The sequence below is a fragment of the Embleya scabrispora DSM 41855 genome (genome assembly GCF_000372745.1).
Taxonomy (GTDB): domain Bacteria; phylum Actinomycetota; class Actinomycetes; order Streptomycetales; family Streptomycetaceae; genus Embleya; species Embleya scabrispora.
In genome coordinates this window covers 1-110,600 of the sequence record NZ_KB889679.1, presented here as the reverse complement: position 1 = coordinate 110,600, position 110,600 = coordinate 1, and the positions used below count along the sequence as shown (strand labels likewise).

The following is a 110,600-nucleotide window of genomic DNA, read 5'->3' as shown; positions in this document are numbered from 1 at the left end:
CCCCAGCCCCCGATCAACTCATCCCTTCTCACAAACAAAAATCGCCGTCCCCGGCAACAACCGCCCCCGCAGCGGGCTCCAGCCGCCCCAGACCGAGTCCAGGTCGTCCGGCCACTCCGGTTCCACGAGGTCGGTGAGGCGGAATCCGGCGCCGACCACCTCGCGTACCCGGTCCCCGAGCGTGCGGTGCTGCTCGACGTAGGTCGCCCGCCCGGTGTGGTCCTGCTCCACGTACGGCGTCGTGTCGAAGTACGAGGTCACCGCGGTCAGCCCCTCGGGCCCCGGCTCGTCGGGGAAGGCCCAGCGCACCGGGTGGGTGATCGAGAAGACCCAGCGCCCGCCCGGCCGAAGCACCCGGAACACCTCGCGCATGATGCCCGCGCCGTCCGGGCTGAACGGCAGCGCGCCGTACGCGGAGAACGCGAGGTCGAAACTCGCGTCGGCGAACGGCAGCCGCGCCGCGTCGGCCTGCACCACCGGCACCCGGGTGCCGTGCTCGTCGTCCAGTCGGCGCGAGTGCTGGAGCTGACGCAGCGACAGGTCCAGCGCGATCGGAAACGCACCGCGCGCGAGCAACCGGCGCGAACACTGCGCCGCGCCCGCGCCGACCTCCAGGACGGTGCGCCCCTCGACCGGGCCCAGCAGCCCGACGCGGTCCTCGTCCAGCCCCTCGGGGCACCAGGTGAAGCGCGCGTCGCCGAGGAAGTCGCCGTGCTCGACCTGATACTCGTCGGCGTTGGCGTCCCACCACTGCCGGCCGGCCCGCACGCTCTCCATCAGGCCCACCTTGCGCCGCACCGGGTCGTCGCCGTCGTCGAGCTCGTCCGGATCGACGTACTGCGCCGCGAGGGACGCGTGCGGGTCGTGGGAAATGGGGCGGTTCACAGGGCTCCAGACGCTGCGGGCGGGCACGGACGCGCGTAGGGTACTCCCTTCGGGACGTCCCGGTTGACCCCATGCATCCCGTGCGCGTTGACCGCACCCGGTCGGCCCCGTATGCTGCAAGTTGCGCCGCGGGCCTGCGTGAACTCAGACGGAGCAGGTCGCGCTCACCTTTGTCGATCCCACGCCATCCTCTTGCATGGACGCGGGCGTCGGGGGCGAAACCGGGTCCACAAGCGTGTTTGAAAACGACTTCTGTCCGTACCCGGAGCCCTTACCCACATGACGAGCAGCACCGAGGCCACGCCCAGCACCACCCCGCAGGTGGCGGTCAACGACATCGGCTCCGAGGAAGACTTCCTCGCAGCGATCGATGAGACGATCAAGTACTTCAACGACGGCGACATCGTGGATGGCGTGATCGTCAAGGTCGACCGGGACGAGGTCCTGCTCGACATCGGTTACAAGACCGAAGGCGTCATCCCGTCCCGCGAGCTTTCCATCAAGCACGACGTGGACCCCCACGAGGTCGTCACTGTCGGTGACCACATCGAGGCCCTGGTTCTCCAGAAGGAGGACAAGGAAGGCCGCCTGATCCTCTCGAAGAAGCGGGCTCAGTACGAGCGCGCTTGGGGCACCATCGAGAAGATCAAGGAAGAAGACGGCATCGTCACCGGTACCGTCATCGAGGTCGTCAAGGGTGGTCTCATCCTGGACATCGGCCTCCGCGGCTTCCTCCCGGCCTCGCTGGTCGAGATGCGTCGTGTGCGTGACCTCCAGCCGTACGTGGGCAAGGAGCTCGAAGCCAAGATCATCGAGCTGGACAAGAACCGCAACAACGTGGTCCTGTCCCGCCGTGCCTGGCTCGAGCAGACCCAGTCCGAGGTGCGTCAGACCTTCCTCACGACCCTGCAGAAGGGTCAGGTCCGCACGGGCGTCGTGTCCTCGATCGTCAACTTCGGCGCGTTCGTGGACCTCGGCGGCGTCGACGGTCTCGTGCACGTCTCCGAGCTGTCCTGGAAGCACATCGACCACCCGTCCGAGGTTGTCGAGGTCGGCCAGGAAGTCACCGTCGAGGTCCTCGACGTGGACATGGACCGCGAGCGCGTCTCCCTGTCGCTGAAGGCGACCCAGGAAGACCCGTGGCAGCAGTTCGCCCGGACGCACCAGATCGGTCAGGTCGTTCCCGGCAAGGTCACCAAGCTCGTTCCGTTCGGTGCGTTCGTTCGCGTGGACGAGGGCATCGAGGGTCTGGTGCACATCTCCGAGCTGGCCGAGCGCCACGTGGAGATCCCGGAGCAGGTCGTCCAGGTCGGCGACGAGATCTTCGTCAAGGTCATCGACATCGACCTCGAGCGTCGCCGCATCAGCCTCTCGCTGAAGCAGGCCAACGAGGCGTTCGGCGCGGACCCGGCCACGGCCGAGTTCGACCCGACCCTGTACGGCATGGCCGCGACCTACGACGACGCGGGCAACTACATCTACCCGGACGGCTTCGACCCGGAGACCAACGACTGGCTCGAGGGCTTCGACAAGCAGCGCGAGGAGTGGGAGAAGCAGTACGCCGAAGCCCAGGCGCGCTTCGAGTCGCACCAGCAGCAGGTCGTCAAGGCTCGCGAGGCCGAGGCGGAGGCCGTGGCCGGCGAAGCCGCGGGCGCGTACTCCTCGGGCGGTGACGACGAGGTCGAGGCCGACACCACCGGTGGCGCCCTGGCCTCCGACGAGGCGCTCGCCGCGCTTCGCGAGAAGCTGGCCGGCGGCCAGAGCTGACCTCGGTCGGCCCTGCCGGAGCAGTGCTCGATGTGATCCGCCGGTAGCGATACCGGCGGATGGAAAGGCCCCACTTCCCTTCGGGGAGGTGGGGCCTTTCGGCTTTTCCGGTGCCGGCGCGCGAACGCGGCTAGGGTCGGGAACGGTCACACGGCAGCCGGGGGAGGGTGCGGGGTGTACGTCTCGTCCGGACGTCCGGAATCGGCGACCGAGGCGGCGGTCGAGCGGCCCGCGTCGGGGGTCGGCGCGGTGGTCACCGGCAACGTGATCGCGCTCGGCATGGTCAGCCTGGTCACCGACGTCTCCTCCGAGATGGTCACCGCGGTGATGCCGCTCTACCTGGTCACCGGGCTGGGCCTGACCATGCTCCAATTCGGCTTCCTGGACGGCCTGTACTCCGGCGTCACGGTCTTCCTGCGGCTGGTCGGCGGGCACCTCGCCGACCGGTTCGCCGCGCGCAAGCAGGTCGCCGTGGCCGGCTACGGGATATCGGCGGTGGCCAAGCTCGGACTGCCGCTGGTCGGTGCCTCGGTGCCGGGCATCGGCGCCGTGCTGGCGGCGGATCGGGCGGGCAAGGGGCTGCGCACCGCGCCCCGGGACGCGCTCATCTCGCTGTCCAGCAGCCCGCAGGCGCAGGGGCGCGCGTTCGGTGTGCATCGTGCGCTGGACACCGTCGGGGCGTTCACCGGGCCGCTCGTGGCGTTCGCCATCCTGGCCGCGGTGGGCACCGCCTACGACGCGGTGTTCGTGGTGAGCTTCTGTGTCGGCCTGGTCGGTGTCGCGATGCTGGTGTTGTTCGTGCGCGACCACCGCGACCCGATCGAGCACAGGCCCGGATGGCGGGACGGGCTACGGCTGTTGCGGGATCGGCCCTACCGCCGGCTGTGTGCGGCCTCGGCCGTGCTCGGCCTGGTCACGGTCAGCGACGCCTTCGTCTACCTGCTGCTCCAGCACCGGCTGGAGATTCGGCCGCACTGGTTTCCGCTGCTCCCGCTGGGCACCGCCGGGGTCTACCTGGTGCTCGCGCTGCCGCTGGGCCGGCTCGCCGACCGGGTGGGGCGGCGGCGGGTGTTCCTGGCCGGGCACGGGGTGCTGCTCGCCGCGTACCTGCTGCTCGGCGGTCCGCTCGGCGGGGTCGGGTTGTTGATCTCGGTGCTCGCGCTGCACGGGGTGTTCTACGCGGCGACCGACGGCGTGCTCTCGGCGGCGGTGGGTGCGCGGTTGCCCGCGTCGGGTCGGGCGGGCGGGCTCGCGGTGGTGCAGACCGGGCAGGCCGCGGGTCGGTTCGCGTCCTCGATGATCTTCGGCGCGCTGTGGACGGCCTGGGGACCGGCCGGCGCGATCCGGGTCCTGGCCGGCGCGCTCACGGTGGCCCTGCTCGGCTCGGCGCTCGCCCTCGCGGGCGGCGGGCGCGGGCGGCACGACGGAGAACAGGTGCGAGATGTCCGTTGACGCACCGGTGAAACCGACCCTGACCAAAGGGCGGATTCTGCTCTTCGCGCTGATCCTGGTCCTGCTCGCGGGGGTCGGCATCGGATACACGGTGTACGCGGTCGACCGCGAGGACCAGCGGTTGCACGGCGGTTCCGGCACCGCGCCGGGCGGGCCGCCGCTGACTCTGACCGGGACGCCACGACTGCTGTTCCGCAGCACCGAGTCGGGCCCGGGATACGGCCGGCTGGCCACCGTCGCGGCCGGCGATCCGAGTGGGCCGCGCACGGTGGGCGAGCGCTCGTGCGATCGGGTCTACGCGGCGGGCGGCACCGCGGTGTGCCTGGCCACCGAGGGCGGGATCACCAGGACCAATGTGGCGCTGGTCCTGGACGCGAATCTGCGCCAGGTGCGCCGGGTCGAACTGGCGGGCACACCCAACCGGGCGCGGGTGTCGGCGTCGGGTCGGATGGCCTCGTGGACGGTGTTCGTCTACGGCGACTCGTACGCGTCGATGACGTTCTCCACCCGGACCTCGATCCTGGACACGCACACGGGTGCCATGGCGGCGAACCTGGAGGACTTCACCACCACCCGGGACGGCAAGGAACTCAAGTCGCCCGACCGCAACTTCTGGGGCGTCACGTTCACCGCCGACGACAACACGTTCTACGCCACGCTGTCCACCAACGGCTCCGGCCGCACGTATCTGGTCCGCGGCGATCTACGGGCCCGCACCATGACGGTGTTGCGCGAGAACGTCGAGTGTCCGTCGTTGTCCCCGGACGGCACCCGCCTGGTGTTCAAGAAGAAGGTCTCGCAGAGCACCCGCAACCCCTGGCGCCTGCATGTGCTCGACCTGGCGACGATGCGCGAGACACCGCTCGCGGAGACCCGCAGCGTGGACGACCAGGCGATCTGGCTGGACGAGCGCACGGTCGGCTACGGACTGCCGACCGGGGCGGGCGCGGCCACCGACGTGTGGTCGGTGCCGGCCGACGGGAGCGGTGCGCCGGTGCGCATCGTGGCGGGCGGATTCTCCCCGGCGCCGCTGCGCTGACCGATCGGTTGGCCGCGCTTGTGCGTCGGACCGGCATCGCGCAGGCTGCGGGTCTGCCACAGTTCCGTCACGAAAGATCGCCTCGCGCACGGGCGTGGCCGCCCGTTTGACAGCGTCTGACCTGGAACGAAGAGGTATCGCACCCGCGCGATCACCTCGCGCCCCACCCGGTGGTCGCCGGGCCGGCTCGGCGAAGGGCCCATGCTCGGTTCGCGTACCCTGACTCATTGGTGCCATGCGCCGGGCTCGTATGGAAGTGGCCCGTGTGGCGGTCGGGACGACCGCCGGAGCACGCAGGCCCCCGGACTTCGGGGCAGGGCGCCCATTCGACGTGCAGCAGGAATGAGGATATCGATGGCCTTTGGTGGGACGTTCGCCACCGGGCAGGTAGTCAAGACGGTCGGCGCGTCCGACGTCGCCCTGTACCGCGGCGTGCGCGGACGCACCGGGCATCCGGTCGTCCAGCGCACGAGCAAGGCGCTGTCGTTCGCCGGCGAGCACGCGGGTGTCTGGCTCGCGGCCGGCCTGGTCGGCGCGGCCGTGGACCGCGACCGTCGGCCCGAGTGGCTGCGCGCCACCGCCACGGTCGCCGGCGCACACGTGGCCAGCATGGTGGTCAAGCGCGTCGTGCGCCGCCCGCGGCCGGCCATACCGGGCCTGGAGCCGACGGTTCGCACCGCGGGCCGGCACAGCTTTCCGTCCTCGCACTCGGTGTCCTCCGCTGCCGCCGCCGTGGCGTTCCACGGCCTGCTGCCCACCGCGGTCACGGGTACGGCCGCCGCTGCGACGTGTTTCTCGCGGCTCGTCGTGGGCGTCCACTATCCGTCCGACGTGGCCGCCGGCGCGACCATGGGTCTCGCCGCCGGCGGCTTGGGTCGAGCCTGGGCCCGTCGCGCACAGCGTCCGAAAGGGTTCTGAGTCTTGAGTACATCCGAAATCGAATCGCCGCTCGACGCGCGGGAGGCCGTGGTCACCACCACGACCTCGACCGTGATCGAGACGCCGACGCGGCCTCCGCGCGGTGGACTCGCGGGTGGCCTGTTGAAGCTGGCCCGGCCCAAGCAGTGGGTCAAGAACGTGCTCGTGTTCGCCGCGCCGCTCGCGGCCGGACGGCTGGACGAGGGTTACGTCCTCGGCCACACCGCGATCATGTTCGTGCTGTTCTGCCTGGCGGCTTCGGCGATCTACTACGTCAACGACGCGTTCGACGTGGAGGCCGACCGCGAGCATCCGACCAAGCGCAACCGCCCGATCGCCTCCGGCGTGGTGCCGGTCAAGCTGGCGTGGGTGCTGGGGCCGATTCTCGGGGTCGCCGCAGTCGTACTCGGTGTGTTGCTCTGCAACCCGGGGACGGCGCTCGTGCTGGGCCTGTACGTGGCGCTCAACGTCGCGTACTGCTTCTCCTTCAAGCACGTGGTGGTGCTCGACCTGGCCATGGTCGCCTCCGGCTTCCTGTTCCGGGCGATGGCCGGCGGTACCGCCTCCGAACTGCCGCTGTCGCGCTGGTTCCTGCTGACGGCAGGGTTCGGGTCGTTGTTCATGGTGGCGGGCAAGCGCTACTCGGAGATGGTCCTGATGGGCGAGGAGGCGGCCAAGACGCGCGCCTCGCTGGCCAATTACTCGATCACCTACCTGCGCTTCGTGTGGCAGATGGCGGTCTCCGTGACGCTGCTCACCTACTCGCTGTGGGCATTCCAGATTCCCGAGGGCGATTCCACGCTGGCCTGGCACCAGTTGTCGCTGGTGCCGTTCGGATTCGCGTTCCTGCGCTACGCCGTCTACGTCGATGCCGGAACCGCGGGCTCCCCCGAGGACGTTCTTCTCAGGGACAAGGTCCTCGTCGGCCTTGGCTTCGCCTGGCTTCTCACCTTTGTTCTGGGAGTTTTCCATGTCTGACGGCCCGTCGGCCGACGCCCGCCCAACCGCTCGGCGGGTAAGCCTGAACGGTTGGGGACGCACCGCCCCCTCCTTCGCCGACGTCGTGCGCCCCACGAACCGCGACCAGGTCGCGAGTGCCCTGGGGCAGCGCACCTCGCGCGGCGTGATCGCCCGCGGCCTGGGCCGCTCGTACGGCGACCCCGCGCAGAACGCCGGCGGCACGGTCCTGGACATGACCGGCCTCGACCGGATCCTCGCGGTGGACCTGGAGCGCGGCCTGGTCACCTGCGAGGCCGGGGTGAGCCTGGACCGGCTGATCGAACTGTTCGTCCCGCTCGGCTTCTTCGTGCCGGTCACCCCGGGGACCCGGCAGGTCACCGTGGGCGGCGCGATCGGCGCCGACGTGCACGGGAAGAACCACCACGCGGACGGCAGCTTCTGCAACCACGTGTTGTCCATCGACATGCTGATGGCCGACGGCACCGAGCGCACGATCACCCCCGATGGCGACCCGGAGCTGTTCTGGGCCACCGCCGGCGGCATGGGCCTGACCGGCCTGATCCTGTCCGCGACCATCCGGATGACGCCCATCGAGACCTCGCTCGCGTCGGTGGACACCGACCGGACGAAGAACCTCGACGAGGCCATGGCGTTGATGGCCGAGACGGACGAGAAGTACACCTACACCGTCGCGTGGCTGGACTGCCTGGCCAAGGGCGCCAACCTGGGCCGATGCGTGCTCACCTGCGGTGAGTTCGCCGCGCTCGACGACCTGCCCGCGAAGAAGCGTCGGGACCCGCTGCGGTTTCGCACCGGTTCGCTGCTGACCGTCCCGGACCTGGTGCCGGGTCGGCTGCCGAACAAGCTCACCATGGGCCTGTTCAACGAGCTGTGGTACCGCAAGGCGCCCAAGCACAAGGTCGGCCAACTGCAGTCGATCACCGGGTTCTTCCACCCGCTGGACCTGGTTCAGGAATGGAACCGGGTCTACGGGCGGACCGGCTTCCTCCAGTACCAGTTCGTGGTGCCATTCGGGCGCGAGGACGGGCTGGTCAAGGCGGTCGAGACGATCAGCGCGCACGGCGCGCCCTCCTCGCTCACGGTGCTCAAGCGGTTCGGTCCCGGCAACGCGGGCTTCCTGTCCTTCCCCAAGCCGGGGTGGACGCTGACCCTCGACTTCCCGACCAACACGCCCGGGCTGGCGCGGCTGCTCAAGCAGCTCGACGAGATCGTGCTGACCAACGAGGGCCGGTTCTACCTCGCCAAGGACTCGCGGATGGACCCGGCCGACCTGGCCCGGATGTACCCGCGCCTGGAGCGGTTCCGCGAGGTGCGGGCCAAGGTCGACCCGGACGGGATCTTCGTCTCCGATCAGGCCCGCCGACTCGGGCTCTGATCCACCCCTCTTCCGTCTTCTCGTGAACCACTTGTGAAGGACACACCGTGAAAGACGCCCTGGGCGCCCCGCAGTCCCTGCTCGTTCTCGGCGGCACCTCCGAGATCGCGCTGACCACGGCTCGCGCGATGGTCGCCGAGCGGGTTCGGCGGGTCGTGCTCGCCGGCCGCCCCTCCGCCGCGCTGGACGCGGCCGCCGAGCAGCTGCGCGGCCTCGGCGCCACGGTCGAGGTGGTCGGCTTCGACGCGGCCGAGACCGACGACCACGAGAAGACCATCGACGAGGTCTTCGCCGCCGGCGACATCGACGTCGTGCTGCTCGCCTTCGGCGTCCTGGGCGACCAGGACGCGGACGAGAAGTCCCCGGCCGCCGCCGCGCGCGTCGCGCAGGTCAACTACGTGGGCGGCGTCTCGGCCGGGCTGGCGGCGGCCAACGCGCTGTCCCGGCAGGGCCACGGCGCGCTCGCGGTGATCTCGTCGGTGGCCGGCGAGCGGGCCCGCAAGTCGAACTTCATCTACGGTTCGACCAAGGCCGGCCTGGACGCGTTCGCCCAGGGCCTGGGCGACAAGCTGCACGGCACCGGCGTGCACGTGATGGTGGTGCGGCCGGGCTTCGTGAGGACCAAGATGACCGAGGGCCTGCCGGACGTGCCGCTGGCCACCACGCCGGAGGTGGTCGCCGAGGCGATCGTCAAGGGCCTGCGTCGCAAGTCGTCCGTGGTCTGGGTGCCGGGCCAGTTCCGCTTCGTGATGTCCGCGCTGCGGCACGTCCCGCGGCCGATCTTTCGCAAGCTGAACATCTGACCCGCGGTCCGTCGTCGCGACCGAGCCCGTCCCGGTGTGCCCGGGGCGGGCTCGCGTGTGTCCGGGGGCGGCGCCCTTCTACCCTGAGGGCGCCTGGCCTACCGTGGCCCGGTTCTGGTCCACCCGAAGACGTACGAGGGGCGCGGCATGGGCAGCAGGGGCAACGTCGGGCTCACCGGCGGCATCGGCGCGGGCAAGAGCGAGGTGGCGCGGCGGCTCGCCGAGCTGGGCGCGGTGGTGATCGACTCGGACCGGATCGCCCGCGAGGTGGTGGCGCCGGGCACGCCGGGGCTGGCGGCGGTGGTGGCGGAGTTCGGCGAAGGGGTGCTGCTGCCGGACGGCTCGCTCGACCGTCCGGGCCTGGGCCGGATCGTCTTCGGGTCGCCGGAGCGGTTGGCCGCGCTCAACGCGATCGTGCACCCGCTCGTCGGCGACCGCGCGGCGGAGTTGACGGCCGCTGCCGGGGAGGACGCGGTGCTGGTCAACGATGTGCCACTGTTGGCGGAGAACGACCTGGCGAAGCTGTACGACCTGGTCGTGGTGGTGGACGCCGCGGAGGCGACGCAGCTGGATCGGCTGGTCCGACTGCGGGGGATGGCCGAGGCGGACGCTCGGGCCCGCATGGCCGCGCAGGCGTCTCGGGAGCAGCGGTTGGCCGTCGCGGATGTGGTGATCGACAACGATGGGCCGCTCTCGGCGTTGGAGCCGCAGATTCTGGCGTTGTGGGAGCGATTGACGGGCGACTGAGGCCCCGCGGCCTCGCGACGTCGCTGCGCTCGTCCGGCTGCCGGTCGCCCGCAGGCGCCCGACCGGCGGGCCGTTGCGACTGCGGCGGCCAGGCGCGTCCGCGCCCACGACTTGATCGCGGAGGCGGCTCCGCCGCCGCCGGCCACGCTCCACCGACAAGCGGCGTCCACGCCGCTTGTCGGTCCGGACCCGTAACGTGTATTCCGTGCGACCCATTACCGATCTCGAACGCAAAGTGGCGCCCTTCGAGGTCGTCAGTCCCTATCGGCCGTCCGGTGACCAGCCGCAGGCGATCGATCTTCTCGAACAGCGGGTCAACGCGGGCGACAAGAATGTGGTGTTGCTCGGTGCGACCGGCACCGGGAAATCGGCGACGACCGCGTGGATGATCGAGCGGCTCCAGCGGCCGACCCTTGTCATGGCGCCCAACAAGACCCTCGCGGCACAGCTCGCCAACGAGTTTCGTGAGCTGCTGCCCAACAACGCCGTCGAGTACTTCGTCTCGTACTACGACTACTACCAGCCCGAGGCGTACGTCCCGACCACGGACACCTACATCGAGAAGGACTCCTCGATCAACGAGGAGGTCGAGCGGCTGCGGCACTCGACCACCAACTCGCTGCTGACCCGGCGCGACGTGATCGTGGTGGCGTCCGTGTCCTGCATCTACGGCCTCGGCACCCCGCAGGAGTACGTCGACCGGATGGTGCGGCTGCGGGTCGGCGAGGAGATCGAGCGGGACGCGCTGCTGCGCCGCTTCGTCGGCAACCAGTACACCCGCAACGACGTCGCGTTCACCCGCGGCACCTTCCGGGTGCGCGGCGACACGATCGAGATCTTCCCGGTGTATGAAGAGCTGGCCGTGCGGATCGAGATGTTCGGCGACGAGATCGAGTCGCTGATGACGCTGCACCCGCTCACCGGCGAGGTGGTCAGCGAGGACGAGGAGCTCTACGTCTTCCCCGCCACCCACTACGTGGCCGGCCCCGAGCGCATGGAGCGCGCGGTCGCCGGGATCGAGCGCGAGCTCGAGGAGACGCTCGCCCGGATGGACAAGCAGGGCAAGGTGCTGGAGGCCCAGCGGCTGCGGATGCGGACCACGTACGACATCGAGATGCTCCGCCAGATCGGCACCTGCTCCGGCATCGAGAACTACTCGCGGCACATGGACGGCCGCGAAGCCGGCACCGCGCCGAACACACTCCTCGACTACTTCCCCGAGGATTTCGTGCTGGTGCTGGACGAGTCGCACGTGACCGTGCCGCAGATCGGCGCGATGTACGAGGGCGACGCGTCGCGCAAGCGCACCCTGGTCGAGCACGGCTTCCGGCTGCCGTCCGCGATGGACAATCGCCCGCTGAAGTGGGAGGAGTTCCTGGAGCGGGTCGGGCAGACGGTGTACCTGTCCGCGACCCCCGGCAAGTACGAGCTGGCCAAGGCGGACGCGGTGGTCGAGCAGATCATCCGCCCGACCGGCCTGGTCGACCCCGAGGTCGTGGTCAAGCCGACCGAGGGCCAGATCGACGACCTGCTGCACGAGATCCGCACCCGGGCCGAGAAGGACGAGCGGGTCCTGGTCACCACGCTCACCAAGAAGATGTCCGAGGACCTCACGGACTACTTCCTGGAGCAGGGTGTGCGGGTGCGCTACCTGCACAGCGACATCGACACGCTGCGCCGGGTCGAGCTGCTGCGCGAGCTGCGACTGGGCGAGTACGACGTGCTGGTGGGCATCAACCTGCTGCGCGAGGGCCTGGACCTGCCCGAGGTCTCGCTCGTGTCCATCCTGGACGCGGACAAGGAGGGCTTCCTGCGCTCGGGCACCTCGCTGATCCAGACCATCGGTCGCGCGGCGCGCAACGTGTCCGGCCAGGTGCACATGTACGCGGACAAGATCACCCCGTCGATGGCCAAGGCGATCGACGAGACCAACCGTCGACGGGCCAAGCAGATCGCGTACAACACCGAACGCGGCATCGACCCGCAACCGCTGCGCAAGAAGATCGTGGACATTCTCGACTCGATCTCGCGCGAGGACGCGGACACCGCCGATCTGCTGTCCGGCAACAAGGGTCGGCAGAAGGCGCCGGTGCCCTCGCTGGGCAAGAAGGCGGCGGCGGACAATCTGCCCGCGGCCGATCTCGCGGACATGATCCGGGTGATGACCGAGCAGATGCACGCCGCAGCCTCGGAACTGCAATTCGAACTGGCCGCGCGGTTGCGCGACGAGGTCGGGGAGCTGAAGAAGGAGCTTCGCGGGATGAAGGCGGCGGGCATCGCGTAGCACGATGTCCGGGACGGATCGCGGGGATGAGGGAACGGCCCGTGAAGTCCGTACGTCTTGACCGGTAGGTTCGTGATCCTGAATGTCACCGAGGGGGCTCGCCGGGACACCGGCGGCTCCCGAGGACTACTCTGCGGCCAGTGTGGGCCCGCCCCGACCACGGGACGGCGTTCGCGCGCCGCGTGACCAAATCTGTGAGGGGAGACGTCGCCAGTGGCCGTCAACATGTCCAAGGGCCAGAGGATTTCACTCGACAAGCCGGGTGGTGGCGAGCTGACCATGGTCCGGATGGGCCTGGGATGGGACGCCATCAAGCGCCGCGGCCTGTTCGGCAGCCGGGAGAAGGAGGTCGACCTCGATGCCTCGTGCGTGCTCTTCGCCGAGAACCAGCCGGTCGACGTCTGCTACTTCGGCCAGCTCACCAGCAAGGACGGGTCCGTTCGCCACACCGGCGACAACCTGACCGGGCACGGTGACGGCGACGACGAGTCGATCCTCGTGGACCTGTCCCGCGTGCCGGTGCACGTGGACCAGATCATCTTCACGGTCAGCTCGTTCCAGGGGCAGACCTTCCAGGAGATCGAGAACGCGTTCTGCCGGATCGTGGACGAGACCACGAACACCGAGCTGGCGCGCTACACGCTCTCCGGCGGTGGCAACTACACGGGCCAGATCATGGCCAAGCTCTACCGGCACGGCACCGGCTGGAAGATGGCCGCGATCGGCGAGCCCGCGCACGGTCAGACCCTGCGCGACCTGCTTCCGGCTCTGATGGCGCACCTGTAGGACGCACAACCAAACATGGTGAGCGGGCCGGGACGGGCGGATCACGCCTCCCGGCCCGCTCGCGCGGGGTCCGTCCCGGCGGGGCGGGGAGGGGACGAACGCACGTGAGCACCGAACTGGTACGGGGTCAGAACCTGGCACTGCCCGACACGCGGGTGGAGGTCGAGATCGCGGCGCAATGCCCGGTCGAGCTGGTGGCGACCCTGGTGGGCGCCGACGATCGGGTCCGCGGCGACGACGATGTGATCCAGCGCGGTGGTGTCGACACCGTCGGGGTGGCCATCCGTCAGGCCGGTGCGACCTTCGAGCTGGACAAGCTGCCCGCCGAGATCGAGCGGGTGCTGGTGGGCGCCTCGCTGGAGGGCGGCGGCGTGGACCGGTTCGGCGTGGTCGCGGCGCCGGTGGTCACCGTGCGGGCGGCCGGCGAGGACCTGGCCACGTTCCGGATCACCGATCTGGGCAGCGAGCGCGCGCTGCATACGGTCGAGCTGTATCGACGCCAGGGCGCCTGGAAGGTGCGCGCCGTCGGGCAGGGCTACGAGGCCGGCCTGGAGGCGCTGCTCAGGGACGTCGGCGTGCAGAACCGGGCGCGGGTGGTGGACCGGGCGCGCACCGCGCTCGGCGGACCCGCCGCCGCGCCGTTCAGCGCCGCGAACGCGCCCACCGAGCCGCGCGAGCCGGGCACCGTGCCGCGAGTGGACCCGAACGGCGGCATGGCGTGGGCCGCGGCCCCGCCGGACGTCGAGCGCGAGGCCGCGCAGCGGGCCGCGCGGCGCGAGGTGGAGAAGCTGTACGAGCAGGTCTGGGGCGTGTTCGAGGACGCGGCGCGATCGGCCGCCGCCTACCGATCGGCGATCGAGTACGCCGACGGTCGGTTGGACAAGGAGCTGGAAGGCGTCCTGAACGACCCGGCCGCGCGCTTCTCGCCGGCGGGGCTGGCCGCGCAGGACACCGCGCGTGATCGGCACCGGGCGCTGGCCGAGCAGGCCAAGGCCGTGCTCGACCGGGACACCGCGCAGCTGGTCGGCGAGGTCGAGCAGCTGGAGCCGAACCTGCCGCCGGTGATGGCGCGTTGGGACAGCACCTCGTGGGCCGGGTGGCAGGCGCCCGAGGACGGGGCGCCGGCGATTCGGCTCGGCGACCTGCACCTGCCGGAACGGCCGGAGCTGCGAGTGCCGATGGTGTTGCGGTTGCCGATGGATCGCGGGTTGTGGATCGACACCGGCGCGACCGGCCTGGAGGGCGAGCGGGGCAACGGCGCGGAGCGGGCCGACGAGCTCGCGGTGTCGCTGACCGCGCGGATGTTCGCGGCGTTCCCGGTGGGCGAGTTCAAGGTGCACGTGATCGACCCGGCGGGCAAGGGTACGGCTGCCGCGCCGTTGCAGCCGCTTGCGTCGTCCGGGCTGTTGGTGGGACCGGTGGCCACCGACGCGGCCGACGTGTCCGCGCTGCTCGGGCGGATCCTGGACCGGATCGAACTGGTGCGGATGGCGGTGGCCAACGACGCGGTGGACTCACTGCCGAGCGATCTGGACCTGGCCCGGCAGTTGGTCCTGGTGCACGACTTCCCGTTCGGCTTCGACGATCGCAGTGCGGCCCAGTTGCGGCACATCGTCGAGGAGGGGCCCAGGGTCGGGGTGCATGTGATCGTGGTGGGTTCGCGCGGGGACGCCGAGTCGTTCGGGCCGCTGCTGGATCCGTTGTGGCGCTCGCTGTTGCGGCTCACCGCGATCCCGGAGGACCACATCATGGACCCGTGGATCGGGCTGCCCTGGGTGTACACGGCGGACCTGCCCTCCGGCGGCGCGGACGCCACGCGGCAACTGTTGTCGTGGGTCGCCGGCACGAACGGGCGCTGAGCGCGCGGGATTCGGCCTTCGGCAGGGGGCGGCCTCGAACGCCCGCCGGGCTGAAGGGGGTCGCTCGAAGCGGGCAGTTCGTGGCAATGCGGCGAAAGTGGCGGGGCGGGGGTCATAGACTCTCGCCCCGTCGGTCGTGACCGAGGCGGCCGGGGGAGAGGGATGTCGCCTTGTTCGCCTATGCCGATCCCGGGCGCATGCTCGGGGTGCCCGCCGAGGTCGCTCGGACCGAATTCGCGGTCGTCGACCTGGAGACCACGGGGTTCTCGCCGGCCCGCGGGGATCGGATCGTGGAGATCGGCGTGGTGCGGATGCGCGGCACCGGTGAAGTGCTGCGCGAATGGACCACGCTGCTGGATCCGGGGCGCTCGGTGGGCGCGAGCCACGTGCATCGGATCACCGCCGCCGACGTGGTGGGCGCGCCCCGGTTCGCGCAGATCGCCGGCGAGTTGGCCGGCCTGCTCGCGAACGCCGTGGTGGTCGCCCACAACGCGTCCTTCGAACAGCGTTTCCTGGAGGCCGAGTTCGTCGCGGCCGGCCTGGCCCCGCCGACGTTGCCCGCGCTGTGCACGATGAGGCTGGCGAAGGCGTCCGGGCTGCCACTGGCCGACCACAAGCTCGGGACATGTTGTGCGTACTTCGGCCTGACCTTCCCCGACGCGCACGCGGCCCTGGCCGATGCCCGGGTGACCGCGCGCCTGCTGCCGCTGCTGCTGGCCGGCCTGGGCACCCGCAGTCTGGGTCTGCCGGTGCCGCCCGCCCGGGCCCCGGAGCGGTTGCCCGCGCCCGTGCTCAAGCCGCGCCGGGGGTTCGCGCCGGTGCTCTGACGGGTGTCCGGGCGCTCCCGGCGGGCCGCCGCAGGCCGGTCTCCGACAACCTGTCACCAGGATTTGGCAAAGGATCGCTTGGTGTTTCCTTTACCTTCTGGCATCCTGGAGGCAATCGGAGGGGTACATCCCCCCTCCGGCGATGACGCGACCCCCCACGTCTGCCGGAGGCGCAGTGGACGTTTCACCCGTTGCCTGGATCCTGACCATCGTCGTGCTGTTGGCACTGGTGGCAGTCGATCTGTTCCTCAATCGCAAACCGCACGAGGTCACCCTCAAGGAGGCGTCCCTCTGGGGCATCTTCTGGGTCGGTCTCGCCGTCGTGTTCGGAATCGGCCTGTGGGTCTTCTCCGGATCGGCACCCGCCGGCGAGTTCTTCGCCGGCTTCATCACCGAGAAGTCGCTGAGCGTCGACAACCTGTTCGTGTTCGTGCTGATCATGGGCAAGTTCGCGGTGCCGCCGCAGTATCAGCAGCGGGTGCTGCTGGTCGGCGTGCTGCTCGCGCTGGTGCTGCGCGGCATCTTCATCGCCGCGGGCGCCGCGGTCGTCGCCGCGTTCTCGTGGGTCTTCTTCATCTTCGGCGCGTTCCTGCTCTGGACCGCGTGGAAGCTGATCAAGGAGGCCCAGTCGGACGAGGAGGAGGAGTTCGAGGAGAACGCCCTCCTGCGCAAGGTCGAGAAGGTGTTGCCGACCACCGACGGCTACCGCGACATGAAGCTCGTGGTGAAGGAGAACGGCAAGCGCTTCGTCACCCCGATGCTGATCGTGATGATCGCCGTCGGCACCACCGACGTGCTGTTCGCCCTGGACTCGATCCCGGCGATCTTCGGCCTCACCAAGGAGCCGTACATCGTCTTCACCGCGAACGCGTTCGCGCTGATGGGGCTGCGCCAGCTGTACTTCCTGATCGGCGGGCTGCTCAAGAAGCTCGTCTACCTGTCGTACGGCCTGTCGGTGATCCTCGGCTTCATCGGCGTCAAGCTGATCTTCGAGGCGCTGCACGGGCAGGGTGTGCACGTGCCGGAGATCGGCATCCCGCTCTCGCTCGGCGTGATCGGGGTGACCCTGGCGGTGACCACGGTGCTGAGCCTGCGCAAGACGAAGAAGGACGAGCGCGCGGCGGCCGAGGAGGCCGCGAAGGCGGGCCGGGACGCGAGCGTCTAACCCGGAAGCGGTACGGCCGGCGGCCCCTGGGCGAGGAGCACCTCGTGCGGGGGCCGCTTTGTCGTGGACGGCCGCAGTCGCACGCCCACGCTGCCGCACAGGCAGCGGGTGTAGACGACTTCGCCCTGTGATGTGGGGTGTCGGGACAGTACGGTCATGCGCGGATCCTCGATCCGCCCACAGGCGTCGCACCGGGAAGACATCGCGTTGCCCCCATGTTGGCTAGGGTGATCGATAGGGGTAATGAGTGTGTCGGTGTAGCTCCTTACATGTCTCGCAGCCTAGGTAAGGGTTCAATGGAAGTCAACGGTTACCGCAGTGACGGCGTCGGCGCTGCCGTCGCGATGGTCAACGCGTGGACGGGCAGCGACGGCTCGCCACCGGACACCGAGTCCGCGCGAGATGTGCTGAGACCGTTCTCGTTCCTGGTCGACGACCTGGGCGAGGAGGCGCTCGAACCTCTCCTGGAGTGGACGGGCGAGCTGCGCGCGTTCTTCGCGATCACCGACCTGGAGGCGGCCGTCGAGCATGTCAACGGCCTGCTCGCGCGGGTCGAGGTCCGGCCGCGGCTGGTGGATCACGGCTATGGACTGCACCTGCACCACGCGCCGTCGGGGGTGCCGTTCGTGCAGCGCATCCGGATCAACACCGCGATGGGGCTGGCCAACCTGGTGGCCGACTACGGCCTGGGCCGGTCCGGTGTGTGTGCGGCGGCCGGCTGTGAGCGGGCGTTCGCCGACACCTCCCGCAACGGCCGCAAGCGCTACTGCTCGGACGTGTGCGCCAACCGCGCGAACGTGGCCGCGCACCGGGCGCGCCGCAGGGCGGCCGCGCCGGCCGGGGGCTGACTCGACCCGGTGGCCGGGCGGGCCGCTGCGCACCGCGAGAGCCCTGGGCCCCGCCGGACGGGTCGAGTCGCACGCGGGCGCGGGCCGTGCCGACGCGCGGCCCGCGCCGGGTTGCCGACCGCCGGCCCGCCGACTACCAGCGGCGTTCGCGCCACTCGGTCAGGGCGGGGCGCTCGGCGCCCAGGGTCGTGTCGTTGCCGTGGCCCGGGTAGACCCAGGTCTCGTCCGGGAGCGGGTCGAACAGCTTGTGTTCGACGTCGTCGATCAGCCGATCGAAGGCGGCCGGGTCGCCGAAGGTGTTGCCCACCCCGCCGGGGAACAGGCAGTCGCCGGTGAACAGGTGCGGGTGACCCTTGGGGTCGTCGTACAGCAGCGCGATGCTGCCCTCGGTGTGGCCGACCAGGTGGATGGCCCGCAGTTCGATCGCGCCGAAGGCGATCGTGTCGCCGTCGTCCACGAGTACGTCGGTGGCCACCGGGATGGCCTCGGCGTCGGCGCGTCCGGCCACGGTGGTCGCGCCGGTGTGCGCGACCACCTCGGCGAGCGCCTGCCAGTGGTCCTGGTGTCGATGGGTGGTGACCACCTTCGCGAGGCCGCCGCCGCCCACCAGGGTGATCAGCGTGCCCGCGTCGTTGGCCGCGTCGATCAGCAACTGTTGATCGGTGGCGCGGCAGCGGAGCAGGTAGGCGTCGTTGTCGTAGGGCCCGACGGCCACCTTGGTGATCATCAGATTGGCCAGCTCGCGCACGGCCGGGGCGCCGCCGACCTTCACGGATCCGTGATACGTCATGCGAGCCATCCTCCCCGTCCGCGCCCCCTCTCGGCTACCGGCCGGCGCCGGCGTCGGCCACATCCACCCGTTACATCCAGGCGGGCAGCGGTGGCAGCCGGCCGAACGGCTCGACGATCAGGCCGTCGCCGTCGGTGCGGCCGATCAGCCACGCGAGCAGCGACTGACGGCGACCGGAGACGACCGCGGCGGGGGCCACGCCCTCCGGGCCGATCAGCAGCTCGCGGTGGGTGATGTCGTCGCGCAGCAGCAGCGGCGGGCAGTCCGGCCGACCCCGGAAGGAGGCCGCGACCTCGTTCAGCTCGCGCTCGGTGTACTCGGTCGGCCAGTGTGCCGGCGTCCAGCCCGCGTCCAGGTCGACATGGTGGATGTACAGCTCGCGCAGTCGTTTGGCGGGCAGCGTGGTGGCGGCGATCTCGCCCGCGTTGCGCGCGGTGACCTTGGCGCCCCACGCGGTCGGCGTCATCGCGGTGAACGCCTGGGCGAACCGGCCGGACGCGTCGTACAGGTCGGTGAGCTGCTCCGGCAGCGGCCGACCCGCACCCTCCTCGATGGCCCGGTCGCGGGCGTCCCCCGGCGGGTACATCGGCGTCGGGATCCCGGTGCGGGCCCAGTCCAGCAGGTTGGTCAGGGCGTCCGCGTTGCGTGCGAGGTGGGTCAGCACATGGCCCCTGCTCCACCCGGGCAGCAACGACGGACCGGCCAGGTGCTCGGGCGTCAGCCGTTCCGCGGTCGCCAATACCTGCGTGGTCGCGTCGTTGATCTCCGCGAGCAGTGCGGCGGGGTCGAACCCGTCCGTGGTCACGCGCATACCTCCCCCGGATCGCCCCCGCCGCCGTGTTGCGGGACGAGACGGGTCCCGGTGCGGCGAGGTCTTGGGGTTTCACCTTAGTGGCGTGGGCCGGCCCGAGTGTTCGGGCCGAAGCTTCACACGAAGGAGTGAAGAGTGACCGCAGGAAGTTTTGTTCGAATGAATGTGCGATAGCCTGGCGGCTCAAAGGGAACAAAAACCTGCCCTGGGCTGCTTACGATGGCGCGAGGCACGGCTTCGACCGGCATCGTCCCGGTCAGCACTGCCTTGATCCGCACTGTCGACGCGTAGCGATCAGCTCGACACCATTCAGCCGCAGCGGCATGTCGTCGAAGGGTTTCGATTCTCAAGTGGCCGACCGTCTCATCGTCCGTGGCGCGCGCGAGCACAACCTCAAGGACGTCTCCCTCGACCTGCCGCGCGACGCGCTCATCGTCTTCACCGGGTTGTCCGGCTCCGGCAAGTCCTCGCTCGCGTTCGACACCATCTTCGCGGAGGGACAGCGCCGCTACGTCGAGTCGCTGTCCTCCTACGCGCGCCAGTTCCTCGGGCAGATGGACAAGCCCGACGTCGACTTCATCGAGGGCCTGTCGCCCGCGGTCTCGATCGACCAGAAGTCGACGAACCGCAACCCGCGCTCCACGGTCGGCACGATCACCGAGGTCTACGACTACCTGCGCCTGCTCTACGCCCGGATCGGCCATCCGCACTGTCCGCAGTGCGCCCGCCCGATCGCCCGGCAGAGCCCGCAGCAGGTGGTCGACCGGGTGCTGGAGCTGGAGGAGGGCACCCGCTTCCAGGTGCTCTCGCCGATCGTGCGCGAGCGCAAGGGCGAGTTCGTCGACCTGTTCGCCGAACTCCAGTCCAAGGGCTACAGCCGGGCCCGGGTGGACGGCGCGGTGATCCAACTGACCGACCCGCCCAAGCTCAAGAAGCAGGAGAAGCACACCATCGAGGTGGTCATCGACCGCCTGACCGTCAAGTCCTCGGCCAAGCGCCGGCTGACCGACTCGGTGGAGACCGCGCTCTCGCTCGGCTCCGGGATGGTCATCCTGGACTTCGTCGACCTGCCCGAGGACGACGCCAACCGCGAGCGGATGTTCTCCGAGCACCTCTACTGCCCGTACGACGACCTGTCGTTCGAGGAGCTGGAACCGCGCTCGTTCTCCTTCAACTCGCCGTTCGGCGCGTGCCCCGACTGCACCGGCATCGGCACCCGGATGGAGGTCGACCCGGAGCTGGTGGTGCCCGACGGGCAGAAGTCGCTGGACGAGGGCGCGCTCGCGCCGTGGTCGAGCGGACACGCCTCGGAATACTTCGGCCGGCTGGTCTCCGCCCTCGCGGACGAGATGGGCTTTCGTACCGACATCGCCTGGGACGGGCTGCCGCAGCGGGCCAGGAAGGCGCTGCTGAACGGCCACAAGACGCAGATCCACGTCAAGTACAAGAACCGCTACGGGCGCGAGCGCTCCTACTACACGTCGTTCGAGGGCGCGCTGCCCTACATCGTGCGCCGGCACTCCGAGGCGGAGACCGACACCAGTCGCGAGCGCTTCGAGGGCTACATGCGCGAGGTGCCGTGTCCCACGTGTCGCGGCGCCCGGCTCAAGCCGATCGTGCTCGCGGTGACCATCGCGGACAAGTCGATCGCCGACGTCGCGTCGATGTCGATCAGCGACTGCGCCGAGTTCCTCGGCCGGATCAAGCTGGTGGCGCGGGAGAAGAAGATCGCCGAGCGGGTGCTCAAGGAGGTCAACGAGCGGCTGAAGTTCCTGGTCGACGTGGGCCTGGACTACCTCTCGCTGAGTCGGGCCGCGGGCACCCTGTCCGGCGGCGAGGCGCAGCGCATCCGGCTCGCCACCCAGATCGGCTCCGGTCTGGTCGGCGTGCTGTACGTGCTCGACGAGCCGTCCATCGGCCTGCACCAGCGGGACAACCACCGGCTCATCGAGACCCTGGTCCGACTGCGCGACATGGGCAACACGCTGATCGTGGTCGAGCACGACGAGGACACCATCCGGATCGCCGACTGGGTCGTGGACATCGGTCCCGGCGCGGGCGAGCACGGCGGTGAGGTGGTGCACTCGGGCAGCTACAAGGAGCTGCTCAAGAACAAGCGCTCGGCGACCGGCGACTACCTCTCCGGCCGCAAGTCGATCGCCACGCCGACCGAGCGCCGGGTGCCGGACAAGAAGCGGCGCCTGGTCGTGCACGGCGCCCGGGAGAACAACCTGCAGGACGTCGGCGTGGCCTTCCCGCTCGGCGTGTTCACCGCGGTCACCGGCGTGTCCGGCTCGGGTAAATCGACCCTGGTCAACGACATCCTGTACACCCACCTGGCCCGCGAGCTCAACGGCGCGCGCCTGGTGCCGGGCCGGCACACCCGGATCACCGGGACCGAGCTGGTGGACAAGGTCGTGCACGTGGACCAGGGCCCGATCGGGCGCACCCCGCGCTCGAACCCGGCCACCTACACCGGCGTGTTCGACCACGTGCGCAAGCTGTTCGCGGAGACCACCGAGGCCAAGGTGCGCGGCTACCTGCCGGGCCGGTTCTCGTTCAACGTCAAGGGCGGCCGCTGCGAGAACTGCTCGGGTGACGGCACCATCAAGATCGAGATGAACTTCCTGCCGGACGTCTACGTGCCGTGCGAGGTCTGCCACGGCGCGCGGTACAACCGGGAGACGCTCGAGGTGCACTTCAAGGGCAAGAACATCTCCGAGGTGCTCGACATGCCGATCGAGGAGGGCCTGGCCTTCTTCGAGGCGGTCCCCGCGATCGCCCGGCACCTGCGCACGCTCAACGACGTCGGCCTGGGCTACGTGCGGCTCGGCCAGCCCGCGACCACGCTGTCCGGCGGCGAGGCGCAGCGGGTCAAGCTCGCCTCCGAGTTGCAGCGCCGCTCCACCGGCAAGACGGTCTACGTGCTCGACGAGCCGACCACGGGTCTGCACTTCGAGGACATCCGTCGGCTGCTCGGCGTGCTGACCAGCCTGGTCGACAAGGGCAACACGGTGATCGTGATCGAGCACAACCTCGACGTGATCAAGACCGCCGACTGGGTGGTCGACCTGGGCCCCGAGGGCGGCAGCGGCGGCGGTCTGGTCGTCGCGGAGGGCACTCCCGAGGAGGTCGCCGAGGTGGCCGGCAGCCACACCGGCAAGTTCCTCCAGAACGTGCTGTACGACCGACGGTGACGTGAGCGGCACCTGGGCCGGGTGCGAGGATTGACCGGCCTCACGGTGGCGTGGCCCCTCCGGGCCACGCCACCGGCGTCACCGTTCACAAGGAGAACCCGGATGACCCCGCAGCAGCAGCCCAGGCCCGAGACCGCGAGCGAGTGTGCGGCCGACCACGGGCCGGACCGGCGCACCCTGCTGCGAGGCGCCGCGGTGGTCGGCGCGGTCGGCGCCGCCGGACTCGGTCTGACCGCGTGTACCGCGGAGAACCAGCCCGCGTCGCCGCACGAGAAGAAGCTGCTCGACGGGCCGGTGACGGTGGGTCGCTCCGAGGACGTGACGGTCGGCAAGGGCAAGGTCTACACCGACACCTCGATCGTGGTGACCCAGCCCGCCAAGGACGATTACAAGGCGTTCGACGCCCGTTGTCCGCACCAGGGGTGTCTGGTCACCAAGGTCGACCAGGGTGTCATCCAGTGCCAGTGCCACGGCAGCCAGTTCTCGATGAACGACGGTTCCGTCGTCCGCCGACCCGCCAAGCGCGGTCTGACACCGCTGCCGGTCACGGTCGCGAACGGCGAGATCGTGGTGGGTTGACCGCGAAAATCTGTTGGAGCCAGCACATAGGGTGGAGAAATGGACCCGTCGTCGTACCGGCCCGCGCCCGGCCAGATCCCGACGTCGCCCGGTGTGTACCGGTTCAGCGACGAGCACGGGCGCGTCGTCTACGTCGGCAAGGCGAAGAACCTGCGCGCCCGGCTCTCGTCCTACTTCCAGGACCTGGCCAACCTGCACCCGCGCACCCAGAGCATGGTCACCACCGCCTCGGCGGTGGACTGGACCGTGGTCGGTACCGAGGTCGAGGCGCTCCAACTGGAGTACTCCTGGATCAAGGAGTTCGACCCGCGCTTCAACGTCAAATACCGCGACGACAAGAGCTACCCCTCGCTCGCGGTGACCCTCGATGAGGAGTTCCCGCGCGCGCAGGTGATGCGCGGCCCGCACCGCAAGGGTGTGCGCTACTTCGGGCCCTACGGGCACGCGTGGGCCATCCGCGAGACGCTCGACCTGCTGCTGCGGGTGTTCCCGGTGCGCACGTGTTCGGCCGGCGTGTTCAAGAACGCCCGCCAGGTCGGCCGCCCGTGCCTGCTCGGCTACATCGGCAAGTGCGCGGCGCCGTGCACCGGCAAGATCTCCGCCGAGGACCACCGCGCGCTCGCCGAGGACTTCTGCGAGTTCATGGCCGGCCGCACCGGCCCCTACATCAAGCGCGTCGAGCGCGAGATGAAGCAGGCCGCGCAGGCGATGGAGTACGAGAAGGCGGCCCGGCTGCGGGACGACATCACGGCGCTCACCCGGGCCCTGGAGAAGAACGCGATCGTCTTCGGCGACGGCACCGACGCGGATGTGATCGCGCTGGCCGAGGACGAACTCGAGGTCGCCGTCCAGATCTTCCACGTCCGCGGCGGCCGGGTGCGCGGTCAGCGCGGCTGGGTCACCGAGCGGGTCGAGGACGTGGACACCGCCGACCTGGTCGAACACTTCCTCCAGCAGCTTTACGGCGAGCAGCGCGGCGAGGCAGTGCCGCGCGAGGTGCTGGTGCCCGCGCTGCCCGCGGACACCGCGGCGCTGACCCAGTGGTTGTGCGAGCTGCGCGGCGCCAAGGTGGAACTGCGGGTGCCGCAGCGCGGCGACAAGAAGTCGCTCCAGGAGACCGTGCGGCGCAACGCCGCGCAGGCGCTGAACCTGCACAAGCTGCGCCGGGCCGGCGACCTGACCGCCCGCTCGCTCGCGCTCCAGCAATTGGCCGAGGCACTGGAGATGGACACCGCGCCGCTGCGCATCGAGTGCTTCGACATCTCGCATCTGCAGGGCACCGAGGTGGTCGCCTCGATGGTGGTCTTCGAGGACGGCCTGCCGCGCAAGAGCGAGTACCGACGGTTCGCGATCAAGACCTTCGAGGGCCAGGACGACCCGAGGGCGATGCACGAGGTGCTCACCCGCCGGTTCCGGCGCTACAAGTCCGACCTCGCCCGCGACGCGGCCGCCGAAGCGGTCGCGGCCGACGCCGACGACGCGGCCGGCGCGGAGAACAGCGGCCCGATCGACCCGGAGACCGGGCGGCCCAAGCGCTTCGCCTACCCGCCGCAGCTGATCGTGGTCGACGGCGGGCAACCCCAGGTCGCCGCCGCCGTGCGGGCCCTGGAGGAGGCCGGCGTGGTCGACGTGACCGTGTGCGGGCTGGCCAAGCGGCTCGAAGAGGTGTGGGTGCCGGGCGAGGACGACCCGGTCGTGCTCCCGCGCAGCAGCGGCGAGGCGCTGCTGATGCTCCAGCGGATCCGGGACGAGGCGCACCGCTTCGCGATCACCTACCACCGGTCCAAGCGGTCCAAGGCGATGACGGCCAGTGCGCTCGACGGGGTTCCCGGGCTGGGCGCCACCCGCCGCAAGGCGGTACTCGCCCACTTCGGCTCGCTCAAGCGGCTGCGCGCTGCCACCATCGAGCAGATCACCGAGGTGCCCGGCATCGGCCGGGCCACCGCGGTGGCGATCGTGTCGGCGCTCGCCACGCGGGCGCCCTCGGCACCGGCGGTGAACACCGCGACGGGCGAGATCATTGAAGACGACGCCGTCGTTGTGGTCGACGAGGCCGTCGACGCCGACGAGGCGGTCCCGGTTGTACCCCCGAGGCAGGAATCAGCAGGAGGAAGCGTTGAACTCGCCCAGCCGTAGGTGCGGCACGCACCGGGGGGACGCATGAGTACCGAGACGGGCACAGCGGTCGAGGGCACTCCGGAGTTGGTGATCATCTCCGGCATGTCCGGCGCCGGTCGCAGCACCGCCGCCAAGGGCATGGAGGATCTGGGCTGGTTCGTGGTGGACAACCTGCCGCCGTCGCTGATCCCCGCGATGGTCGACCTCGGCGCCCGGACCCAGGGGGCGGTCGCACGGATAGCGGTCGTCGTCGACGTGCGCGGCCGGACCTTCTTCGACGACCTGCGCTCGGCGCTGAGCGAGTTGGACGCGGCCGGCGTGGTGCGTCGGATCGTCTTCCTGGAGGCATCCGACGATGTCCTGGTGCGACGCTTCGAGGGCGTGCGCCGGCCGCACCCGCTCCAGGGCGACGGGCGCATCCCGGACGGCATCGCCCGCGAGCGCGAACTGCTGCGCGAGTTGCGCGGCGAGGCCGACCTGGTGATCGACACCTCCGACATCAACGTGCACCAGCTGCGCGCGAAGATGGACGACCGGTTCGCCGGGTCCGGCGAGCCGCAGCTGCGCGCGACGGTGATGTCCTTCGGCTTCAAGTACGGCCTGCCGGTGGACGCCGACCTGGTCGTCGACTGCCGCTTCCTGCCCAACCCGCACTGGATCCCGGAGCTGCGCCCGCACACCGGCATGGACGAGGCGGTCAGCCGGTACGTGTTCGACCAGCCCGGCGCCAAGGAGTTCCTGGACCGGTACGCCGAGCTGCTGCACATCGTCACCGAGGGCTACCGCCGCGAGGGCAAGCGCTATGTGACGCTCGCGGTGGGCTGCACCGGCGGCAAGCACCGCAGCGTGGCGATGGCCGAACGCCTGGCCCGCCGGCTCACCGAGGACGGCCTGGACACCGTGCTCGTGCACCGCGACATGGGCAGGGAATGAGCGGCCCCAAGGTGGTCGCCCTGGGCGGCGGACACGGGCTCTCGGCCTCGCTGGCGGCGCTGCGTCGGCTCACCGACGACCTGACGGCGATCGTCACGGTCGCCGACGACGGCGGCTCCAGTGGGCGCTTGCGCAAGGACCTGGGTGTGTTGCCGCCCGGCGACCTGCGGATGGCGCTGGCCGCGCTGTGCGGCGACGACGAGTGGGGGGTGACCTGGAGTCGGGTCATCCAGCACCGGTTCCGCCGCGAGGGCGAGCTGAACGGGCACGCGGTCGGCAATCTGCTCCTGGTCGGCCTGTGGGAACTGATGGACGATCCGATCGCGGCCCTGGACTGGATGGGTCGGCTGCTCGGCGCGCACGGGCGGGTGTTGCCGATGTCGGCGGTCCCGCTGGACATCGAGGCGGACGTGGCCGGGCACGACCCGGCCCGGCCGGACGAGATGTCCGTCGTGCGCGGGCAGGCGCAGGTCGCGGTGACCCCGGGCGACGTGCGCGGGATCCGGCTGCTGCCGAGTGATCCGCCCGCCGTGCCGGAGGCGGTCGCGGCCGTTCGTGACGCCGATTGGGTGGTTGTCGGACCCGGGTCGTGGTTCACCTCGGTACTGCCCCACCTGCTCGTTCCCGAGTTGGCGGCGGCCCTGGTGGAGACCAAGGCCAAGCGGCTGCTCGCGCTGAATCTGGCTCCGCAGCCGGGCGAGACGGCGGGTTTCTCGCCGCAGCAGCACCTGGAGGTGCTGGCCGCCCACGCTCCCGGACTGACCTTTGACATCGTCCTCGGCGACCGCGACCGTGTGGAGGACGTACCGGGCCTGGAACAGGCCACGGCGGCGCTCGGTGGACACGTGCACCTGGCCCCCGTTTCGGCGGTCGACGGCACCGCGCGACACGACCCCGAACGGTTGGCCGCAGCCTACGGCCGGATCTTCGTCGATCGTGAAAGGATCGCTCCATGGCGATGACGGCAGCAGTGAAGGACGAGCTCAGCCGCCTCCCGGTCACCCGGTCGTGCTGTCGCAAGGCGGAGGTCTCCGCGCTCTTGCGCTTCGCGGGCGGACTGCACATCGTGGGCGGGCGAATCGTCATCGAGGCGGAGTTGGATACGGCGATGGCCGCGCGCCGCCTGCGCAAGGACATCCTGGAGGTCTACGGGCACAGCTCGGACCTGGTGGTGGTGGCCCCCGGCGGACTGCGGCGCGGCAGCCGCTACGTGGTGCGGGTCGCCGTGGGCGGGGACCAGTTGGCCAGGCAGACCGGGTTGCTGGACGCCCGCGGCCGGCCGGTGCGGGGCCTGCCGCCGCAGGTCGTCTCCGGGGCGACGTGTGACGCGGAGGCCGCCTGGCGCGGCGCGTTCCTGGCGCACGGCTCGCTCACCGAGCCCGGTCGCTCCTCGGCCCTGGAGGTGACCTGCCCCGGTTCGGAGGCGGCTCTCGCGCTGGTCGGCGCGGCCCGTCGGCTCGGCCTGGCGGCCAAGTCGCGCGAGGTGCGCGGCGTGGACCGGGTCGTGGTCCGCGACGGCGACGCGATCGGCGCGCTGCTCACCCGGCTCGGCGCGCACGAGAGCGTGCTGGCCTGGGAGGAGCGGCGGATGCGCCGCGAGGTGCGGGCCACCGCGAACCGGCTGGCCAACTTCGACGACGCGAACCTGCGCCGCTCGGCCCGCGCGGCCGTGGCCGCGGGCGCGCGCGTGCAGCGAGCCCTGGAGATCCTCGGCGAGGAGGTCCCGGAGCACCTGGCCGCGGCCGGCAAGCTGCGGCTGGACCACAAGCAGGCGTCCCTGGAGGAGTTGGGCGGGCTGGCCGAGCCGCCGCTGACCAAGGACGCGGTCGCGGGTCGGATCCGCCGGTTGCTCGCGATGGCCGACAAGCGTGCCGGCGAGCTGGGCATGCCCGGCACGGACGCCGGCCTGTCGGTGGACATACTCGTGTCCTGACCGGCCCCTGGGCCGGTGTGCGCGACCCGAAAACCATTCGAAGGCGTCGAACCGCGAGACATAGGGTCTCCGGGTCGGCGCCTTCGTCCGTTGTCGGAGGAAGGCCGCGCACGCGAGGAAGGAACCACCGCAGTGGACATCCGCACGATCGGCGAGGACGACATCATCCCGTGGACCGACGCCGTCGGCATCGGATTTCTCCGGGTCCCGGACGATGCCAAGGAGACCCGGGAGAAGCGGATCGAGCACTGGCGTGAACGGGCCGACTTCGCCCGCACGCGCGGCGCCTTCGACGGCGGTCGCTGTGTCGGCACCTTCCGCAGCTTCGCCACCGGCCTGACCGTGCCCGGCGGGGCGATGGTGCCGGTGTCGGCGATCACCAACGTCACCGTCTCGCCGACCCACCGCCGGCAGGGCCTGCTCACCGAGCTGATGGGCCTGGACCTGGCGGACGCCGCCGCACGCGGTGAGTCGCTGGCCATCCTGATCGCCGCCGAGTACCGGATCTACGGCCGGTTCGGCTTCGGCGTGGCCACCGAGTACCAGAAGTTCACCCTGGACACGCTGCGCACCGACTTCGTGCCGGACGCGCCGGTCGAGCCCGGTGCCCGGATCGCGCTGGCCACCCCCGAGGAGGTGGTCGAGCTGGGTCCGCCGCTGCACGAGGAGTTCCGTCGACTGCGGGCCGGGGCGATCGCGCGCACCGCGCTGTGGTGGAAGATGTACACCGGCCTGGTCCAGCCGCCGATGGGCGGCCCGACCCCACCGCGCTTCCACGCGGTGTATCGCGATCCGTCGGGCAAGGTCGCCGGGCTGGTGAGCTATCGCACCGACGACCACTGGGACGAGTTCGTGCCCAAGGTCACGCTGACCGTGGACTCGCTGCTCGCGCTCACCCCGGCGGCCGAGATCGCGCTGTGGCGGTTCTGCGCGAACGTCGACTACGTCAATCGGGTCGAGGGCCCCGACCGCAGTCCCGACGAGTTGTTGCCGCTGCTCGTGCAGGATCCGCGGGCGATCACCACGCAGTCGCGCCGCGACTTCGTGTGGGCGCGGATCCTGGACGCGCCCGCCGCGTTCTCCGCGCGCACCTACGGTGCGCGCGATCGGCTCGTGGTCGAGGTGCACGACGACTTGGGCTATGCGGCGGGACGGTTCGCCATCGACGGCGCGGCCGAGCAGGCGCGGTGCGTGCCGACCGGAGACCCCGCGGATCTGGCGTTGGACGTGTCCACGCTGGGTGCGCTCTACCTGGGCGCGGGCTCGCCGGTGCGGCTCGCGGTGGCCGGGCGGATATCCGAGCGCACGCCCGGTGCCGCGGAGCGGGCCGAGGCGCTGCTGCGCACTGCGCGGGAACCGTGGTGCCCCGACTGGTTCTGATCACTATGTGGAATCTCTGCGCGTAGCACTGACCGAATATGACCGTGCGTCAGGTCTCGTGTACCACGCGGTGGTTGCCGTAGCATGCGCAACACCCGGGCGCAGGGATCACGTTCCGTACCTTGAGGTCGTGGTTTCGCGCCGTCCCTATGCACGCCGAACCCACGACTGGGGGGTCGATGAGGCGTCATCGTTCCAGGGGCACCACCACACGAGTCCGTATCGGCACCACGGGAGTCGCGGCGCTCTCACTGGCACTCGGTCTGTTGACCGCAGCGCCGGTGAGCACCGCGGCCCCCGCCGAGAATCCGGTCTCCTATCCCGAGGTGACCAGCGCGCCGCCGGAAGCGAAACTGCCTCCGGCGGGCGACGCAGGTCCGCAGTCATACACGATCACGGCCGACGCGGCACAGGTGAAGCAGATCTTCGACCTGGGCGTGGACCGACACGAGACACAGACCACCAGGGCTGCCGACGGCAAGGCCAAGCTGGAGGTGATCCTGAGCGATGCCCAGGCCGCCAAGCTGCGTGCCGCCGGCATCTCCGTGGAGGCCAAGTCCCAGGCGCAGAACCGAACGGCCGCGCCCGCAGCGGGTGTTTTCCGCAAGTACAGCGGCCCGAACGGCCTCGGCGCCGAGCTGGTCCAGCTCGCCAAGGACCACCCCGACATCGCCAAGACGGTCAGCATCGGCAAGACCGTGCTCGGGCAGGACATCCTCGCGGTCAAGGTGACCAAGAACGTCCGCACCAGCGCCGACGGGTCCAAGCCGGGCGTGTTGTACATGTCCAACCAGCACGCCCGCGAGTGGATCACGCCGGAGATGACCCGCCGGCTCGTGCACCACTACGTGGAGGGCTACGGCAAGGACGACGAGGCCACCAAGCTGGTCTCGGACAACGAGCTGTGGTTCGTGATCTCGGCCAACCCCGACGGCTACGACTGGACCTTCCAGACCGGCCAGCGGCTGTGGCGCAAGAACCTGCGCGACAACAACGGCGACGGCGTGATCACCGCCGGGGACGGCGTCGACCTCAACCGCAACTTCGACTACAAGTGGGGTTACGACAACGAGGGTTCCTCGCCCGACCCGCTGAACGAGACCTACCGGGGCACCGGGCCCTCCTCCGAACCGGAGACCCGGGCGATCGAGGGCTTCGCCAAGCACATCAAGGCGGAGTTCGTGGTCAACTACCACTCCGCCGCGCAGTTGATCCTGTACGGCGTCGGGTCGCAGGTGGCCACGCCCAGCCCCGACGACCAGATCATGATCGCGCTCGCGGGCGACGACGCGCACCCGGCGGTCGCGGACTACGACCCGGACCTGTCCGCCGAGCTGTACGTGACCAACGGCGACACCGACGGGCAGATGAACGAGGCGTACAAGACGCTGTCGTTCACTCCGGAGATGTCCACGTGTGCCACGGCCGCCGGTTACCTGCCGGACGACCCGTACACGGTGGAGAACTGCGGCAGCATCTTCAGCTTCCCGAACGACGAGACGCTGGTTCGAATGGAGTACGCCAAGAACCAGGCGTTCGCGCTCTCGGTCGCCAAGTCGGCCAAGGACCCGGACGACCCGGTCTCCTCGGTCGGGCGCAAGGCCCCCGACCTGGTGGCCGACCGGTTCGAGCACTCCTATGCCGAGGACCACGACGACCAGACCGTCGCGGTGATCGCCAAGCGCTCGCTGACCAACCGCAAGGTCGACTACCGCGTCAACGGCGGCCCGACCAAGACCGCGGGCGTCAAGGAGTGGAAGGGCGGCAAGCGGTACGGCGAGCAGGGCTCGGACTACTACGCCGAATACCGGGGCGACATCAAGAACGTGCGCACCGGTGACCGGATCGAGGTCTGGTTCACCGGCGACAAGGCCGGCACCGGCAAGGTGGAGAGCGATCGCTTCACCTTCACGGTGGAGAGCGGCATCGCCGAGAAGACCGAGACGCTGGTCCTGGCCGACGAGGACTACAAGGGCGTCAACCCGACCTACCCGCCGAACACGGTCGGCCCCAAGTACGCCCAGCAGTACGTGGACGCGCTGGCGGCCAACGGTGTCAAGGCGGCCGTGTACGACGTGGACAAGCTCGGCGCACCGCACCACCTCGGCGTGCTCTCGCACTTCAAGGGCGTGTTCTGGTATCTCGGCGACAACCGACTGACCCAGGACGCGGCCCGGGAGAACACCGACTTCTTCGGTGAGCCGGTCCAGGACGCCCAGGTCACGCCCGTGGTCCAGGACGTGACCACCAACGTGCGCGACTTCCTCAACGAGGGCGGCAAGCTGGCCTACCTCGGCGAGACCGCGAGCTACTACGGTCCCCTGCGCAGCGCGGCGGGCGGCGGCATCTACTACGGCCTGAACGGGCACCCGGACCAGCCCTGCAAGGTCACCGCCGACGCGGCCGGCGACTGCCTGATCGTCTCGGACGACTTCAGCCAGTACTGGCTGGGCGCGTACGACCGGTCGGCGACCAACGGTGCCACCGGCGTGGTCGGTTCGGCCGCGCCGTTGCAGGGCATCGACAAGGCTCTGCCGGGCACGGCCTCCAACCCGCTGAACGAGGCGGGCGGGTTCCTGCCCACCAGCGCGATCCTGACGCCGGACAGGTTCCCGATGTTCGACAGCCGTTCGGTGGCGACCTACTCGGGCAACACGTCCGGGCCGTACTCGCCGGCCGAGGGCTCGTGGTACATCAACGGCCTGCACTCGGACAACGCGTACAAGCGACTGACCCGCACGATCGACCTCACCGGGGTGACGGCGGCGGACGCGGCGAAGCTCACCGCGCAGTTCTCGTTCGACACCGAGCGCGAGTGGGACCACGCGATCGTGGAGGCCCACACGGTCGGTGCCGACGACTGGACGACGCTGCCCGACCTCAACGGCGGGAGCAGCACCAAGCCGCCCACGTCCTGTGAGGGCGGCGACTTCGTCCGGACCCACACGCAGTTGCGGCACTACCTGACGGTGACCACCCCCAAGTGCCTGAGCACCGGCACCACCGGCGCGTGGAACTCCTTCACCGGCAACTCGGGTGGTTGGAAGCCGGTCGCGTTCGACCTGTCCGCGTACGCGGGCAAGAAGATCGAGGTCTCGTTCTCGTACGTGAGCGACTCGAACACCGGTGGCACCGGCCTGTTCGTGGACGACACCAAGGTCACCACCAACGCGGGCGTCGTGGACGCCGAGGGCTTCGAGACCGGTCTGGGCCCGTGGGTCCTGGCCGGCCCGCCGCCCGGTGACCTCGCGCTCGTCGGCTTCACCCGCAGCCAGGCCGCGTTCGGTTCGTCGGTGATCGCCACCGACGACACCATGCTCTTCGGCTTCGGCCTGGAGCAGTTGGCCACCGCGGACGACCGCAAGGTGGTCGTGGACCGGATCCTGCGGGAGCTGTACAAGTAGGTACACCCGATCGTGATGCGCTGATCGGGTAAAACCGATGGTCAAATGACGGCCCCCGGCGGAGACTCCTCCGTCGGGGGCCGTCAACGTCTCCGCGCACACGCGAGTTCCCGCGTGTGCGAGTTTTTTATTCGGGGGGAATCACCTTGAGCAACAACGCGCCCGGCCCCTGGGGGCCGCCGCCCGGCCAACCCGGCCCGGGCCAGTGGGGGCAACAACAGCCGGGTCCGCCCGGGCCGTTCGGGTCGGGGCCGTACGGCGGCCCGCCGCCGCAGCCGCCGCGGCAACAGGGGAATCCGGGCCTGGGGATCCTCCTCGGCGTGGTTGCGATGGTGGTCGCCGCCGTCGTCTACGCCTACATCCTGAAAGAGTCCGAGCACCAGATCGGCTACATGGCGATCGCCGTCGGGGCGCTGATCGCGGTCGCGCTCGGCAAGGTCGGCGGACGAAATCCGGTACTTCCGGTGATCGGTGTCGTGCTGAGCGTGCTCGGCGTCTTCATCGGACAGTACCTCGGTGTGGCCATGTGGGTGCAGGACGCGAACGACATGTCGCTGTCCGAAGTGCTCACCGACTCGCGGATGTTCGACTCCTGGAAGGAATTCCTGGAGCCGATGGACGCGCTGTTCTATCTGCTCGCCGGCTTCGAGGGTTTCGTGATCACCAAGCGAGTCGCCGGATAGTGCCGATCGGTACGTGTATCCGATGATCCGTCCCGCCCTGGGCGCCTTGTGCAGCAAGCCTGCGTGAAGGTGCCCGGGGCGTCACGGTAGGGTCGGACATGGCCGGGGATATCGCAGATTCCACTGACCATCTCCTCGGCCATTCACCATCAGGGCATTCGGCGTTCGACAGAGGAGATCGGTTCGTGACGATCCGGGTAGGCATCAACGGATTCGGCCGTATCGGCCGCAACTTCTTCCGCGCGGCGCTGGCCTCGGGCGCGGACTTCGAGATCGTCGGGGTCAACGACCTCACGAACATCGCGACCCTGGCCCACCTGCTGAAGTACGACAGCATCCTCGGCCGCATCGGCCAGGAGGTCACCTACACCGACGACGCGATCACCGTCGGCGACAAGACCTTCAAGGTCATCGCCGAGCGTGACCCGGCCGCGCTGCCCTGGGGCGAGCTGGGCGCGGACATCGTGATCGAGTCCACCGGCATCTTCACGGACGCCGAGAAGGCCAAGAAGCACATCGAGGCCGGCGCGAAGAAGGTCATCATCTCGGCTCCGGCCAAGAATGAGGACGTCACGATCGTGATGGGCGTCAACCACGAGAAGTACGACGCCGCCGCGCACACGATCATCTCGAACGCCTCCTGCACGACCAACTGCGTCGCGCCGATGGCCAAGGTTCTCCTGGAGAACTTCGGCCTGGTCAAGGGCATGATGACCACGGTCCACGCGTACACGAACGACCAGGTCATCCTGGACTTCCCGCACTCGGACCTGCGCCGCGCGCGGGCCGCCGCGACCAACATCATCCCGACCTCGACGGGTGCCGCCAAGGCCACCGCCCTGGTCATCCCCGAGCTCAAGGGCAAGCTGGACGGCATCGCCATGCGCGTCCCGGTCCCCACCGGCTCGGTCACCGACCTGGTCGTCGAGCTGGAGCGCGAGGTGACCCGCGACGAGGTCAACGCCGCCTTCCAGAAGGCCGCCGAGGGCTCGCTCAAGGGCTACCTGACCTACACCGAGGACCCGATCGTCTCCTCGGACATCGTCACCGACCCGTCCTCGTGCACCTTCGACTCGGGCCTGACCATGGCCCAGGGCAAGCAGGTCAAGGTCGTCGGCTGGTACGACAACGAGTGGGGCTACAGCAACCGTCTGGTCGACCTGGTCGGCTACATCGGTGGTCAGCTCTGACGGTGCGGCACACGCACCGATGACGCTTGACGATGCGGGCCCGGGTGACACGTCGTCACCCGGGCCCGTTTCTGCAACCCCCACCCCGTTTCCTCCAGCCAAGGACGAATCGAACTTGAAGACCATCGACGACATCGACGTATCCGGTAAGCGCGTCCTGGTGCGCGCCGACCTCAACGTCCCGCTCGACGGCGGACGCATCACCGACGACGGCCGGATCCGGGCGAGCGTGCCGACGATTTCGGCCCTGGTCGCCCGCGGCGCCAAGGTGATCGTGTGCTCGCACCTGGGCCGGCCCAAGGGCGCCCCCGAGCCGCAGTTCTCGCTCGCGCCGGTGGCCGCGCGACTGGGCGAACTGCTGGGCGCCGACGTGGCGTTCGCGACCGACACGGTCGGCGAGAGCGCGCGGGCCACGGTCGGCGAGCTCGCCGACGGCCGGGTCGCGCTGCTGGAGAACCTGCGCTTCAACCCGGGCGAGACGGCCAAGGACGACGCCGAGCGCGGCGCGTTCGCGGATCGCCTCGCCGAGCTCGCCGAGGTGTACGTGGGCGACGGCTTCGGTGCGGTGCACCGCAAGCACGCCTCGGTGTTCGACGTGCCGGCCCGGCTGCCGCACGCCGTCGGCGGTCTGATCGCCACCGAGCTGGACGTGCTCAAGCGGCTCACCGAGGACGTGCAGCGCCCGTACGCGGTGATCCTGGGCGGGTCGAAGGTGTCCGACAAGCTCGGTGTCATCGACAGCCTGCTGGACAAGGCGGACCGGATCCTGGTCGGCGGCGGCATGGTGTTCACCTTCCTGGCCGCGCAGGGCCACGAGGTGGGCAAGTCGCTGTTGGAGAAGGACCAGCTCGACCGGGTCCGCGAGTACCTGGCCCGCGCCGAGGCGCGCGGCGTGGAGTTCGTGCTGCCCGTCGACGTGATCGCGGCCACCGCGTTCGCCGCCGACGCGGACCACGCGGTGGTCTCCATCGACGCGATCCCGGCCGACCGGCTCGGTCTGGACATCGGCCCGGCGTCGGGCGAACTGTTCGCGGACAAGCTCGCCGACGCGCAGACGGTCTTCTGGAACGGCCCGATGGGCGTGTTCGAGATGGAGCCGTACAGCCACGGCACCCGCGCGGTGGCGCAGGGTCTGATCGACTCCGACGCGTTCACCGTGGTCGGCGGCGGCGACTCGGCCGCGGCGGTGCGCACCCTCGGCTTCGACGAGAACGCCTTCGGTCACATCTCGACCGGCGGCGGCGCGAGCCTGGAGTACCTCGAAGGCAAGTCCCTGCCCGGTCTCGAAGCCCTGGAGGGCTGATCCCGATGTCTGCGCTCAACAAAAGCACCGGTCGCATCCCGCTGATGGCGGGCAACTGGAAGATGAACCTCAACCACCTCGAGGCCATCTCCCTGGTGCAAAAGCTCGCGTTCACCCTGAACGACAAGGACTTCGACCGGGTCGAGGTCGCGGTGTTGCCGCCGTTCACCGACCTGCGCTCGGTGCAGACCATGGTCGACGCGGACAAGCTCCGGTTCAGCTACGGCGCGCAGGACATCTCGCAGCACGCGAGCGGCGCCTACACCGGTGAGATCTCCGGGTCCATGCTCGCCAAGCTGAACTGCACCTACGCGCTGGTCGGCCACTCCGAGCGGCGGCAGTACCACGCCGAGGACGACACCGTGGTGAACGCGAAGGCGCACGCCGCCTACCGCAGCGGCCTGGTGCCGATCGTGTGCGTCGGCGAGGGACTGGACGTGCGCAAGGCGGGCGGGCACGTGGCCCACACGCTCACGCAGGTCGAGGGTGCGCTCAAGGGCATCACGACCGAGCAGGCCGAGTCCGTGGTGATCGCGTACGAGCCGGTCTGGGCGATCGGCACCGGCGAGGTGGCCACGCCGGAGAACGCACAGGAGGTGTGCTCGGCGATCCGGGCCAAGCTCGCCGAGCTGTACTCGCCGGAACTGGCGGACCGGGTGCGGGTGTTGTACGGCGGTTCGATGAAGGCCGGCAACGCGGCCGGGCTGATGGCGCAGCCGGACGTGGACGGCGGCCTGGTCGGCGGCGCCTGCCTGGTCGCCGAGGAGTTCGCGCAGATCGTCCGCTACCACGAGAAGAAGGCCGGCTGACGGTCGCGGCCGATTGGTCGAGACATCGCGAAGGGCCCGGAGCGGGATGCCGCTCCGGGCCCTTCGCGTGTCCGGGCCGGGCCGGGGATGGGCGCTGCCGGCCGGAATCGTTCGTTCCTCATAAACCCGTCGCAACTATTTCCATTCCGCTTGCCGCTCCCGTAACGGATGACTGACCATAAGTCATCGCCAAGTGGCCGGTAGTCACCCCTTCCGGGTGGTTCGGCCGGCCGACCCCAGGGGGGCCGGGTGTCATTTTCAGACATGTCCACAACCGCGGATACCGGAGCCACCCGGTATCTGTGCACGGGTGCGGAAATCGACGAGCGGTTCGCCGCCCGGGTGATCGAGGAACTGTGGGAGAACGCGCACCGCGATCGGGCGCCCTCCTACGGGTACAACGAACAGGCGGTCCTGGAGCACGCGTTGGCCGCACGGCGGCGGCGCATCCTGCGCGATGTGATCGCCTTCCTGGTGCCGGCGGTGATGTTCTTGATCGGTTTCGGCTTCGCGGCCGGGTTGTTCTGGCTCGCGATCGTGGTGTTCGTCGGGCTGTTCACGGTGCGTGCCGGGGTCGCCGGCGGAGGCGGTGTGCGCGACTTCCGGACCCGGGCGGCGGCACAGGTGTCCTGGGTGGCGGCGCTGCTGTTCGGGCTGATGTTGTACGTGGCGGGCGGGGGGAGCGGCTTCCCGGCGACCGACACCCTGGCGGTGACCGTACTGCCGACCTACGCGGTCGTGGTGTTCGTGGTGTGGATCGAACGTATGCAGCAGCGGGCCACCGTGGTCTCGGATCTGGGTCCGGGACGGACCTGGACGCCGACCCGGCCGCCGGCCGACGGGACGGGGGACGCCGGACCCGGGGGATTGCAGGGCGCGTTGGCGGAGGTGCTGCCGCCGCGGCCGACGCATGCGCCGGTGGTGGCCAAGGCGCCGTTCGAGCCCGCCGCGCCGCCGATTCCGTCCACGGTGCGCTACAGCGGCTACCTGCCGTTCGTCGGCGCCGGCGAACTGGTGGAGAGCTGGACCTTCCCGGTCGAGCTGCGCGGGGCCGAGCCGTCCGTGCTGGACGCACCGCGCGACGGCAAGTGGCCGAAGAAGGGGTTCACCCCGTTCACGGTCGACGAACTCACCAGCGCGATCTGCGCGTCGTTCGAGGAACTGGCCGGGTCCGAGGAGGGCAGGCATCGGCTGTCCGGGTTGAGCGTGCAGATGCACGAGTTCAGCAGCGGGGTGACCGGTGGCCCGGTGCCGCCGCCTGCCGAGGCCACCCGGCGCTACCTGTGCGTGCGGGTCGGCACGTGGTCGCAGGAGGTGGTCGTGTCGGTGCTGATCCGCTTCACGATGGACGGCCGACTGCTGTACACCGAATTGCACGAACTGGTGCTGCCGCCGATCCGACCCGACTTCCACGTGGCCGACGAGTGGCTGCACACCGCGGACACGGCGACGCTGTGGGCCGCGCTGGGCCGCTCGCTGATGGAGGCCCCGGCCCTGATGATCTCCTCGGCCGGTCGGCTGATGCGGGTGTGGGCCTCGTGGTGGCGCCGGGCGGGCAATCTGCGCGCGGCGCAGGAGCGCACCGGGCGCAATCTGCCGGTGGACCGCGGAGCCCGGGCCTCGGTACGCGAACTCGGCGCGTCGGCGAACTACGCCACGTTCTTCCAGAACTCGGACGCGGAGAAGTACCTCAAGCTGATCGAGCGCAAGTTCACCGCCTTCGTGCTGGACTTCCTCCAGCGCCGGAACGTGGACGTGACCGAGTATCGCCAACGCAACGAGCTGGTCCTGAACAACGGGATCATCCAGCACGTCTCCGGTGACCTGAACAACAGCGGCGCGATCGTCGCCGGCCGGGGCATCCAGGCGTCCGTACGAGGTTCCGGTGGAGCCGGATCGGGCGCACGATCGACAGCGGGAGGTACCCCATGAACACCGCCGCATCCGATGCCGACGAACCGGACGAGGGCGAGCCGCGCGGGAACGACGGGATCAGCCTGTCCGGCGGCCCGGTGACCAACACCGGCGCGATCGTCGCCGGTGGTGACAACCGGGTCACCGTGCGCCGTACGGGAGCGGCTCGGGCCGCCCGCGGCGCCGCCCCCGGGCATCCGCTGACCAGCACGGGTGCGCTGGTCGGGGGCAGCGGCCACGAGGTGGACGTCGAGGACACCGGAGATATCGAACCGGCCGACGCGCAGCCGCTCGGCGAACCGGGCGAGGGCTCTCGCGGTCAGGCCCCGGAGGGGGAGCGGCCCGAGCCGGGTGGGCCTTAATAGTATGATCCGCCGGATTAGCCGAAGGGCTGTACGGCTCCCACATGCGGGGCGCGGCAGCGTACTCTGTCCGATGGCCGGGAATCCCCGGCCCCCGCGTTCCGCCAGAAGGAGTTGGGCCCGGCCGTGGTCACCGGTTTCTCGATCGCCCTGATCGTCTTCAGCCTGCTCATGGTGCTGTTGGTGCTGCTGCACAAGGGCAAGGGCGGCGGCCTGTCCGACCTGTTCGGCGGCGGCATGTCCTCCTCGCTCGGCGGTTCGTCCGTCGTCGAGAAGAACCTCGACCGCATGACCATCATCGTCGGCGTGTGCTGGTTCGTGACGATCGTCGTACTCGGTCTGCTGCTCAAGAACACGTACTGACAGCGCCGGTTCGGCCGATGTTTCCACCCGCGCGGTGGCCTTTCTGACGGACTGTCGGAAAAGGCCCACCGCTCGGTTCAACCTTGCGCGAGGCGCACGTACACTGGACGCCAAGCCGCGCAACGGGGGCGCGACCTCAAGGACCAAGGGGAGTTTTTACCGTGGCAAGTGGCAACGCCATCCGTGGGAGTCGGGTCGGCGCCGGCCCGATGGGGGAGGCAGAGCGCGGCGAAGCAGCCCCACGTCTCCGTATTTCTTTCTGGTGCGCGAACAAGCACGAGACGCAGCCGAGCTTCGCGACCGACGCTCAGGTCCCCGAGACGTGGGACTGCCCCCGTTGCGGCCTGCCCGCCGGGCAGGACCAGCACAACCCGCCGGACGCCCCGCGTACCGAGCCCTACAAGACGCACCTCGCCTATGTGCGCGAGCGGCGCAGCGATGCCGACGGCGAGGCGATCCTCGCCGAGGCACTGGCGAAGCTGCGCGGCGAGCTCTGAGTTCGTGAGTTTCGACCCACACGTCCGGCCGTAGGCCGCGGTGGGGAGAGCCGTCGGGAATCACGTCACGCCCTCGGGCGTGTCGTGGCTTCCGGCGGCTCTTTCGTCATGTGTCGGTGCGGGCCGGTGTGCGTTGCCGCGGGCCCACCGCGCGTCGTCACTCGCGGGCCCGCAGCGCCTCCTGCGGTTCGGCACGGTGCACCTGCCGACGGTTGGCCTGCTGTGGGAGCGGGCGTTGGCCGCGTTCGATCCAGGCGGGCAGTTCCTCGCCGGTGGCCGCGATCCAGCGGCTGCGGACCGCGTCCGGGTCGGCGCGATGTGCCCGGACCAGGGTGTCCCCGGCCAGGTCGGAGACCCGGTCCAGGTTGAGCGCGGTGCCCACGCCCAGCGCCGCGGCGAGCGGCGGGACCGCGTCGGCGGGTCGGCCCGCGGCGACCAGGACGATGCCGTACAGCGCGTACGTGACCGGGACTTCGGGGCGGCGGGCCAGCACGGGGTCGGCCCGCACCCGTCTCGCCCGCAGCCGGACCGCCTCCTCCAGCGCGTCCACCGCCTCGTCGTGCGCGCCGCCGGCGCTGTGCAGCAGGCCCAGGCTCTGTAGCGACGCGGCGAGTTCGTCCTCGCGGCGGCCGGCGGGCGCGTGGTCCGCGCTCGCGTAGCCGCGGCGGACCTCGACCGCTTCGCCGGCCAGCGCGATCGCCTCGGGCCCTCGGCCGAGTCGGGCGAGCAGGGTCGCGTGCCGCAGCAGCACGGCGGCCTGGCGGGCCTGCGGCGGGCCGATCCCGAGCAGGCGTTCGGCCTCGGTGAATGCGGCGAGGGCGGCGTCGGTGGCCCCGGTGGCGGCCAGCCGGCCGGCGAGTTCGTCCAGGGACAGGGCGAGTTCGGCGCGATGTCGCTCGGGCGTCTGGGCGGCGAGGGTACGAAACAGCTGTACCGACTCGCGCAGGGCGCCCAGCGCGGCCGATTCGTCGCCGTGGTCGCCGAGCCGGGCACCGAGTTCGCGCAGCGCCACCGCGAGCAGCGGGCGGTGCGCACGATGGTCGAGCGCGGCGAGCCTGCGGGCGTGTTCGCCGGCGCTCGCGGCCACCTTGACCGCGTCCTCGGTCCGGCCGTCGGCCGCCAGCACGGCCGCGAACGCGCGCAGCCCGCCGACCAGTGCCGGCCCGTGTCGGTGATGGTCCTTGCCGGCCAGTACACCCAGCATCCGGACCGCGGCGCGGGCGGGCGCCGCCGCGTCCGCGTGCCGGCCGGCCCGGGTCAGTTGTTGGGCCTTCTCGGTGAGCATCCGCGCCCGGGTGGCCTCGGCGTCGTCGGACTCGGCCGGGGCGCCGGCGCTTCCCGGCGGATCCGATTCCGGTTCGGCCGGATTGTGTCCGTCCCGGCGGGCGAATTCGGCGAAGGACGGCGCGGCGGGCGGCGGTTCGGGCGTGGCTCGGCCCGGACACGGCGACTCCTGCTCGCGCCGGTGCCGGTATTCCTCCAGGTGACGCTCATGGCGCCGCAGCCATCCGAACCGCACGGGTCCCACCTCGCCTCTGGTCCCGAAGACCCCCGCGTGACGCTATCGCGAGCGGGCCGCCGACGGGGCCGAACGGGTACGGATCCGGCCACGACCGGCTCGTCCGTTCCGTGACGGGATGTCGACCGAGCGCGATTTTGCCCGGCCCGATATGCGTCTTGAGGTTCGCTTTACCTTACGCGTGTTGGTTCAGCGATGACGGGATTCCAAGATCGCTAATGTGTGCGAGTTCCATCGAAGTGCGGGCGCCTCGCGCCCGGCGTACAGGGGGTTCGATGTACTCGACGACTCGCAGGATGATGGGCGGGATCACCGCCGCGACAATCGCCGCGCTCACGCTGGTCGCGTGCGACACGGACGACAAGGACAAGAAGGAAACGCCGAAGGCGGTCGACACGCCGGCCGCCGCGGCACCGGTGGTACCGATGCCCGGCAGTCCCGCGGCCTCCGGCCCGGCGCGCACCCAGGCGCCGAAGTCGGCCAAGCCGTCGGCCGGCGGGGGCACGGCCGAACCGGGTGACGATTGCGGGCCGCCGCCCACGGCCAAGGCCGGGTTCAAGATCGTGTATCCGACGAAGCTGCCCACCAAGGGAGTGCTGTACTACAAGAACACCAAGTTCGTGTGCGACCCCAACGACGGCCACTACGAGGCGGTCGGCGCCGAGCAGACGCCGCTGCTGTTCGCGCCCAAGGCCACCGGTACGCTGGCCGGCCCGCCGGAGAAGAAGGCGGAGTACATCGGCCAGGTCTGGGAGCACATCGACAAGTGCCTGACCCAGCGGTCCGACGGCGCCAACACGTGCTCGTCGCAAGGCGTATACGCCATCACCCTGAACGCGGCGAACGAGATCACCGACATCAGGGAACTCTGGCACTCCTGATCCGCCCGGGTCGCCGGTCTCGGCTGGACCCTCCCCCGGCGGGAGGGTCCAGCATGGCGGCATGCGGGAAGAGGAACTTCTCACCATCGGCCGTTTCGCGCGGCTGTGTCGGCTGAGCGTCAAACAACTACGGCACTACGACGACGTCGGGCTGTTGCGGCCCGTACGGGTGGATCGCGCCACCGGCTACCGCTACTACGCGACCGACCAGGCCCGGGACGCGCTGACCGTCGCGCTGCTGCGCGAGATCGACGTACCGCTGGCGGTGATCGCCGAGACCCTGGCCGCCCGCGGCGCCGATCGCACGCTGGTGTTGCGGGCCGAGCGGGACCGGCTGGCCGAGCGGATCGCGCGCGATCGCGAACGGCTGCACCTGCTGGACCGGTTGGCGGCGGACCGCGCGGGCGACCACGAGGTGACCACGATCCACGAACCCGAAGTGCGCCTGGCCGTGGTCCGGGCGCAGTGTGGGCCGACCGACGTGGGAGCGGTCACCGGGGCTTGCGTCGGGCGGCTGCTCGGCGCCCTCGCCGGCACCCGATGGACGCCGCCGATCCGCGGTCTGTTCCCGCTCGACCTGGTCGAGGGCATGCGGATCGCGGTGGGCGTGCCGACCGGGACCGGGCACAACCCGTCCGGCACCGAGCCGTGGGTGCTGCCCGAGGGCCCGGCCCTGGCCACGGTGCACATCGGCCCCTATGCCCAACTGCCGCTGGCCTACCACGCGTTGCTCGGTCGGATGCACGCCGACGGGCTGCGCCCGGCGGGCCCCGCGCGCGAGGAATACCTGGTGACGCCGCACGAGGCCGACCCCGAGGACCTGACCACCCGGGTACTGATCCCGATCGAGACCGAGGAGGCCGCCGCGTGAGCGTGCCCAGGATCGACTTCAAGAAGACGCACGCCTCGCTGTACACCGCCTCGGCCACGCCGACCCTGCTACCGGTGCCGGAACTGCCGTTCCTGGCCGTCGACGGCTCGGGCGATCCGGCCGGCGCGGCCTACGCCGCGGCGGTCGAGGCACTGTACGGCGTCGCGTACACGATCCGGTTCGCGCTGAAGGGCGCGGGCGTCGTGGAGTACCCGGTGCCGCCGTTGCAGGGCCTGTGGTGGACGGACGCGGACGGCGGGTTCGACTTCGCCGGTGATCGGGCGAAGTGGCAGTGGACGATGCTGCTCATGCAGCCCGAGCAGGCCGACGACGTGCTCGTGTCCGACGCACTCGCCCGCACGGCGAAGAAGAAGCCGGCCGCGCCCGTCGACCGGGTGCGCCTGCGCCGGATCGCCGAGGGGGAGTGCGCCCAGGTGCTGCACACCGGCCCGTACGACACGGAGCACGCCACCCTCGACCGGCTGCGCGCGTACGTCACCACCCAGGGCCGCGAAGCCGCCGGCCTGCACCACGAGATCTACCTGACCAACCCGGGCCGCACCGCCCCGGAGAAGATGCGCACGATCCTGCGGTATCCGGTGCGGCGGGTGGGCTGAGGGCAGGACCGGGCGGTCGCCCCGCACGTCGTCGCCGGCTGACCCGTTCCGCCGGCGTCCGGGGCCCCAAGCCTCGCCGGACCAGTCGAGTTCCGGGGGTGGGGCCCGGCGTGCGCGGCCGGCCCGCCCCTCGCCCGCGGTCGAACCGGGTCAGCCCTGTGTGCCGCCCAGTTGAAGGCCCGCCATCCGGGACCACTCGTACTTCGTCGTGCGTACCTTCGCCGCGAGGTCGTTCGGGAACTCCTCGTGCAGCGTGACGCCCGCCTTGGCGATGGCCGCGCGTGCGATGTCCGGGTCGCGGACGACCTGGTCGCCCCAGGCCCCGTCGGTCCCGACGAGCACGATGCGGGTCGCATCGCGCCCGACGTACTCCACGATGGCGTCGCCCCCGCCGCCGTGCGCGGCGGTGAAGCGCTCGATGTGCTTGGCGATCCTGCGCACCTGTCGCTCGACCCGCGCATCCGGGGAACCCGGGTCCGGCGTGGCCGTCGTGGTCTCGGTGTCCGTCATGGCGCCCACATTACCGAGGGCGCGTCGCCGGATCCGGACGAATGCGCGTGGTCCGGATCACGTACCCCGGAACCGCGCGTTCCGGGTCGACCCGGCAGGCGGAGCGAAGCAAGCGAATCCGAGCGGACGAACCCGAAGCGGCCACCCCGAGCGAGCGAATCCGAGCGGGCAAACCGAAGCCGCCGGATCAGCGCGCGAACCGCACCAGTGGGATCAGAACAGCAGCGGGTCGACGGCCACCGCGACGAACAGCAGCGTCAGGTAGGTGATCGACCAGTGGAACAGCCGCATTTCCTTGAGCTTGCCACCGGTGACCTCGGCCTTGGCCCGACGCTGGAGACCGTGCGCCTCCCAGAGCCAGGCGATGCCCAGCAGTGCCGCCGCGATCGGGTAGAGCGGGCCGGTGTCCGCGGCCGGCCACAGCAGCATCGACACGCCGACCATGACCCAGCTGTAGGCCACGATCTGCTTCGCCACGACCTTGTTGCCCGCGACGACCGGCAACATCGGCACGCCGGCGGCGGTGTAGTCGTCGGTGAACTTCATCGACAGCGGCCAATAGTGCGGCGGCGTCCAGAAGAAGACCACCGCGAAGAGCACCACCGGCGCCCAATCCAGCGAATCGGTCACCGCGGTCCAGCCGATCAACACCTGCATGCAACCGGCGATGCCGCCCCACACGATGTTCTGCGGCGTGCGCCGCTTGAGGAGCATCGTGTACACGACCACGTAATAGAAGATCGCGAAGACCGAAAGCGCCGCCGACAGCGGATTGACCAGGAACCAGAACCACGCGGTGGAGATCACCCCGAGCGCGCTCGCGAACACGATCGACTCGCGCGGCGACACCATCCCGGTGACCAGCGGTCGCCGCTCGGTGCGGTGCATCAGCCGGTCGATGTCCCGGTCGATGTACATGTTGAAGGCGTTGGCGCTGCCTGCCGAAAGGTAGCCGCCGAACACGACCAGAAGCACCAGACCCAGGTCCGGCAGTCCGTCCGCCGCCAGGAACATCACCGGAATCGTGCTGATCAGCAGCAGCTCGATGATGCGCGGCTTGGTGAGAGCCACGAATGCGAGAATCCGGGCCATCGGCGGGCGGGCGCCGGCGGGCGCGTTTCCCACCAGCCCGGCCGGTCGGGATTCGACGGCTGTCACGAACACCCCATCAGCAGCGTTTTCGGCCGGGCCCGGGTGCCGCCCGGAAGCCGGTTTGCTCGTCAATATGTATGCGGTATCAAGCGGTGTCGGGACGTCGAGGCCCGGACCCACTAGCAGGAAACTGTAGTCCCTCACCAGGGGCACAAACCCTCGGGGGCATGCCCACCGCACCGCCGGGTAGCCGAGGCGAGGGGCACCGCGCGTCGAGTCCCGCGTCCACCGTGCGTCGCGCGCCGTCCCGCGCGTACCTGCCGTCCTGTCCACAGGGCGAACGTCACCACTCGGGCGGCCGTCCACCGAGCAAGGGAGCATGTGGCCCCCGGTAGGCTCGGCCACGTGCCTGAGGCGCCGGGGCGTGGGCCCCGAGCCGCCGCTTTTTTTCGGCCTACACCGGAAGACCCCGGAAGGAGCCCTGACCAGGGTGAGCACCAAGCCGACCCCCGACAACAGCTCTCTCGACTGGAGCGACCTCGACAAGCGAGCCGTCGACACCGCTCGTGTGCTGGCGATGGACGCCGTTCAGAAGGTCGGTAACGGCCACCCCGGAACGGCCATGAGCCTGGCCCCCGCGGCCTACCTCATCTGGCAGAAGTTCCTGCGCCACGACCCGATGGATCCGGACTGGACCGGCCGCGACCGCTTCGTGCTGTCCCCGGGGCACACCAGCCTGACCCTGTACACGCAGCTCTACCTGTCCGGCTACGGCCTGACCCTGGACGACCTCAAGTCGTTCCGCACCTGGGGCAGCCGCACGCCCGGTCACCCGGAGCACGGCCACACCGCCGGCGTCGAGACCACCACCGGGCCGCTGGGCCAGGGCGTGGGCAACGCGGTCGGCATGGCGATGGCCGCCCGCTACGAGCGTGGCCTGTTCGACCCGGAGGCTGCCCCCGGCACCTCGCCGTTCGACCACACCATCTGGGTGATCGCCTCCGACGGCGACCTCGAGGAGGGCATCTCCGCCGAGGCCAGCTCGCTCGCCGGCCACCAGAAGCTGGGCAACCTCGTCGTGGTCTACGACGACAACCACATCTCGATCGAGGGTGACACCGAGACCGCGTTCAGCGAGGACGTCCTCGCCCGCTACGCGGCCTACGGCTGGCACACCATCCGGGTCGAGCCGCAGGCCAACGGCGACATCGACGTCGAGGCGCTGAGCGCGGCGCTGGAGGCGGGCAAGGCGGAGACCGGCCGGCCGACCATGATCGGCATGCGCACGATCATCGCGTGGCCCGCGCCGAACGCGCAGAACACCGGCAAGGCGCACGGCTCGGCGCTGGGCGCCGAAGAGGTCGCGGCCACCAAGAAGGTGCTGGGCTTCGACCCGAAGCAGAACTTCGAGGTCGCCGAGGACGTACTGGCGCACGCCCGCAAGGTGGTCGACCGGGGCCGTGCCGCGCACGACGCCTGGAAGAGCGACTTCGCCAAGTGGGCCGAGACCAACCCCGAGCGCGCCGCCGAGCACGCCCGGATCTCCGCCCGACGGCTGCCCGACGGCTGGGAGAAGGTGCTGCCGGAGTTCGAGGCCGGCAAGCCGGTCGCCACCCGCAAGGCATCCGGCAAGGTGCTCGCCGCGCTCGGCGCGGTCATCCCCGAGCTGTGGGGCGGCTCCGCCGACCTGGCCGAGTCGAACAACACCACCATCGACGAGGGCAGTTCGTTCCTCCCCGAGGGCAACCCGCTCAAGGGCGCGAACCCCTACGGCCGCACCGTGCACTGGGGCATCCGCGAGCACGCCATGGGTTCGACCATGAACGGCATCGCGCTGCACGGCGGGACGCGCATCTACGGCGGCACGTTCCTGGTGTTCAGCGACTACATGCGCCCGGCCGTACGGCTGGCCGCGCTGATGAAGCTGCCCACGACGTACGTGTGGACGCACGACTCGATCGGCCTGGGCGAGGACGGTCCGACGCACCAGCCGATCGAGCACATCGCCGCGCTGCGCGCGATCCCCGGCTTGGACGTGGTCCGCCCGGCGGACGCGAACGAGGTCGCGGTGGCGTGGCGCAAGATCCTGGAGACCACGGACCGCCCGGCCGGCATCCTGCTCACCCGCCAGGACGTACCGACCTGGGACCGCACCGAGTTCGGCTCCGCCGAGGGCACCGCGCGTGGTGGCTACGTGCTGGCCGAGGCGTCCAGCGGCACCCCGCACGTGATCCTGATCGGCACCGGCTCCGAGGTGCAGACGGCGGTCGCGGCGCGCGAGGTGCTGGAGGCCGAGGGTGTGCCGACCCGGGTCGTCTCGCTGCCGTGCCTGGAGTGGTTCAACGAGCAGGACCAGGCGTACCGCGAGCAGGTGCTGCCGCCGTCGGTCAAGGCGCGCGTCTCGGTCGAGGCCGGCATCGCGCAGGGCTGGCGCGAGCTGGTCGGCGACGCGGGCCGGATCGTCTCGCTGGAGCACTTCGGCGCGTCGGCGGACTACAAGAAGCTGTTCGCCGAGTTCGGGCTGACCCACGAGGCGGTCGTTTCGGCCGCTCGGGAATCCCTGGCGCACGCCGGTAGCTGAAGATCACGTGACCCTGTGGGCGGTGTCGGGTGGCAACACCCGCCCGACGCCGCCCACGCCGGGCGCCGATCCGCCGCCCACGAGGCGGCCGGATCCGGCCGCCGACTCGAGAAGGAGCAAAGTGTCATGACGGAACCCCTGCGTCGCCTGTCCGCCGAGGGCGTGGCCGTGTGGCTCGACGATCTGAGCCGGACGCGGCTGGAGTCCGGCAACCTGCAGGAACTCGTCCGCGACCGCGAGGTCGTCGGCGTGACCACCAACCCGGCGATCTTCCAGAAGGCGATCACCGGCAACGACGTCTACGACACGCAGCTGCGCGACCTCGCCGTGCGCGGCGTGACGGTCGAAGAGGCCGTGCGGATGATCACCGCGGCCGACGTGCGCCAGGCGTGCGACGTGCTGCGGCCGGTCTACGAGGCGACGAACGGGGTCGACGGTCGGGTCTCGATCGAGGTCGACCCGCGCCTCGCGCACAAGAGCGAGCCGACCATCGCCGAGGCCCGCCAGCTGTGGTGGCTCGTCGACCGGCCGAACCTGTTCATCAAGATCCCGGCCACCAAGGCCGGCCTGCCCGCGATCTCGCAGGCGCTCGCCGAGGGCATCAGCGTCAACGTCACGCTGATCTTCTCGCTGGCCCGCTACCGCGAGGTGATGGAGGCATACGTCGAGGGCATCGAGCGCGCCCGCGTGGCCGGTCTGGACATCTCCGAGATCGAGTCCGTGGCGTCCTTCTTCGTGTCCCGTGTGGACACCGAGATCGACAAGCGCCTCAAGGCCCTGGGCACCGACGAGGCCGAGAAGGCGGCCGGCAAGGCGGCGGTCGCCAACGCGCGACTGGCCTACCAGGCGTACGAAGAGGTGTTCGGCACGGAGCGGTGGCAGGCCCTCGCCGCCGCCGGTGCCCGGCCGCAGCGCCCGCTGTGGGCCTCGACCGGCGTCAAGGACCCGGCGTACCGCGCCACGATGTACGTGGACGACCTGGTCGTCAAGGGCGTCGTGAACACGATGCCCGAGGCCACCCTGGACGCGGTCGCGGAGCAGGGCAAGATCACCGGCGACACCGTGCACGGCACGTACGAGTCGGCCCGGGCCGACCTGGACGCGATCGCCAAGCTCGGCATCTCCTACGACGAGGTCGTCGACCAGCTCGAAGAGGAGGGCGTCGAGAAGTTCGAGACCTCCTGGAACGAGCTGCTCGAGTCCGTGCAGGGTGAGCTGGACCGGCTCGCCAAGGGCTGACGACCGCCGGACGGAACACCACGTGTTCCGAGACCGCGGACCGCATGACCCGGTCGGCCTCCCTCGCCGACCGGCGCAGCACCCCTTCGTCCCGGCGCCGCCGAATGTGACCCGTTCGGCGGCGACGGGACGGATACTCCACGCAATCAGGGCATGATTTCAGCACACTCCCACCCCATTAATAGGAGGGCTGACCGCCCGTGGTACACGCAAACGACGAACGCGTGACCGCCGGCGGCGTGGATGTCACCGTTTCCGGTGACCTATCGCACGCCGCCGCAGTCGCCGAAGTCATCACCGCCTGCGTCGTGGACAAGGTGCCCGCGCGCCTGGTCGCCTCCGACGCCACGCTGTGGGGTCCGGAGGCCGAATCGCTGGCCGCGATCCGCCTGGGTTGGGTGGACCTGCCCGCCTCCTCGCGCGCGCTGCTGCCACAACTGGCCGAACTGCGCGAGCGTTTGAGCGCCGAGGGCCTGGACCACGTGGTCCTGGCCGGCATGGGCGGCTCGTCGCTGGCGCCCGAGGTGATCACCGCCACCCACGGCAAGAAGCTCACCGTGCTGGACACCACCGACCCCGCCCAGGTCCGCCGCGCGCTCGGCGAAGACCTGGAGCGCACCGTGGTGGTCGTCTCCAGCAAGAGTGGCGGCACCGTGGAGACCGACAGCCACCGCCGCGCGTTCGAACAGGCTTTCCTGGACGAGGGGTTGACCAACGACCAGCTCGCCGGCCGGATCGTGGTCGTCACCGACCCGGGCTCGCCGCTGGAGAACACCGCGCGCAACGCCGGCTACACGATCGTGCTCGCCGACCCCAACGTCGGGGGCCGCTACTCGGCGCTGACCGCGTTCGGCCTGGTGCCCAGCGCGCTGGCCGGGGTGGACGTCGAGCAACTCCTCGACGACGCCGCCGCGCTCGCACCCGCGCTGGCCGGCGACCGGGACAACCCGGGCCTGCTGCTGGGCGCGGTGCTCGGCGCCGCCGCCAACCACGGCCGGGACAAGCTCGTGCTCGCCAACACCGGCGACATCGTCGGCTTCGGCGACTGGGCCGAGCAGTTGATCGCCGAGTCCACCGGCAAGCAGGGCCGCGGCGTCCTGCCGGTCGTGGTCGAGGGCGTGGACGCGCCCGGGTTCGACCACGCGGTGGGCGCCGACGCGGTGCGCACCGTGATCGGTGACGAGGAGGTCGACCGACGCGACGCCGACCTGCGTGTGTGTGGGCCGCTGGGCGCGCAGTTGTTGCTGTGGGAGTACGCGACCGCGGTCGCCGGTCGGGTGATCGGCATCGACCCGTTCGACCAGCCCAACGTGCAGGAGTCCAAGGACAACACCGGCGCGTTGCTGACCAGGGCGGGCGACGACGGCCCGCTGCCGGTGGGCGAACCGGCCCTCGTGGACGGCGCGGTCGAGGTGCACGGCGACGCCGCGCTGCTGGACGGGGCGAGCGACCTGACCGGTGCGCTGCGCGCGTTGCTCGCGACGGTGCCGGACAACGGCTACCTCGCGGTGATGGCCTACCTGGACCGGCTCGGCGACACCGACGCGCCCAAGTTGCGGCCGCTGCTGGCAAAGGCGCTTCAGGGCGAGCAGGTCACCTTCGGCTGGGCACCACGATTCCTGCACTCCACCGGCCAGTTCCACAAGGGCGGGCCCGCGGTCGGCGTGTTCCTCCAGATCACCGGCGCGAACGCCGAGGACCTGGACGTGCCGGCCAAGCCGTACAGCTTCGGCCGGCTGCAACTGGCCCAGGCACTGGGCGACCTCGGCGCGATCACCTCGCGCGAGCGCCCGGTGCTGCGCCTGCACCTGACCGACCGCGCGGCCGGACTCGGGCAACTGCTCGACGCCGCCCGCGCCCTCGCGGACGGAGCGGCTCGATGAGCCCCAAGACCGGCAAGTCCAAGCCGGCCGTGTGGCCGGAGAACCCGCTGCGCGACCCGCAGGACCGCCGACTCCCGCGCATCGCGGGCCCGTCCGGCCTGGTCATCTTCGGCGTCACCGGCGACCTGTCCCGCAAGAAGCTGATGCCGGCGATCTACGACCTGGCAAACCGCGGATTGTTGCCGCCGGGCTTCGCGCTGACCGGGTTCGCCCGGCGCGACTGGGAGAACCAGGACTTCGCCCAGGTCGTCTACGAAGCGGTCAAGGAGCACGCCCGGACCCCCTTCCGGGAAGAGGTGTGGCAGCAGCTTTCCGAGGGGTTCCGGTTCGTCCAGGGCGAGTTCGACGACGGCAAGGCGTTCGACCAACTGCGTCAGACGATCGACGAGTTGGATGAGCAGCAGGGCACCCAGGGCAACCACGCGTTCTACCTGTCGGTGCCGCCGAAGGCGTTCCCCGAGGTGGTGCGCCAGCTCAAGGAGCACGGGCTCGCCGACCCCAAGGCCGACTCGTGGCGCCGCGTGGTGATCGAGAAGCCGTTCGGGCACGACCTCAAGAGCGCGCGCGAGCTGAACAAGGTCGTCGACGAGGTCTTCCCGCCCGAATCGGTCTTCCGGATCGACCACTACCTGGGCAAGGAAACCGTCCAGAACATCATGGCGTTGCGCTTCGCCAACACCATGTTCGAGCCGCTGTGGAACCGGTCCTACGTGGACCACATCCAGATCACCATGGCCGAGGACATCGGCATCGGCGGCCGGGCCGGGTACTACGACGGCATCGGCGCCGCGCGCGACGTGATCCAGAACCACCTGCTCCAGTTGCTCGCGCTGACCGCGATGGAGGAGCCGGTGTCCTTCGACGCCGACTCGCTGGTCGCCGAGAAGCTCAAGGTGCTCAGCTCGATCAAGCTGCCCGACGACCTCTCGCGCGGCACCGTCCGGGCCCAGTACACGCGCGGCTGGCAGGGCGGTGAACTGGCCAAGGGCTACCTCGAAGAGGACGGCATCCCGCCGGACTCGCGCACCGACACCTACGCCGCGATCAAGCTGGAGATCGCCAACCGCCGCTGGGCGGGCGTGCCGTTCTACCTGCGCGCGGGCAAGCGGCTCGGCCGCCGGGTGACCGAGATCGCGGTGGTCTTCCAGCGCGCGCCGCACCTGCCCTTCGACGCCACCGCGACCGAGGAGCTGGGGCAGAACGCCCTGGTCATCCGGGTGCAGCCGGACGAGGGCATGACGGTTCGGTTCGGCTCCAAGGTGCCGGGCACCGCGATGGAGGTGCGCGACGTCAACATGGACTTCGCGTACGGCGAGTCGTTCACCGAGTCGAGCCCGGAGGCGTACGAGCGACTGCTGCTCGACGTCCTGCTCGGCGACGCGCCGCTGTTCCCCCGGCACGAGGAGGTCGAGCTTTCCTGGAAGATCCTCGACCCGATCGAGGAGCACTGGGCGCAGCACGGCAAGCCCGAGCCCTACGTGTCCGGGACCTGGGGTCCGGACGCGGCCGACGAGATGCTCGCACGTGACGGACGGAGCTGGCGCCGCCCATGATGATCGATCTGACGGACACCAAGTCGAGCAAGATCAATGCCGCACTGGTGGAGGCCCGCCGCGGGATGGGCAGCCCCACCCTGGGCATGGTGCTCACCCTGGTCATCGTCACCGACGAGGCCAACCAGTACGACGCGATGAAGGCCGCGAGCACCGCCGCCCGGGAGCATCCGTCGCGGATCCTCGTGGTGATCGGCCGTCCGGGGGCGGAGATCGCGCCGCGGCTGGACGCCGAGGTCCGGGTCGGCGACTCGGGCGTGGGCGAGACCGTACTGCTGCGCATGCACGGCGAGTTGGCCGACCACGCCGAGTCGGTCGTGCTGCCGCTGCTGCTGCCGGACGCGCCGGTCGTGGTGTGGTGGCCCGGGCGCGCGCCGGAGGTGCCCAGCAAGGACCTGCTGGGCGCGCTGGCCACGCGCCGGGTGACCGACGCCGCCGCGCCGCCGCGCCGGGCCGATGTGCTGCGGCTGCGGGCGAGCGCGTACACGCCGGGCGACACCGACCTGGCTTGGACCCGGACCACGCCGTGGCGCAGCCTGCTGGCCGCGGCGCTGGACCAGAAGTACAACCGGATCCTGGGCGCGAAGGTCGGTGCGAAGGCGGGCAACCCGAGCGCGGAACTGCTCGCGCTGTGGCTGACCGACCGGCTTGAGGTCGACGTGGAGCGGGTGGAGACCGGTGGCCCCGGGATCACCTCGGTGACGCTGGTGACCGAGGACGGCGAGATCGTGATCGATCGTCCGGACGGGATGATGGCGTCGCTGTCCTCGCCCGGTCAGCCGGACCGCGTGGTCGCGCTCAAGCGCCGCGAGGCGTCCGACCTGGTCGCCGAGGAACTGCGCCGGTTGGACCCGGACGACGTGTACGCGGCGACGCTGGCCCGGGCCGCGCTGGAGGCGGCGCGGGTGCCTTCCGCGGCCTCGTTCACCGAGTCGCCGGTGTCCCAGACGCCGGTACAGGACGTGGAGCGGGTCGAGGAGGGCGAGCCGCCGCTGCGCCGGGCGGCCAAGGAGGTCGGTACGGCGCCGCCGCTCAAGCGCACGTCGGGCGCGGCCGCCGGCAAGCGGGTCGCGACCCGCAAGGCGGTCGACCAGGGCGAGGGCAAGGCAGCCGCGGCCAAGCCCGCCGCGCCGCGTGCCGCTCGGAAGAAGAAGGGCGACGGCGCGTGAGCCCTCACGGCCCGGTCCGGGTGCACGCCGACACGGCGCTGATGGCCAAGGCGGCCGCGACCGGACTGATCCAGCGGGTCGCGGACGCGCAGGCCGAATTCGACGTCGCGCACATCGTGCTGACCGGTGGCCGCAACGGCAACGCGTTGCTGCACGAGTTGTCGCTCACGCCCACGCTGGGCGCGATCGACTTCGACCGACTGCACATCTGGTGGGGCGACGAGCGGTTCCTGCCGGCGGGCCACCCCGACCGCAACGAGACGCAGGCGCGCGAGGCGCTGCTCGACACGGTCCCGGTGCTGCCGGAACTGGTCCACGCGATGCCGGCCAGTGACGGCCCGGACGGTGACGACGTGGACGCGGCGGCGCGGCGGTACGCGGCGGAGCTGGCTGTCGCCGCGTCGGACGGCGCGTCGGTGCCGGCGTTCACGCTGGCCATGTTCGGGGTCGGCCCCGACACGCACGTGGCATCGCTCTTCCCCGGCTTCGCCGCCACGGCGGAGTCGACCCGAACGGTGGTCGCGGTACGGGAGGCCCCCAAGCCCCCGCCGACCCGAATCACCCTGACCTTCCCGGCGATCCGCGCGGCCCACGAGGTGTGGCTGCTCGCGGCGGGCGAGGACAAGGCGGACGCGGTCGCGACGGCGCGGGCGTCCTCGGACGCGACGAAGACGCCGGCGGCTGGGGCGTACGGCACGGGCGCGACGCTGTGGCTGCTGGACCGGGCGGCGGCTTCGAAGCTGCCGGAGTAGGCCGAAGCCTTCTCGGGCGTAAGGGAGTCACGAAGGGCGGGACGGAGCCGGAGGGCTCCCGTCCCGCCCTTTCGTATGGGTCGGCGCCTTCTCGTGCGATGGGTCGGTCGCCTCGGGCCTCGGGGTGTGCGAAGCGTGGCCACCAAGGCGGACCGGGATGCCGACGAAACCGTGCCGCGCCCGAGGCAGGGAGCCTTCCAGCGGCGAGCGGGGACGACCGGCCCGCTACGGAAGCGGCAGCCCCGCGCGGCGCCGGAGGTCGGTTTCGGGGGTCAGGGTGGTCGGGTCGATCCGGGTCGGCTCGGGGACGTAGCGCTCGTAGAGGGACTCGCCGCCGCGCGGGATGGGCTGCCGGTCGAGGAGTACGAGCAGGTCGGAGCGGGCGCACGCGTACGCCCTGACCGCCCGCACCGCCTCGTCGCGGTGCGTGTCGGTCGGGTCCTCGTCGCCGACCCGGAGCGCCTCGTGCGCGCGGGCTTCCGCCGCCCGGGCCCGAACGTACGCCGGCGCGACGTCGTGATGCCAGGAGGCGAGATCGAAGAGCAACCTGTCGCGCCTGGCCGCTTCGAGGCCGTGCCCCGAATTCTCCGCGACGCCCTCGGGCGCGGGCGCGAAGAAGGCGAATCCGCGCTCCCGGTGCAGCGGGAAGTCGTGATCGTGCCTGCCGGTGTACCCGTCCAGGTCGATGGGCGGGATGGGGATCGGTGTCGGCTTCGCGGCGGTCATCGCACCATGACAGGGCACCCGTACGGCGTTGTCCAGCGCCGGTCGCGTCGTCGCGCGGGCCGATACTCGCCGGCCGAAGCGGTCCCGCACCCGCGGACCGGGCGGCCGGCCGACGACTCGCGCCCCCTCGTCGAGCGGTACGCACGCGCCCACCGGCCGCAGGACCGGACCGCCGTGCCCGTGCTCGTCGAGGCCGATGCCATGGTCGGCCAACCCCGGTCATCGGGGCGCTGCCGGCGGATGTGTCGGCCTGCCGGTCGGGGTGGACAGCGCGCCCAGAAAAACCCGTACCCGAGCGCTCCCTCCTCGGCCCCCACCGTCCGCGCCCGAGCGCCCCCGCCGCGCGCTGAGCGTCTCGCGCCCCCATGCCCGGGCGTCGCCGGCGGACTCGCCCGGGGCACGTAGGGCAACCGGTTCGTCTCGCCCCGGGGCCGTCCGGGCGTCATCCGGGCGTGGTTCGGGGTTCACGGGGGTACGGGTGTCCCGGTCCCATTCGCCGGGTACAGCAGAGCGGGAAAGTGACGTGAGGGACCAAAATGGGTCCCCGAGTGGACCGAACCCGGGACCACGTGGATGGACCGAAGGAGTGAGGGCGATGGCTACCGCTCTGAAGGAGGACGACGCACAGGCCCACGTGCACGGGGTGTGCTTCAAGACCGGCCCACCCGCACGGGTGGGGATCGAGTTGGAATGGATCGTGCACGACGGCGCCGACGCCCGCCGGGTGGTGGCGCCGGAGCGGCTGGACGAGGCCCTGGCTCCGCTGAAGGCGCAGGGGCTGCCGTTCGGCAGCAGGTTGACCCGCGAGCCGGGTGGGCAGGTCGAGCTGAGCTCACCGCCCGCCACCTCGCTCGCCGCATGCGCCCGGGACCTCCGGGCCGACACGGCCGCCCTGGAGCAGGCGCTGGCCGCGAGCGGACTGGTGCTCGCCGGCCACGGCCTGGAGCCGTATCAGGACCCGCCACGGATCGTGGACCATCCCCGCTACCGGGCGATGGAGGCGTACTTCGACCGGGACGGCTCATGGGGCCGGATGATGATGCGCGGCACCGCGTCCGTGCAGGTCAACCTGGACGCGGGTGAGGAGGGCGACGGCCGCCGGGGCTACCGATCGCGGTGGGAACTGACCCACCGAATCGGCCCGGTACTGGTCGCCGCGTTCGCCAACTCGCCGCTGTGGCAAGGCGAACCGACCGGTTGGCGGTCGACTCGACAACTGGTCTGGGCCCGCATGGACCCCGGCCGCACCCGACCGCCGGGAGCCGGTCGGGATCCGCGCGCCGCATGGGCGTGCTACGCGCTGGACGCCCCGCTGCTGTGTGTACGCGGCAGTTCGGCGGACGGCTGGACCGCACCCGAGGGGCTGACCTTCCGCTCCTGGATGCGCGGCGCACCCGGCGTGCGCCCACCCACCCTGGAGGATCTCGACTACCACCTGACCACGCTCTTCCCGCCGGTCCGCCCGCGCGGCTGGCTGGAGCTGCGGATGATCGACGCCCAGTGCGGCGACGACTGGGTCGTCCCCGCCGCGATGGCCGCCACCCTCCTGGACGACCCGGTCGCGGCCGAGGCGGCCTGGGAGGCGACCGAGCCGCTGTGTCCGAACGGCTCGGCGGTGCCGAACGACTCGGTCTGGAGTCGGGCCGCCCGACTCGGACCCGCCGATCCCGTGCTCGGCAAGGCGATTCGGGCATGCTTCGCCGCCACCGAGAACGCCCTCTCCGACAACGGCGCCCCCGGCCCGCTCCGTGCGGCCGTCGCCGAATTCAACCGGCGCTACGCCGAACGGGGCCGATGTCCCGCGGACGACCTGCTGGAAAGGACCAGTCGATGAAGTCGTTGAAGCCATCGCAGCCGTCGAAGGCGTCGAAGCGATCGAAGCAGTCGAAGCGGTCCGGGCCGGCGACGTCACAGGCCGCACAGCCCGAGCGACCCGCACCGCCCATGAACCCCGAGCAATCCGCGAACCCCGAGCAATCCGCACGATCCGAGGCCGCGCGATCCGCGCGACCCGCACAGCCGAACGGGACCCGGGGCGAGTCCCCGGTCGCCGACCGCCGGGCGATAGCCCGCGCCGCGCTGGCCCGGGCCCGACGCCGGACGCTCGCTCTCACCGACTGCCTGACCGACGAGGAACTGACCGCCCAACACTCCACCTTGATGTCGCCGCTGGTCTGGGACCTGGCGCACATCGGCAACCAGGAGGAACTGTGGCTGGTCCGCCGGGCCGGCGGTGAACCCGCGCTGCGTCCGGACCTGGATGCGCTGTACGACGCGTTCCGGCACCCGCGCGCCGATCGGCCCGCGCTGCCCCTGCTCGGGCCCGAACAGGCCCGGGAGTACGTCGGGCGGGTTCGCGAACACACCTCGCATGTACTGGAATCCGTCGATCTCGGCACCGGCGGCGACCCGCTCCTGGCCGAGGGCTTCGTGTTCGGCATGCTCGCCCAGCACGAGCAGCAGCACGACGAGACCATGCTGGCCACCCATCAACTACGGCCCGGGGCAACGGTGTTGCACGCGCCGGCGCCGCCCGCAGCGGCCGAGGTCGGCGCGCTGCCGGGCGAAGTCCTGGTCGCCGCAGGGCCGTTCGAGATGGGTACCGACACCGATCCGTGGGCGCTGGACAACGAGCGACCCGCGCACATGGTGGACGTACCGGAGTTCTGGTTGGACACCGTGCCGGTGACCAACGCGGCCTACCTGGAGTTCATCGCCGACGGCGGATACGCGGACGACCGTTGGTGGAGTCCGCAGGGTTGGCGACACCGGCAGGACGCAGACCTCACCGCCCCGTTGTTCTGGCGACGGGACGGCGACACCTGGCTGCGCCGGCGGTTCGGCCGGACCGAGCCGGTGCCGCCGGCCGAGCCGGTCCTGCACGTGTGCTGGTACGAGGCCGACGCCTACGCCCGCTGGGCCGGACGGCGGCTGCCGACCGAGGCCGAGTGGGAGAAGGCGGCCCGGCACGATCCGGCCGAGGGCCGCTCGCGGCGGTATCCGTGGGGCGACGCGGAGCCCACACCCGAACACGCCAACCTCGGCCAGCGGCACCTGCGACCGGCGTCCGCCGGCGCCTATCCGGCCGGCGCCGCGGCGTGTGGGGCGCGGCAACTGCTCGGCGACGTCTGGGAGTGGACGGCCTCCGACTTCCTGCCCTATCCCGGGTTCGCGGCGTTCCCGTACCGGGAGTACTCCGAGGTGTTCTTCGGCCCCGGGCACAAGGTGTTGCGCGGTGGCGCGTTCGGTGTGGACGAGGTGGTGGCCCGAGGCACGTTCCGCAACTGGGACCTGCCGATTCGCCGGCAGATCTTCGCCGGCTTCCGGACCGCCCGCGACGCGGCGCCCCGGGAGGCGCGCTGATGTGTCGTCATCTGGCCTATCTGGGACCGGAGATCACCCTCGCCGAGGTCCTGGTCGACCCGGCGCACGGCCTGTACGAGCAGTCCTGGGCGCCGCGTCGGCAGCGGTACGGGACGGTCAACGTGGACGGCTTCGGCTTCGGCTGGTATCCGGGCGGGCCGGCCGCATCGGCGCCGTCGGACGAGGCCGGGGCCGGCGCCGTCGTGGACGTCGAACCCGCCCGCTACCGGCGGGCGTTGCCGATCTGGGCCGACCCGAACCTGCCCGACCTGGCCCGCACCGTGCGCAGCGGCGCGTTCCTGGCCGCGGTGCGCAGCGCCACCGCCGGCACCAGCCAGGACGAGGCCGCGGCGGCGCCGTTTCGGGACGGCCGCTGGCTGTTCAGCCACAACGGCGCCATCCCGGACTGGACCCGGCTGCCGATCGGGCCCGCGCTCGATCCGGCCGACCTGCTCGCCCTGGAGGCGCGCTGCGACTCGGCGCTGCTGTGGGCCATGCTCGCGCGCCGACTCCGGCAGCGCGAGCCGGTCGGCGGTGCGCTGGCCGCGCTGGTGCGGCGGATCGCCGAGGTGCGCCCGGACGCCCGGCTCAACCTGCTGCTCACCGACGGCGGGACCGTCTTCGCCACCCGATACGGGGACACCCTCTGGTACCGCACCGCCCCCGGGCGGGTCCTGGTCGCCTCCGAGCCCGACGAGGACACGGTCGGCGGTTGGGGCGAGTGGGTCGAGGTACCCGACCGCTCCCTTCTCCTGGCCACCCGCAGCGGTGTCCGCATCGCCGCGATCCGCCCCGTACGGGCCGTCGCCGCACGTCCGCCGGCCGCCTCGCAGGAACGGCGTCCGTCATCCACCCCACAGGAACGGCGTCCCATGAACAGCCGCTTCACCCTCGATCACCGCCTGCCCGCCGACTACTTCGACACCACCCTGCGCGCCGACGTGCTCCGGGGCCTGGCGGCGCCGACCAAGTCGCTGCCGCCGAAGTGGTTCTACGACGCGCGCGGCAGCGAGTTGTTCGAGCAGATCACCCACCTCCCCGAGTACTACCCCACCCGTGCCGAACAGGAGATCCTCACCCGGCGCGCCGCCGAGATCGCCGCCGCCACCCGGGCCCACACCCTGATCGAGCTCGGCTCCGGCTCCTCCCGCAAGACCCGCCTGCTCCTGGACGCGCTCACCGACGCCGGCACGCTGGACCGCTATGTACCGCTGGACGTGAGCGACTCGGCGCTGATCCAGGCCGGCGAGGCGCTGTGTCGCGACTACCCGGCGCTGCGGGTCGCGGCCACGGTCACCGACTTCGAACACGACCTGGCACTGGCCGACGAACCGGGCCCCCGCCTGCTCAGCTTCCTGGGCAGCACGCTCGGCAACCTCGACCCGGCGCAGCGCACGGACTTCTATCGCATCCTGCGCCGCGCGCTGAGCGCCGACGACACCCTGTTGCTCGGCGTCGACCTGGTCAAGGATCCGGGCGTCCTGGTCGCCGCCTACGACGACAGCCAGGGCGTCACCGCCGCCTTCAACAAGAACGTGCTGCACGTGCTCAACCGCGAACTCGACGCCGACTTCGACCCCGACGCCTACGATCACGTCGCGCTGTGGAACGCCGAGGCGGAGCGCATCGAGATGCACCTGCGCTCCCGGGTCGACCAGACCGTCAAGATCCCGGCGGTGGATCTGTCCCTCGAGTTCACCGAGGGTGAGCTGCTGCGCACCGAGATCTCCACCAAGTTCCGCCGCGAGGCGCTGCTCGCCGAGTTGGCCGAAGCGGGCTTCACCGTCCGTCACTGGTGGACCGACCCGCAGGCCCGGTTCGCCCTTCTGCTGGCGGTGCCCACCCGCTGACCCGAGGTGTTCCCGGAACATCGAAACGGGTCGGACCCGCGAGGGTTCGACCCGTTTTCCGCGACGGCGTCCGGTGGGACGGCGTCCGGTGGTCAGTAGCTGGTGGCGACCGGTTCGCGCAGTTCGGTGTCGAGGTCGTCGGTCTCGGTGTCGGGCGACGCCTCGCCCCGCACGCGCAGGCCGAACAGGGCACGGGTGGCGGTGACCACGGTGAGGGCGGCGCCGAGCATGTGGGTGAGGACCATCCACTCGGGGAGGCCGTTGAAGTACTGGACGTAGCCGATCAGGCCCTGCGGGATCAGCACGGCCAGCAGCCACCGGACGCGGTGCTGGGCGGCTGCGGGGGCGTCGGTGACGCGCAGGGCCAGGGCCAGGGCGACGGCCGCGCCCAGGAGCAGGAAGGCCAGGTCGGCGTGCAGCCAGGCCATCTGGTCGATGTCCACGTCGAAGCGCTTGGCCTTGAGGTCGCCCGCGTGCGGTCCGGAGCCGGTGACCACGGTGCCGATCACGATCAGCGCGGCGGCCACGGCCAGCGTGCCGTAGCCGAACCAGCGGATCTCGGGGCGGACCAGCAGCCGGGCCGGCGCGTCGCCCTCGCCGCCGCGTTCGTACAGCGCGACCGCCGACGCGATCAGCAGCATCGACAGGAGCAGGTGACTGGCCACCGCCATCGGGTGCAGGTCGGTCAGCACGGTGATGCCGCCGAGCACGGCCTGGCCGACGACCGTGCCGATCTGGATCCAGGCCAGCGTGGTGATGTCCTTGCGGCGCACGGTCAGCCGGTACGCGGCCACCACGCAGGCCACCGCGATCGCGCCGACCACGTAGGTCAGCATGCGGTTGCCGAACTCGATGTACGCGTGGTGGCTGACCGCCTGGTGCGGCGTCCAGTCGCTGGTGTCGCTGTCGCACCGGGGCCAGGTGTCACACCCCAGGCCCGAGTCGGTGAGTCGGACGAGACCGCCCGTGACGACGATGCCGATCTGCGCCACCAGGTTCGCGAGGAACACGCGGCGGGCGACGAGGGGGGAGACGGCCTGCAGACTCATGCGCGACATGCTACGTCGTGAATGAATTCACAAGCGCACCAGGGGTGTCGACCGATGCCGCTCCCACCGCGCACCCGACTCCGCTTCCGGGCCTCACTCCCAGCGGAAGAAGCGCGCCGCGGCGCCCAGCCCCAAAACCGACCAGACCGCCAGAATCGCCACGTCGCCCAGCGGCAGCCCCGATCCGTCCCGGAGCACGTCCCGAAGCCCGTCGGAGAGCGCCGAGATCGGCAGCAGCGCGAGCGTGTGCTCGACCCCGGAGGGGAATTTGTCCAGCGGCACGATCACCCCGCCACCGAGCAGCAGCAGGATGAACACCAGATTCGCGGCGGCCAGCGTCGCCTCGGCGCGCAGCGTCCCGGCCATCAACAGGCCCAGCCCGGAGAACGCCGCCGTGCCCAGCACGAGCAGCAGGACCACCCAGGCCGGATTGCCGTGCGGCGACCAGCCCAGCGCCAGCGCGATCACCACGAGCAGCGTCACCTGGAGGATCTCCACCAGGATCACGCAGGCCGTCTTGGCGACCATCAGCCCCCAACGCGGCAGCGGGGTCGAGCCGAGCAGCTTGAGCACGCCGTAGCGCCGCTCGAACCCGGTCGCGATCGCCTGTCCGGTGAACGCGGTCGACAACACCGCGAGCGCGAGCACTCCCGGCGCCAGGAAGTCCACCCGCTCGCCGTCCCCGGTGTCCACGATGTCCGCCGAGGAGAAGACCACCAGCAGCAGTGTCGGGATGATCACCGTCAGCAGCAGTTGCTCGCCGTTGCGCAGCAACATCCGGGTCTCCAGGGCGCTCTGCGCCAGGATCATCCGCGCCGGCGGCGCGGCCCCCGGCGCGGGCGCGAACGTACCGCGCGTCTGCTCCTTCGCCACCGCGCTCAACTCCGCAGCTCCCGTCCGGTCAGCTCCATGAACACGTCCTCCAGGCTGCGTCGTTCCACGGTCAGCCGCTCCGGCATCACCCCGTGCTGCGCGCACCACGAGGTGACCGTGGCCAGCAGCTGCGGGTCGATGTCGCCCTCGATCCGGTACGCGCCGCGGGACACCTCCAGCGCCTTGGCGCCCTCCGGCAGCGCGTTCAACAGCGAGCCCAGGTCCAGGCCGGGCGGCCCGGCGAAGCGCAGCGAGTTCTCCGCGCCGTCGTGGCACAGCGCCTCGGGCGAGCCGGACGCGATCACCCGGCCCCGATCCACGATCGCCACCTCGTCGGCCAGCTTCTCGGCCTCGTCCATCAGGTGGGTGGTCAGCACCACGCTCACCCCGTCGGCGCGCAGCTCGCGCACCAGGTCCCAGGTGGCGTGCCGGGCGTGCGGGTCCAGTCCGGCGGTCGGCTCGTCCAGGAAGACCAGCTCGGGGCGGCCGACCACGGCGAGCGCGAGCGCGAGGCGCTGCTGCTGCCCGCCGGACAGCCGCCGGTAGGTGGTCCGTCCGCACGAGCCCAGGCCCAGTCGCTCGATCAGCATCGACACGTCCAAGGGGTGCGCGTGCAGCTTCGCCACGTGGCGCAACATCTCCTCGGCGCGCGCTCCCGAGTACACGCCGCCCGCCTGCAACATCACCCCGATCCGGGGCCGCAGCGCGGTGGCGTCGCGTACCGGGTCCAGGCCGAGCACCCGCACCTCGCCGGCGTCGGCACGGCGGTAGCCTTCACAGATCTCGATCGTGCTGGTCTTCCCGGCTCCGTTGGGGCCGAGTACCGCGGTCACCAGGCCGCGTTCGACGGTGAGCGAGAGCCCGTCCACGGCGGTCTTGTCGCCGTAGCGCTTGACCAGGCCCGTGATCGCGACTGCCGGCGGCGAGGAGTCCATGACGAGTCAGTCTAGAAAGGTCTCGGCACCCCTTGTGGCGGGGTCGTCCGGATCGGCCCACCTGACGGGTCGTCAGAGATATCCGCAGGTCGGGCCGGGTGCGCCGAGCGGGTGTGTTGTTAGGCACACCTAAGTGACGGACCGCACGTGATCACCGTTTGGTGTGCGGCGCGATTAACGCAACAATGGTGTTGTGGAAAACATGCGGACGAGCGAAGAGGCACCGAGGCGGACCCCCGTCCCGGCTGTCGGCACGCCCGAGCATGACGGTCACGAGGGCACCCGGCACCGGGTCACCCGTTCGATCGTCGACCACGGCCCGTCCACCGCGGCGGACCTGGCCGAGCGGTTGGAGCTGACCCCGGCGGGCGTGCGTCGCCATCTGGACGCACTGGTCGCCGAGGGTGTGGTCGAGGCCACCGAGCAGCGCGTCTACGGGCGCCGCGGTCGGGGTCGCCCGGCCAAGGTGTTCGCACTCACCGACGCCGGCCGCTCCGGTTTCCACCAGGAGTACGACGAGCTGGCGGCCGACGCGCTGGGCTTCGTCGCCGAGCACCTCGGCGACGAGGCGGTGGCGAAATTCGCCCGCGACCGGCTTGCCGCGCGCGAGGAGAGGTATCGTCCCTCGGTCGAGTCCGCGCCCGCCGGGGAGCGGGCCCGAGCGCTGGCCGAGGCGCTGTCCGCCGACGGGTATGCCGCGAGTGCGCGGCCTGCACCCGGCGGAGAGCAGCTTTGCCAGCACCACTGTCCGGTGGCTCACGTCGCCGAGCGGTTCCCGCAGCTCTGCGAGGCCGAGGCCGAGGTGTTCGCGCGCCTTCTCGGTACGCACGTGCAACGGCTGGCGACGATCGCCCACGGCGACGGCGTCTGCACCACGCACGTTCCCGCTGTACAGGCTCAATCGGCCGGTCCGACCGGTCGCGGGGTCGGCTCGTCCGGCCGCAAGAACAGCGAAGACAAGAATCCGCCGCGCCGGGGCCCTTCCCGTCCGCGGGAATCGACCGACGCCACCCCGGCTTCCGGGAGGACTACTTCATGACCACCGACGCTCGCCCCGAGCTCGAGGGCCTGGGCACATACGAGTACGGCTGGGCCGACTCGGACACCGCCGGTGCCTCGGCGCGACGAGGCATTTCCGAAGAGGTCGTCGCGGACATCTCGGCGAAGAAGTCCGAGCCCGAGTGGATGTTGAAGCAGCGCATGAAGGGCCTTCGGCTCTTCGGCAAGAAGCCGATGCCGACGTGGGGCTCCGACCTCTCCGGGATCGACTTCGACAACATCAAGTACTTCGTGCGCTCGACCGAGAAGCAGGCCGCCTCGTGGGAGGACCTGCCCGAGGACATCAAGAACACCTATGACCGGCTCGGCATCCCGGAGGCGGAGAAGCAGCGCCTGGTCGCGGGCGTCGCCGCCCAGTACGAGTCCGAGGTCGTCTACCACCAGATCCGCGAGGACCTGGAGGAGCAGGGCGTCATCTTCCTGGACACCGACACCGGGCTGCGCGAGCACCCGGAGCTGTTCAAGGAGTACTTCGGCTCGGTCATCCCGACCGGCGACAACAAGTTCTCCGCGCTGAACACCGCGGTGTGGTCCGGCGGCTCGTTCATCTACGTCCCGCCGGGCGTGCACGTGGAGATCCCGCTCCAGGCCTACTTCCGGATCAACACCGAGAACATGGGCCAGTTCGAGCGCACGCTGATCATCGCCGACGAGGGCTCCCACGTGCACTACGTCGAGGGCTGCACGGCGCCGATCTACAAGTCGGACTCGCTGCACTCGGCCGTGGTCGAGATCATCGTCAAGAAGAACGCCCGGGTGCGGTACACGACCATCCAGAACTGGTCGAACAACGTGTACAACCTGGTGACCAAGCGCGCGGTGGCCCACGAGGGCGCCACGATGGAGTGGATCGACGGCAACATCGGTTCCAAGGTCACCATGAAGTACCCGGCCGTGTGGCTGCTCGGCGAGCACGCCAAGGGCGAGACGCTGTCGATCGCCTTCGCGGGCGAGGGCCAGCACCAGGACGCCGGTTCGAAGATGGTGCACTGCGCCCCGAACACGTCGTCCAACATCGTGTCCAAGTCGGTCGCGCGCGGCGGTGGCCGCACCTCCTACCGCGGTCTGGTCCAGATCGAGGAGGGTGCGCACGGCTCGACCTCGTCGGTCAAGTGCGACGCGCTGCTCGTGGACACGATCAGCCGCTCGGACACCTACCCGTACGTCGACGTCCGCGAGGACGACGTGTCGATGGGTCACGAGGCGACCGTCTCCAAGATCTCCGACGACCAGCTGTTCTACCTCATGAGCCGCGGCATGACCGAGGACGAGGCCATGGCGATGATCGTGCGCGGGTTCGTCGAGCCCATCGCGCGCGAACTCCCCATGGAGTACGCCCTCGAGTTGAACCGCCTGATCGAGCTTCAGATGGAAGGGGCTGTGGGCTAGTCCATGGCTGCGAACACCAACACTCCCGGTAGCACCACCGCCGGATCGATCGCCGTGCGCGAGGCCGGGGCCGAGAACGTGCTCGCCGGCCCCGGCACAGGCCGCTCGGTCGCCCAGCCCGCGGACGCCCGTCAGGTGGCGGTCGCGTCCTATGACGTGGCCGACTTCGTGGTGCCCACCGGCCGCGAGGAGGACTGGCGGTTCACCCCGCTGGCCCGCCTGCGCGGCCTGCACGACGGCACCGCCGCCGGCGGCGACCGGGGCGAGGTCACCGTCTCGGTGACCGCGCCCGAGGGCGTCACCGTCGAGACGGTGGACCGCTCCGACGCGCGGATCGGCCGCGCCGGCGCGCCCGTCGACCGGGTCGCGGCCCAGGCGTACAGCTCGTTCGAGAAGGCCACGCTCGTCGTGGTCGGCAAGGACACCCAGCTCGCCGAGCCGGTCGTGGTCACCCTGCACGGCGCCGGCGGCACCGCGTTCGGGCACGTCACGATCGAGGTCGAGCGATTCGCCGAGGCGACCGTGGTGCTCGACCACAGCGGCTCCGCGACCTACGCGCAGAACGTCGAGTTCATCGTCGGCGACGGCGCTCAGCTCAAGGTCGTCTCGATCCAGGACTGGGACGCCGATTCCGTGCACGTGGCCTCGCACCTGACCCGGGTGGGTCGGGACGCGTCCTTCACGTCGGTCGTGGTCACCCTCGGCGGCGACCTGGTCCGGCTGTTCCCGCGGGTGGTCTACGACGCCCCGGGCGGCGACGCCGAGCTGTACGGCGTGTACTTCGCCGACGCCGGCCAGCACCTGGAACACCGTCTGTTCATCGACCACGACGTGCCCCAGTGCCGCAGCCTGGTCACCTACAAGGGCGCGCTCCAGGGCGCGGACGCGCACACGGTGTGGATCGGCGACGTGCTCATCCGGGCCACCGCCGAGGGCACCGACACCTACGAGCTCAACCGCAACCTGGTGCTCACCGACGGCGCACGTGCCGACTCGGTGCCCAACCTGGAGATCGAGACCGGCGAGATCGCCGGCGCCGGGCACGCCAGTGCGACCGGGCGCTTCGACGACGAGCAGCTCTTCTACCTCCAGTCGCGCGGCATCCCGGCCGACGAGGCCCGCCGCCTGGTCGTACGCGGCTTCTTCGCCGAGGTGATCTCCAGGGTCGGCATCGCCGACCTCCAGGAGCGGCTGATGAAGCAGATCGAGGCGCGCCTCGAAGGCGGCGCCCGATGAGCTACCTCAGGGCCTGCGCCGAGACGGACCTGCACGAGGACACGCCGCTGCGCGTCGTGCTCGACGAGGTCCCGGTCACCCTCGTGCGCACCGAAGGCGACGTGTACGCGATCAACGACGTGTGCTCGCACGCCAACGTCTCGCTGTCCGAGGGCGAGGTCGAGGACTGCACGATCGAGTGCTGGCTGCACGGCTCGCGCTTCGATCTGCGTACCGGCCGCCCCTCGGGCCCCCCGGCCAATCTGCCGGTCCCCGTGTACCCCGTGAAGATCGACGGCGGCGCCGTCTATGTCGAAGTGAACCAGGAGTCCTGAGTCCGTTATGGCAACGCTTGAGATCCGCGACCTGCACGTCAGTGTGGACGCCGAGAACGGTCCGCGCGAGATCCTTCGCGGCGTCGACCTGACCGTGAAGCAGGGCGAGACCCACGCCATCATGGGCCCCAACGGCTCCGGCAAGTCGACCCTGGCGTACTCGGTCGCGGGCCACCCGAAATACCGGGTCACCGGCGGGAGTGTGCTGCTCGACGGCGAGGACGTGCTGTCCATGACCGTCGACGAGCGGGCCCGCGCCGGCCTGTTCCTCGCCATGCAGTACCCCGTCGAGGTCGCCGGCGTCTCGGTGTCCAACTTCCTGCGCACCGCCGCCACCGCCACCCGTGGCGAGGCCCCCAAGCTGCGGCTGTGGATCAAGGAGGTCAAGGAGGCCATGGAGCGCCTCCAGATGGACCCCGCCTTCGCCGAGCGCAACGTCAACGAGGGCTTCTCCGGCGGCGAGAAGAAGCGCCACGAGATCCTTCAGCTGGAACTGCTGCGCCCGAAGATCGCGATCCTCGACGAGACCGACTCCGGTCTGGACGTCGACGCGCTGCGCGTGGTGTCCGAGGGCGTCAACCGCGTGCAGGCCGGCGGCGAGATCGGCACCCTGCTGATCACCCACTACACGCGCATCCTGAAGTACATCAAGCCCGACCACGTGCACGTCTTCGCGGGCGGCCGGATCGTCGAGTCCGGCGGCGCCGAACTCGCGGACAAGCTCGAGGACGAAGGTTACGAGGCGTACACCGGCAAGGGGGAGACTGCATGACAGTGCACCTGCCGGGGCTGCTCGACACGGACGCGATCCGCAAGGATTTCCCGATCCTCGAACGGCTCCTGCACGGCGACCGACCGCTTGTCTACCTGGACAACGCGGCGACGTCGCAGACCCCGCGTCAGGTGATCGACGCCATGACGCACTACTACGCGAACAGCAACGCGAACGTGCACCGAGGCGTGCACGTGCTGGCCGAAGAGGCCACCGCGCTGTACGAGGGCGCCCGGGACAAGGTCGCGCAGTTCATCAACGCGCCCAGCCGGGACGAGGTGATCTTCACCAAGAACTCCTCCGAGGCGATCAACCTCGTGGCGAACATGCTGACCTGGGCGGACGAACCGTTCAAGGTCGGCGTGGGCGCCGACGTGGTGATCACCGAGATGGAGCACCACTCGAATATCGTCCCGTGGCAGCTGCTCGCGCAGCGCACCGGCACGAAGCTCAAGTGGTTCGGGCTCACCGACGAGGGCCGGCTCGACCTGTCGAACATCGAGCAGGTGATCACCGAGGAGACCAAGGTCGTCTCGGTCGTGCACACCTCGAACATCCTCGGCACGGTCAACGACCTGGAGCCGATCGTGCGCCGTGCGCACGACGTCGGCGCCCTGGTCGTGGTCGACGCGTCGCAGGCCGCGCCGCACACGGTGCTCGACGTCCAAGCCCTGGGCGCCGACTTCGTCGCGTTCACCGGCCACAAGATGTGCGGTCCGACCGGCATCGGCGTGCTCTGGGGCCGGTTGGGCCTGCTGGAGGAGCTGCCGCCGTTCCTGGGCGGCGGCGAGATGATCGAGACCGTGACGATGAGCGCGTCCACGTACGCGCCCGCGCCGCACAAGTTCGAGGCCGGCACCCCGCCGATCACGGAGGCGGTCGGGCTCGGTGCGGCGATCGACTACCTGTCGGCGATCGGCATGGATCGCATCGCCGCGCACGAGCACGCGATCACGGGTTACGCGATCGACGCGTTGAACGGTGTCGAGGGCCTGAAGATCATCGGCCCGGCGGACAACGTGGCGCGCGGTGCGGCGATCTCCTTCACGTTCGGTGACATCCACCCGCACGACGTGGGCCAGGTGCTCGACGAGCAGGGCATCGCGGTCCGGGTCGGTCACCACTGCGCCCGTCCGGTGTGCCTGCGCTACGGCGTGCCGGCGACCACGCGAGCCTCGTTCTACCTCTACTCCACGCCGAGTGAGGTCGACGCGCTCGTGGCGGGGCTGGAACATGTTCGTCAGTTCTTCGGCTGATACGGGGGGAGGCGAAGATGAAGCTTGACGGGATGTACCAGGAGATCATCCTGGACCACTACCGGCACCCGCACAACAAGGGGCTGCGGGACCCGTTCGACACCGAGGTCCACCACGTCAATCCGACCTGTGGGGACGAGGTCACGCTGCGCGTGAAGCTGGACGGCGAGAAGGTTCTCGACGTCAGCTACGAGGGCCAGGGCTGTTCGATCAGCCAGGCCAGCACGTCCGTGATGACCGACCTGGTGATCGGGCACACCATCGAGGACGCGCTGAACGCGGGGGACGAGTTTCTCGCGCTCATGCAGTCCAAGGGGCAGGGTGAGCCGGACGAGGACGTCCTGGAGGACGCCGTCGCGTTCGTCGGCGTCAGCAAGTACCCGGCGCGGGTGAAGTGCGCGTTGCTGGGGTGGATGGCCTTCAAGGACGCCACCGCGCAGGCACTGCAGACGACGGAAGGGCAGAAATGACCGAGACGCAGGCGCGTCCCGCGGCTACGCCGGAGGACGTCACCGAGGCGATGTACGACGTCGTGGACCCCGAGCTCGGGATCAACGTCGTCGACCTGGGCCTGGTGTACGGCGTGCATGTCGACGACGCGAACATCGCCACCATCGACATGACGCTCACCAGTGCGGCGTGTCCGCTCACGGACGTGATCGAGGACCAGACGCGATCCGCGACCGAGGGGATCGTCGCGGACATGCGGATCAACTGGGTCTGGATGCCGCCGTGGGGGCCGGACAAGATCACCGACGACGGGCGCGAGCAGCTGCGCGCGCTGGGGTTCAACCTGTAGCCTCCCGGGCCGGCTGGGCCCGTCGGCCTCGCGCACTCGGGCTGTTCGGCAGCCGGGTTGGCCTCATCCGCCGGCCGGGCTGATCGGCTGTGGGTTTCGGGTGTGTGGAGGTGGGCGAAGCGCCGGGCGGGTCCGATGGTTGTCGGGCCGGCCCGGCGCTTTCGGGTTCTCAGGGGCGGGGCTGGGTTACGCCGAGGAGTTCGAGGACGTCGGTGTCGCCGCGTTGTTGGAGGCGGTGGAGCACGGCCTTGAGATCGATGCCGGGGTCGAGGCCGATGCGGGCGCCGAGGAGTTCGGGGAGGTTGACCTGTTCCGGGACCGGGTCCACGCCGGTGTGGCGTAGGGCGCGGGCCCAGCGGGGGAGGCGTACCGTGGCGTCGCCGCGGACCAGGCGGGCCTCCAGGCGGCCCTGGTGGATGGACGAGATGAAGACCATGTCGCCCTCGTGTGCGGACAGTCCGGCCAGAATGGCGCGCAGGGACACCAGGTAGGGCGTGTCCGACCAGCGCAGCGCGGCAGGGCCGTGCCCGTGGTGCAGGCGGACCTGACCGCCGGCGGTGACGCCCAGGGCCTGGGCGAACGCGACCGGCAGCTTGACCGGCTCGCCTTCGAGCATCGCGGTGGACACGTCCACCCGGAACGCCCATGCGCCGGTGTCCTCGCGGAAGCAGCCCGCGGTCCAGGACGGATCCCCGATCGGCGCCGGCTGCTGCTTCTGGGCCGGCCGTTCCAGGGTGTCCGCCGAGCGGGAGAGCACCTGGCCGTTCTCCACCTGGAAGCCCTCCAGCCGGCTGATCCAGGCGGTCTGCAACGGCTTGCGGATGCCCATCGCGGCCAGGTCGCGCTCCAGCGCCCGAAGCGGCACCGGGCCGTGTGCGCAGGCCGCGTCCAGCGTGTTCTGGGTACGGTCGGACAACTCGCCGAGCGGCGCGCCGGAAAGCCAGCCGTCCACCGACGTGTGCAGGCCGAGCAGGCCGCGCAGCACCTGCCACACCTGGATCTCCAGGCCCGGCACGATCTCGGTGTGCTTGGGGTGCAGGGCGCGCAGCTCGGACACCGTGGTGAGCACGCCGAGTCGGTCCCGGACGAAGCTCAGGTGGACCCGGACCGGCGCGCCCTCCGAGCGGGCGATCCGCTCGTCCAGATTGCGCCGCAGGTCCCGCTCCATGATCTTGACCTCGGCCGGCGAGATGCCGAACTCGGCCGCCAGCGATTCCAGTTCGCGCGGCGCGTCGGTGAACAGCCGATCCCGGGCGAGGACCTTGCGCTGCGGCTCGGCAGTGGTGAACCAGGACCCCAGAATGGTGACCGGGTCGCCTCCGCCGGGTTCGCCGGCGCGTTGCGGCGGCCGGTCGACGAGCATCGTGACGTCCTCGGTCGCGGGCAGCGCGCCCGGCACCATTTCGACGGTGGCCTCGGGGTCGGCGGCGGCGGCCTTGGTACCCCGGTTGGTCCGCGGCACCACCGAGTGGTCCGGCGGCGCGGGCACGGACGGTACCTCCGCGGCGGTCGCACCGGCGGCCGGCTCCGGGACGGACGTCGGGGCCGGCGCGGTGCGCGGCGGGTGGCTCGGTCGGGGCGGGATGCGCAGGCCCTCGGGCGTGCGCGGTGCTTCCGACTCGCCGACTGCCGGCATCCGGCCCGCGGTGGGCGGCGGGATCTCGCCGAACGCGTCCTGCCCCGGGTCTTCGGCGGAACCGGCCCCGGCGGGCTTCGACGTCGACTCGGGCGCCGGGCCGGCGGGCGCATCGGCCGGGCCGCGGTCCTTGATCGTGCGGATCGGGATGTCCGCGACGGTCATCGGCGGCGTCTCGCCGAACGCGTCCAGGCCGGGCCGGTCGTCCTCGGCCGCGGGCTCGGCGGACGTGGCGCGCGGCGGCGCGTCCGCAAACGTGTCCTCGGTCCGGATCACCGGCTCCCGGCGGCTGCCGGACCCCGACCCGATCGCGGGCTCGTCGGACCTGTCGCCGGGGGCGTGCGGCTCGGGCGCGGAGCGCGGTTCGGCCTTCGCAGCCGGCTTGGGGTCGGCCGGCCGGGCCGGGGACACGTCGGCCCGGGTGGGTGGCGGGACCTCGCCGTACGCGTCCCGACCCGCCGCCGTCTCCGGCGTCGACGCGGGCGGCGCGCTCGGCTCGGCCGCCGCTTCGCCCGTCTCGGGCGCGGCCGGCGGCATCGCGAGCGACGCGCGCAGTCCGGACGGGACCTGGGTGAGCAGCGCGGTCAACGCCGTCCGGACCTCCTCCGAGGCGTCCTCCAGGCCGACCACCGCGGCGGTCTCCAGGGTGACCTGGGCGAGTTGCGCCATCAGCGGTACGTCCGGTGCCTGCGCGGCCAACCAACGCACCACGGTGCCCAGTTCGGCGGTCAGCGGCTCGGGCAGCTTGACCGGGCGCAGCTCGTCCTCGTCCAGGTCGCCCCAGTCGTCCGGAGTGTCCCAGTCGCCGTCGATCGGCGGGGCCGGCATCACGGCGCTCGGCGCGGCGGGCACCGGCTCGGGTGTGGGCTCGGGTGTGGGCTCGGCCTCGGGCTCGGTCGGGGTCGGTTCCGGCTGTGCCTCGACCGCCGAGGCCGATGCGAGGGCCGGTACGGGTTCGCTCGCGGCGGTGTCGGGCACGCCGAACACCGCGTCCGCGTCCACCGATTCGTCGTCCGCGGGCAGCAGCCCCAGCACCTCCTCGAACAGCCGGGCCACCAACGGCCGCACCGTCGAGGTGCCGATCTGGGTCCAGTCGCCGACCTCGCGCACGGTGGTGGTGAGCAGGTCCGCCCAGTCCGGCGTACGCACCATCACGTTCGTCCGGGCGCCGTCGGGCCACTGGGACAGCCGGAAGCCGTTGCGGGCCAGCCACGCTCCCGGCAGCAGGTCGCCCAGGCGAAGGTGGCGAAGCTCGGTGTAGGCCAGATCGGCGAGGCGCCCCGGAAGCTCGTCCCGGCCGAAGGTGTCCGCGGCCCGCACCACGGGCACGCTCATCCACCACGCCGCGGGCAGATTCTCGTGTTCGAGGTAGTCGGCTACGAGTTCGGGCGCGACGAAGCGCAGGGCCGGTACGAAATCGGCCAGAGTGGCCTGGAGCCGGGGCTGCATGCAGGTCCTCCGTGACGCGGTCGGTACCCCCGACGTTAGCGGCCGGGTGGCGAGCCGGCACCGGGGTGTCCCGAGCCGTTGCCATCTGCTTGCGGGACGAAGCGGCGGTTCGGTTGGTTCCCCGAGCCCCCTCCCGGGCCGTGCGATCCGAGTCACGTGGCACCTTCGACGCGCTGCTCGGCGCGGCTGTCGTCGGGAATCGCTACCCCGGCGAGCGGGGCGGGAACCGCGTCCCGGGCGCCCGAGGGCGCCTTTGTCGACGGCGTGCGCCGATCGAGCGCCGGTCGCACGTCCATCGCCGGCCCGCGCCACGTTTCACCAGGGGCAAAGAAGTCGATCTCACCAACAGTGGAGACAAGGGCGGCTAGTTTGGACAAAGGTCGCCGATGCCTCCGGCCGCCTCATCCGTGCCACCAGGGGAGAGCAGGGGGAGACGTGGGCGAAACCGCATCATCGCAGCGATCGGGGGAGTCTCCGGCCGGCCCGCTGCTCCTGTCACTGCGGTTGACGGCCACCGTGGAGGCGGTCCCGCGAGCGCGGCACGCGTTGCGTCGGGTACTCGACGACCGAGCCCCCGACGCGCCCGTGGACACCCTCGAATTGCTCCTGTCGGAGCTGGTGACCAACGCGATCAAACACTCGACGCGAGGTCGTACGGTCGCGGTGGCCGTGCTGCGGCGGGACGACTCGATCCGGATCGCGGTCGTGGACAGCGGTGCGGCGCTCCCGTCACCGGGGCGCGCGGTGGACCTGCTCGACGAGCACGGGCGCGGGCTGCTGTTGGTGGATGCGATGGCCGAGGAATGGGGCAGCTACCCCGTTCCGGACGGCAAGGTCGTCTGGTGCGACGTCAAGACCGCCCGGTGAACCCGAGCGCGCGGCGCACGGGTCGGTGATCGCGAGCGGGGCGCGCGACGCGGTGCGGGTGGCGCGGGTCGCCCGGCGGTGTGGGTGGTGCCGAGGTGTGGGCGGTGTGGGCGGTGTGGGGTGGGGCGAACTCAAACCAACATGGTTGATAAATGGCGCAATTGGATCTCGGCGGGCACTCTGGCAGGGACAGTGTCCACCCTGTGCAAGGAGAGTCCGTTGCGCGAACAGACCATCGGGGAACACCTCGACCGGCTGGCCAGTCCCGATGTCGCGGTACAGGGGGCCGCCGCGGCGCTCCAGGCCGCGCAGGCTGCGGCGTTGATCGAGCGGGCGGCGGCGCTGGCGCTGCACACCACCGACGCCGAGGAGACGATGCGCGCGGCGCGGGCCGAGGCGGGGCGGATGCGTGAGCGGGCGATGCGGGTGGGCCATGCGGCGGAGGTGGATTCCGTTGCCGCGGATGAGGTCGAAGTGCCTTTGCGCATCGCGGCGTTGGCGGCGGATCTGATCGGGCTGGCGGGGACGGTTCGCGATGGTGCGGACGAGGACGTGTTGCCCTGGCTCGCGGCGGCGGCGGCCGGTGCGAGGGCTGCGCTGGAGGCTTCGGCCGCGTGGGTCTCGTTGCGAGTTGTGGATGGTGGGGGGCGGGAGGTGCGGGAGAGGTTGGCGCGGCATCTTTCGGCTGTCGCCGACGCGGAGGAGATCGTGGATCGATCTCGGTTGGCTGTGGTCGACGTTCGTGGCCTCAATCGCCGGCCGGGCTGATTTGGCCTCAAGCGCCGGCGGGGCTGGGTTCGCCTCAAGCGCCGGCGGGGCTGCGATGTGGTGGCCGTACTCGTGCGCGATCACCTACGCCTCGGCGAACGGTCCGCCCTTGGCGCCGAACCTGGTACGCAGGTCGTCGAAGAAGCCCAGGTCGATGTAGACCTTGCGGTCGCCCGGACAGTAGAAGGGCCCCGCCGCCGAGGTGGCTCCGCCGCACGCCGTCGAGGTGTCGCCGGTGAAGAACCGGGTCGGCGCCGACCGGTAGCTCGCGCCGCGGCGCCGGTACTCGCTCGTCCAATACGTCTGCACGCTGTCGACCACCCCCACGATCCGGCAGTCGTCGCGGGCGTTGGCGTCGGTGCCCCTGCGGCACGAGTCCTCGAGCGCGCGGTTGTCCGCCGGGGCCGAGTCGCCGCCGTCGCTCGGGCCGAGCGCCGCCACGATCAGACCCGCCGCGCCGCCGCCCGCCGCGAGCCCGGGACGGCGCTGCCCGCCGCCGGCCGAGCCGCGTCGGTCCTCGATCTGTGACGTGTCGAGATCCGCGTCGTCGTCGAACTGCATCGGGGCGCCGCCTGCGGGCTCGGGGACACCAGGGCCGGACGAAGGATGTGCAGGATGTCGAGTGACGGATATCCCTTTTCCGACTTTTTATCGCCCGGGTTGCCCTCGTGCCCGCAGGACGCCCGGAAATCCGCCGCGAGCGCTCCCGTAGACTCGGGTGCATGGTCGGTTTCTCTGGATATCCCCGCGAGCGGCCTTAGAGCGGTGTGGCTTCCCCGCAAGCCCCGCACGACCGTCCGTCTTCGTCAGTCCCCGACCGGGAGTCCAGTCCTTCATGATCAACGCAACCAACGTCGAACTACGCGCCGGCGCCCGCATTCTGCTCGAACCCGCCTCCTTCCGGGTCGCGGCCGGCGACCGGATCGGCCTGGTGGGGCGCAACGGCGCCGGCAAGACCACCCTGACCAAGACGCTCGCCGGGGAGACCCAGCCCGCGTCCGGCACCATCACCCGCACCGGTGAGGTCGGCTACCTCCCGCAGGACCCGCGCACCGGCGACTTGGACGTGCTCGCCCGGGACCGGATCCTGTCCGCACGCGGGCTGGACGTGGCGCTGTCCGGGATGCGCGAGGCCGAGGGTCTGATGGCCAGCGCCAGCGGCGAGACCGCCGCGAAGGCGATGCGCAGGTACTCGCGGCTGGAGACCGAGTTCCTGACCAAGGGCGGCTACGCGGCCGAGGCCGAGGCGGCCACCATCTCGGCCAGCCTGGGTCTGCCGGACCGGATCCTGGGCCAGGAGCTGCACACCCTCTCCGGTGGTCAGCGGCGTCGGGTCGAGCTGGCCCGGATCCTGTTCTCGGATGCCGACACGCTGCTCCTGGACGAGCCCACCAACCACCTCGACGCCGACTCGATCGGGTGGCTGCGCGACTTCCTCAAGACCTACAAGGGCGGCTTCATCGTGATCAGTCACGATGTCGGCCTGATGGAGGCGTGCGTCAACAAGGTGTTCTACCTGGACGCCAACCGCACCACCATCGACATCTACAACGTCGGCTGGAACGCCTACAAGCTTCAGCGCGAGACCGACGAGCGGCGCCGCAAGCGCGAGCGGGCCAACGCGGAGAAGAAGGCCGATCAGCTCTTCTCGCAGGCCGACAAGATGCGGGCCAAGGCGACCAAGACGGTGGCCGCGCAGAACATGGCCCGGCGCGCCGAGAAGCTGCTCTCCGGGCTGGAGAGCGAGCGCAAGTCGGACAAGGTCGCCAAGCTGCGCTTCCCCAAGCCGGCGCCGTGCGGGAAGACCCCGCTGATGGCGACCGGCCTGTCCAAGTCGTACGGCTCGCTGGAGATCTTCACCGACGTCGACCTGGCCATCGACAAGGGCTCACGGGTGGTCATCCTGGGCCTCAACGGCGCCGGCAAGACCACGCTGCTGCGGCTGCTCGGCGGCGTCGAGGAGCCGGACACCGGCAAGATCGAACCCGGCCACGGGCTCCAACTCGGGTACTACGCGCAGGAACACGAGACGCTCGACCCGGAGCGCACGGTCCTGGAGAACATGCGCTCGTCCTCACCCGACCTCGACCTGGTCGAGGTGCGCAAGGTGCTGGGCTCGTTCCTGTTCTCCGGCGACGACGTGGACAAGCCGGCCGGGGTGCTCTCCGGTGGCGAGAAGACCCGGCTCGCCCTGGCGACGCTGGTGGTCTCCAAGGCCAACGTGCTGCTCCTGGACGAGCCCACCAACAACCTCGACCCGGCCAGCCGCGCCGAGGTGCTGGACGCGCTGCGCACCTACGAGGGCGCCGTCGTCCTGGTCACCCACGACGAGGGCGCGGTGGAGGCGCTCCAGCCGGAGCGGATCATCCTGCTCCCGGACGGCGTCGAGGACCTGTGGAACGAGGACTACGCGGACCTGGTCGCGCTCGCCTGACCGATCGGGCGCCCGCGCCCGGACACCCGGAACCACCGACACCCCGTCGGGTTGCCTTCATGGGCAACCCGACGGGGTGATCGCTTTCGTCCCCCCGACGGGTTTTCGCCACGAAACCCTCACAAGGGGAAGCCATCGTTCCGGTCCGCAGGTGACGCCGGTCACCGGCCTCGACGGCGACGCAGAGCAAGGTCGCGAATCTCATGGGTGACCAGCGCCTTTGCCGGCGGACACAGGATTCGGTCAAGCATTCGGCACGGGAAGGTGCGATTCCGCTCGGGTGATCTTTGTGTGCAAGAGGCCACGCGCCGCGATGATCAAGCCTTCGGGCCCGGTGGAATCACTGGCCATGCCATGCCTCAGGGGTGATCATGGGATTCCAGAGCGCACTTCCTATGAGGAGGCACGTGTGGCCGAGACTCTGAAGAAGGGCAGCCGGGTGACCGGTGCCGCGCGCGAGCAGCTCGCGGCTGACCTCAAGAAGAAGTACGACTCCGGTGCCAGCATCCGCGCCCTCGCGGAGGAGACGGGCCGTTCATACGGCTTCGTGCACCGGATGCTCAGCGAGTCCGGGGTGACCCTCCGAGGCAGGGGTGGGGCAACGCGGGGCAAGGCCAAGACCGCCGCGTCGTCCTCGGCCTGAGGTCGAGCTCCAAAGGATCGGCAACACCGTACCGTCCGCCGAACGACCATGTGACCGACCGGTAACGTCGGGCGCGTGGTCGTTCGACGGAAGCGACCCGAACACGGGAGGGACCGTGGACGTGGTGGCGAATCAGCTCGACAGTACGAACAGCAACGGCGGCACGGACAACAACGGCGGCGAGGTCGGCAGCACCGACCACGCGGCACGGCAGGACCTTTCGGTCGTGATCGAAGGTTCGTTCGCGGTGGTGACCCTCACCAACCCCGACCGGCGCAACGCGCAGACTCCCGCGCTCTGGCGCGCGCTCGCCGCAGTCGGTCGCGACCTGCCCGGTGACGTCCGGGCCGTGTTGTTGCGCGCGGAGGGCGCTTCCTTCTCCGCGGGCCTGGATCGGCGGATGTTCCCCGGTGGAGGGGGCATCGCGGGAGAGTCGGATCTCGTCACCTTGGCCGGGGCGAGCGACGACGAACTCGACGCGACCATCGCCTCGTTCCAGGAGGCGTTCACCTGGTGGCGTCGTCCCGACCTGCTCACCGTCGCCGCCGTGCAGGGGCATGCGGTGGGCGCCGGGTTCCAGTTGGCGCTGGCCTGCGATCTGCGGGTGTGTGCCGACGACGCGCGGTTCTCGATGCGCGAGACCGCGCTCGGTCTGGTCCCGGACCTGGCCGGGACCAAGCCGTTGGTCGACCTCGTGGGTTATGCCCGCGCGCTGGAGATCTGCGTCACCGGGCGTTGGGTCGGCGCCCAGGAGGCGGTGTCGATGGGACTGGCCACGCTGACGGTGCCGCGCGAGGACCTCGACGGTGCCGCGCGCGACCTGCTGGCCGCGCTCCTGGCCGCGCCGCGCGACGCGGTGATCGAGACGAAGGCCCTGCTCGCGGGGGCTTCGGCGCGCACGTACGACGAACAGCGCGCCGCCGAACGCGCGGCCCAGGCCCGCCGACTGCGCGACCTCGCCGGGACGGGTGAGTAGGGGATACCGGCGAGACCTCCGTCACACATCGCGCCGCCGCCCGCGCTCGAAACCCGGGTCGGGCCCGGGACTATGCGGGCCCGTGCCGGTGTTCCTGTACACGAAGTGCTGAGGTTGACTCAGGATTTTGTTGTAATCACTCGAGTTGTGATCACTCGATATGTACGGGGAGCGAGGCGTATGAGTGGCGGCGGCCCGATGGGCATGAATCTGCGGTCCTACACGCGTGACGCGTCGGTGGTCGAGCGCAAGCTCGCCCCCGGCACGGTCCGACGGGTGGGCGAGTTCGCGAGACCTTTCGCGCGGCAGATCACCGCGTATTTGATTTTGGTCGTGATCGGCGCGGTGTTGACCATCGTGCCGCCGCTGCTCGCGCAGCGGATCGTGGACGAGGGGGTGCTCGAGGGCGACGGTCACCTGGTGACCGTGCTCGCGATGGTGGTGGCGGGCATCGCGCTGCTCTCCGCCGGGTTCGGCCTGGCCGAGCGGTGGTATTCGGCGCGGATCGGCGAGGGTTCGATCTACGAACTGCGCAGCCGGGTGTTCGCGCACGTGCAGCGACAGCCGATCGCGTTCTTCACCCGAACCCAGACCGGCGCGTTGATCTCGCGGCTGAACAACGACGTGCTCTCCGCGCAGCGCGCGTTCACCTCGACCCTGGCCGGCGTGGTGTCCAATCTGGTGAGCCTGGTGCTGGTGGCGGGCACGATGTTCTACCTGGCCTGGCAGATCACCCTGGTCTCGCTGATCCTGCTTCCGCTGTTCCTGCTGCCGGCCAAGTGGATCGGTCGCCGGTTGCAGACCATGACGCGCGAGCAGATGCAGTTGAACGCCGAGATGTCGACCGTGATGACCGAGCGGTTCAATGTCTCCGGCGCGATGCTGGCGAAGATCTTCGGCCGGCCCGAGGAGGAGGACGCGCTGTTCTCCGGGCGGGCCGCCCGGGTGCGCGACATCGGCATCCGGATCGCGCTGGTGAACCGGGTGTTCGCCACCGCGCTGACCCTGGTCGCCTCGCTGGCGACCGCGCTGGTGTACCTGATCGGCGGGCATCTGGCGGTGGACGGACGGCTGACCGTGGGCACGCTGGTCGCGCTCACCGTGCTGCTGGGTCGGCTGTACGGGCCGCTGACCGCGTTGGCGAACGTGCGGGTGGACGTGATGACCGCGCTGGTCAGCTTCGAGCGGGTCTTCGAGGTGTTCGACCTGCCCGCGCTGATCGCCGACAAGCCGGGAGCCGAGCCGCTGCCGGCGGATGCGGCCACCGTCGAGTTCGACGGCGTCTCCTTCGCCTACCCCGGAGCGGACCAGGTCTCGCTGGCCTCGTTGGAGAGTGTCGCGGTGCTCGATCGGCGCCGCTCCGAACCGGTCCTGCGGGACGTGTCCTTCCGGGCCGAACCCGGTCGGGTGGTGGCCCTGGTGGGGCCCTCGGGGGCGGGCAAGACGACGATCACCTCGCTGGTCGGCCGGCTCTACGACGCGAGCGAGGGGTCGGTGCGGATCGGCGGCCACGACGTGCGCGACGTCACGCTGGACTCGCTGCGGGACGCCGTCGGCGTGGTCACCCAGGACTCGCACATGTTCCACGACACGATCCGGGGCAACCTGCTCTACGCCAAGCCGGACGCGAGCGAAGAGGAACTGTGGGCCGCGCTGCGCGGGGCGAACATCGGTGATCTGGTGGCCGAGTTGCCGGACCGGCTGGAGACCGTGGTCGGCGAACGCGGACACCGCCTGTCCGGCGGCGAGAAGCAACGGCTGGCGATCGCCCGACTGCTGCTCAAGTCACCGCGCGTGGTGGTGCTCGACGAGGCGACCGCGCACCTGGACTCCGAGTCCGAGGCGGCGGTGCAACAGGCGCTGGCCACCGCGCTCGAGGGCCGCACCGCGCTGGTGATCGCCCACCGGCTGTCCACCGTGCGCGACGCCGACCTGATCCTGGTGGTGGACGGCGGCGGCATCGTGGAGCGCGGCACACACGCCGAGTTGCTCGTCCGAAACGGACTGTACGCGGACCTGTACCACCGTCAGTTCCGGGACCGGGAAGAGGAGACGACCGATTCCGAGGTGCTGGCCGTGTGAGCGCGCGTCGGCCGCCCGCAGTGCGAGACGGCGGGTAGTGTGGTGATATTCCAAGTGGTTGGCAAGAGGGGCTTCTACGTGCGTGTTCTCGTCGCCGGCGGCGGCATAGGTGGACTGGCTGTGGCACTGAGCCTGTACGACGCGGGCATCACCGAAGTGACGGTGATCGACGCGGCACTGAGAATCCGGCCCCTCGGGCTGGGGATCAGCCTCCTGCCCCACGCGGTGCGCGAACTCGCCGAACTCGACCTCTACCACCCGATCGCCAACCTGGGCGTGCCGCTGTCCGGCGTGGCCTATCCGGACCGGGCGGCCACGCGCGTGGTACTCGCACCGCGCGGCCAGCGGGCCGGCTTCCTGTGGCCGCATCTGTCCGTGCACCGCGGCGAGTTGCAGGTCGCCCTGCTGCGCGCGGTCTACCAGCGGCTGGGCCGCTCGGCGGTGCGCACCGGGTCACGGCTGACCGGCTTCGACCAGGACCAGCACGGCGTGACCGCGTACTTCGTCGACGGCGAGGAGCGGCCCTGGCAGGAGCGGGCCGACGTGCTGATCGGGGCGGACGGGATCAACTCGGCGACCCGCGCGACGCTGTTGCCGGACGAGGGCCTGCCGGTCGCGCAGCCGCGCATCCTGATGCGCGGCACCACCCGCTGTGTGCCGTTCGCCGACGGTCACACGATGATCATGACCGCGCACGGCGAGGCGCGGTTCATGGCGCACCCGATCAAGCCGATCGACCCGCGGGACGGAACCACGCTCACCAACTGGCTCGCGGAGCTGCCCGATCGGCAATCGGCCGGCGAACTCGGCGACACCGGCTGGAACGGCCCCGCGGACCTGCGTCGGCTCACCCGGGTCTTCCGCGGCTGGAGCATCGCGGGCGCGGACATCGGCGCGATGGTCAAGACGCCGACCGAGGCGTCGGGCTATCCGCTGGTGACCCGACCGCCGCTGGACCAGTGGTCGTTCGGCCGGGTCACCCTGCTCGGCGACGCGGCCCACCCGATGTATCCCTACGTGCTGGGCGGCGCGTCCGAGTCGATCGTCGACGCGCGGGTGCTGGCCCGTTCGTTGGCCTCGTACCAGGATCCGGTCGAGGCCCTGGAGGCGTACGAGCGGGCCCGACTGCCGCTGAACAAGTGGCTGCAACTGATCGGGCACGGACGTGTGCCGCGCGCCGCCGACGCGAGCGGACCGCTGACCGCCACCGAGGAGATCGGCGGCATCATCGGCGCCTACGGCCACCTGCCCGGACACGATCCGGCCGGGCTGAACGAGCGGCCCTCGTACAGCCTCGCCCACGCCTGACCCGGGCCCGGTCCGGCACGCGGGCGGCGGGAACCGGGCTCACACTCCCGCGTCGGTGACCAGGACGTGCACCACCACACGCTTGTGCCCGGTCTGCCGGCGCACCTCGGCGGTGACCGCCGCGCGCACCTCGCGGGCCACGTCCAGCACCCGGCGGTCCGCCGCCGCGCGAAACTGCACGTCCACGTGCAGGACTTCGTCGAGCACGCGGGTGGTCACCCCCGGGACCCGGCCCGGGATCAGACCGCCCGAGATCTGCGCGACCGCGTCGAGCAGACCCGGTTGCAGGTCCACCACGCCCGGCACGGCCAGCGCCGCGCTGCCGGCGGTGGTCCGGGCCAGGACGGACGTCTCGCGCGAGATGCGCGTCGCGGGCTGCCTCATCGGTTCGCCTCCCGATTTCCGGCGGCCGGTTCCAGGCCCACCACGTCCACGTCCACCTTCGCCACTTCCAACCCCAGTCGTTCGCTCGCGGCGCGGCGCACCCGCTCGCGCAGCCGATCGGCGAGCGCGTGGATCGGCTCGCCATAGGGCACGCCGACCGACAACCGCACGGTGACCGGTCCCGGCACCGCCGCGCCGGCCCGGTTCTCGTACGGCCGGATCCGGCAACTGCGGGCCTGCACACCGGGTTCGGCGTCCACCGCCGCCCGCAGCGTACGCGCCGCGGCGGTCTCGGTCAGCGTCAACTGCTCGTCCGGCTCGCCCAGCGGCAGCAATCGGCCGGTGTGCAGCTCGGCCCGGACCAGCCGCATCACCCGCGTGCCCAGGTCGTCCGGCACCGGCACCGGCAACTCGGCCCACTCGCGGGTGACCTGGTCGAGCACCGAGTGGTCGCGCAGCAGCGCCTGGCATTCGGGACACGAGCGCTCATGCTCGTCCGACTCGCCCGCGGCGGCGTGTTCGAGCACCGCCTCGGGATCTCGTCCGCACGGCAGTGGATCCGAATCCGGATCGGCGCTCACCGGCTCGGCCGGCTCCGCCGAGGCGTGCCGGGTCGTCGCGAGCAGTTCCGCCGCGGAGGGCAGCCGCAGCGCGTCGGGCGCGTCGCCCGCCTCGTTCGTCATGTCCACGGCCGCATCGCCTCCGCCAGGGTCTGTCGTGCTCGGAAGATCCTGCCTCGGACCGCGTTCGACCCGATCCCCACGGCCGCCGCGATCTCGTCGTAGCTCTGCCCGTGCAACTCGCGCAGAACCCAGCAGGCCCGCTGCTCCTCGGTGAGCGTGCCCATCGCCTGCTGAAGCGCCTTGAGCGCCGCCGACCCCTCCGCCCGTCGCTCCGGATTGTCCGCCATCTGCTCTATCGCCCGATCCGGCACCTGATCGAGACCGACCGTGGGCCGTCTGGTCCGGGCGATGTTCAGCGCACGGTTGGTGACGATGCGATACATCCAGGTCAGGAACGACGATTCGGCGCGGAATCCGGGCAGCCTGCGCCACGCGCCGATGAACGCCTCCTGGACCGCGTCCTCCGCGTCCGTGGGGCGTCCCAGGATGCGCAACGCGAGCATGTAGAGGGATCGACCGTGCCGACGCATCAGTACCTCGAATGCCTCGGCGTCGCCCTCCTGAGCCCGCACCACCAGGGTGCTCTCGTCGAGCTCGGCCTCGTCGGCCATCGGCTTCCCTCCTCGTCCCGACCCGGCGACCGTACTGTGCCGGGGGGCGCAACACGAGAACCGCCACTCTCGCGGCGGGGCGCGCGTTCGGGATGCACGCCCGCAGCCGCCCGGCGGGATAGCGTCGGATTCCGCGAAACATCCTCCGATCGACGCGTGACGTTCGCCCGGTGTGTGTGTCGTACAGGTGTGGTGAACCCGGCAGGGGGCACCGATGTCAAGCGGGACCGAGTGGGGTTCCGGTCGCATGGTTCGGGCAGTCGAGGAAGGAAGTGCGCCGATGACAGACGCAACGACCCAGGGCAAGACCGGCACGCAGGCGCTCCAGAAGGACGACGAGCGTTCGCCGGGCGGTGGGGCTCGTTCCACGGAGGTCGTCAAGCTGGCCACCGAGAAGGGCCGCACGTCCATCGCGGACGGCGTGGTCGCCAAGATCGCGGGCATCGCCGCCCGGGAGATCCCGGGCGTGTACGCGCTCGGTGGGGGCGCGGCCCGAGCGTTCGGCGCGGTGCGCCAGCGCATCCCGGGGGGCAAGCCCAACGTGGCGCAGGGCGTCAGCGTCGAGGTGGGCGAGCGGCAATGTGCCGTGGATCTCAACATCGTCGTGGATTACGGCGTGCCCATCGCCGAATTGGCCCAGGCGGTCCGCGAGAATGTGATCGACTCCGTCGAGCGGATGACCGCGCTCGAAGTGGTCGAGGTCAACATCGCGGTGGACGACATCCACATCGAGTACGACGGAGACGACTCCAAGGAGCGCCAGCTTCAGTGACGGCCGGGCCCGGCGACGACGCGCGGCGACAACTGCTGCGCGAGTACCGGGAATTCATCCGCGCGAGCCATCCCGATCGTGGGGGTGACCCGGAGGAATTCGTCGCCGGCCTGGAGCGGTACAGAGCGCTGATCGACGCGGCCGGGCCACCGGCGCCGGTTCGCTCGGGGGCCGCGGCGGAGACCACGGTCTACCGCCGCGGCCGGTTGCCGGGTCGGCTCTGGCGGCAGTTGACGGAGCGGCATCGACGGCGCCAAAACCCGCGCGTCGAGTAGCGGGCGGGGTGCCAGGCGGCTCGGCGCAACCCGTGCGGTCCTTCGGCACCCGACCCGACGGGGTCGACGACAACCGTCGACAACAACCAATGGTCGGTTCAGTGAGGAGTCGTTCGCCAATGACTACACCCATGGTCGGCCTGCTGGTCGGCATGGCCCTCGGCCTGGCCGCCGCGATCGGCGGGTTCGGGGCCTTTCTCCTGGTCGCCGCGCTCGGGGTGGTCGGCTTCCTGGTCGGCCGCTTCCTGGACGGCGACCTCGACCTCGGCGAGCTGTTCAGCTCGCGCAACCGGCGGCGCTGATGCGAGCGGTACCGGCGGAGGGCCTGGCGCCGGCCGCGGATCGCGGAGTACTGCAGATCGGCGGGCGCGTGGTGGAGAAGATCGCCGCCCGCGCGGCGCGTGAGGCCACCACCGAGGCCGCGCCGGACACCGTGCTGCGCGCCCCGCGCGCGGGCGCCACCATGCATCACGACCATGCGACGGTCGATCTCGACGTGGACGTGCCCTATCCCGGGCCCGTGGTGAAGATCGTCCGGACGATTCGGCAGCGGGTGCGCGCCGACGTGGAGTACCTGACCGGGATGCCGGTGGTGCGGGTGGACGTGACGGTCGGCCGGTTGACCCGTGGGGGGCACGGCAAGAGGAGAGTGGAGTGAGCCTGGAGGCTGCACCGGAGGTGCTCTCGGGTGCCTCGCCGGCCGACACGTCGGCGGGGGCGACCGACGACTGGGGCGACGGTGCCAAGGTGCGCCGGGCCTGGTCGACACGCGGCCTCCCGGCCGGACTGGTCGCCTTGCTCGTGTGCGGAGTCACCGGCACCGCGCTGTACATCGGGGTGACGGCCCGGATCGATCGGGCCCCGCGCTGGTCGCGCGATCTGCTCGAGCGTGCCCAGACGCACGTGTGGCGGGACAACTGGACCATCGTCGCCGGGCTGATCGCCGCGGTGCTGGGCCTGTGGCTGATCGTGCTCGCGGTCACCCCGGGCCGGCGCAGCCTGCTGCGGCTGCGTTCGCCCGGCGACGCGATGACCGTCTACATGACCCGGCGTACCGCCGCCTCGTTCCTGCGGCACACCGCGCTGGCTTCCTCGGGCGTATTGGACGCGCGGGTGCGGATGGGCCGACGCAAGGCGGTGCTGCGGGTGGACTACCACTTCCGCGACCCGGACGACCTGCACGACGAGCTGATCGAACGACTCGAGGAACGCGCGAACGCGCTCACGCTGGCCCGGGTGCCTCGCGTGGATCTGCGTCTTCAGCCCGTGAGCGGGAGGTGAGGCGGGCATGCGTACAGTCTGCAACCGGATCCTGTTGTTCCTCGTCGGACTGGGGCTGATCGGCGGCGGCCTGGGGCTCGCCGCGCGCGGCCGAGGCTGGTATCCCGATCTGGTGCACACGGCGGACAAGCCGTTCATCACCACGAGTCAGGCCGAGCGGCTGACCGACCACGGCTGGTGGTGGTGGGTCGCCTTCGGCGTGCCGGGACTGATTCTGCTGCTCGCCCTGTGGTGGCTGTTCGCGCAGTTCGGCCGGCGGCCGGTGCGGTCGCTGCGGGTCCGCGACACCACCGCGGGTGCCGGCGACGGTCCGTCCGGGCTGGGCACCGGCTTCGGCATGGTGGGCGACGAGGCGGACACGCTGACCGTGGCCGGCAACGCGCTCGCCGACGCGATCGAGGACGACCTGTCCTACGTGGACGGCATCGAACACGCCTCGGCGCATCTGGTCCGCCATCGGCACGGCCCGACGCTGCGCGTCCTGGTCCGGGCCGAACCCGGCGCCGAACCACGCACGTTGCTGAGCGCGGTGCGCGATCGGGTGCTGCCCAACGCGCGCGAGGCGGTGGGCCTGCCCACGCTGCCCACGGTGCTGAACCTGCGAACCAGCCGGGGCCTGCCCAAGCGGCACCTGGACTAGGCCCCTGGGCCCGGGACGTGTCCCGGGCCCGTCCGCTCGGGTTCCGGGCCCGGCGGGGTCACAACGAACGGGCCAGGCCGCCGTCGATCGGGATCATCACGCCGCTCAGGTAGGACGCGGCCGGGGACAGGGTGAACGCGGCCACTCGGCCGAACTCCTCCGGGGTGCCGTAGCGGGCCAGCGGGATGGACTGGGCCTGATGGGCCCGGGCCGCCTCGGCGTCACCGCTCAGCGCGTCCAACTCGCGTACCCGGTCGGTGTCGATCCGGCCGGGCAGCAGCCCGAACACCCGGATGCCGCGCGGGCCCAGTTCGTCGGCCAGCGTCTTGGCCACCATCGCCAGGCCCGGGCGCAGGCCGTTGGAGACGCCGAGCCCGGCGATCGGCTGGCGCACCGACGAGGACAACACGAAGCCGATCGAACCCCCGTTGCCCAGCGCCGAGGCGGTCGCCCGGGCGAGTCGGACCGCGCCCAGGAACACCGACTCGAACGCGTCCCGCCACTGGTCGTCCTCGACCGCGGTGATCGCGCCGGCGGGCGGGCCGCCGACGCTCACGAGCGCACCGTCGAGCCGCTCGAACCTGGCCAGCGCCGCGGCGACCAGCCGCTCGGCGGTACCGCTCTCGCCGTTGTCGGCGGCGATCCCGAGCGCCTGTTCGGGTCCGCCCAGTGCGGTGACGGCCTCCGCCGCGCGTTTTTCGTCCCGCCCGGTGACCACAACCCGGGCGCCGTCGTCCACCAGCGCGCGGGCGGTGGCCAAGCCGAGGCCGCGGGTACCGCCGGTGACCAGATATACGCGATCGCGCAGTCCAAGATCCATGTCCCCCATCCTGCCCGCTGCCGGCCCCGGCGCGGGGTAAATGACAGGCCGTCAGGTGGGCAGGTCGCTACCCTCGGTGGCATGACCGAGCAGATCGACGTGGTGCGGGAGTGGATCCGGGCGGCCGACGACGGGGTGACCGTGCTCACCGGTGCGGGCATCTCCACCGACTCCGGCATTCCCGACTATCGGGGCCCGCAGGGCGTGTGGACCAAGGACCCGGACGCGGAGAAGCTGGTCACCTACGGTTACTACATGGGCGACGAGGACATCCGCCGCCGCTCGTGGTTGCTGCGTCGGGACAACCCCGCGCGGCTGGCCGGGCCGAACGCGGGACACACCGCGCTGGTCGCGCTGGAACGGGCCGGTCGGCTCAACGCGTTGATCACCCAGAACGTGGACGGCCTGCATCGACGGGCGGGCACCGGCCCGGAGAAGATCATCGAGCTGCACGGCACGATGTTCTACGTGGTGTGTACCGAGTGCGACGCGCGCACGACGCTGGACGCGGCGCTGGAGCGGGTGGCGATGGGCGAGGACGACCCGCGCTGCGTGCGCTGCGGCGGGATCCAGAAGACCGCGACGATCATGTTCGGTCAGGGGCTGGACCACGGCGTGCTGGAGCGGGCCGCGATCGCCGCGCAGATCGGCGACGTGTTCCTGGCCATCGGCACCTCGCTCCAGGTCGAGCCCGCCGCGTCGCTGTGCCGGGTGGCGCAGGAGGCGGGCGCCAGGCTGGTGATCGTCAACGCCGGGCAGACGCCCTACGACCGGGTCGCCGACGCGGTGATCCGCGAGCCGATCGGCGAGGTGCTCCCGGAGCTGGTCAAGGGGTTGTGACGCGCTCACGCCGCGGCGCCCCGGCCCGGGGCGCCGCCGCTCAGACCTTGGCCGGTTCGTCGGACGCGGGGGCCGAGGTCTCCTGGTCCAGCGCGGCCAGTTCGGTTTCGAGCTCCTTGGCCTCGCTGCGCACCAGCTTGACGAACATCGCCACCAGGGCGAACGCGAAGATCCACCACTGCACCGCGTAGGCCAGGTGCGGGCCCAGGTCCTCGTCGTCCGGCTCCGGGATCAGCGCCGGCGCCTTCGCGGCCATCGGGGTCTGCTCGGTGAGTTCGACATAGCCGCCGAAGATCGGGTGCGGCAGCTTCGCGGCCAGCTCGAAGCCGGAGATCCGCATCACCAGACCGTCGGGCAGCGCGAGATCACGGATGCCGGAGTCCTTGCGGGTCTCGTCCGGACGCAGCCGGCCGGTCACCGTGACCTGACCGCTCGGCGCCGGCGGCACCTCGGGCCGGTCGGTGGCGGTGGGCGGGTTCTTCACCCAGCCCCGATCGACCAGGAGCGCCCGGCCGTCGGCGGTGATCAGCGGGGTGACCACGTAGAAGCCGGGCACGCCGTCCTGCGACCGATTGCGCGCGAGCATCTCGTGTTCGGTGTCGTACCTGCCGGTCACGGTGACCCGGCGCCACTGGAGATCGCCGGGCAACTTGCGGCCCACGGCGAGGACATCCTGCGCGGGCACCGGCTTGCGCTCGATGTTGGCACTGATCAGGTCGTTGTGCGCGACCTTGTGCTCGTGCCGGTGGAACTGCCAGAAGCCGAGCTCGACCATGATCGGGACCAGCACGAGGACGAGCAGCGCCATCGCGATCCAGCGCGGGGTCAGCAGGAAGCGGTACACCCGAGCACGGTACCCCTCGCCGTGCCCGGTGCGTCCCGCCGGGTGCGTGCCGGCGGCACCCGCGGCCGGTCGCACACGCTGCGGCGTCTCGTCGCTTCGCGGCCGGCGCGGGCGCCGCGCCTTCGGCCGTCGGGACCCGTCGAGGACCCGGTACCGGTCGCCGCGTCCTGCTTTCCAGGTCGGCAGCCGGCCGATCGGTCCCGCCGATAGGCTTCCGGCACGCCGTCTCCCGGTCCATCGCCCGCGACTCCCGGTAGACCGGGTGCGGACGCGGCATCGATTCACCCTGCGGGGGAGTCGGCCGGCCTCGGGAGTCACACAGCCTCGGGAGTCACACAGCATGGAAGGTCCGTCGCGCGATCCGGTGCCCGGTCGACGCGGTACCGCCGGTCACTGGTTCGGGCTCATCGGGCTCGCCGTCCTACCGTTCGTCTCGATCGGGTTGCTGGCCTGGGTCCCCCCGCTCGTGTCGGGCATTCGCACCCGCAGGCGCTGGGACTGGGTGATCCTCACGGGCATCGCGGTCAGCGTGGTCCTCGCCTTCGTATGCCTGGTCGTGGCCACCGAGTCGGACGACGAGGAGCGCGCGCGCAAGGCGGCCGGCGGCCCCGAACCACAGACGATCCTGGACGACGTCGGGACGATCATGCTGCTCGTGCTGATGGTCGCGGTGCCGGTCTGGTGGTGCGTCAGATCGGCCCGCTGGGCCAAGGCGGCGCGCGCCCACCAGCCGCACGCGCAGGCCGGGTACGCGCCGTGGCAGCAGCAGGCGCCCGTCGGGCCGCATCCACACTCGTATCCGCACCCGCACCCGCAGCCCTACCGGCCGGCCCCGCCGCCGCAGGCCCCGCCCGGCTATCCGCGGCCCGGCCCGGCGATCGCGCCCGCCGACCCGCGCGGGCCGGTCGCCCCGCCACCCGTCGCCGGCCCGCCGCCCGTCGACGATCCCGCCGCCCGGGCCCGGGCCCGGTTGCAGGGACTCAGCGAACGGTTGCGCGAACAGGACGGCGGCAACCCCGGAGGACCCCGATGAGCATTCCCGGTCGCGTGATCGCGGGCCGCTACGAACTGTCGACGGCGATCGGCAGAGGCGGCATGGGGCAGGTCTGGAAGGCATACGACCAGACCCTGCAGCGCCGGGTCGCGGTCAAACTGCTGCGCACCGACCTGGTGGACGCCGCCGGTGACCGAGGCGCGATGGAACGGCGCTTCCTGCGCGAGTGCCGGGTGACCGCGGGCATCGATCACCCGGGCCTGGTCACCGTGTTCGACGGCGGCGCCGACGAGGGCGACCTGTATCTGGTGATGCAACTCCTGGACGGCTGCGACCTGGCCGACCTGATCGCCGAGAACCAACCGGTGCCGTGGGAGTGGGCGGTCGCGGTGGCCGCGCAGATCTGTTCGGTGCTGGCCGCGGTGCACGCGGTACCGGTCGTGCACCGCGACCTCAAGCCGCGCAACGTGATGGTCCGCCGGGACGGCACGGTCAAGGTGCTCGACCTGGGCGTGGCCGCGGTGCTCGATCCGGAGTCGACCAAGCTGACCACGACCGGCGCGATGCCGGGCTCGCCCGCGTACATGGCGCCCGAGCAGATGAACGGGATCGTCGAGCCGCGCACCGACCTGTACGCACTCGGCTGTCTGCTCTACGAAATGCTGGCCGGACAGGCGCCGTTCGCCGGGCCGACGATGGCCTCGGTGATGCTCGGGCACCTCAACGGCACGCCGGAGCCGCTCGGCGCGCGGCGCCCGGACACCCCCGCCGGGCTGGACCGGCTCGTGCTGCACCTGCTGGGCAAGCAGCCCGATCAGCGGCCCGCGAACGCGCAGGAGGTCTACCGGCTGCTCGTGCCGCTGCTGCCCGCGGGCAACGGCGACGCGCTGGCGCCGACCGCGCCGATGGACCCGACCCGCCCGTTGCGCTTCCCGGCCGCGCCGCAGCCGCTGCCGGGCCTGCCCGGGCCGGTACGCGCGGCGGTGCCCGAGCGGCCGGCCGCGCCGTGGGCGATGAGCGCCGGCCCCGCGGCCCACCCGCCGCGCCCGGATCCGGACTGGGCCGCGGTGCCCTCCGCCGCGCCGCCCGTGCCGGACGTGCGCAGCGCGCTCGACGAGGCCAATCGGCTGCTCGGCGAGGGTGCGCTGACCCAGGCCGTGGATGTGCTCGGCGCGGCGCTGCCGGTCGCCATCGCCCGGCACGGCGAACACGACCCGCTCGTCCTGGGGTTGCGGCAGGCGCTCGCCGACACGTTGCTGGCGGACCGTCGGTTCCGGCGCGCCCTCCCGGAGTTGCAGTACATCGCGGCAGTGTTCGCGGCGTCCGGTGGGCCGACCGACGCGGAGGCGATGGAGTACGGCCGACAGGTCGCGGCGTGCCTGGAGGAATTGGGCGAACTGCCCGCCGCGCTGGGCGAGTACCGGCGGCTGCTGGACCTGCATCGGCGTGTCCCCGAGGCCGACGTGTACCAGGGGTTCGACCTGCGCGAGCGGATCGGGTTGTTGCTCGCCGCGCTGGGCGACCCGTACCAGTCCGAGAGCGTGCTGGTGCCGCTGCTCGCCGAACAGGAGCACCGCCTGGGACCGCAACACCCCCGGGTGTCCACGCTGCGCGGGCACCTGGCCCGCATCCACGGTGTGACCGGCTACCGCCGCCGGTGACACGGGGGGTGTAACGCCCGCGGCGGGTCGACGCGTTATTCGCACGACACCGAGGCGCGGAGGCGGCATGACGGGGGATCGCGGCGCGGACTTCGAAGAGTTCGCGCAGGCCCGCAGTGGCCAACTGCTGCGCACGGCCTGCCTGCTCACCGGGGACTGGCACACGGCCGAGGACCTGGTACAGGAAACGCTGGGCAAGCTCTTCCGGGGCTGGCGGCGGATTCGGCACATGGAGGCGCCGGTCGCCTACGCGCACACCACGCTGGTGCGCACGTTCTTGTCCGTGCGTCGGCTCAAGCGCTCGTCCGAGCGTCCGAGCGAGGTGTTGCCGGAACCGCCCCCGGTCGTCGGCGCGGACATCGAGCTGCGCTTGACCCTGCTTCAGGGCCTGGCCCGGCTGTCACCCGCGGATCGGGTGGTGCTGGTGCTGCGCTATTGGGAGGACCGCTCGGTGGAGGAGACCGCGGAGGTGTTGCGGATCAGCCCCGTGGCGGTCCGGGTGCGTGCCAAGCGGGCCCTGGACCGGCTGCGAGCGCTGCTCGGCGCCGAACTGGTCGATTTGGGCATGGCGTGTTGACCGGCGGCGAGAGCGGGATCCCGCGGCGGTGCCCGGGGTGGGGTCGGCGCGGTTTCCCGAACGGCGTCGCATCGACGGGAAGGATTCGATGAGCGTGCGTGCCGACGAGCGGTTCGAGCGGGATCTGCCGGATGCGATGCGCTCGGCCGTGGCCGAGTTTCGCGGGCCCAGCCCCGATTTGATCGAGCGCGGGATCCGGCGCGGCCGGCAGCAGCGCCGGACGCGGATGGCGGTCGGCGCGACGGTGGTCGCCGTGCTGGCGGTCGTGCTGGGCCAAATCGGCGGATCGAGCGTGCTCGACGGTGCGTTCGGCCGATCGGTGGACGAGCAGGGGCCGGCCGCGGTCGCGCCGACGGGGCGACTGCCGTTGGGCCGTGAGCTGATTCCGTACCTGCGGACCGCGCTGCCCGGCGGCGGTCGCACCGACCGGTTCGAGCCGGAGGGCGCGGCCCCGGTGCCGGGCGACTCCCGGATCTCCGGCACCTACACCGGACCCGGCGGCTCCACGTCGCTCGCGGTGGAACTCACCCGCCCGTTGCCCGGATCGGTCGAGGACCTGTGGTGGGGTGCGCACTGCGCGCCCAACGCCCCTCCCGGGTACACGTGCACCCGTTCGCCGGAGCCGGACGGGGGCACGCTCACGATGTCCGTCGGCCCCGTGGGAACGGACGGACAGCGCGTGTCCCGTCAGGTGGTGTACACGCGAGCCGACGCGGTACAGGTGCACGTGTATGTCGGTGCGAAGGCGCTTTCGGCGGCTGTCGCCCTGGGCACCACGGAGATGATCGCGATCGCTCGCCATCCGGTGTGGACCCGGTTCGGCGACGACGCCTTGCCGGTCGACCGGAATGTCTTCGTCGGCTCCGACTCCCCGCTGCCTCGTGCCGTCAAGGTGGGCCCTGCCTCGGGCACGGCACCGGTCACCTTTCCGGTGACCCGTGTGGGTAGGGACGATTCCGTGCTGACCGTGCGGTTGCGCTCGACCACGTCCGCTGTCCTGACGAGTTGTCCGCCACCGGACGTCGATTTCTGCGCGAACGTGAAGTCGGCGGACGGCCTGCCCGGGGTGGCCCATCAGGCGGTGGTCGACGGCCGGGTGGAGTCGCGTTCGCTCCTGGTCCTTCGCCCGGGCGGTCGGGCGCTCTACCTCGAGGTGCGCGGCGATCCGACGGGTGCGGTGGGCCAACCGGCCCTCACCTTGGCCGAGTTGGCGGAAGTGGCCGGCTCGCCGCGATGGGACGGATGAGGCAGGCGCGGGCGGCGCCGTCCGGGTAGGCCGAAGCAGGCCGCCGGCGCCGCGACGCGTGCCCTTCGATCGGTGTCCATCCGGGCGGAGCCGCACATTTTCTGCCACTTGTCGCGGCTGTGCTCTTCCGTCCGGGGGCTGCCATGGGCGACCGTGGAGACATCGACGCGCGAAGGGGTGACGTGGCGATGGAACTGCCCGAGGTGTCCCTGCCCTGGTTTGTACTCGGTGTCGCCGGCGCGGTGCTGTCCCTGACCCTGCCGTGGTTCCAGACCCGGACCCATCGCCGGGCGCGCGCGCTCGACTTCGACGAGTCGCGCTACGCCACCACTCCCGACACCGTCTTCCGGGTCCCGATCACGCCGCTCAAGGTGTACGCGGAACCGGTCGCGGCGCGCGCGGTCGGCCTGCCGCTCGGCGTCGCCGGCGCGGTGCTGTTCCTGACGTTCGGCCTGTGGCCGTCGATGCTGACCTGGTCGGTGTGCGGCGGGGTGACCATCGTGCTCACTCCGGTGCGGCGCGCGCTGGGCCTGCGGGTGACCCACCGGATCGCCCGGGACGTGTCGTTTCGGGGCGGTCCGCTGCGCGATCGGGACGGCACGGTGATCGCCGAGCAGACCTGGCCGCAGGTGGTGCGCACCTGGTACCGGCACGAGTACCGGGACCGGCCGCCGGGCGAGGACGACCTCTCGGTGGCGGTGCTCGGCAAGTTCTGGTGGCTGGCCGGTCATCTGCTGTGCTGGCCGGTGACCTTGCCGGGCACTCAGATCGTGCAGACCGCGATGTGTCAGAACCCGGCCTGGGCCCTGGGACATGTGGGCGACGACGCCGGCGCGCCGTGGCTGGCGGATCTGGGCGATGCCCGAACCCCTGTCCAACGCGACACGCAGGGAAAGGCACGGCAGACCGCCCCGGACGGGTGACGCCCGCACGGGTGACCACACTCCCACCCGATCGTTGGGCAGGGTGTGACGCGAAATGTCTCCATGGTCCGGATCGCGGCGGCGTCCTTCGCCGGCACGTCGATCGAGTTCTACGATTTCTTCGTCTACGGCACGGCCGCGGCCCTGGTGCTCGGGCCGCTGTTCTTTCCCGGCTTCTCGCCGATCGCGGGCACCCTCGCGGCATTCGCCACCTACGCGGTGGGGTTCGTCTCGCGGCCGTTGGGCTCGGTGCTGTTCGGCCGGCTGGGCGACCGGCGCGGGCGGCGCCCGGTCCTGGTCGGCTCGTTGCTGCTGACCGGCATCGCGACGGTGCTGGTCGGGTTGTTGCCCACCTACGACCGGATCGGCCTGGCCGCGCCGATCCTGCTGGTGCTGCTGCGCTTTTGCCAGGGGCTGGGGGTCGGCGGCGAATGGGGCGGCGCGGTACTGCTGGCAGCCGAGCACGCGCCGCCGGGCCGGCGGGCGCTGTGGGGCAGTTTCCCGCAGGCCGGCCCCGCGATCGGGTTCCTGCTCGCCAACGGCCTCATGTTGACCCTGTCGGGGGTGCTGAGCGACGCACAGTTCCAGGCGTGGGGCTGGCGGGTGCCGTTCCTGTTCGCCGGTGTGCTCGCGGGCATCGGGCTGCTGCTGCGCGCCTCGATCGAGGAGACCCCGGCGTTCGTCGAACTGGCCGCCACCGACGGGCTCTCGGCGAGCCCGTTCACCGAGGTGGTGCGTGGCCACTGGCGGCTGATCCTGCTCGTCGCCGGCGCGCTGACCTGCGGCTACGTGGGGTTCTACCTGACCACGACGTGGTCGTTGCACTACGCCACCGACACATTGGCGGTCGGGCGCACCACGATGCTCGCGTGCATCATGGTCGCGGTGGTCGGCAAGGCCGTCGCCACGCCGCTGTTCGCGCTGCTGGGCGATCGGTACGGGCGCAAGCCGCTGTGTGTGGCGGGCTGTACGGCGATGGGGTTGTGGGCGTTTCCGATGCTGGGGCTGCTGGCCACCGGTGATCCGGTGTGGATGACGCTGGCCTGCCTGGGCACGCTGATCGCCTTCATCACGATGTTCTCGGTGATCGGCACCTACCTGTCCGAGTTGTTCGAACCGCGCGTGCGATGCACCGGCGCATCCACCGCGTACAACCTGGGCGGCGTGTTCGGCGGCGCGCTGACCCCGATCGTGGCCACCGAACTGGCCCGGGGCGACGGCACCCCGTGGAGCGTCGCGGCCTATCTCGCGGCGGCCGCGGCGCTCAGTGTGGCGTGCTTCTCCGCGCTGCCGGAGACTCGCGCGGTGCCGGCCTGGGAGGGACGACCGGCCACCGCTTGATCTTCCTTCGGCAGCCGTCATGGGCCACGCTGCGGCCATGGACGCCAACGACCACGAACAGGCTGGGGCGCGACGCGCGCAGCACATCCGGATCGCCGAGCGGCTGCTCGCGGCGGTGAGCGCGGGCGACCGGAGCGCCCAGGTGGCCTGCTACCACCCCGACGTCGTGCTCGAATTCCCGTACGCCGCGCCGCCGGTACGGATCGAGGGCAAGGACGCGGTGGACGCCTATCTGGAGGTCGCGCTCGGCATCTTCGAGCTGCGCCTGACGGTGACCCGGGTCCACGACTGCGTGGACCCGGACACCGTGATCGTGGAGTTCACCGGCGAGGGGCGGGCCAGGCCCACCGACCGTGCCTACGCGAACACCTACATCGCGGTGCTGGCCTTCCGGGACGGTCTGGTGGTGGGCCAGCGCGAGTTCTACAACCCGGTACCGGCCGCTCAGGCCTTGACCGCGACGCCCGCCAGCTGAGGCAGCTTCACCTCGGGGTCGCCGAGCCGGCCCTCGGGGCCCCACACGTCCACCGGGACCAGGCGGGCGGGCAGCAGTTCCAGGCCGCCGAAGATGGCCAGGATGCCGTCGTGCGAACGAGCGTGCATCTGCTGCACGTTGGACGAGTACTCGCTGAGCGCACGGTCCATCCCGGCCGGGCGCTCGTCGCTGCGGTGCGCGTGCGAGAGGGCGAGGTGGCTGCCGGGCACGGTGGCGTCCATGTACTGGCGCACCACACCCGGCGGGTCCACCTCGTCCGGGATGAAGTGCAGCACCGACACGATCAGCACGCCGACCGGCTGGGAGAAGTCGATCAGCTTGCGCACCTCGGGCGAGTCGATCACCTTCGCCGGATCGGTCAGGTCGGCGCCCACCACCGTCGCGTTCGGGTTGTTCGCGAGCAGGGCCTGGCTGTGCGCGACCGCGACCGGATCGTTGTCCACGTAGACCACCCGCGCGTCCGGATCGGCCTTGTGCGCGATCTCGTGCACGTTGCCCACCGTCGGGATGCCCGAGCCCAGGTCCAGGAACTGCCGGATGCCCAGGTCCAGCAGGTGGTGCACGGCGCGGGTGAGGAACACCCGGTTCCCGCGCAGCACGTCGCGCAGTTCGGGCATCGCCTGGGTGACCAGTTCGGCGGCCTCGCGGTCGACCGCGAAATTGTGCGCGCCGCCGAGCGCGTAGTCGTAGACGCGGGCCACGCTGGCGCGCGTGATGTCGATGTGCTCTGGAGCCCAGTCCGGTCGAGTCATGGCTCGGACTCTAAAGCGTGCCGGCGCGATTCACCGGAAAAATCGCCGGCCCGACGGTTGGCGGCCCTGTGCGAGGCATCACACCCGCCGGATGCCCGCGGCGGTTCCGGCGTCGACGAGATCGGAACGAGGTGTTCCGGTCCCCGGACGCCGGGACCGCCGCGGGACGGTCGCGGCTACGGCTTGATGCCCGCCGCACCGACGAACGCCGGACACTTGTCCGCGCCGACCGGGATGTCCTCGGGCGCCAGCGGTGCCCACACCTGGTCGACCCGGGGACCCACCTTCGCCGCGATCGGGGCCAGTGCGGCCAGGTCGAAGCCGTACAGCTTCGCCGCGTTGCCGCCGACCATGGCCGCGACCTCGACCGGGTCGATGCCGTTGTAGGTCAGCTGGAGTGCCTCGCGGCTGAACGGATGGCTGGCCTCCTTGTGCGGGTAGTCGCTGCCCCACATGATCCGGTCCACGCCCACCTGGTAGCGCAGCTTGGCCTCGGCCGGGCGCTGGAAGCTGGCTCCGACGTGGCACTGGCGGGCCCAGTACTCGCTGGGCTTGAGCTCCATCCGGCCCACCAGCGCACTGCCCCACTCGTACTCCTGGGAGCCGACCGCGGTGCTCATCCGGTGCCAGTAGTAGTCCAGCCGCCGGGTCTCCTCGGGGATCCAGGCAGTGCCCTGCTCGGTGAAGACGAACTGGAGCTCCGGGTGGCGATCCATCGCGCCGGAGACCACCAGGTGGGTGAACGCGCGGTGCGCCCACCAGGACACCTCGGTCAGGAACACCACCTTGTCCACGTCGGTGTCCCCGGCCGGCGGCGCGGCCGAGCCGGTGTGGTGGTTCACCGGCATGCCCAACTCCTCGCACACCCGCCACAGCGGCTCGTAGTGCGCGTAGTCGAACATCGGCACCAGGCCGGAACCGGGCGGGGTGCCCGGCAGCAGCACGCCGCCGGTGAGCCCGGCCTCCTTGGCCCAGCGGATCTCCTCCACCGCGGCCGGGATGTCGTGCAGCATGATCTGCACGATGCCCGCCCGGCGTCCGGGCGTCGCCGCGCAGAAGTCGACCATCCAGCGGTTGTGCGCCTTCAGTCCTTCCCAACGCAGCGCCAGATCGCCCGCGTTCGCGGCCGGCGGCTGATCGGTGAGCGAGGGCTTGGGGAAGAACGGCGGCACCGTGTTGGGGAAGATGACCTCGGCCACCACCCCGTCCGCCTCCAGGTCGCGCATCCGGCGGTCGGAGTCCCAGTTGCGCGGACCCAGATCGCCCTTGAGGTCCTCGTAGGGAATCTCGTAGCCGCTCACCCACGCGTCGAACCGGGCGTGCAGGCGCGCGGGCAGGTAGTCGCGATAGCCGTGGATCTCGCCGCCGCCGTGGCAGTCGGCCGAGATCACCGTGTACCGCTCGGGGTGGTCTCCCGTCGGGGGGCCGCTCGGGACGGGGAGCGGGGTGGTGCTGTCAGTCATGGGGGATCAGACCTCCAGGGCTTCCGCGTTGGGGTTGATCGCGGCGCCCGTGTCGTGTCCGGTGAGCCAGTGCCGGCCGATCTCGGCGGCTGCTGCCCACTTGGTCGTCAGGTCCTTCGCCGATCCGTCCTCGTTCACCTGACCGAGCGTCGCGGGGGTGACCCCGACCCGCTCGGCGTGCGGCCTGAGGGCGGCCAGGTCGAAGCCGTACACATCCGCGACCGCCTCGCCGAGCATCACGCGCGTCTCGGCGATGGGTACGTCCGAGAACGTCTTGCGCAAGATGTTGAGCGTCTCGGGCCAGGTGCCCTCGGGATGCGGGAAATCGTTACCCCAGCAGATGTTGCCGACACCGATCTCGTAGCGCATGCCGATCTCGCGCCGCTTGGTGTTGGACGCGCCGATGAAGCAGTTGCGGTCGAAGTACTCGCTCGGGAGCAGCTTGATCTCCTCGAACCCGGCCAACTTGGCCGCGCCGCGCGAGCCCAGCAGCAGCCGGTCGGTGAACCACAGCAGGTTGCCCACCCACCAGCAACCCGCCTCGGTCACCCCGAACCGCAGCCGCGGGAAGCGCTCGAAGACGCCGGACCACAGCAGGAACCACAGCGGCCGGGAGGGCCACCAGGTGACCTCGGTGACGTAGATGCCCAGGTGGTTTCCGTACGCCTCGCGGTCGGCCGGACCCGAGTGGGTGACCACCGGGAGCTCCAGGTCCTCGCACAGCGCCCACACCGGGTCGTACCTGCGGTCGTGGTAGGGCGTCTGGTTCATCCACATGGCCGGGATCATCACCGCGCCCAGGCCGTCCGCCTTGATCCGGCGGATCTCCGCGAGCACGTCCTCGATCGCCGCGGTGATCGGGATCAGCGCGACCCCGCGCCGCCGCTCCGGGCTGGTCTTGCACAACTCGGCCAACCAGCGGTTGTGCGCCTGTGCGCCGGCCAGGCCCAGTTCCGGATCCATGTCGCCGGACAGGCCCAGGCCCGCGCCGAACGGCACGCACGTACGCGACTCGACGGCGTCCGCGTCCGGGAAGATCACCTCGCCGACCACGCCGTCCTTGTCCAACTCCAGGTCGCGCCGGTCCACCTCCCAACCGCTGCGCAGCACCTCCTCGTTGGTCTCGAACCAGTTCGCCGCGAAGTCCTCGTTGCGCACGCCCAGGTCGGTGATCGCCTTGAGCTGCGCCTCGCGCTCGGACATGAACCGGTCGAACGCCGCGTGGTGCCTGGTCGCGAGGTAGTCGCGATACAGCTCGGTCGGCAGCCCGGCGTGGGTGTCCGAGGAGATGATCGTGTAGGGGGTGGTGAGTTCGTCGTGCTCGGTGTGCTCAGTCATCGTCACTCACTTGTCCAGGACGAAGGTTTCGAGGTACGAGGGGTTGCTGCGGGCGAGCATGCTCTGCGACCGCGCGGTGATCTGCCCGTCGCTGTGCTCGCTGGCGGGCAGAATCCAGAACCGGTTCTCCCGGATGCCGTCGAGCACGTCGGCCGCGACCGACTCGACCGGGGTGAACTCGATCTCCTGCCCCGCGTCGCGCATCGCCTTCTCCCACGCGTCGAGCGTGTTGTACGGCGTCTTGCGCGGCACCGACTTGGCGAACCGCTCGGGCCGGTTGCGGTAGGACTCCCACAGGCCGGTGCGCAACATCTTGGGGCCGGGGAACAGTACGGACGCGCCGAGTTGCGCGTGCACCTGGCCCAGTTGCGCGTACAGCGCCTCGGTCATGGTCACCACCGCGGCCTTGGTGGTCGCGTACACCGACGCGTTCGGCAGCGGCGCGATGCCGCCGTCGCCGGAGGAGGTGTTCACGATGTGTCCGGGGGTGTTCTGCGCGAGCATCCGCGGGACGAACGCCTGGATGCCGTTGAAGACGCCGAACACGTTGACGGCGAAGCACCAGTCCCAGTCCTTGGGATCGTGCTCCCACATCTTGCCCTCGGAGCCCGAGCCGATCCCGGCGTTGTTGCACAGCACGTGCACCGCGCCGAAGTGCTCGAACGCGGCGTCGGCCAGCTTGAACACCGACTCGCGCACCGACACGTCCACGATGTGCCCGATCGCGTCGCCGCCCGCGTCGGTGATCCGCGCCACGGCCTTGTCCAGCGCGCCCTGCTCGATGTCGCCGAGCACGACCTTCATGCCCTCTGCGCTGAACCGCTCGGCCATGGCGAGCCCGATGCCGCTCGCGGCACCGGTGACGACGGCGACTCTGCCGTCGAATTCCTGGAGCATGTGTCCCGATCCCTTGCTGTCGTCGCTGCCGTGCCTGTCCTGCTTGGCATGTTTGGCGTGCTTGGCGTGCTTGGCGCGCCTGCCTCGCCTGCCTTGCCTGCCGGGAGCTACTTCGCGGGCGGCGGATCGTCGGTGATCTGCTGCACGTCGTCGTAGCGCTGGTGGATGTACGGGAGCACCAGGTCGGCCTTGACGTGCTCGGCGACGAAGCCCTGCTGATCCGAGGTGCGCTCGCTGAGCGTGATCGAGATCAGCTTGCGCACCGGCAGGTCGGCGACCGGGTCGAAGTCCGAGTCGCGCAGGATCACCTCGCCGTCCAGGCGGTGCGCGCTGCGGGTGCGCTCGTTGCGGGTGACGTGCACCAGCATCGGGTCGGCGTCGAAGCCGTCGCCGTCCACGGCGGGCAGGAACTTGTAGTAGAAGCTCAGTGTCTGTCGGGGCTCGGGCGTGGCCAGCTCCTCGACCACCGTGCCGCGCACCTCGACGTAGGTGACGCCCATGCGGTTCACGGTGGCCACGACCTCGTCGCCGCTCCGTTCGACCTTGACGTCGGCCAGCTTCTTCGGCTCGCCGAACACCTCGCGACCGCCGATCACCGCGCGCTCGGTGGTCATCGGCATGGTGAGCGTGTAGTCGCCCTCGATGTCGCCGTGCTTGCAGCGGACCGCGACCGCACCCGCGCCGAGCGGGTAGCCGTTGATGTCGCAGCCGGAGATGTTCACCCGCACCAGCGGGCGGTCGGCGGGGACCAGCGGCGGCGGCAGGATCGCCGTGATCACCTCGGGATCGGTCTCCCAGATCGCCATCACGCCGGTGGACCAGATCTCCGGGAGGCTGGACCGTTCCCGGGAGGACTTCTTCAGCGTCTCCGCCGGCCGGGCGCCGTACCGAATGCGTGCCACGTACCTCACCTCTTCCGCTCGTGCGAGGGCTGCGCGCGGACCGATTCCCCGGTTCCGTGCGCGGTGGTGCCGGTTGCTCTGTAACACTGTTACACCGGTGGGTCGGTGAGGTAAAGACCTGCGGCGTGGTTGCCCGTGTATCGGGCGGGCCCGTCCGGACGCGAGAATGGGACGTGATGGACAGGATCACGCGAGACACCGTGCTCGACACCGCCATGCGTCTCGTCATGGAATCCGGTATCGAGAACCTCAGCATGCGCAAACTGGCCGCCGAGTTGGGCGTCGCCGTCACCTCGATCTACTGGCACGTGGGCAACCGCGACGTGCTGGTGGATCAACTGGTGGACCGGGTGATCGCGGACATGGGCGCGATCTCGGTGGACGGGAGCACGCCGGTCGAGCGGGTGGTGTCGATCGCGCGATCGTGTCGGCGGATGATCCTGGAGCGCCCGCACCTGGTCGGCCTGGTCCGCGAGCGTGGTCTGGAATCGCTGATGATGTTGCCCGCCCGCAAGGCGCTGGTGCGCGAGATGACGGCGGCCGGGCTGCGCGGCGCGCGGGCGGGTGAGGCGGTACAGGCGGTGCAGTACCAGATCGCCGGCTTCGTGATGCTGGAGCGGGCCCTGGAGAACAGTGCGGCCGAACCGCCCGCCGTGGATCACTGGCGCGGCGAGTTGGCGCTGGAGGACCCGGAACTGGCGGCGAGCCTGAGCAACGTCACCGACGGTGATCGATTGTTCGTGCTGTCGGTGCGGGCGCTGGTGGAGTCGCTGCTGGGGTGAGGACGGCGCGCTCGGTCAGGGCACGCGTGGTGGCGCGCCGGCGAGGATGCGGCGCCAGGCGGCGGGGGACAGGGCGTCCTGGGCCTGTCGCGCGTCGATCCGGGCCAGGGTGCGGGCGGGAGCGGCCAGCAGGGCGGTGGTCCGCAGGAGCGAGCCGCCGATCCGGCGCGGCTCGCGGCGCAGGCTCAGGGTCTCCTCGACCGCGTCCCGGTACGGACCCCTGCGCAGCACGATCCGAACCAGCTCGCGGCCGACCCGGCGCCGGCCCGTACGCGCGGCGCTCGTCAGTGCGCCCGGTGCCTGCCGGGTGCGCACGTCCGGGCGGCCCCACGGCATCGAGGCCGGAGCCTCGCCTCGGGAGACCGCGATCAGCGCCGCGACCAGGTCGGTGCCACTGGCGGCCGCGTTGCCCGGCTCGGTCAGATGGGGGCGCACGTCGAGCCAGGCCGGGCCGTGCGCGGTTCGCACCGCGTCCAGCGACAGGCCGCCGTGCCAGCCGAGGTGGCCGCCGAGCATCGCGACCTGCTCGCGCACCTCGGGAAGCACCACGCTGCGCTTGACCGCGCTCGCATGCAGGTGTTCGTACGCGTGCACCGCGACCAGTCGGCCGTGCTCGAAGACCGCCTGGGCGGACAGGACCGGGCCCTGGGCGGGCTCTTGGACCAACACGCCGGCGCCGTCCGAAAACGCCCCGTCCTGCTCCAACGTGTCGGCCAGCCGCAGCAGTTGCTCGCGCCGCTCGACCCGGTACGCGGTGGGCAGGGTTTTCACGAACAGCGGCGGATCGGCGACTTGGCGCAACTCCTCGGCCGTGTGCACCACCACGGTCCCGGCCGGCTGCGGCATCGCGATCTCGGTGAGCGTGGCCGCGGCCGACGCCCGGTCCGCGACCCGGCGCAGTGCCGCGAACGGGGGCACCGCCAGGGCGACACCGAGCGCGGTGACGCGATCCGGTTCGCGGGCGAGCACCGCGACGTGTGCGTTCGTGGCCAGCAGCACCTCGTGCGGCTCGGCGCGCAGCACCGCCTCGGTCCGGGCCAGCCACGCCCACGGATCCACGCCGAAGGCCGGCACCTCGTGCACCGCCACCACCGACCGCGGGCGTCCGAAAGCCGGCCGACCGGGCGGCGCGAGCACCGCCACGTCCTGCCCCCATCGCCCGATCGCCATCGCGATCTGACGTGACGTCACCCCGAAGCCGTCCCCTAGCAGCACGCGCACGGGGGTCATCCTGGCACGAACGTGTGTCCGCGCTCACCACACACCTCGATGCCGGTTCGATTAGAATCGCGCCCATGCACCGCCCGGACCCCACCACCGCGTCGACGTCGCTGTTCGCGACGCTGCTCGCGCTGGTCGGCTTCGGGTTGTTCGTGGACGGGACATTGCCCGCACTGGTCGCCGTCGCGGTGACCGTGGTGCTCGCGCTGGCCTGCTTCGCCGTCTCGTGGGCGCCGTCCGCCGAGCGGGCGCGGGTGCGTGGTGCGGTATTGCGCGAACAGGCCGATCGGCTGGCCTTTTTGCCTTCGCGTGATCCCGACGGGCCGGGCCGGTCGCGGCCCAGAGCACCGGGAGCGGGTTCGGCGGCCTGCTGATCCCGATCTTCGTTTCGAAGGTTCGGCACGGTTCGTTTCGAGGTTCGGCACGGTTCGTTTCGGAGATTCGACACGGTCCGTTTCGGAGGTTCGACACGCTTCGTTTCGGAGGTTCGACACGCTTCGTTCCGGAGATTCGGCACGACCTTCCTGTTTCGAAGGTTCGGCGCGCCGCCCTGACGCAGCCCTGATTCCCGCGTCACGGAAGGCCCTTCCATGTTCGGCATCCCCGTTCTCGGCGTCGCGCACGACGTCCTGCTCACGCTCGCGGACGCGCTCGCGCCGCTGCTCGGCACCGGCTCGATGGCCGGCGCCGTGGTCGTGTTCACCGCATGCGTGCGACTCGCCCTCGTTCCGCTCGGCTACGCCCAGGCCCGGGCCGAGGTGGCCCGCGCCCGACTCGCCCCCGAGGTCCGCCGGCTTCGCGACAAGCACGCCAAGGACCCGCAGCGGCTCGGACGTGAACTGGCCGCGTTGCACCGGCAGTCCGGCACTTCGATGTTCGCCGGCATCCTGCCGGCGCTGGCCGGCCTGCCGTTCCTGTTCCTGACGTACCGTCTGTTCAGCGGCGACCGCGCCCTGTTGGAGCACACGCTGGCCGGCGCGCCGCTGGGCCTGCATCCGGTGACCGGACTCGGCGGACCGCACGCGCTTGTGCTCGTCGGCCTGTTGGCACTGCTCGCGGGTGTGGCCTACGCGCAGCACCGCGCCGCCGCGGCCGTCCCGGACGCGCCCGCACTGGTGCGGTGGATGCCGTTCGGCACGGTGCTCACCGCGGCCTTGGTGCCGCTCGCGGCCGGCCTGTATCTGCTCACGAGCACCGCGTGGACCACCGCCGAACGCCCGTTGCTGCGCCGGTTGGCCACCCGGCGCGCTGATCGCGTCGTACCCGGGCACTAGCGTTTCGCGCAGTCGTTTCGCGCAGTGACGACGTGAATCTGAGCCGCGATCGGAAATGAGCACCCCATGGCTACGAACAAGTTCGGCGCGACCTGTGCCACGTGCACGACCTACGTCAAGGCCGGCGACGGCCTGTTGGTGCGCAACGACGGCAAGTGGGTGACATATTGCGCGACCTGCGGCGAGCCCAAGCCCGCCGCACCGCCACGGGGCAACCACGACGGCTGGCATCGAGGGCCGATGGCCGCGTTCGACGTGGAGACGTCCGGCGTGGACCCGCACACCGACTTCATCGTCACCGCCGCGCTCGTCGACTCGGCCGGCACCCGGCGGTCCTGGCTGCTCGACCCGGGCGAGCGGGAGATCCCGGCCGAGGCGACCGCGATCCACGGGATCGGCACCGAACGGGCCCGGGCCGAAGGGCGCCAACCCGCGCTGTGCCTGGCCGAGATCGGTACGGCGATGGCCGAATACCTCGCGGCGGGCACGCCGATCGCGATCTACAACGCGCCGTTCGACCTGACCATCCTGCAGACCGAGCTGCACCGCCACAACCTGCCGCAACTGCCGTACACCGCACCGATCATCGACCCGCTGGTGATCGACAAGCAACTGGACCGCTACCGCAGAGGCAAGCGCACGCTGGCCGCCACCAGCGCGTTCTACGAGGTGGTGCTCACCGACGCGCACACCGCCGACGGCGACGCGCTCGCGTGTCTGTTGCTCGCCCAGGATCTGGGCGCGCGATTCCCGGAGTTGGCCGCCGATTCGCTGCACACGCTGCACGAGAAGCAGGCCCACTGGTACGCGGAGCAGGCGGCCTCGCTCCAGCAGTACTTCGACCGCCGAAACCCGGACGGCGGGGCGGTGGTGGACCCGAACTGGCCGGTGATTCCCGGCGGTCCGGACGGGCCGGGATCGCCGAGCCTGCCCGGCACGTCGACCGGGTCGAGCGCGTGGCGGCCGGAGGAGGGGCGGGGAGGGGAGCAGGGACGCTCCGGGTCGAGCGCGTGGCGGCCGGAGGACGGGCGGGAGCGTTCGGGGTCGAGTGCGTGGCGGCCGGAGACAGGGGCGTAGGTGGTTTCGGTCGCGGCGTCAGTGGTTCGTCGCGAGGGCGCCGAGACGACCGTCGATCAGCTCCAACGCCCGGTCGGCGTACGGTAGATGGCTGTGGTCGTGGGTGACCAGGACGGTGGCCGTGCCGTTCGCCCGGGTCAGCTCGGTGAGCAACGCCACGATGGCGGCGCCGCGTTCGTGGTCGAGGGCGCTGGTGGGTTCGTCGACCAGGAGCACGGCCGGCTCGTTCATCAGGGCCCGGGCGATGTTCACTCGTTGCCGCTGGCCGCCGGAGAGCCGGTGCGGACGGTGCTCGGCGTGCTCCGCGAGGCCGACCCGGTCGAGCAGGTCCAGCGCCCGGGCGCGGGCCCGGCGGGCACTGCGCCCGGCCAGGTGCGACATCACCTGGAGCTGCTCGACGCAGGTCAACGACGCGAGCAGGTTCGGTTGTTGGAACACGATTCCGATCGTGGTGCGGCGCATTCGGGCGCGTTCGGCGGCGGACAGCGCCGCGGCGTCGCGGCCGGCGATCGCCACCCTGCCGTCGTCCGGCCGGGTCAGCGTCGCGGCGACGGCGAGCAGACTGGACTTGCCGGAACCGGACGGCCCGACCACGGCGGTCAGCGTGCCGGGCGGCACGAACAGCGAGACGCGATCCAGGGCGGTCAGTCGAGCGTCGCCGTCGGGGTAGGTGAGAGTGACGTCGGCGAGTTCGAGGCCGGGGGACGGGCGCATCGGGTGCCTCTCGGGTTCGCCGGTGCCGGTGTGGGACACGGATCGGGTGTCGTGGGTCGGGCCGGTCGAGTGGGTTGGTTGGGTCGGTTGGGTCGGTTGGGACGGTTGGGTCGGTCGGGTCGGTCGGGTCGGGCGTTCGGGCTCGTTGGGGCGGGACAGGGTGGGGTGGCGCCACGCGGGCCGCTGGGCTCCGTGCCGCGTCGGATGGCTCATCGGATGCCGCTCAGTGCGGTGTGCGGGTCGACGGCGGTGACCCGGCGGATGGCGAGGGCGGCGCCGACCATGCCGAGCAGGATCAGTACGGCCGCCGGAAGCAGCGTGGTCGACGTGTCCACCACGAACGGCACGCCCTCCGGCGCGACCGCGCCGAACAGCGCGGCGGCCCCGGTGCCCAGGGCGGTGCCCACCAGCAGCACCACGAACGCCTGGCCGAGCGCGTCCCGGAGCAGATAGCCGGTGGGTGCGCCGAGCGCCTTGAGTACCGCGATGTCGCCGGCCCGCTGGATCGTCCACACGGTGAAGAACGCGCCGACCACGAGCGCCGAGATGGCGAACAGGAATCCGCGCATCAGTTGAAGCGACCCGTTCTCGGCGGTGAACGACCCGATCGCGCTTCGGGCGTCGCCGATCGAGGTGGTCCGGGTGCCGATCGCCCGGTCGGCCGCCGCGGTGTGCGCGCCGGCCAGGTCGAGCGCGATCACCGTCGCGTGTGGCCCACCGCGCTGCGGCCCCGGGCGCAGTGGCTGCCAGTCGGCCAGGGTGGTCCACACGACCGGCGCGTGACTGTACGAGGACCCGGACACCACGGCCGCGACGGTCAGCGACGTGTCGGCGCCGACGGTCAGCCGGGCGCCGACCGCGACGTGCAGATCCTCGGCCAGTGGCCGGGACAGTACGACGGTGCCCGGCGCCAGTGCTCGCGGCGCGAGCGGCCCGCCGGGCTCGACACCGAACGCGGCGGCGGCAGCGGTCCGTTCGCCGACGCCGAGCCGGGTCATCGCGATGCCCAGTGGCGCCGCCGAGCGCACCCCCGGCTGCTCGGCCCAGCGCCGCCACTGGCTCTCGTCCACGGCCGAGTCCGCGAACGAGACGCCCTGCCCGGACGCGGGCGCGGCGAACGCGAGCCGATCGGCGGGCAGCGCGTCGACGGCCGACGTGTTGGCCCGCCCCAGCCCGACGGTCAACCCGGACACCAGGCCGACGAGTGCGGTGATCAACACCACGGTGACGATCATCAGGGCGAACCGCCCTCGGGCGAACACGAGGTCTCGCAGCGCGACGAACACGGTGGGTCGGGGCCTCCTGGCTGGGAAGATCCGCGGGCGGGAAGGCGAAATCAGCCCGTCCGGCGGTTGCGGACAACCCAACCTTCGTCCTCGGCAACCGCAGCGTCATCGATCGAGCTGTCCGCCCCCGGATCAACCTTTCGATCGATGCCGCCTACACCCGCCCCGCTTACCCTTGACCCGATATGTACCCCACCATCACCCCGACTCGGGTCCCCCGCGCACTCCGTGCCTGTATGCACGGGCTCGTGCTGCTGCTCCTCGCCGTCGCGGCACTGCGCGCACTGGTCGGCGCGGACGCGTCCAACGGGCGGGCCGCGCTGATCGTGGTCGGTGCGGCGGTCACGGCCGGGGTGTACGCGGCCGGCAACCTGCTGCCCTCGGTGGGCCCGTCGCGGCGCGCCTCGATGGTGTGGCTGGGGTGTCTGACGCTGGCCTGGAGCGGGTTCTACGCGCTGACGGCGGAGGGGATCTGGTTCGCGTTCCCGCTGTTCTTCCTGGTTCCGCACCTGTTGCCGGTGCGGCTCGCGGTACCGGCGGTAGCCGGGCTGACGGTGCTCGCGATCGTGGGCTACGGGGTGCATCGCGGCGGGTTGGCGATGGGCATGGTGCTCGGCCCGGTACTGGGCGCGGCGGTGGCGATGGCGACCGTACTGGGCTATCAGGCGCTGCACCGGGAGAGCGAGGAGCGCCGCCGGCTGGTGGAGGACGTGGTCGCGGCGCGCGCCTCGCTGGCCGCGGCCGAGCGGCATGCCGGGGTGCTCGCGGAGCGTGAGCGGTTGGCCCGAGAGATCCACGACACGCTCGCGCAGGGGTTCAGCAGCATCCAGCTGCTGCTGCGCGCGGCGGAGCGGGCGCTGCCGGCGGATCCGCTCGCCGCGGACCGGCACGTGCGGCTCGCCCGGATCACCGCGACCGACAACCTGGCCGAGGCGCGCCGGTTCGTCCGGGCGCTGGCTCCGCCGGAGTTGGACGGGTCCTCGCTGCCGGCGGCGCTGGAGCGGTTGTGCGCGCGGACCGCGGCCGAGGCGGAACTGGACGTGCGCTTCCACAACACGGGCGACGCGGTGCAACTGCCGACCGCCGTCGAGGTGGCGCTGCTGCGGATCGCCCAGTCGGCGCTGGGCAACACCGTGCGGCACGCGGCGGCGTCCCGGGCCGAGGTGACGCTGAGCCACATGGACGCGTCGGTGACCCTGGACGTGGTGGACGACGGGCGAGGCTTCGATCCGGCCGGGCGATCGGGGCGGAGCGGCGGGAGTGGGTCGGCCGGTACCGGGTTCGGGCTGGCCGCGATGCGGACGCGGGCGGCCGAGTTGGGTGGGGTGCTGACGGTGGAGTCGGGGCCGGGGCAGGGGCAGGGGGCGGCGATCGCGGTGACGTTTCCGGTGCCGGTGCCGGTGCCGGGTGCGGGTTCGGGTTCGGATTCGGATTCGGTTTCGGGGCCGGTTTCGGTGCCGTTGCCGGTGCGGGGTGGGGCGGAGCGGTGATCCGGTTGTTGTTGGCCGACGACCATCCGATCGTGCGGGCGGGGCTGCGCGCGGTGCTGGCGGCGGAGCCCGACTTCGCGGTGGTGGGCGAGGCGGACACCGCCGAGCGGGCGATCGAGTTGGCCCGTTCGCTGGCGCCGGACGTGGTGCTGATGGACCTGCGGTTCCGCCCGGGTGGGATGCACGGGAACACGGCCACGGCGGCGATCACGGCCTTGCCGGACGCGCCGCACGTACTGGTGCTGACCACGTACGACACCGATGCGGACATCCTGGCGGCGGTCGAGTCGGGCGCGCTGGGCTACCTGCTCAAGGACGCCCCGCCCGAGGAACTGGCCGCCGCGGTACGTACCGCCGCGGCCGGCGAATCGGCGCTCGCCCCGCGGATCGCCGGTCGCCTGCTGAGTCGGCTGCGCGACCCGCTGCCGACGCTGACCACGCGCGAGACCGAGGTGTTGTCGCTGGTCGCGGACGGCCTGTCCAACCTGGCGATCAGCAGGGCGCTGTTCCTGAGCCAGGCCACCGTCAAGTCCCACCTGGTGCACATCTACGCGAAACTCGGCGTCGACTCCCGCACGGCGGCGGTGGCGGCGGCGGTGCAACGGGGGGTGCTGGGGCGGGGG

General features: G+C 71.1%; 102 protein-coding genes and 2 pseudogenes. 78 read left to right on the top strand and 26 right to left on the bottom strand.

All coding sequences use genetic code 11. The annotated features are described in order from the left end of the window. Positions 1 to 18: 18 nt before the first annotated feature. The gene (locus A3IC_RS0129120) at positions 19 to 777 is read right to left on the bottom strand and encodes a class I SAM-dependent methyltransferase (protein ID WP_052173864.1); all 759 of its coding nucleotides are present in this window, start codon (positions 775 to 777) and stop codon (positions 19 to 21) included. Positions 778 to 1,164: 387 nt separating this feature from the next. Between A3IC_RS0129120 and rpsA the strand changes: the two genes are divergently transcribed. From rpsA to A3IC_RS0129055, 13 genes are all read left to right on the top strand, one after another. Then, complete coding sequence (gene rpsA, locus A3IC_RS0129115; protein ID WP_020553601.1) at positions 1,165 to 2,652, top strand: 30S ribosomal protein S1; 1,488 nt, start codon at positions 1,165 to 1,167, stop codon at positions 2,650 to 2,652. A gap of 174 nt (positions 2,653 to 2,826) precedes the next feature. Further along, positions 2,827 to 4,104, top strand: coding sequence for an MFS transporter (locus tag A3IC_RS0129110; protein WP_020553600.1), 1,278 nt, complete (start codon positions 2,827 to 2,829; stop codon positions 4,102 to 4,104). Beyond that, positions 4,094 to 5,143 (top strand): TolB-like translocation protein, encoded by a 1,050-nt coding sequence (locus A3IC_RS0129105; protein ID WP_052173859.1) that lies wholly within the window; start codon positions 4,094 to 4,096, stop codon positions 5,141 to 5,143. Before A3IC_RS0129110 ends, A3IC_RS0129105 begins: the two co-directional genes overlap by 11 nt. A 354-nt stretch (positions 5,144 to 5,497) precedes the next feature. Then, positions 5,498 to 6,061 carry a phosphatase PAP2 family protein gene (locus A3IC_RS57145; RefSeq protein ID WP_020553598.1) on the top strand — a complete coding sequence of 188 codons (564 nt, stop codon included), beginning with the start codon at positions 5,498 to 5,500 and terminating at the stop codon, positions 6,059 to 6,061. Between the two features lie 3 nt (positions 6,062 to 6,064). Beyond that, a complete protein-coding gene (locus A3IC_RS0129095) occupies positions 6,065 to 7,039 on the top strand; it encodes a decaprenyl-phosphate phosphoribosyltransferase (protein ID WP_020553597.1) in 975 nt (324 codons plus the stop codon). Then, positions 7,032 to 8,417: a decaprenylphosphoryl-beta-D-ribose oxidase gene (gene dprE1, locus A3IC_RS0129090; protein WP_026218876.1), complete on the top strand. Its 1,386-nt coding sequence runs from the start codon at positions 7,032 to 7,034 to the stop codon at positions 8,415 to 8,417. The genes A3IC_RS0129095 and dprE1 overlap by 8 nt, the downstream gene beginning before the upstream one ends. A 47-nt stretch (positions 8,418 to 8,464) precedes the next feature. Continuing rightward, complete coding sequence (gene dprE2 / locus A3IC_RS0129085) at positions 8,465 to 9,220, top strand: decaprenylphospho-beta-D-erythro-pentofuranosid-2-ulose 2-reductase (protein WP_020553595.1); 756 nt, start codon at positions 8,465 to 8,467, stop codon at positions 9,218 to 9,220. Between the two features lie 147 nt (positions 9,221 to 9,367). Then, the gene (gene coaE / locus A3IC_RS0129080) at positions 9,368 to 9,967 is read left to right on the top strand and encodes a dephospho-CoA kinase (RefSeq protein ID WP_020553594.1); all 600 of its coding nucleotides are present in this window, start codon (positions 9,368 to 9,370) and stop codon (positions 9,965 to 9,967) included. A gap of 205 nt (positions 9,968 to 10,172) precedes the next feature. Further along, positions 10,173 to 12,251: an excinuclease ABC subunit UvrB gene (uvrB, locus tag A3IC_RS0129075; protein ID WP_026218875.1), complete on the top strand. Its 2,079-nt coding sequence runs from the start codon at positions 10,173 to 10,175 to the stop codon at positions 12,249 to 12,251. Positions 12,252 to 12,464: 213 nt separating this feature from the next. Next, on the top strand, positions 12,465 to 13,037 hold the full coding sequence (locus A3IC_RS0129070; protein ID WP_020553592.1) for a TerD family protein: 573 nt from the start codon (positions 12,465 to 12,467) through the stop codon (positions 13,035 to 13,037). A 104-nt stretch (positions 13,038 to 13,141) separates the two neighbouring features. Then, a complete protein-coding gene (locus A3IC_RS0129065; protein ID WP_020553591.1) occupies positions 13,142 to 14,896 on the top strand; it encodes a TerD family protein in 1,755 nt (584 codons plus the stop codon). 170 nt (positions 14,897 to 15,066) lie between these two features. After that, positions 15,067 to 15,723: a 3'-5' exonuclease gene (locus A3IC_RS57140; RefSeq protein WP_020553590.1), complete on the top strand. Its 657-nt coding sequence runs from the start codon at positions 15,067 to 15,069 to the stop codon at positions 15,721 to 15,723. A gap of 175 nt (positions 15,724 to 15,898) precedes the next feature. Then, positions 15,899 to 16,888, top strand: coding sequence for a TerC family protein (locus A3IC_RS0129055; RefSeq protein ID WP_020553589.1), 990 nt, complete (start codon positions 15,899 to 15,901; stop codon positions 16,886 to 16,888). Here A3IC_RS0129055 and A3IC_RS68990 read toward each other — a convergent pair. After that, a complete protein-coding gene (locus A3IC_RS68990) occupies positions 16,885 to 17,046 on the bottom strand; it encodes a hypothetical protein (protein WP_158696142.1) in 162 nt (53 codons plus the stop codon). The genes A3IC_RS0129055 and A3IC_RS68990 overlap by 4 nt on opposite strands. A 138-nt stretch (positions 17,047 to 17,184) precedes the next feature. Here A3IC_RS68990 and A3IC_RS57135 point away from each other — a divergent pair, with 138 nt between their 5' ends. Next, complete coding sequence (locus A3IC_RS57135) at positions 17,185 to 17,736, top strand: CGNR zinc finger domain-containing protein (protein WP_020553588.1); 552 nt, start codon at positions 17,185 to 17,187, stop codon at positions 17,734 to 17,736. Positions 17,737 to 17,869: 133 nt separating this feature from the next. Here the strand turns inward: A3IC_RS57135 and A3IC_RS0129045 are convergent, their stop codons facing one another. Both A3IC_RS0129045 and A3IC_RS0129040 read right to left on the bottom strand, forming a co-directional pair. Further along, positions 17,870 to 18,526, bottom strand: coding sequence for an MBL fold metallo-hydrolase (locus A3IC_RS0129045; protein WP_020553587.1), 657 nt, complete (start codon positions 18,524 to 18,526; stop codon positions 17,870 to 17,872). Positions 18,527 to 18,596: 70 nt separating this feature from the next. Next, positions 18,597 to 19,331, bottom strand: coding sequence for a maleylpyruvate isomerase family mycothiol-dependent enzyme (locus A3IC_RS0129040; RefSeq protein WP_026218874.1), 735 nt, complete (start codon positions 19,329 to 19,331; stop codon positions 18,597 to 18,599). A gap of 356 nt (positions 19,332 to 19,687) precedes the next feature. Between A3IC_RS0129040 and uvrA the strand changes: the two genes are divergently transcribed. The 16 genes from uvrA (at position 19,688) to A3IC_RS0128960 (ending at position 40,002) form a co-directional block, all read left to right on the top strand. After that, the gene (gene uvrA / locus A3IC_RS0129035) at positions 19,688 to 22,534 is read left to right on the top strand and encodes an excinuclease ABC subunit UvrA (protein ID WP_020553585.1); all 2,847 of its coding nucleotides are present in this window, start codon (positions 19,688 to 19,690) and stop codon (positions 22,532 to 22,534) included. Between the two features lie 102 nt (positions 22,535 to 22,636). After that, positions 22,637 to 23,113: a Rieske (2Fe-2S) protein gene (locus tag A3IC_RS0129030; RefSeq protein ID WP_020553584.1), complete on the top strand. Its 477-nt coding sequence runs from the start codon at positions 22,637 to 22,639 to the stop codon at positions 23,111 to 23,113. A 39-nt stretch (positions 23,114 to 23,152) separates the two neighbouring features. Continuing rightward, entirely contained in the window at positions 23,153 to 25,249 is a 2,097-nt protein-coding gene (uvrC, locus tag A3IC_RS0129025; RefSeq protein WP_020553583.1) for an excinuclease ABC subunit UvrC, read from the top strand. A gap of 24 nt (positions 25,250 to 25,273) precedes the next feature. After that, positions 25,274 to 26,164, top strand: a complete 891-nt coding sequence (gene rapZ / locus A3IC_RS0129020; RefSeq protein ID WP_020553582.1) for an RNase adapter RapZ — start codon at positions 25,274 to 25,276, stop codon at positions 26,162 to 26,164. Next, the gene (locus A3IC_RS0129015) at positions 26,161 to 27,126 is read left to right on the top strand and encodes a gluconeogenesis factor YvcK family protein (RefSeq protein WP_020553581.1); all 966 of its coding nucleotides are present in this window, start codon (positions 26,161 to 26,163) and stop codon (positions 27,124 to 27,126) included. Before rapZ ends, A3IC_RS0129015 begins: the two co-directional genes overlap by 4 nt. Then, entirely contained in the window at positions 27,117 to 28,097 is a 981-nt protein-coding gene (gene whiA, locus A3IC_RS0129010; protein ID WP_020553580.1) for a DNA-binding protein WhiA, read from the top strand. Before A3IC_RS0129015 ends, whiA begins: the two co-directional genes overlap by 10 nt. Before the next feature lie 132 nt (positions 28,098 to 28,229). After that, a complete protein-coding gene (locus tag A3IC_RS0129005) occupies positions 28,230 to 29,477 on the top strand; it encodes a GNAT family N-acetyltransferase (protein WP_020553579.1) in 1,248 nt (415 codons plus the stop codon). Positions 29,478 to 29,758: 281 nt separating this feature from the next. Then, positions 29,759 to 32,881 (top strand): M14 family metallopeptidase, encoded by a 3,123-nt coding sequence (locus tag A3IC_RS0129000; protein WP_020553578.1) that lies wholly within the window; start codon positions 29,759 to 29,761, stop codon positions 32,879 to 32,881. 146 nt (positions 32,882 to 33,027) lie between these two features. Then, positions 33,028 to 33,564, top strand: coding sequence for a hypothetical protein (locus tag A3IC_RS57130; protein WP_158696141.1), 537 nt, complete (start codon positions 33,028 to 33,030; stop codon positions 33,562 to 33,564). A gap of 185 nt (positions 33,565 to 33,749) precedes the next feature. Continuing rightward, positions 33,750 to 34,754, top strand: a complete 1,005-nt coding sequence (gap, locus tag A3IC_RS0128990) for a type I glyceraldehyde-3-phosphate dehydrogenase (RefSeq protein ID WP_020553576.1) — start codon at positions 33,750 to 33,752, stop codon at positions 34,752 to 34,754. Positions 34,755 to 34,869: 115 nt separating this feature from the next. Continuing rightward, on the top strand, positions 34,870 to 36,057 hold the full coding sequence (locus A3IC_RS0128985; protein ID WP_020553575.1) for a phosphoglycerate kinase: 1,188 nt from the start codon (positions 34,870 to 34,872) through the stop codon (positions 36,055 to 36,057). Positions 36,058 to 36,062: 5 nt separating this feature from the next. Continuing rightward, a complete protein-coding gene (gene tpiA / locus A3IC_RS0128980; RefSeq protein WP_020553574.1) occupies positions 36,063 to 36,866 on the top strand; it encodes a triose-phosphate isomerase in 804 nt (267 codons plus the stop codon). 264 nt (positions 36,867 to 37,130) lie between these two features. Then, the gene (locus tag A3IC_RS0128975) at positions 37,131 to 38,798 is read left to right on the top strand and encodes a hypothetical protein (protein ID WP_020553573.1); all 1,668 of its coding nucleotides are present in this window, start codon (positions 37,131 to 37,133) and stop codon (positions 38,796 to 38,798) included. Next, positions 38,795 to 39,142, top strand: coding sequence for a hypothetical protein (locus A3IC_RS0128970; RefSeq protein WP_020553572.1), 348 nt, complete (start codon positions 38,795 to 38,797; stop codon positions 39,140 to 39,142). Before A3IC_RS0128975 ends, A3IC_RS0128970 begins: the two co-directional genes overlap by 4 nt. Before the next feature lie 126 nt (positions 39,143 to 39,268). Next, positions 39,269 to 39,505, top strand: a complete 237-nt coding sequence (gene secG, locus A3IC_RS0128965) for a preprotein translocase subunit SecG (protein ID WP_026218871.1) — start codon at positions 39,269 to 39,271, stop codon at positions 39,503 to 39,505. Positions 39,506 to 39,714: 209 nt separating this feature from the next. Then, positions 39,715 to 40,002, top strand: coding sequence for an RNA polymerase-binding protein RbpA (locus tag A3IC_RS0128960; RefSeq protein ID WP_020553570.1), 288 nt, complete (start codon positions 39,715 to 39,717; stop codon positions 40,000 to 40,002). Positions 40,003 to 40,159: 157 nt separating this feature from the next. On the opposite strand, the gene A3IC_RS0128955 is transcribed toward A3IC_RS0128960, so the two are convergent. Beyond that, entirely contained in the window at positions 40,160 to 41,521 is a 1,362-nt protein-coding gene (locus tag A3IC_RS0128955) for a tetratricopeptide repeat protein (RefSeq protein WP_020553569.1), read from the bottom strand. Positions 41,522 to 41,796: 275 nt separating this feature from the next. On the opposite strand from A3IC_RS0128955, the gene A3IC_RS0128950 reads away from it, so the two are divergent. The 3 genes from A3IC_RS0128950 to A3IC_RS0128940 all read left to right on the top strand — a co-directional run bounded on the left by A3IC_RS0128950 (position 41,797) and on the right by A3IC_RS0128940 (position 43,890). Continuing rightward, positions 41,797 to 42,402: a hypothetical protein gene (locus A3IC_RS0128950; RefSeq protein ID WP_158696140.1), complete on the top strand. Its 606-nt coding sequence runs from the start codon at positions 41,797 to 41,799 to the stop codon at positions 42,400 to 42,402. Between the two features lie 61 nt (positions 42,403 to 42,463). After that, on the top strand, positions 42,464 to 43,273 hold the full coding sequence (locus A3IC_RS0128945; RefSeq protein ID WP_020553567.1) for a MerR family transcriptional regulator: 810 nt from the start codon (positions 42,464 to 42,466) through the stop codon (positions 43,271 to 43,273). After that, on the top strand, positions 43,270 to 43,890 hold the full coding sequence (locus A3IC_RS0128940) for a GyrI-like domain-containing protein (RefSeq protein WP_020553566.1): 621 nt from the start codon (positions 43,270 to 43,272) through the stop codon (positions 43,888 to 43,890). The genes A3IC_RS0128945 and A3IC_RS0128940 overlap by 4 nt, the downstream gene beginning before the upstream one ends. 150 nt (positions 43,891 to 44,040) lie before the next feature. On the opposite strand, the gene A3IC_RS0128935 is transcribed toward A3IC_RS0128940, so the two are convergent. Together A3IC_RS0128935 and A3IC_RS0128930 are read right to left on the bottom strand one after the other, a co-directional pair. Further along, entirely contained in the window at positions 44,041 to 44,400 is a 360-nt protein-coding gene (locus tag A3IC_RS0128935; RefSeq protein ID WP_020553565.1) for a hypothetical protein, read from the bottom strand. Between the two features lie 213 nt (positions 44,401 to 44,613). Further along, on the bottom strand, positions 44,614 to 45,558 hold the full coding sequence (locus A3IC_RS0128930; protein ID WP_026218869.1) for a heme o synthase: 945 nt from the start codon (positions 45,556 to 45,558) through the stop codon (positions 44,614 to 44,616). A 424-nt stretch (positions 45,559 to 45,982) separates the two neighbouring features. Between A3IC_RS0128930 and tkt the strand changes: the two genes are divergently transcribed. The 6 genes from tkt to pgl all read left to right on the top strand — a co-directional run bounded on the left by tkt (position 45,983) and on the right by pgl (position 54,669). Beyond that, positions 45,983 to 48,073, top strand: a complete 2,091-nt coding sequence (tkt, locus tag A3IC_RS0128925; protein ID WP_020553563.1) for a transketolase — start codon at positions 45,983 to 45,985, stop codon at positions 48,071 to 48,073. A 126-nt stretch (positions 48,074 to 48,199) separates the two neighbouring features. After that, positions 48,200 to 49,312: a transaldolase gene (tal, locus tag A3IC_RS0128920; protein ID WP_026218868.1), complete on the top strand. Its 1,113-nt coding sequence runs from the start codon at positions 48,200 to 48,202 to the stop codon at positions 49,310 to 49,312. 200 nt (positions 49,313 to 49,512) lie between these two features. After that, a complete protein-coding gene (locus A3IC_RS0128915; RefSeq protein ID WP_211232315.1) occupies positions 49,513 to 51,195 on the top strand; it encodes a glucose-6-phosphate isomerase in 1,683 nt (560 codons plus the stop codon). Then, positions 51,192 to 52,748, top strand: coding sequence for a glucose-6-phosphate dehydrogenase (gene zwf, locus A3IC_RS0128910; RefSeq protein WP_020553560.1), 1,557 nt, complete (start codon positions 51,192 to 51,194; stop codon positions 52,746 to 52,748). The genes A3IC_RS0128915 and zwf overlap by 4 nt, the downstream gene beginning before the upstream one ends. Further along, complete coding sequence (gene opcA, locus A3IC_RS0128905) at positions 52,745 to 53,917, top strand: glucose-6-phosphate dehydrogenase assembly protein OpcA (RefSeq protein WP_020553559.1); 1,173 nt, start codon at positions 52,745 to 52,747, stop codon at positions 53,915 to 53,917. The genes zwf and opcA overlap by 4 nt, the downstream gene beginning before the upstream one ends. After that, positions 53,914 to 54,669, top strand: a complete 756-nt coding sequence (pgl, locus tag A3IC_RS0128900) for a 6-phosphogluconolactonase (RefSeq protein WP_020553558.1) — start codon at positions 53,914 to 53,916, stop codon at positions 54,667 to 54,669. Before opcA ends, pgl begins: the two co-directional genes overlap by 4 nt. A 225-nt stretch (positions 54,670 to 54,894) precedes the next feature. On the opposite strand, the gene A3IC_RS0128895 is transcribed toward pgl, so the two are convergent. Beyond that, positions 54,895 to 55,608 (bottom strand): hypothetical protein, encoded by a 714-nt coding sequence (locus A3IC_RS0128895; RefSeq protein ID WP_020553557.1) that lies wholly within the window; start codon positions 55,606 to 55,608, stop codon positions 54,895 to 54,897. 382 nt (positions 55,609 to 55,990) lie between these two features. Here A3IC_RS0128895 and egtA point away from each other — a divergent pair, with 382 nt between their 5' ends. From egtA to egtD, 4 genes and pseudogenes are all read left to right on the top strand, one after another. Next, positions 55,991 to 57,229, top strand: coding sequence for an ergothioneine biosynthesis glutamate--cysteine ligase EgtA (egtA, locus tag A3IC_RS0128890; RefSeq protein WP_020553556.1), 1,239 nt, complete (start codon positions 55,991 to 55,993; stop codon positions 57,227 to 57,229). 110 nt (positions 57,230 to 57,339) lie between these two features. After that, positions 57,340 to 58,758, top strand: coding sequence for an ergothioneine biosynthesis protein EgtB (gene egtB, locus A3IC_RS0128885; protein WP_020553555.1), 1,419 nt, complete (start codon positions 57,340 to 57,342; stop codon positions 58,756 to 58,758). Then, positions 58,758 to 59,483 (top strand): annotated as a pseudogene (gene egtC, locus A3IC_RS71440) (ergothioneine biosynthesis protein EgtC); the annotation flags it as partial. The gene egtB and the pseudogene egtC, both read left to right, overlap by 1 nt. Before the next feature lie 147 nt (positions 59,484 to 59,630). Continuing rightward, complete coding sequence (egtD, locus tag A3IC_RS71435) at positions 59,631 to 60,608, top strand: L-histidine N(alpha)-methyltransferase (RefSeq protein WP_040877332.1); 978 nt, start codon at positions 59,631 to 59,633, stop codon at positions 60,606 to 60,608. Positions 60,609 to 60,700: 92 nt separating this feature from the next. Here the strand turns inward: egtD and A3IC_RS57125 are convergent, their stop codons facing one another. The 3 genes from A3IC_RS57125 to A3IC_RS0128865 all read right to left on the bottom strand — a co-directional run bounded on the left by A3IC_RS57125 (position 60,701) and on the right by A3IC_RS0128865 (position 63,465). Continuing rightward, complete coding sequence (locus A3IC_RS57125; protein ID WP_020553553.1) at positions 60,701 to 61,657, bottom strand: COX15/CtaA family protein; 957 nt, start codon at positions 61,655 to 61,657, stop codon at positions 60,701 to 60,703. A 93-nt stretch (positions 61,658 to 61,750) separates the two neighbouring features. Beyond that, positions 61,751 to 62,467, bottom strand: a complete 717-nt coding sequence (locus A3IC_RS0128870) for an ABC transporter permease (protein ID WP_052173861.1) — start codon at positions 62,465 to 62,467, stop codon at positions 61,751 to 61,753. 68 nt (positions 62,468 to 62,535) lie between these two features. Next, complete coding sequence (locus A3IC_RS0128865; RefSeq protein WP_020553551.1) at positions 62,536 to 63,465, bottom strand: ABC transporter ATP-binding protein; 930 nt, start codon at positions 63,463 to 63,465, stop codon at positions 62,536 to 62,538. Positions 63,466 to 63,667: 202 nt separating this feature from the next. Here A3IC_RS0128865 and A3IC_RS0128860 point away from each other — a divergent pair, with 202 nt between their 5' ends. Genes A3IC_RS0128860 through A3IC_RS0128825 form a run of 8 tightly spaced genes read left to right on the top strand, consistent with a single transcriptional unit; the run spans position 63,668 to position 70,290 of the window. Continuing rightward, on the top strand, positions 63,668 to 64,504 hold the full coding sequence (locus A3IC_RS0128860; RefSeq protein ID WP_052173856.1) for a helix-turn-helix transcriptional regulator: 837 nt from the start codon (positions 63,668 to 63,670) through the stop codon (positions 64,502 to 64,504). Continuing rightward, positions 64,501 to 65,913 (top strand): Fe-S cluster assembly protein SufB, encoded by a 1,413-nt coding sequence (sufB, locus tag A3IC_RS0128855; protein ID WP_020553549.1) that lies wholly within the window; start codon positions 64,501 to 64,503, stop codon positions 65,911 to 65,913. Before A3IC_RS0128860 ends, sufB begins: the two co-directional genes overlap by 4 nt. 3 nt (positions 65,914 to 65,916) lie before the next feature. Continuing rightward, entirely contained in the window at positions 65,917 to 67,149 is a 1,233-nt protein-coding gene (sufD, locus tag A3IC_RS0128850; protein WP_020553548.1) for a Fe-S cluster assembly protein SufD, read from the top strand. Continuing rightward, entirely contained in the window at positions 67,146 to 67,463 is a 318-nt protein-coding gene (locus A3IC_RS0128845) for a non-heme iron oxygenase ferredoxin subunit (protein ID WP_020553547.1), read from the top strand. The genes sufD and A3IC_RS0128845 overlap by 4 nt, the downstream gene beginning before the upstream one ends. A gap of 7 nt (positions 67,464 to 67,470) precedes the next feature. Beyond that, entirely contained in the window at positions 67,471 to 68,235 is a 765-nt protein-coding gene (gene sufC, locus A3IC_RS0128840) for a Fe-S cluster assembly ATPase SufC (RefSeq protein WP_020553546.1), read from the top strand. Next, positions 68,232 to 69,491, top strand: a complete 1,260-nt coding sequence (locus tag A3IC_RS0128835) for a cysteine desulfurase (protein ID WP_020553545.1) — start codon at positions 68,232 to 68,234, stop codon at positions 69,489 to 69,491. Before sufC ends, A3IC_RS0128835 begins: the two co-directional genes overlap by 4 nt. Positions 69,492 to 69,508: 17 nt before the next feature. Then, on the top strand, positions 69,509 to 69,961 hold the full coding sequence (gene sufU, locus A3IC_RS0128830) for a Fe-S cluster assembly sulfur transfer protein SufU (protein ID WP_020553544.1): 453 nt from the start codon (positions 69,509 to 69,511) through the stop codon (positions 69,959 to 69,961). Further along, entirely contained in the window at positions 69,958 to 70,290 is a 333-nt protein-coding gene (locus A3IC_RS0128825) for a metal-sulfur cluster assembly factor (protein ID WP_020553543.1), read from the top strand. Before sufU ends, A3IC_RS0128825 begins: the two co-directional genes overlap by 4 nt. Positions 70,291 to 70,459: 169 nt before the next feature. On the opposite strand, the gene A3IC_RS57120 is transcribed toward A3IC_RS0128825, so the two are convergent. After that, complete coding sequence (locus tag A3IC_RS57120; RefSeq protein WP_040877316.1) at positions 70,460 to 73,375, bottom strand: hypothetical protein; 2,916 nt, start codon at positions 73,373 to 73,375, stop codon at positions 70,460 to 70,462. Between the two features lie 435 nt (positions 73,376 to 73,810). On the opposite strand from A3IC_RS57120, the gene A3IC_RS68985 reads away from it, so the two are divergent. Continuing rightward, a complete protein-coding gene (locus A3IC_RS68985) occupies positions 73,811 to 74,242 on the top strand; it encodes an ATP-binding protein (RefSeq protein WP_158696138.1) in 432 nt (143 codons plus the stop codon). 219 nt (positions 74,243 to 74,461) lie between these two features. Beyond that, positions 74,462 to 75,010: a hypothetical protein gene (locus A3IC_RS0128810; protein WP_158696137.1), complete on the top strand. Its 549-nt coding sequence runs from the start codon at positions 74,462 to 74,464 to the stop codon at positions 75,008 to 75,010. 87 nt (positions 75,011 to 75,097) lie between these two features. Here the strand turns inward: A3IC_RS0128810 and A3IC_RS57110 are convergent. After that, positions 75,098 to 75,571: pseudogene (locus tag A3IC_RS57110) on the bottom strand (neutral zinc metallopeptidase); the annotation flags it as partial. Between the two features lie 274 nt (positions 75,572 to 75,845). Between A3IC_RS57110 and A3IC_RS0128800 the strand changes: the two are divergent. From A3IC_RS0128800 to A3IC_RS0128780, 5 genes are all read left to right on the top strand, one after another. Next, positions 75,846 to 77,444, top strand: coding sequence for an ABC-F family ATP-binding cassette domain-containing protein (locus A3IC_RS0128800; RefSeq protein WP_020553539.1), 1,599 nt, complete (start codon positions 75,846 to 75,848; stop codon positions 77,442 to 77,444). A 409-nt stretch (positions 77,445 to 77,853) separates the two neighbouring features. Continuing rightward, positions 77,854 to 78,087, top strand: coding sequence for a helix-turn-helix domain-containing protein (locus A3IC_RS0128795; protein WP_020553538.1), 234 nt, complete (start codon positions 77,854 to 77,856; stop codon positions 78,085 to 78,087). A gap of 226 nt (positions 78,088 to 78,313) precedes the next feature. Next, entirely contained in the window at positions 78,314 to 79,063 is a 750-nt protein-coding gene (locus A3IC_RS0128790) for an enoyl-CoA hydratase/isomerase family protein (RefSeq protein ID WP_026218865.1), read from the top strand. A 180-nt stretch (positions 79,064 to 79,243) separates the two neighbouring features. Beyond that, a complete protein-coding gene (locus A3IC_RS0128785) occupies positions 79,244 to 81,145 on the top strand; it encodes an ABC transporter ATP-binding protein (RefSeq protein ID WP_020553536.1) in 1,902 nt (633 codons plus the stop codon). A 54-nt stretch (positions 81,146 to 81,199) separates the two neighbouring features. Further along, positions 81,200 to 82,453, top strand: coding sequence for an FAD-dependent monooxygenase (locus A3IC_RS0128780; protein WP_205353887.1), 1,254 nt, complete (start codon positions 81,200 to 81,202; stop codon positions 82,451 to 82,453). A gap of 39 nt (positions 82,454 to 82,492) precedes the next feature. Here the strand turns inward: A3IC_RS0128780 and A3IC_RS0128775 are convergent, their stop codons facing one another. From A3IC_RS0128775 to A3IC_RS0128765, 3 genes are read right to left on the bottom strand one after another with little or no spacing between them, the layout of a single operon-like run. Then, positions 82,493 to 82,837: an Asp23/Gls24 family envelope stress response protein gene (locus A3IC_RS0128775; protein WP_020553534.1), complete on the bottom strand. Its 345-nt coding sequence runs from the start codon at positions 82,835 to 82,837 to the stop codon at positions 82,493 to 82,495. Further along, positions 82,834 to 83,526 carry an Asp23/Gls24 family envelope stress response protein gene (locus tag A3IC_RS57105; protein ID WP_020553533.1) on the bottom strand — a complete coding sequence of 231 codons (693 nt, stop codon included), beginning with the start codon at positions 83,524 to 83,526 and terminating at the stop codon, positions 82,834 to 82,836. Before A3IC_RS57105 ends, A3IC_RS0128775 begins: the two co-directional genes overlap by 4 nt. Continuing rightward, a complete protein-coding gene (locus A3IC_RS0128765) occupies positions 83,517 to 84,071 on the bottom strand; it encodes an RNA polymerase sigma factor (RefSeq protein ID WP_020553532.1) in 555 nt (184 codons plus the stop codon). The genes A3IC_RS57105 and A3IC_RS0128765 overlap by 10 nt, the downstream gene beginning before the upstream one ends. A gap of 280 nt (positions 84,072 to 84,351) precedes the next feature. Between A3IC_RS0128765 and A3IC_RS0128760 the strand changes: the two genes are divergently transcribed. From A3IC_RS0128760 to A3IC_RS0128735, 6 genes are all read left to right on the top strand, one after another. Then, the gene (locus A3IC_RS0128760; RefSeq protein WP_020553531.1) at positions 84,352 to 84,843 is read left to right on the top strand and encodes an Asp23/Gls24 family envelope stress response protein; all 492 of its coding nucleotides are present in this window, start codon (positions 84,352 to 84,354) and stop codon (positions 84,841 to 84,843) included. Beyond that, positions 84,840 to 85,118, top strand: a complete 279-nt coding sequence (locus A3IC_RS0128755) for a hypothetical protein (protein WP_020553530.1) — start codon at positions 84,840 to 84,842, stop codon at positions 85,116 to 85,118. Before A3IC_RS0128760 ends, A3IC_RS0128755 begins: the two co-directional genes overlap by 4 nt. A 119-nt stretch (positions 85,119 to 85,237) precedes the next feature. Then, positions 85,238 to 85,420, top strand: coding sequence for a hypothetical protein (locus A3IC_RS0128750; RefSeq protein ID WP_026218863.1), 183 nt, complete (start codon positions 85,238 to 85,240; stop codon positions 85,418 to 85,420). Continuing rightward, entirely contained in the window at positions 85,420 to 85,776 is a 357-nt protein-coding gene (locus A3IC_RS57100; protein ID WP_020553528.1) for an Asp23/Gls24 family envelope stress response protein, read from the top strand. The genes A3IC_RS0128750 and A3IC_RS57100 overlap by 1 nt, the downstream gene beginning before the upstream one ends. Continuing rightward, positions 85,773 to 86,399, top strand: coding sequence for a DUF6286 domain-containing protein (locus A3IC_RS57095; protein ID WP_020553527.1), 627 nt, complete (start codon positions 85,773 to 85,775; stop codon positions 86,397 to 86,399). The genes A3IC_RS57100 and A3IC_RS57095 overlap by 4 nt, the downstream gene beginning before the upstream one ends. A 7-nt stretch (positions 86,400 to 86,406) precedes the next feature. Continuing rightward, complete coding sequence (locus A3IC_RS0128735) at positions 86,407 to 87,039, top strand: hypothetical protein (protein ID WP_020553526.1); 633 nt, start codon at positions 86,407 to 86,409, stop codon at positions 87,037 to 87,039. A gap of 58 nt (positions 87,040 to 87,097) precedes the next feature. On the opposite strand, the gene A3IC_RS0128730 is transcribed toward A3IC_RS0128735, so the two are convergent. Beyond that, positions 87,098 to 87,859, bottom strand: a complete 762-nt coding sequence (locus tag A3IC_RS0128730) for an SDR family oxidoreductase (protein WP_020553525.1) — start codon at positions 87,857 to 87,859, stop codon at positions 87,098 to 87,100. Positions 87,860 to 87,940: 81 nt separating this feature from the next. Here A3IC_RS0128730 and A3IC_RS0128725 point away from each other — a divergent pair, with 81 nt between their 5' ends. Then, entirely contained in the window at positions 87,941 to 88,699 is a 759-nt protein-coding gene (locus A3IC_RS0128725) for an SIR2 family NAD-dependent protein deacylase (protein ID WP_020553524.1), read from the top strand. 40 nt (positions 88,700 to 88,739) lie between these two features. Here the strand turns inward: A3IC_RS0128725 and A3IC_RS0128720 are convergent, their stop codons facing one another. Next, entirely contained in the window at positions 88,740 to 89,543 is an 804-nt protein-coding gene (locus A3IC_RS0128720; RefSeq protein WP_026218861.1) for an SURF1 family cytochrome oxidase biogenesis protein, read from the bottom strand. Positions 89,544 to 89,883: 340 nt separating this feature from the next. Between A3IC_RS0128720 and A3IC_RS62805 the strand changes: the two genes are divergently transcribed. The 7 genes from A3IC_RS62805 to A3IC_RS57085 all read left to right on the top strand — a co-directional run bounded on the left by A3IC_RS62805 (position 89,884) and on the right by A3IC_RS57085 (position 96,760). Next, a complete protein-coding gene (locus A3IC_RS62805) occupies positions 89,884 to 90,576 on the top strand; it encodes a hypothetical protein (protein ID WP_020553522.1) in 693 nt (230 codons plus the stop codon). Next, positions 90,573 to 92,198, top strand: a complete 1,626-nt coding sequence (locus A3IC_RS0128710; RefSeq protein ID WP_205353886.1) for a serine/threonine-protein kinase — start codon at positions 90,573 to 90,575, stop codon at positions 92,196 to 92,198. The genes A3IC_RS62805 and A3IC_RS0128710 overlap by 4 nt, the downstream gene beginning before the upstream one ends. Positions 92,199 to 92,265: 67 nt before the next feature. Further along, positions 92,266 to 92,775 (top strand): SigE family RNA polymerase sigma factor, encoded by a 510-nt coding sequence (locus tag A3IC_RS0128705; RefSeq protein WP_020553520.1) that lies wholly within the window; start codon positions 92,266 to 92,268, stop codon positions 92,773 to 92,775. An 88-nt stretch (positions 92,776 to 92,863) separates the two neighbouring features. Further along, the gene (locus A3IC_RS0128700) at positions 92,864 to 94,021 is read left to right on the top strand and encodes a hypothetical protein (RefSeq protein ID WP_020553519.1); all 1,158 of its coding nucleotides are present in this window, start codon (positions 92,864 to 92,866) and stop codon (positions 94,019 to 94,021) included. A gap of 143 nt (positions 94,022 to 94,164) precedes the next feature. Beyond that, the gene (locus tag A3IC_RS0128695; protein WP_158696136.1) at positions 94,165 to 94,944 is read left to right on the top strand and encodes a hypothetical protein; all 780 of its coding nucleotides are present in this window, start codon (positions 94,165 to 94,167) and stop codon (positions 94,942 to 94,944) included. Between the two features lie 63 nt (positions 94,945 to 95,007). Next, a complete protein-coding gene (locus A3IC_RS0128690) occupies positions 95,008 to 96,285 on the top strand; it encodes an MFS transporter (protein WP_020553517.1) in 1,278 nt (425 codons plus the stop codon). A gap of 37 nt (positions 96,286 to 96,322) precedes the next feature. Then, the gene (locus A3IC_RS57085) at positions 96,323 to 96,760 is read left to right on the top strand and encodes a nuclear transport factor 2 family protein (RefSeq protein WP_020553516.1); all 438 of its coding nucleotides are present in this window, start codon (positions 96,323 to 96,325) and stop codon (positions 96,758 to 96,760) included. On the opposite strand, the gene A3IC_RS57080 is transcribed toward A3IC_RS57085, so the two are convergent. The 5 genes from A3IC_RS57080 to A3IC_RS0128660 form a co-directional block, all read right to left on the bottom strand. After that, positions 96,730 to 97,533 carry an SAM-dependent methyltransferase gene (locus A3IC_RS57080; protein WP_040877315.1) on the bottom strand — a complete coding sequence of 268 codons (804 nt, stop codon included), beginning with the start codon at positions 97,531 to 97,533 and terminating at the stop codon, positions 96,730 to 96,732. The genes A3IC_RS57085 and A3IC_RS57080 overlap by 31 nt on opposite strands. A gap of 176 nt (positions 97,534 to 97,709) precedes the next feature. Then, entirely contained in the window at positions 97,710 to 98,996 is a 1,287-nt protein-coding gene (locus tag A3IC_RS0128675; RefSeq protein WP_052173852.1) for an amidohydrolase family protein, read from the bottom strand. A gap of 6 nt (positions 98,997 to 99,002) precedes the next feature. Then, positions 99,003 to 100,334, bottom strand: coding sequence for an amidohydrolase family protein (locus A3IC_RS0128670; RefSeq protein ID WP_040877323.1), 1,332 nt, complete (start codon positions 100,332 to 100,334; stop codon positions 99,003 to 99,005). A gap of 6 nt (positions 100,335 to 100,340) precedes the next feature. Next, positions 100,341 to 101,231, bottom strand: coding sequence for an SDR family NAD(P)-dependent oxidoreductase (locus A3IC_RS0128665; protein ID WP_020553512.1), 891 nt, complete (start codon positions 101,229 to 101,231; stop codon positions 100,341 to 100,343). A 107-nt stretch (positions 101,232 to 101,338) separates the two neighbouring features. Then, on the bottom strand, positions 101,339 to 102,133 hold the full coding sequence (locus A3IC_RS0128660) for an acetoacetate decarboxylase family protein (protein WP_026218858.1): 795 nt from the start codon (positions 102,131 to 102,133) through the stop codon (positions 101,339 to 101,341). A gap of 176 nt (positions 102,134 to 102,309) precedes the next feature. Between A3IC_RS0128660 and A3IC_RS0128655 the strand changes: the two genes are divergently transcribed. After that, the gene (locus A3IC_RS0128655; protein WP_020553510.1) at positions 102,310 to 102,915 is read left to right on the top strand and encodes a TetR/AcrR family transcriptional regulator; all 606 of its coding nucleotides are present in this window, start codon (positions 102,310 to 102,312) and stop codon (positions 102,913 to 102,915) included. A gap of 15 nt (positions 102,916 to 102,930) precedes the next feature. Here the strand turns inward: A3IC_RS0128655 and A3IC_RS57075 are convergent, their stop codons facing one another. Continuing rightward, positions 102,931 to 104,136 carry a hypothetical protein gene (locus A3IC_RS57075; protein ID WP_052173851.1) on the bottom strand — a complete coding sequence of 402 codons (1,206 nt, stop codon included), beginning with the start codon at positions 104,134 to 104,136 and terminating at the stop codon, positions 102,931 to 102,933. Positions 104,137 to 104,210: 74 nt separating this feature from the next. Here A3IC_RS57075 and A3IC_RS67670 point away from each other — a divergent pair, with 74 nt between their 5' ends. The 3 genes from A3IC_RS67670 (at position 104,211) to A3IC_RS71430 (ending at position 106,487) form a co-directional block, all read left to right on the top strand. After that, complete coding sequence (locus A3IC_RS67670; RefSeq protein ID WP_020553508.1) at positions 104,211 to 104,510, top strand: DUF6412 domain-containing protein; 300 nt, start codon at positions 104,211 to 104,213, stop codon at positions 104,508 to 104,510. Positions 104,511 to 104,726: 216 nt separating this feature from the next. Next, entirely contained in the window at positions 104,727 to 105,410 is a 684-nt protein-coding gene (locus A3IC_RS0128640; protein ID WP_020553507.1) for a YidC/Oxa1 family membrane protein insertase, read from the top strand. Between the two features lie 66 nt (positions 105,411 to 105,476). Further along, a complete protein-coding gene (locus A3IC_RS71430) occupies positions 105,477 to 106,487 on the top strand; it encodes an exonuclease domain-containing protein (RefSeq protein WP_020553506.1) in 1,011 nt (336 codons plus the stop codon). A gap of 18 nt (positions 106,488 to 106,505) precedes the next feature. Here the strand turns inward: A3IC_RS71430 and A3IC_RS0128630 are convergent, their stop codons facing one another. Continuing rightward, positions 106,506 to 107,201, bottom strand: coding sequence for an ABC transporter ATP-binding protein (locus A3IC_RS0128630; protein WP_026218856.1), 696 nt, complete (start codon positions 107,199 to 107,201; stop codon positions 106,506 to 106,508). Positions 107,202 to 107,410: 209 nt separating this feature from the next. After that, positions 107,411 to 108,487: an ABC transporter permease gene (locus tag A3IC_RS0128625; protein WP_020553504.1), complete on the bottom strand. Its 1,077-nt coding sequence runs from the start codon at positions 108,485 to 108,487 to the stop codon at positions 107,411 to 107,413. Between the two features lie 236 nt (positions 108,488 to 108,723). Here A3IC_RS0128625 and A3IC_RS57070 point away from each other — a divergent pair, with 236 nt between their 5' ends. Together A3IC_RS57070 and A3IC_RS0128615 are read left to right on the top strand one after the other, a co-directional pair. Further along, entirely contained in the window at positions 108,724 to 109,977 is a 1,254-nt protein-coding gene (locus A3IC_RS57070; RefSeq protein ID WP_020553503.1) for a sensor histidine kinase, read from the top strand. Then, the coding region (locus A3IC_RS0128615; RefSeq protein WP_020553502.1) for a response regulator at positions 109,974 to 110,600 on the top strand (627 nt) is incomplete at its 3' end. The genes A3IC_RS57070 and A3IC_RS0128615, both read left to right, overlap by 4 nt.

Bases quoted from the DNA above. Each gene is read 5' to 3' on its own strand.
- A3IC_RS0129120 (WP_052173864.1), bottom strand. From the start codon at position 777: ATGGAGAGCGTGCGGGCCGGCCGGCAGTGGTGGGACGCCAACGCCGAC.
- rpsA (WP_020553601.1), top strand. From the start codon at position 1,165: ATGACGAGCAGCACCGAGGCCACGCCCAGCACCACCCCGCAGGTGGCG.
- A3IC_RS0129105 (WP_052173859.1), top strand. From the start codon at position 4,094: ATGTCCGTTGACGCACCGGTGAAACCGACCCTGACCAAAGGGCGGATT.
- A3IC_RS57145 (WP_020553598.1), top strand. From the start codon at position 5,498: ATGGCCTTTGGTGGGACGTTCGCCACCGGGCAGGTAGTCAAGACGGTC.
- dprE1 (WP_026218876.1), top strand. From the start codon at position 7,032: ATGTCTGACGGCCCGTCGGCCGACGCCCGCCCAACCGCTCGGCGGGTA.
- coaE (WP_020553594.1), top strand. From the start codon at position 9,368: ATGGGCAGCAGGGGCAACGTCGGGCTCACCGGCGGCATCGGCGCGGGC.
- A3IC_RS68990 (WP_158696142.1), bottom strand. From the start codon at position 17,046: ATGACCGTACTGTCCCGACACCCCACATCACAGGGCGAAGTCGTCTAC.
- A3IC_RS57135 (WP_020553588.1), top strand. From the start codon at position 17,185: ATGGAAGTCAACGGTTACCGCAGTGACGGCGTCGGCGCTGCCGTCGCG.
- A3IC_RS0129045 (WP_020553587.1), bottom strand. From the start codon at position 18,526: ATGACGTATCACGGATCCGTGAAGGTCGGCGGCGCCCCGGCCGTGCGC.
- A3IC_RS0129030 (WP_020553584.1), top strand. From the start codon at position 22,637: ATGACCCCGCAGCAGCAGCCCAGGCCCGAGACCGCGAGCGAGTGTGCG.
- uvrC (WP_020553583.1), top strand. From the start codon at position 23,153: ATGGACCCGTCGTCGTACCGGCCCGCGCCCGGCCAGATCCCGACGTCG.
- rapZ (WP_020553582.1), top strand. From the start codon at position 25,274: ATGAGTACCGAGACGGGCACAGCGGTCGAGGGCACTCCGGAGTTGGTG.
- A3IC_RS0129015 (WP_020553581.1), top strand. From the start codon at position 26,161: ATGAGCGGCCCCAAGGTGGTCGCCCTGGGCGGCGGACACGGGCTCTCG.
- whiA (WP_020553580.1), top strand. From the start codon at position 27,117: ATGGCGATGACGGCAGCAGTGAAGGACGAGCTCAGCCGCCTCCCGGTC.
- tpiA (WP_020553574.1), top strand. From the start codon at position 36,063: ATGTCTGCGCTCAACAAAAGCACCGGTCGCATCCCGCTGATGGCGGGC.
- A3IC_RS0128975 (WP_020553573.1), top strand. From the start codon at position 37,131: ATGTCCACAACCGCGGATACCGGAGCCACCCGGTATCTGTGCACGGGT.
- A3IC_RS0128970 (WP_020553572.1), top strand. From the start codon at position 38,795: ATGAACACCGCCGCATCCGATGCCGACGAACCGGACGAGGGCGAGCCG.
- A3IC_RS0128960 (WP_020553570.1), top strand. From the start codon at position 39,715: ATGGGGGAGGCAGAGCGCGGCGAAGCAGCCCCACGTCTCCGTATTTCT.
- A3IC_RS0128950 (WP_158696140.1), top strand. From the start codon at position 41,797: ATGTACTCGACGACTCGCAGGATGATGGGCGGGATCACCGCCGCGACA.
- A3IC_RS0128945 (WP_020553567.1), top strand. From the start codon at position 42,464: ATGCGGGAAGAGGAACTTCTCACCATCGGCCGTTTCGCGCGGCTGTGT.
- A3IC_RS0128935 (WP_020553565.1), bottom strand. From the start codon at position 44,400: ATGACGGACACCGAGACCACGACGGCCACGCCGGACCCGGGTTCCCCG.
- tal (WP_026218868.1), top strand. From the start codon at position 48,200: ATGACGGAACCCCTGCGTCGCCTGTCCGCCGAGGGCGTGGCCGTGTGG.
- zwf (WP_020553560.1), top strand. From the start codon at position 51,192: ATGAGCCCCAAGACCGGCAAGTCCAAGCCGGCCGTGTGGCCGGAGAAC.
- opcA (WP_020553559.1), top strand. From the start codon at position 52,745: ATGATGATCGATCTGACGGACACCAAGTCGAGCAAGATCAATGCCGCA.
- egtA (WP_020553556.1), top strand. From the start codon at position 55,991: ATGGCTACCGCTCTGAAGGAGGACGACGCACAGGCCCACGTGCACGGG.
- egtB (WP_020553555.1), top strand. From the start codon at position 57,340: ATGAACCCCGAGCAATCCGCGAACCCCGAGCAATCCGCACGATCCGAG.
- egtD (WP_040877332.1), top strand. From the start codon at position 59,631: ATGAACAGCCGCTTCACCCTCGATCACCGCCTGCCCGCCGACTACTTC.
- A3IC_RS57125 (WP_020553553.1), bottom strand. From the start codon at position 61,657: ATGAGTCTGCAGGCCGTCTCCCCCCTCGTCGCCCGCCGCGTGTTCCTC.
- A3IC_RS0128870 (WP_052173861.1), bottom strand. From the start codon at position 62,467: ATGATCCTGGCGCAGAGCGCCCTGGAGACCCGGATGTTGCTGCGCAAC.
- A3IC_RS0128865 (WP_020553551.1), bottom strand. From the start codon at position 63,465: ATGGACTCCTCGCCGCCGGCAGTCGCGATCACGGGCCTGGTCAAGCGC.
- A3IC_RS0128860 (WP_052173856.1), top strand. From the start codon at position 63,668: ATGCGGACGAGCGAAGAGGCACCGAGGCGGACCCCCGTCCCGGCTGTC.
- sufB (WP_020553549.1), top strand. From the start codon at position 64,501: ATGACCACCGACGCTCGCCCCGAGCTCGAGGGCCTGGGCACATACGAG.
- sufD (WP_020553548.1), top strand. From the start codon at position 65,917: ATGGCTGCGAACACCAACACTCCCGGTAGCACCACCGCCGGATCGATC.
- A3IC_RS0128845 (WP_020553547.1), top strand. From the start codon at position 67,146: ATGAGCTACCTCAGGGCCTGCGCCGAGACGGACCTGCACGAGGACACG.
- sufC (WP_020553546.1), top strand. From the start codon at position 67,471: ATGGCAACGCTTGAGATCCGCGACCTGCACGTCAGTGTGGACGCCGAG.
- A3IC_RS0128835 (WP_020553545.1), top strand. From the start codon at position 68,232: ATGACAGTGCACCTGCCGGGGCTGCTCGACACGGACGCGATCCGCAAG.
- sufU (WP_020553544.1), top strand. From the start codon at position 69,509: ATGAAGCTTGACGGGATGTACCAGGAGATCATCCTGGACCACTACCGG.
- A3IC_RS0128825 (WP_020553543.1), top strand. From the start codon at position 69,958: ATGACCGAGACGCAGGCGCGTCCCGCGGCTACGCCGGAGGACGTCACC.
- A3IC_RS57120 (WP_040877316.1), bottom strand. From the start codon at position 73,375: ATGCAGCCCCGGCTCCAGGCCACTCTGGCCGATTTCGTACCGGCCCTG.
- A3IC_RS0128800 (WP_020553539.1), top strand. From the start codon at position 75,846: ATGATCAACGCAACCAACGTCGAACTACGCGCCGGCGCCCGCATTCTG.
- A3IC_RS0128785 (WP_020553536.1), top strand. From the start codon at position 79,244: ATGAGTGGCGGCGGCCCGATGGGCATGAATCTGCGGTCCTACACGCGT.
- A3IC_RS0128775 (WP_020553534.1), bottom strand. From the start codon at position 82,837: ATGAGGCAGCCCGCGACGCGCATCTCGCGCGAGACGTCCGTCCTGGCC.
- A3IC_RS0128765 (WP_020553532.1), bottom strand. From the start codon at position 84,071: ATGGCCGACGAGGCCGAGCTCGACGAGAGCACCCTGGTGGTGCGGGCT.
- A3IC_RS0128760 (WP_020553531.1), top strand. From the start codon at position 84,352: ATGACAGACGCAACGACCCAGGGCAAGACCGGCACGCAGGCGCTCCAG.
- A3IC_RS0128750 (WP_026218863.1), top strand. From the start codon at position 85,238: ATGACTACACCCATGGTCGGCCTGCTGGTCGGCATGGCCCTCGGCCTG.
- A3IC_RS57100 (WP_020553528.1), top strand. From the start codon at position 85,420: ATGCGAGCGGTACCGGCGGAGGGCCTGGCGCCGGCCGCGGATCGCGGA.
- A3IC_RS0128735 (WP_020553526.1), top strand. From the start codon at position 86,407: ATGCGTACAGTCTGCAACCGGATCCTGTTGTTCCTCGTCGGACTGGGG.
- A3IC_RS0128730 (WP_020553525.1), bottom strand. From the start codon at position 87,859: ATGGATCTTGGACTGCGCGATCGCGTATATCTGGTCACCGGCGGTACC.
- A3IC_RS0128725 (WP_020553524.1), top strand. From the start codon at position 87,941: ATGACCGAGCAGATCGACGTGGTGCGGGAGTGGATCCGGGCGGCCGAC.
- A3IC_RS62805 (WP_020553522.1), top strand. From the start codon at position 89,884: ATGGAAGGTCCGTCGCGCGATCCGGTGCCCGGTCGACGCGGTACCGCC.
- A3IC_RS0128710 (WP_205353886.1), top strand. From the start codon at position 90,573: ATGAGCATTCCCGGTCGCGTGATCGCGGGCCGCTACGAACTGTCGACG.
- A3IC_RS0128705 (WP_020553520.1), top strand. From the start codon at position 92,266: ATGACGGGGGATCGCGGCGCGGACTTCGAAGAGTTCGCGCAGGCCCGC.
- A3IC_RS0128700 (WP_020553519.1), top strand. From the start codon at position 92,864: ATGAGCGTGCGTGCCGACGAGCGGTTCGAGCGGGATCTGCCGGATGCG.
- A3IC_RS0128695 (WP_158696136.1), top strand. From the start codon at position 94,165: ATGGGCGACCGTGGAGACATCGACGCGCGAAGGGGTGACGTGGCGATG.
- A3IC_RS0128690 (WP_020553517.1), top strand. From the start codon at position 95,008: ATGGTCCGGATCGCGGCGGCGTCCTTCGCCGGCACGTCGATCGAGTTC.
- A3IC_RS57085 (WP_020553516.1), top strand. From the start codon at position 96,323: ATGGACGCCAACGACCACGAACAGGCTGGGGCGCGACGCGCGCAGCAC.
- A3IC_RS57080 (WP_040877315.1), bottom strand. From the start codon at position 97,533: ATGACTCGACCGGACTGGGCTCCAGAGCACATCGACATCACGCGCGCC.
- A3IC_RS0128675 (WP_052173852.1), bottom strand. From the start codon at position 98,996: ATGACTGACAGCACCACCCCGCTCCCCGTCCCGAGCGGCCCCCCGACG.
- A3IC_RS0128670 (WP_040877323.1), bottom strand. From the start codon at position 100,334: ATGACTGAGCACACCGAGCACGACGAACTCACCACCCCCTACACGATC.
- A3IC_RS0128665 (WP_020553512.1), bottom strand. From the start codon at position 101,231: ATGCTCCAGGAATTCGACGGCAGAGTCGCCGTCGTCACCGGTGCCGCG.
- A3IC_RS0128655 (WP_020553510.1), top strand. From the start codon at position 102,310: ATGGACAGGATCACGCGAGACACCGTGCTCGACACCGCCATGCGTCTC.
- A3IC_RS67670 (WP_020553508.1), top strand. From the start codon at position 104,211: ATGCACCGCCCGGACCCCACCACCGCGTCGACGTCGCTGTTCGCGACG.
- A3IC_RS0128640 (WP_020553507.1), top strand. From the start codon at position 104,727: ATGTTCGGCATCCCCGTTCTCGGCGTCGCGCACGACGTCCTGCTCACG.
- A3IC_RS71430 (WP_020553506.1), top strand. From the start codon at position 105,477: ATGGCTACGAACAAGTTCGGCGCGACCTGTGCCACGTGCACGACCTAC.
- A3IC_RS0128630 (WP_026218856.1), bottom strand. From the start codon at position 107,201: ATGCGCCCGTCCCCCGGCCTCGAACTCGCCGACGTCACTCTCACCTAC.
- A3IC_RS57070 (WP_020553503.1), top strand. From the start codon at position 108,724: ATGCACGGGCTCGTGCTGCTGCTCCTCGCCGTCGCGGCACTGCGCGCA.